The organism is Amycolatopsis roodepoortensis, assembly GCF_014873915.1.
GTDB lineage: Bacteria > Actinomycetota > Actinomycetes > Mycobacteriales > Pseudonocardiaceae > Amycolatopsis > Amycolatopsis roodepoortensis.
On sequence record NZ_JADBEJ010000005.1, the window covers coordinates 3077135 to 3192035 of the forward strand.

The 114901-nt window shown below is 68.7% G+C and carries 100 protein-coding genes (1 of these 100 only partly in view); 39 read left to right on the forward strand and 61 right to left on the reverse strand.

What is annotated here, in order from left to right; genetic code table 11:
- Positions 1–977, reverse strand: partial view of a VanH-AOV family D-lactate dehydrogenase gene (gene vanH / locus H4W30_RS33715; protein WP_192746263.1) — the 5' portion only. It extends 55 nt beyond the left edge of the window; the window shows 977 of its 1032 coding nt (coding positions 1–977); the start codon lies at positions 975–977; the stop codon falls past the left edge of the window.
- A 121-nt stretch (positions 978–1098) separates the two neighbouring features.
- Positions 1099–1824 carry an alpha/beta fold hydrolase gene (locus H4W30_RS33720; protein ID WP_192746264.1) on the reverse strand — a complete coding sequence of 242 codons (726 nt, stop codon included), beginning with the start codon at positions 1822–1824 and terminating at the stop codon, positions 1099–1101.
- 69 nt (positions 1825–1893) lie between these two features.
- Here H4W30_RS33720 and H4W30_RS33725 point away from each other — a divergent pair, with 69 nt between their 5' ends.
- Positions 1894–2559, forward strand: coding sequence for a TetR/AcrR family transcriptional regulator (locus tag H4W30_RS33725; RefSeq protein ID WP_318780713.1), 666 nt, complete (start codon positions 1894–1896; stop codon positions 2557–2559).
- Here the strand turns inward: H4W30_RS33725 and H4W30_RS33730 are convergent.
- Positions 2480–2941, reverse strand: coding sequence for a hypothetical protein (locus tag H4W30_RS33730; protein ID WP_192746266.1), 462 nt, complete (start codon positions 2939–2941; stop codon positions 2480–2482). The genes H4W30_RS33725 and H4W30_RS33730 overlap by 80 nt on opposite strands.
- Positions 2942–3384: 443 nt before the next feature.
- Between H4W30_RS33730 and H4W30_RS33735 the strand changes: the two genes are divergently transcribed.
- The 3 genes from H4W30_RS33735 to H4W30_RS33745 all read left to right on the forward strand — a co-directional run bounded on the left by H4W30_RS33735 (position 3385) and on the right by H4W30_RS33745 (position 7445).
- Positions 3385–4266, forward strand: a complete 882-nt coding sequence (locus H4W30_RS33735; protein ID WP_192746267.1) for a helix-turn-helix domain-containing protein — start codon at positions 3385–3387, stop codon at positions 4264–4266.
- 157 nt (positions 4267–4423) lie between these two features.
- Entirely contained in the window at positions 4424–6604 is a 2181-nt protein-coding gene (locus H4W30_RS33740; RefSeq protein WP_192746268.1) for an RICIN domain-containing protein, read from the forward strand.
- A gap of 151 nt (positions 6605–6755) precedes the next feature.
- Positions 6756–7445 carry a VCBS repeat-containing protein gene (locus H4W30_RS33745; RefSeq protein WP_192746269.1) on the forward strand — a complete coding sequence of 230 codons (690 nt, stop codon included), beginning with the start codon at positions 6756–6758 and terminating at the stop codon, positions 7443–7445.
- Positions 7446–7514: 69 nt separating this feature from the next.
- Here the strand turns inward: H4W30_RS33745 and H4W30_RS33750 are convergent, their stop codons facing one another.
- From H4W30_RS33750 to H4W30_RS33760, 3 genes are all read right to left on the reverse strand, one after another.
- Positions 7515–7814: a DUF1540 domain-containing protein gene (locus H4W30_RS33750; RefSeq protein WP_192746270.1), complete on the reverse strand. Its 300-nt coding sequence runs from the start codon at positions 7812–7814 to the stop codon at positions 7515–7517.
- Positions 7815–7922: 108 nt separating this feature from the next.
- On the reverse strand, positions 7923–8819 hold the full coding sequence (locus tag H4W30_RS33755; protein ID WP_192746271.1) for a PDR/VanB family oxidoreductase: 897 nt from the start codon (positions 8817–8819) through the stop codon (positions 7923–7925).
- The gene (locus tag H4W30_RS33760; RefSeq protein WP_192746272.1) at positions 8819–9448 is read right to left on the reverse strand and encodes an MSMEG_1061 family FMN-dependent PPOX-type flavoprotein; all 630 of its coding nucleotides are present in this window, start codon (positions 9446–9448) and stop codon (positions 8819–8821) included. The genes H4W30_RS33755 and H4W30_RS33760 overlap by 1 nt, the downstream gene beginning before the upstream one ends.
- A 67-nt stretch (positions 9449–9515) precedes the next feature.
- Between H4W30_RS33760 and H4W30_RS33765 the strand changes: the two genes are divergently transcribed.
- Positions 9516–10133, forward strand: a complete 618-nt coding sequence (locus H4W30_RS33765; RefSeq protein ID WP_192746273.1) for a TetR/AcrR family transcriptional regulator — start codon at positions 9516–9518, stop codon at positions 10131–10133.
- A 62-nt stretch (positions 10134–10195) separates the two neighbouring features.
- On the forward strand, positions 10196–10417 hold the full coding sequence (locus H4W30_RS33770; RefSeq protein ID WP_192746274.1) for a hypothetical protein: 222 nt from the start codon (positions 10196–10198) through the stop codon (positions 10415–10417).
- Position 10418: 1 nt separating this feature from the next.
- On the opposite strand, the gene H4W30_RS33775 is transcribed toward H4W30_RS33770, so the two are convergent.
- On the reverse strand, positions 10419–11234 hold the full coding sequence (locus H4W30_RS33775) for an oxidoreductase (RefSeq protein WP_192746275.1): 816 nt from the start codon (positions 11232–11234) through the stop codon (positions 10419–10421).
- 148 nt (positions 11235–11382) lie between these two features.
- On the opposite strand from H4W30_RS33775, the gene H4W30_RS33780 reads away from it, so the two are divergent.
- Positions 11383–12054 carry a GbsR/MarR family transcriptional regulator gene (locus H4W30_RS33780; protein ID WP_192746276.1) on the forward strand — a complete coding sequence of 224 codons (672 nt, stop codon included), beginning with the start codon at positions 11383–11385 and terminating at the stop codon, positions 12052–12054.
- 64 nt (positions 12055–12118) lie between these two features.
- Here the strand turns inward: H4W30_RS33780 and H4W30_RS33785 are convergent, their stop codons facing one another.
- Positions 12119–12937, reverse strand: a complete 819-nt coding sequence (locus tag H4W30_RS33785; protein ID WP_192746277.1) for a peptidoglycan-binding domain-containing protein — start codon at positions 12935–12937, stop codon at positions 12119–12121.
- 255 nt (positions 12938–13192) lie between these two features.
- Here H4W30_RS33785 and H4W30_RS33790 point away from each other — a divergent pair, with 255 nt between their 5' ends.
- The 3 genes from H4W30_RS33790 to H4W30_RS33800 all read left to right on the forward strand — a co-directional run bounded on the left by H4W30_RS33790 (position 13193) and on the right by H4W30_RS33800 (position 17905).
- A complete protein-coding gene (locus H4W30_RS33790; protein WP_318780714.1) occupies positions 13193–13954 on the forward strand; it encodes an NBR1-Ig-like domain-containing protein in 762 nt (253 codons plus the stop codon).
- A gap of 223 nt (positions 13955–14177) precedes the next feature.
- Positions 14178–14747 (forward strand): YbhB/YbcL family Raf kinase inhibitor-like protein, encoded by a 570-nt coding sequence (locus H4W30_RS33795; protein WP_225949957.1) that lies wholly within the window; start codon positions 14178–14180, stop codon positions 14745–14747.
- Between the two features lie 32 nt (positions 14748–14779).
- A complete protein-coding gene (locus H4W30_RS33800) occupies positions 14780–17905 on the forward strand; it encodes a BTAD domain-containing putative transcriptional regulator (protein WP_192746278.1) in 3126 nt (1041 codons plus the stop codon).
- On the opposite strand, the gene H4W30_RS33805 is transcribed toward H4W30_RS33800, so the two are convergent.
- Positions 17889–18632 carry an ABC transporter permease gene (locus tag H4W30_RS33805; RefSeq protein WP_126733900.1) on the reverse strand — a complete coding sequence of 248 codons (744 nt, stop codon included), beginning with the start codon at positions 18630–18632 and terminating at the stop codon, positions 17889–17891. The two genes, H4W30_RS33800 and H4W30_RS33805, sit on opposite strands and share 17 nt — an antisense overlap.
- A complete protein-coding gene (locus tag H4W30_RS33810; protein WP_192746279.1) occupies positions 18629–19561 on the reverse strand; it encodes an ATP-binding cassette domain-containing protein in 933 nt (310 codons plus the stop codon). The genes H4W30_RS33805 and H4W30_RS33810 overlap by 4 nt, the downstream gene beginning before the upstream one ends.
- Before the next feature lie 132 nt (positions 19562–19693).
- Here H4W30_RS33810 and H4W30_RS33815 point away from each other — a divergent pair, with 132 nt between their 5' ends.
- The gene (locus H4W30_RS33815) at positions 19694–20911 is read left to right on the forward strand and encodes a cytochrome P450 (RefSeq protein WP_192746280.1); all 1218 of its coding nucleotides are present in this window, start codon (positions 19694–19696) and stop codon (positions 20909–20911) included.
- A gap of 46 nt (positions 20912–20957) precedes the next feature.
- Here the strand turns inward: H4W30_RS33815 and H4W30_RS33820 are convergent, their stop codons facing one another.
- Together H4W30_RS33820 and H4W30_RS33825 are read right to left on the reverse strand one after the other, a co-directional pair.
- Positions 20958–21716, reverse strand: coding sequence for a PE-PGRS family protein (locus H4W30_RS33820; RefSeq protein ID WP_192746281.1), 759 nt, complete (start codon positions 21714–21716; stop codon positions 20958–20960).
- Between the two features lie 157 nt (positions 21717–21873).
- Entirely contained in the window at positions 21874–22779 is a 906-nt protein-coding gene (locus tag H4W30_RS33825) for an EamA family transporter (protein ID WP_192746282.1), read from the reverse strand.
- 93 nt (positions 22780–22872) lie between these two features.
- Here H4W30_RS33825 and H4W30_RS33830 point away from each other — a divergent pair, with 93 nt between their 5' ends.
- Positions 22873–23379 (forward strand): MarR family winged helix-turn-helix transcriptional regulator, encoded by a 507-nt coding sequence (locus H4W30_RS33830; RefSeq protein ID WP_034313605.1) that lies wholly within the window; start codon positions 22873–22875, stop codon positions 23377–23379.
- A 2-nt stretch (positions 23380–23381) separates the two neighbouring features.
- On the opposite strand, the gene H4W30_RS33835 is transcribed toward H4W30_RS33830, so the two are convergent.
- From H4W30_RS33835 to H4W30_RS33845, 3 genes are all read right to left on the reverse strand, one after another.
- On the reverse strand, positions 23382–24077 hold the full coding sequence (locus H4W30_RS33835) for a hypothetical protein (RefSeq protein WP_192746283.1): 696 nt from the start codon (positions 24075–24077) through the stop codon (positions 23382–23384).
- 204 nt (positions 24078–24281) lie between these two features.
- Entirely contained in the window at positions 24282–26813 is a 2532-nt protein-coding gene (locus H4W30_RS33840) for a phosphocholine-specific phospholipase C (protein WP_192746284.1), read from the reverse strand.
- 510 nt (positions 26814–27323) lie between these two features.
- On the reverse strand, positions 27324–27737 hold the full coding sequence (locus H4W30_RS33845; RefSeq protein ID WP_192746285.1) for a US12 family protein: 414 nt from the start codon (positions 27735–27737) through the stop codon (positions 27324–27326).
- Between the two features lie 203 nt (positions 27738–27940).
- Between H4W30_RS33845 and H4W30_RS33850 the strand changes: the two genes are divergently transcribed.
- The 3 genes from H4W30_RS33850 to H4W30_RS33860 all read left to right on the forward strand — a co-directional run bounded on the left by H4W30_RS33850 (position 27941) and on the right by H4W30_RS33860 (position 30747).
- Complete coding sequence (locus tag H4W30_RS33850; protein WP_192746286.1) at positions 27941–28654, forward strand: Crp/Fnr family transcriptional regulator; 714 nt, start codon at positions 27941–27943, stop codon at positions 28652–28654.
- 78 nt (positions 28655–28732) lie between these two features.
- On the forward strand, positions 28733–28930 hold the full coding sequence (locus H4W30_RS33855) for a hypothetical protein (RefSeq protein ID WP_192746287.1): 198 nt from the start codon (positions 28733–28735) through the stop codon (positions 28928–28930).
- Positions 28930–30747: an HEXXH motif domain-containing protein gene (locus H4W30_RS33860; protein ID WP_192746288.1), complete on the forward strand. Its 1818-nt coding sequence runs from the start codon at positions 28930–28932 to the stop codon at positions 30745–30747. The genes H4W30_RS33855 and H4W30_RS33860 overlap by 1 nt, the downstream gene beginning before the upstream one ends.
- Before the next feature lies 1 nt (position 30748).
- Here H4W30_RS33860 and fxsT read toward each other — a convergent pair whose 3' ends face one another.
- The 5 genes from fxsT to H4W30_RS33885 all read right to left on the reverse strand — a co-directional run bounded on the left by fxsT (position 30749) and on the right by H4W30_RS33885 (position 40411).
- Positions 30749–35140, reverse strand: coding sequence for an FxSxx-COOH system tetratricopeptide repeat protein (gene fxsT / locus H4W30_RS33865; protein ID WP_192746289.1), 4392 nt, complete (start codon positions 35138–35140; stop codon positions 30749–30751).
- Position 35141: 1 nt separating this feature from the next.
- Complete coding sequence (locus tag H4W30_RS33870) at positions 35142–36224, reverse strand: AAA family ATPase (RefSeq protein WP_192746290.1); 1083 nt, start codon at positions 36222–36224, stop codon at positions 35142–35144.
- Positions 36225–36237: 13 nt separating this feature from the next.
- Positions 36238–38049: a VMAP-C domain-containing protein gene (locus H4W30_RS33875; protein WP_192746291.1), complete on the reverse strand. Its 1812-nt coding sequence runs from the start codon at positions 38047–38049 to the stop codon at positions 36238–36240.
- A gap of 438 nt (positions 38050–38487) precedes the next feature.
- Entirely contained in the window at positions 38488–39204 is a 717-nt protein-coding gene (locus H4W30_RS33880; RefSeq protein WP_126733912.1) for a S1 family peptidase, read from the reverse strand.
- 172 nt (positions 39205–39376) lie between these two features.
- Positions 39377–40411 carry a PucR family transcriptional regulator gene (locus H4W30_RS33885; protein WP_192746292.1) on the reverse strand — a complete coding sequence of 345 codons (1035 nt, stop codon included), beginning with the start codon at positions 40409–40411 and terminating at the stop codon, positions 39377–39379.
- Positions 40412–40507: 96 nt separating this feature from the next.
- Between H4W30_RS33885 and H4W30_RS33890 the strand changes: the two genes are divergently transcribed.
- From H4W30_RS33890 to H4W30_RS33905, 4 genes are read left to right on the forward strand one after another with little or no spacing between them, the layout of a single operon-like run.
- Entirely contained in the window at positions 40508–41410 is a 903-nt protein-coding gene (locus H4W30_RS33890) for an alpha/beta hydrolase (protein ID WP_192746293.1), read from the forward strand.
- Entirely contained in the window at positions 41407–43161 is a 1755-nt protein-coding gene (locus H4W30_RS33895; RefSeq protein ID WP_192746294.1) for an ABC transporter ATP-binding protein, read from the forward strand. The genes H4W30_RS33890 and H4W30_RS33895 overlap by 4 nt, the downstream gene beginning before the upstream one ends.
- Positions 43158–44858 carry an ABC transporter ATP-binding protein gene (locus tag H4W30_RS33900; RefSeq protein ID WP_192746295.1) on the forward strand — a complete coding sequence of 567 codons (1701 nt, stop codon included), beginning with the start codon at positions 43158–43160 and terminating at the stop codon, positions 44856–44858. Before H4W30_RS33895 ends, H4W30_RS33900 begins: the two co-directional genes overlap by 4 nt.
- A 31-nt stretch (positions 44859–44889) precedes the next feature.
- Complete coding sequence (locus H4W30_RS33905) at positions 44890–46074, forward strand: GNAT family N-acetyltransferase (RefSeq protein ID WP_192746296.1); 1185 nt, start codon at positions 44890–44892, stop codon at positions 46072–46074.
- On the opposite strand, the gene H4W30_RS33910 is transcribed toward H4W30_RS33905, so the two are convergent.
- Complete coding sequence (locus tag H4W30_RS33910) at positions 46075–47247, reverse strand: MFS transporter (RefSeq protein WP_192746297.1); 1173 nt, start codon at positions 47245–47247, stop codon at positions 46075–46077.
- Positions 47248–47413: 166 nt separating this feature from the next.
- Positions 47414–47908, reverse strand: a complete 495-nt coding sequence (locus H4W30_RS33915; RefSeq protein WP_126733919.1) for a MarR family winged helix-turn-helix transcriptional regulator — start codon at positions 47906–47908, stop codon at positions 47414–47416.
- Positions 47909–48267: 359 nt separating this feature from the next.
- Between H4W30_RS33915 and H4W30_RS33920 the strand changes: the two genes are divergently transcribed.
- The 3 genes from H4W30_RS33920 (at position 48268) to H4W30_RS33930 (ending at position 50500) form a co-directional block, all read left to right on the forward strand.
- Positions 48268–49476: an adenylate/guanylate cyclase domain-containing protein gene (locus H4W30_RS33920; RefSeq protein WP_192746298.1), complete on the forward strand. Its 1209-nt coding sequence runs from the start codon at positions 48268–48270 to the stop codon at positions 49474–49476.
- Positions 49477–49655: 179 nt separating this feature from the next.
- Positions 49656–50228, forward strand: a complete 573-nt coding sequence (locus tag H4W30_RS33925) for a class IV adenylate cyclase (RefSeq protein ID WP_192746299.1) — start codon at positions 49656–49658, stop codon at positions 50226–50228.
- Positions 50225–50500 carry a hypothetical protein gene (locus H4W30_RS33930; RefSeq protein WP_192746300.1) on the forward strand — a complete coding sequence of 92 codons (276 nt, stop codon included), beginning with the start codon at positions 50225–50227 and terminating at the stop codon, positions 50498–50500. The genes H4W30_RS33925 and H4W30_RS33930 overlap by 4 nt, the downstream gene beginning before the upstream one ends.
- Positions 50501–50539: 39 nt before the next feature.
- Here H4W30_RS33930 and H4W30_RS33935 read toward each other — a convergent pair whose 3' ends face one another.
- The 4 genes from H4W30_RS33935 to H4W30_RS33950 all read right to left on the reverse strand — a co-directional run bounded on the left by H4W30_RS33935 (position 50540) and on the right by H4W30_RS33950 (position 54972).
- Positions 50540–51505, reverse strand: coding sequence for a sporulation protein (locus H4W30_RS33935; RefSeq protein WP_192746301.1), 966 nt, complete (start codon positions 51503–51505; stop codon positions 50540–50542).
- Between the two features lie 121 nt (positions 51506–51626).
- Complete coding sequence (locus tag H4W30_RS33940; protein WP_192746302.1) at positions 51627–52952, reverse strand: erythromycin esterase family protein; 1326 nt, start codon at positions 52950–52952, stop codon at positions 51627–51629.
- Between the two features lie 193 nt (positions 52953–53145).
- Positions 53146–53988 (reverse strand): dioxygenase family protein, encoded by an 843-nt coding sequence (locus H4W30_RS33945; protein ID WP_126733923.1) that lies wholly within the window; start codon positions 53986–53988, stop codon positions 53146–53148.
- A 78-nt stretch (positions 53989–54066) separates the two neighbouring features.
- Entirely contained in the window at positions 54067–54972 is a 906-nt protein-coding gene (locus H4W30_RS33950; protein WP_126733924.1) for a helix-turn-helix transcriptional regulator, read from the reverse strand.
- 135 nt (positions 54973–55107) lie between these two features.
- Between H4W30_RS33950 and H4W30_RS33955 the strand changes: the two genes are divergently transcribed.
- The 3 genes from H4W30_RS33955 (at position 55108) to H4W30_RS33965 (ending at position 58548) form a co-directional block, all read left to right on the forward strand.
- Entirely contained in the window at positions 55108–56286 is a 1179-nt protein-coding gene (locus H4W30_RS33955; protein ID WP_192746303.1) for a glycosyltransferase 87 family protein, read from the forward strand.
- On the forward strand, positions 56274–57023 hold the full coding sequence (locus H4W30_RS33960) for an SDR family NAD(P)-dependent oxidoreductase (protein ID WP_192746304.1): 750 nt from the start codon (positions 56274–56276) through the stop codon (positions 57021–57023). Before H4W30_RS33955 ends, H4W30_RS33960 begins: the two co-directional genes overlap by 13 nt.
- Positions 57024–57291: 268 nt before the next feature.
- Complete coding sequence (locus H4W30_RS33965) at positions 57292–58548, forward strand: HNH endonuclease signature motif containing protein (RefSeq protein WP_192746305.1); 1257 nt, start codon at positions 57292–57294, stop codon at positions 58546–58548.
- Between the two features lie 485 nt (positions 58549–59033).
- Here the strand turns inward: H4W30_RS33965 and H4W30_RS33970 are convergent, their stop codons facing one another.
- The 3 genes from H4W30_RS33970 to H4W30_RS33980 form a co-directional block, all read right to left on the reverse strand.
- Positions 59034–60230, reverse strand: a complete 1197-nt coding sequence (locus tag H4W30_RS33970; RefSeq protein ID WP_192746306.1) for an FAD-dependent oxidoreductase — start codon at positions 60228–60230, stop codon at positions 59034–59036.
- A 19-nt stretch (positions 60231–60249) separates the two neighbouring features.
- Positions 60250–60810 carry a TetR/AcrR family transcriptional regulator gene (locus H4W30_RS33975; protein WP_192746307.1) on the reverse strand — a complete coding sequence of 187 codons (561 nt, stop codon included), beginning with the start codon at positions 60808–60810 and terminating at the stop codon, positions 60250–60252.
- Positions 60811–60891: 81 nt separating this feature from the next.
- On the reverse strand, positions 60892–61590 hold the full coding sequence (locus H4W30_RS33980; RefSeq protein ID WP_192746308.1) for a type 1 glutamine amidotransferase domain-containing protein: 699 nt from the start codon (positions 61588–61590) through the stop codon (positions 60892–60894).
- A 121-nt stretch (positions 61591–61711) separates the two neighbouring features.
- Here H4W30_RS33980 and H4W30_RS33985 point away from each other — a divergent pair, with 121 nt between their 5' ends.
- The 3 genes from H4W30_RS33985 (at position 61712) to H4W30_RS33995 (ending at position 63195) form a co-directional block, all read left to right on the forward strand.
- Positions 61712–62614, forward strand: a complete 903-nt coding sequence (locus H4W30_RS33985) for a LysR family transcriptional regulator (protein ID WP_192746309.1) — start codon at positions 61712–61714, stop codon at positions 62612–62614.
- A gap of 85 nt (positions 62615–62699) precedes the next feature.
- The gene (locus H4W30_RS33990; RefSeq protein ID WP_126733931.1) at positions 62700–62888 is read left to right on the forward strand and encodes a hypothetical protein; all 189 of its coding nucleotides are present in this window, start codon (positions 62700–62702) and stop codon (positions 62886–62888) included.
- Positions 62889–62988: 100 nt separating this feature from the next.
- Positions 62989–63195 (forward strand): hypothetical protein, encoded by a 207-nt coding sequence (locus H4W30_RS33995; RefSeq protein ID WP_225949958.1) that lies wholly within the window; start codon positions 62989–62991, stop codon positions 63193–63195.
- Positions 63196–63203: 8 nt separating this feature from the next.
- On the opposite strand, the gene H4W30_RS34000 is transcribed toward H4W30_RS33995, so the two are convergent.
- Complete coding sequence (locus H4W30_RS34000; RefSeq protein WP_192746310.1) at positions 63204–64160, reverse strand: GlxA family transcriptional regulator; 957 nt, start codon at positions 64158–64160, stop codon at positions 63204–63206.
- 86 nt (positions 64161–64246) lie between these two features.
- Between H4W30_RS34000 and H4W30_RS34005 the strand changes: the two genes are divergently transcribed.
- Positions 64247–64390: a hypothetical protein gene (locus H4W30_RS34005; RefSeq protein ID WP_192746311.1), complete on the forward strand. Its 144-nt coding sequence runs from the start codon at positions 64247–64249 to the stop codon at positions 64388–64390.
- 218 nt (positions 64391–64608) lie between these two features.
- A complete protein-coding gene (locus H4W30_RS34010; RefSeq protein ID WP_192746312.1) occupies positions 64609–66354 on the forward strand; it encodes a BCCT family transporter in 1746 nt (581 codons plus the stop codon).
- A 62-nt stretch (positions 66355–66416) separates the two neighbouring features.
- On the opposite strand, the gene H4W30_RS34015 is transcribed toward H4W30_RS34010, so the two are convergent.
- The 21 genes from H4W30_RS34015 to H4W30_RS34115 form a co-directional block, all read right to left on the reverse strand.
- On the reverse strand, positions 66417–66782 hold the full coding sequence (locus H4W30_RS34015) for a DoxX family protein (RefSeq protein WP_192746313.1): 366 nt from the start codon (positions 66780–66782) through the stop codon (positions 66417–66419).
- The gene (locus H4W30_RS34020) at positions 66782–67258 is read right to left on the reverse strand and encodes a carboxymuconolactone decarboxylase family protein (protein WP_192746314.1); all 477 of its coding nucleotides are present in this window, start codon (positions 67256–67258) and stop codon (positions 66782–66784) included. The genes H4W30_RS34015 and H4W30_RS34020 overlap by 1 nt, the downstream gene beginning before the upstream one ends.
- 28 nt (positions 67259–67286) lie before the next feature.
- Positions 67287–68150 carry a sigma-70 family RNA polymerase sigma factor gene (locus H4W30_RS34025; RefSeq protein ID WP_192746315.1) on the reverse strand — a complete coding sequence of 288 codons (864 nt, stop codon included), beginning with the start codon at positions 68148–68150 and terminating at the stop codon, positions 67287–67289.
- A gap of 72 nt (positions 68151–68222) precedes the next feature.
- Complete coding sequence (locus H4W30_RS34030; RefSeq protein WP_192746316.1) at positions 68223–70115, reverse strand: OmpL47-type beta-barrel domain-containing protein; 1893 nt, start codon at positions 70113–70115, stop codon at positions 68223–68225.
- 71 nt (positions 70116–70186) lie between these two features.
- The gene (locus H4W30_RS34035) at positions 70187–74152 is read right to left on the reverse strand and encodes a ThuA domain-containing protein (RefSeq protein WP_192746317.1); all 3966 of its coding nucleotides are present in this window, start codon (positions 74150–74152) and stop codon (positions 70187–70189) included.
- Between the two features lie 19 nt (positions 74153–74171).
- Positions 74172–75185: a multicopper oxidase domain-containing protein gene (locus H4W30_RS34040; RefSeq protein WP_192746318.1), complete on the reverse strand. Its 1014-nt coding sequence runs from the start codon at positions 75183–75185 to the stop codon at positions 74172–74174.
- Between the two features lie 14 nt (positions 75186–75199).
- Entirely contained in the window at positions 75200–76093 is an 894-nt protein-coding gene (locus H4W30_RS34045) for a sugar phosphate isomerase/epimerase family protein (RefSeq protein ID WP_192746319.1), read from the reverse strand.
- 10 nt (positions 76094–76103) lie between these two features.
- Positions 76104–77108, reverse strand: coding sequence for a sugar phosphate isomerase/epimerase family protein (locus tag H4W30_RS34050; protein ID WP_038518461.1), 1005 nt, complete (start codon positions 77106–77108; stop codon positions 76104–76106).
- Positions 77105–80236 carry a ThuA domain-containing protein gene (locus H4W30_RS34055; protein WP_192746320.1) on the reverse strand — a complete coding sequence of 1044 codons (3132 nt, stop codon included), beginning with the start codon at positions 80234–80236 and terminating at the stop codon, positions 77105–77107. Before H4W30_RS34055 ends, H4W30_RS34050 begins: the two co-directional genes overlap by 4 nt.
- Positions 80237–80528: 292 nt before the next feature.
- A complete protein-coding gene (locus H4W30_RS34060; RefSeq protein ID WP_192746321.1) occupies positions 80529–81902 on the reverse strand; it encodes an alkaline phosphatase family protein in 1374 nt (457 codons plus the stop codon).
- Positions 81899–82969, reverse strand: coding sequence for a metabolite traffic protein EboE (eboE, locus tag H4W30_RS34065; protein WP_192746322.1), 1071 nt, complete (start codon positions 82967–82969; stop codon positions 81899–81901). The genes H4W30_RS34060 and eboE overlap by 4 nt, the downstream gene beginning before the upstream one ends.
- Positions 82966–83829, reverse strand: coding sequence for a TatD family hydrolase (locus H4W30_RS34070; protein WP_192746323.1), 864 nt, complete (start codon positions 83827–83829; stop codon positions 82966–82968). The genes eboE and H4W30_RS34070 overlap by 4 nt, the downstream gene beginning before the upstream one ends.
- Positions 83830–83831: 2 nt before the next feature.
- The gene (locus tag H4W30_RS34075; RefSeq protein WP_192746324.1) at positions 83832–85247 is read right to left on the reverse strand and encodes an EboA domain-containing protein; all 1416 of its coding nucleotides are present in this window, start codon (positions 85245–85247) and stop codon (positions 83832–83834) included.
- Entirely contained in the window at positions 85244–86092 is an 849-nt protein-coding gene (locus H4W30_RS34080; protein ID WP_192746325.1) for an SCO3242 family prenyltransferase, read from the reverse strand. The genes H4W30_RS34075 and H4W30_RS34080 overlap by 4 nt, the downstream gene beginning before the upstream one ends.
- Complete coding sequence (locus tag H4W30_RS34085; RefSeq protein WP_192746326.1) at positions 86089–87246, reverse strand: inositol-3-phosphate synthase; 1158 nt, start codon at positions 87244–87246, stop codon at positions 86089–86091. Before H4W30_RS34085 ends, H4W30_RS34080 begins: the two co-directional genes overlap by 4 nt.
- Positions 87247–87355: 109 nt before the next feature.
- Complete coding sequence (locus H4W30_RS34090; protein ID WP_192746327.1) at positions 87356–88525, reverse strand: Gfo/Idh/MocA family protein; 1170 nt, start codon at positions 88523–88525, stop codon at positions 87356–87358.
- A 42-nt stretch (positions 88526–88567) separates the two neighbouring features.
- Positions 88568–89620, reverse strand: a complete 1053-nt coding sequence (locus tag H4W30_RS34095; RefSeq protein WP_126733950.1) for a substrate-binding domain-containing protein — start codon at positions 89618–89620, stop codon at positions 88568–88570.
- Between the two features lie 22 nt (positions 89621–89642).
- Positions 89643–90617, reverse strand: coding sequence for an ABC transporter permease (locus H4W30_RS34100; RefSeq protein ID WP_378234878.1), 975 nt, complete (start codon positions 90615–90617; stop codon positions 89643–89645).
- A gap of 35 nt (positions 90618–90652) precedes the next feature.
- Positions 90653–92155: a sugar ABC transporter ATP-binding protein gene (locus H4W30_RS34105; protein WP_192746329.1), complete on the reverse strand. Its 1503-nt coding sequence runs from the start codon at positions 92153–92155 to the stop codon at positions 90653–90655.
- Positions 92152–93375 (reverse strand): ROK family protein, encoded by a 1224-nt coding sequence (locus tag H4W30_RS34110; RefSeq protein WP_192746330.1) that lies wholly within the window; start codon positions 93373–93375, stop codon positions 92152–92154. Before H4W30_RS34110 ends, H4W30_RS34105 begins: the two co-directional genes overlap by 4 nt.
- 259 nt (positions 93376–93634) lie before the next feature.
- Positions 93635–94837, reverse strand: a complete 1203-nt coding sequence (locus tag H4W30_RS34115; protein WP_192746331.1) for an ROK family transcriptional regulator — start codon at positions 94835–94837, stop codon at positions 93635–93637.
- A gap of 234 nt (positions 94838–95071) precedes the next feature.
- Here H4W30_RS34115 and H4W30_RS34120 point away from each other — a divergent pair, with 234 nt between their 5' ends.
- A complete protein-coding gene (locus tag H4W30_RS34120) occupies positions 95072–95638 on the forward strand; it encodes a TetR/AcrR family transcriptional regulator C-terminal domain-containing protein (RefSeq protein WP_192746332.1) in 567 nt (188 codons plus the stop codon).
- Between the two features lie 16 nt (positions 95639–95654).
- The gene (locus H4W30_RS34125) at positions 95655–96440 is read left to right on the forward strand and encodes an isocitrate lyase/PEP mutase family protein (RefSeq protein ID WP_192746333.1); all 786 of its coding nucleotides are present in this window, start codon (positions 95655–95657) and stop codon (positions 96438–96440) included.
- 15 nt (positions 96441–96455) lie between these two features.
- On the opposite strand, the gene H4W30_RS34130 is transcribed toward H4W30_RS34125, so the two are convergent.
- On the reverse strand, positions 96456–97118 hold the full coding sequence (locus H4W30_RS34130; protein ID WP_192746334.1) for a response regulator: 663 nt from the start codon (positions 97116–97118) through the stop codon (positions 96456–96458).
- The gene (locus H4W30_RS34135; RefSeq protein WP_192746335.1) at positions 97115–98647 is read right to left on the reverse strand and encodes a sensor histidine kinase; all 1533 of its coding nucleotides are present in this window, start codon (positions 98645–98647) and stop codon (positions 97115–97117) included. Before H4W30_RS34135 ends, H4W30_RS34130 begins: the two co-directional genes overlap by 4 nt.
- A gap of 132 nt (positions 98648–98779) precedes the next feature.
- Between H4W30_RS34135 and H4W30_RS34140 the strand changes: the two genes are divergently transcribed.
- The 5 genes from H4W30_RS34140 to H4W30_RS34160 all read left to right on the forward strand — a co-directional run bounded on the left by H4W30_RS34140 (position 98780) and on the right by H4W30_RS34160 (position 104038).
- Positions 98780–99748, forward strand: coding sequence for a Bug family tripartite tricarboxylate transporter substrate binding protein (locus H4W30_RS34140; protein WP_192746904.1), 969 nt, complete (start codon positions 98780–98782; stop codon positions 99746–99748).
- A complete protein-coding gene (locus tag H4W30_RS34145; protein WP_126733957.1) occupies positions 99745–100242 on the forward strand; it encodes a tripartite tricarboxylate transporter TctB family protein in 498 nt (165 codons plus the stop codon). The genes H4W30_RS34140 and H4W30_RS34145 overlap by 4 nt, the downstream gene beginning before the upstream one ends.
- Positions 100242–101759 carry a tripartite tricarboxylate transporter permease gene (locus H4W30_RS34150; RefSeq protein WP_192746336.1) on the forward strand — a complete coding sequence of 506 codons (1518 nt, stop codon included), beginning with the start codon at positions 100242–100244 and terminating at the stop codon, positions 101757–101759. Before H4W30_RS34145 ends, H4W30_RS34150 begins: the two co-directional genes overlap by 1 nt.
- 120 nt (positions 101760–101879) lie before the next feature.
- Positions 101880–102434 carry a hypothetical protein gene (locus H4W30_RS34155; protein ID WP_192746337.1) on the forward strand — a complete coding sequence of 185 codons (555 nt, stop codon included), beginning with the start codon at positions 101880–101882 and terminating at the stop codon, positions 102432–102434.
- Between the two features lie 167 nt (positions 102435–102601).
- Positions 102602–104038, forward strand: coding sequence for a DUF1996 domain-containing protein (locus H4W30_RS34160; RefSeq protein WP_192746905.1), 1437 nt, complete (start codon positions 102602–102604; stop codon positions 104036–104038).
- Positions 104039–104189: 151 nt separating this feature from the next.
- Here the strand turns inward: H4W30_RS34160 and H4W30_RS34165 are convergent, their stop codons facing one another.
- The 6 genes from H4W30_RS34165 to H4W30_RS34190 all read right to left on the reverse strand — a co-directional run bounded on the left by H4W30_RS34165 (position 104190) and on the right by H4W30_RS34190 (position 111074).
- A complete protein-coding gene (locus H4W30_RS34165; protein ID WP_034317906.1) occupies positions 104190–104879 on the reverse strand; it encodes a hypothetical protein in 690 nt (229 codons plus the stop codon).
- Positions 104880–105000: 121 nt separating this feature from the next.
- The gene (locus tag H4W30_RS34170; protein WP_192746338.1) at positions 105001–105702 is read right to left on the reverse strand and encodes a Crp/Fnr family transcriptional regulator; all 702 of its coding nucleotides are present in this window, start codon (positions 105700–105702) and stop codon (positions 105001–105003) included.
- 29 nt (positions 105703–105731) lie between these two features.
- Complete coding sequence (locus H4W30_RS34175; protein ID WP_007034234.1) at positions 105732–106097, reverse strand: hypothetical protein; 366 nt, start codon at positions 106095–106097, stop codon at positions 105732–105734.
- Between the two features lie 50 nt (positions 106098–106147).
- Positions 106148–106660, reverse strand: coding sequence for a hypothetical protein (locus tag H4W30_RS34180; protein WP_192746339.1), 513 nt, complete (start codon positions 106658–106660; stop codon positions 106148–106150).
- A 1-nt stretch (position 106661) separates the two neighbouring features.
- Positions 106662–108416 carry a substrate-binding and vWA domain-containing protein gene (locus tag H4W30_RS34185; RefSeq protein WP_192746340.1) on the reverse strand — a complete coding sequence of 585 codons (1755 nt, stop codon included), beginning with the start codon at positions 108414–108416 and terminating at the stop codon, positions 106662–106664.
- 36 nt (positions 108417–108452) lie between these two features.
- On the reverse strand, positions 108453–111074 hold the full coding sequence (locus H4W30_RS34190; RefSeq protein ID WP_192746341.1) for a P-loop NTPase fold protein: 2622 nt from the start codon (positions 111072–111074) through the stop codon (positions 108453–108455).
- A gap of 136 nt (positions 111075–111210) precedes the next feature.
- Here H4W30_RS34190 and H4W30_RS34195 point away from each other — a divergent pair, with 136 nt between their 5' ends.
- On the forward strand, positions 111211–111762 hold the full coding sequence (locus H4W30_RS34195; RefSeq protein WP_192746342.1) for a snapalysin family zinc-dependent metalloprotease: 552 nt from the start codon (positions 111211–111213) through the stop codon (positions 111760–111762).
- Between the two features lie 46 nt (positions 111763–111808).
- Here H4W30_RS34195 and H4W30_RS34200 read toward each other — a convergent pair whose 3' ends face one another.
- Positions 111809–111988 (reverse strand): ferredoxin, encoded by a 180-nt coding sequence (locus H4W30_RS34200; RefSeq protein WP_192746343.1) that lies wholly within the window; start codon positions 111986–111988, stop codon positions 111809–111811.
- Between the two features lie 5 nt (positions 111989–111993).
- Positions 111994–113196 carry a cytochrome P450 gene (locus H4W30_RS34205; protein WP_192746344.1) on the reverse strand — a complete coding sequence of 401 codons (1203 nt, stop codon included), beginning with the start codon at positions 113194–113196 and terminating at the stop codon, positions 111994–111996.
- A 182-nt stretch (positions 113197–113378) separates the two neighbouring features.
- On the opposite strand from H4W30_RS34205, the gene H4W30_RS34210 reads away from it, so the two are divergent.
- The gene (locus H4W30_RS34210) at positions 113379–114299 is read left to right on the forward strand and encodes a MarR family transcriptional regulator (protein WP_192746345.1); all 921 of its coding nucleotides are present in this window, start codon (positions 113379–113381) and stop codon (positions 114297–114299) included.
- The last annotated feature ends 602 nt before the right edge of the window (positions 114300–114901 follow it).

Here is a 114901-nt window from a genome sequence, read left to right on the forward strand (position 1 = left end):
CTCAGCGCGTGGTCCGTGTAATAGGCGGTATGCGGACTGATCAGCACGTTCGACAGTTTTTCCAGCCGCAGCAACGTTTTGCTCTCTATCGCCTTGTTCCGGCAGTCGGCGTAGAAGATACCTTCCTCTCCTTCGAGGACGTCCAGCGCCGCTCCGCCCAGCTTTCCGCTTTCCAGCGCCGAAATGAGGGCTTCGGTTTCGATCAGCGGACCACGTCCGGTGTTGATGACGTACGCGCCGTCCTTCATCCGCTCGATGTTCTTCTCGTCGAGGAGATGATAGGTATCCGTGTTGAGCGGCACGTGCAGTGTCACGATGTCGCTCTGCTGCAGCAATTCGTCGAGCGGCACGTACTCGGCCGAGGCGGTCAGCACCGTGTCGTAGGCCAGCACCTTGCAGCCGAAACCGCGTAACCGCTCCAGGACGGCGACCCCGATACGCCCTGTTCCGACCACGCCGACGGTCAGATCGCGCAGCTCTTTCCCGCGCACCTCGTTCAGCCGGTAGTCGTGGACCTCGGTGCGGCGGATGATGGACTTGGCGTCGCGCACCGCCATCAGCATGAGCATGAGCGTGAAGTCGGCGACGCTGTCCGGCGAGTAGGCGACGTTGCCGACGGTGATCCCGACGCTCGCCGCGTATTCCACGTCGATGTGATTGAAGCCGATGCTCCGCGTGGAGATGTATTTCACGCCCGCTTCGGCGAGCGCGAGAAGAATGGAGTTCGTGACCTTGGTCTTGTGGCCGATACTGATACACCTGTTCCCGGAGACCAGCTCGATATTGGCCTCGGATACCGGTTCCTCGACAATGGTCGGCATTATGCCGAAACGAGGTGCCATCTCCCGGAACAGGGCGGCCTCGTCCTGACCGCATCCATAAATCGTGATTCCCGTTGCCAAGACGGCCGACGAGGGGGCGGACGCCAGCGATCCGGTGCGGGGGGCAGCTGATCGCGCTGGTTCGCTGTAGGTCATGCCCGACATTGTAGGCAGCGCGTTGTTGCCGCTTCTTATGGGGTTTTCGAGGCCCCGACAATAAGTTACCAACTGGTAGCGCCGAGTGCACGACGTTGTCCTTCACCTGCGCCGCACAGCTCTATCGCAGATCTTGCCCGCCCGCCCCCGGCGTCGAAACCGTCCCGTGACGGATGCCACAAAGCCATGCCGACACGAGGTCCGCGAGGGCTTCCGGTGCGTCTCTCGCGACGAGGTGCCCAGCCGCCGGGACACCGGCGACGGCGACACGCGGATTGGCCGCGCGCAAACGATCCACATCGACGTCGCGAAGCGGTGTGTCCCGCCCGGCATGCACCACCAGGATGGGCAGGTCCAGGGCCCCGGCCGTCGCGAGCAGGGCCGGACCCGAGCCGAGAACGTCCTCCACCAGGCGGGTGTAGCGGCCGTCGAGCCCATGGAAGCCGAGCCACGAACGCGCCCGGGCCGGTTCGATGCTGGGTACGACGTCGACGAGCACGAGCCCGGAAGCCCCGGCCGCGACGGCGGGGTCCGCCAGCGCCGCGATGGCGGCCAGACCGCCGACCGACGCACCCACGAGGACGATCGGCGCGGGCTGGCTCCCGATCATCCCGGCCACGTCGCCGGCCAGCGCCCGGAGCGTGGTCGCCTGACCGGAACTGTCCCCGTGACCGCGCAGGTCGAAGGCCACCGACCGGAACCCGCGCCGGGCCAGCATCGCGGCGACCGGCGCCCAAACCGCGCGGCGTTCCCCGCCCGCGTGCAGCAGCAGAACCGTCGGCCCAGTGCCGGTCACCGTGCCCCGCAGAGTGACGTCGCCCAGGTCGAGACTGATTTCGGTGGTCATGTCCGCCCCCTTACCTTGAATAGTCAAGGTAGCGCGGATACCTTGGCGCATCAAGGTACGATGCCGGTCGTGACGACACCCCGAGCACGACGGACGCCCGAAGAGGCCCGGCGGCTGATCCTCGACGCCGCGGCCGCGCTGCTCGCCGAGTCCGGTGTCGCCGCCGTCCAGATGCGGGCCGTGGCCGCACGGGTCGGCATGACCGACGCCGGCGTCGCCCACCATTTCGGCAACCGGGAGAAACTGCTCGCCGAACTCCTCCGGCACGGTGGGCGCCGTCTCCGGGACGCGCTTCAGGACCTTCTCGCGAGCTGGCTGGATCACGGCGCCGACCTGCTCGAACTCGTCGAGGCGCTGCACGATCTGTACCGGAACGGCTACGGCGAGCTGGCGATCGCACTGCACGCTGCGGGCTGGCGCGACCCGGGCAGCGGGATGCTCGACCCGGTCGTCGACGCCCTCCACCGGCTGCGGCCCCCCGGCGGCTCCCTCGAAGACACGCGGCTCGCCGTCGCCGCCCTGCATCAGGCGATGGCTTTGGAGTCCCTGTACGGGAGCGATTTCCGGCGCAGCGCCGGGATCAGCGGAGCCGCCGCGGACGACTCGGCCGCGCAAGTGCGCTGGTGGGCGCGGCAGCTCCACCTCGCCATCGGGCTCAGGCCTGGTACGGACCTCGGTCACCGAGATCCGGGCTCACCTGCGGGTTCCGGCCCTCCTGCCCAGGCACCGGGGTGACCGTCGGCTCCCGCACGGAGTCGACGCGGTCGTCCTCGCGTTGCCGCAACCGCGTCTCGACCACGTGGTCCTGGCGCCGATGGCCGAGCACGGACAGGGTGAGGACGTGGGCCACCGCCATGAGCAGCAGGAACACGCCCAGCCTGCCGACGAAGGCGGCCGCCGAACCGGACCATTCCGGAGCCACGACCGCTAGCAGCGCCAGCATCCCGACCGCCGCCAGATGGAAGACCGTCACCACCATCCAGGCCACCGACCCGCTTCCCTCGCGGGCGTCCGGCCCGGTGAGGTAGCGGCGGGCACCGCGATACAGGACCTGGCCGTCCGCGACGACGAAGATCAGGCCGATGATCAGGAAACCCGGAAGTTCGTTGTCGGGCATCGTTGCCTCCTCCGTTTCCAGGGGGATACCCCCGGAGTCCGGCGAGACGGGCCTCATACCTCGATCGTGTGACCGACCGGGCCGGGTTCCGCCACGAGTCGTCCGGCCGATCACGCGTGTCGTCCGTCTGAACACGCGTGTCGTCCGTCCAATCACGAAACCAGGCAGCGAAGCAGGAAGGTCGGCGAATACCCTCGGTATAGCCGACAAGATCGGTGTAGAACAGAATTCCGCTCTTCGGCTTGGCCGGCGGACTGACGTGATCGCCGACAAGACGCGCGTTTCGAACAGGTGAATTTCCCCGCCACGTATACCGGAACTTCCGGCGATTCCGCGGAGACGGTTGCCGCGCCGAGGATTTCGCCGCGATCAAGAACCGAAGCGAACGAAATCCTTTCCAGCCCCACGAAGGCGCCCCGAAGTGCTTGCGCGAGGATGCGGGGATGGGTTACCGGACCTGGATGCGGTACTTCACCCCGTCCGCCGTGCACCGCCGGCTCGGCTTGGTGTGCCTCGGTGTCGGGCTGCAGCACGGAACCCTGCCCGTCGTGGGGCCGCGCGTGCTCGGCCATTACGTCGCCGTCGTGGTGTCCAAGGGGCGCGGCTGGTTCGCCGTGGCGGGCGGCGAGCGCCAGGAAGTTGTCGCGCCCGCCTTGCTGTGGCTCGTTCCCGGGGTCGGTCATCACTACGCGCCCGACCCCGCGCACGGCTGGGAGGAGTGTTTCGTCGATTTCGACGGCACCGCCGTGGACGCTTACGTGGAACTCGGTTACGTCACGCCCTCGAAGCCGGTGGTACCGCTGGGCGACGTCGAGGCCGTGCGCGACATCGTGAGCCGGATCGTGCGGTGCGCGCGAGGCGGCAGCCCGCTGGCCCAGGTCGACGCCTCGGCGGCCGTGCATCACCTGCTGGTGGCCCTCCGGCGGGCCGCCGACCGCACTCCCGGTGACGGATCCCTGCTGGAGGCGCTGGCGCGGGACGCCCTGTTGCCGATCAGTGTCGCGGAGATCGCGGCCCGCCGCGGCATGACGCTGCCCGAGCTCCGGGCCGCGGTGCGGCGCAGCACCGAAACCGGTTTGAAGGACCACCTGCTGACGCTGCGCCTCAACCGCGCCAAGGAACTCCTTGCCACCACGCGAATGCCGGTGCAGGAGGTGGCCAAGGCGATCGGCTACGAAGACGCCGCCTACTTCAGCAGGCTCTTCACCCGGCGGGCAGGCCTCTCCCCCGCGCGCTTCCGCGAATCGCGCGTCCAGGCCGTCCCCGGCGGCTGGAGTTCGCGCGTTCCCCCTCCCGACGACCCGCCGCTGGTGCCGACCGACTGAGCTTGGACTTCCGCACCGCGCCGCTTGGACTTTCCGCGCAAATACTGCATGAACGACGCTTGAAGTTGAGCGAACGCGTTGACTTGCGCGCAATAACGTTCATAACATCGGCGGCCGCCCCGCCAACTGTGGTGCGGGTCACCCTTGGGAGAGAGTCATGCGGACCCTGCCTCTTCTCGGCGCCGCGGTGCTGGCCGCGGCGGCGACCACGGTGGTACCGGCGTCGTCCGACGCCGCGCCGCCGGACGCGACGTACACCATCACGGTCGACGCCAAGAAGTCGTTCAGCCCGACCACGGACACCCCGGCGAGTACCTATGTCGACAAGGACGGCACGTTCTACTTCCAGCAGGCGGCCGCGCTCTACGGAGCGGACCAGCCGCGGGAGTGGGACTTCTACAGCGGCCGTGATTTCGACAGCTTCAGCAAGAACCCGATCAGCTCGGCGGTGAACCCGGCGAATCCCGCCGACCGCAACGACGACACCACGTGGCGGTGCAACAACAGCCCCACCGGCAAGGAATCCACGTACCCGCCCGCCGGATCGGGCTACTCGCAGCGGAACTTCTGCGATCTCGTCGGCACCTGGGTCGATCCGGACACCGGCGACTGGTACGGCCTGATCCACAACGAGTTCACGCCCGAACCGTTCGGGGCGTACTCGTTCTCCCATTACGACGCGATCGACATGGCCGTCTCGAAGGACCAGGGGAAGACGTGGCTCATCAAAGACCACGCGATCACCTCGCCGTACAGCACGAAACGCGGTGACACGGCGGCGTTCCCGCATCAGACGTTCGACTACGGCGACGGGGACCCGCGCCTGTTCGTCGACACCGCCTCCGGGTATTTCTACGTCTACTACGGCTCGCGCATCGTCCCGAAGGCCGGCGCCGGCGGCCCGATGACCGGACTGGCGCACGTCGCCCGCTCGCCGATCTCGGCCAAGATGGCGTCCGGCTCGTGGCAGAAGTGGTTCGACGGCGGCTGGACCCAGCCCGGCGTCGGCGGCCGCGAGAGCAACATGGTCCCGGTGTCCGCCCCCGGCGACACCGGCTACACCCCCGTCGCGGACGACTACGACCCCGCCAACACCGGCAACGTCAGCCAGCAGATCGCCGCGGGACAGCTGCCGCGCAAATCGGATCTGTTCATCATGAACATCGCCTACAACGCGCATCTCGGTCTCTACCTCGGCGCGCCGGAGGCCGTGGACAGCGTCGTCCCGCAGCGCTATTACGTGACCGACGATCTGACGACGCAGAAATGGCGTCTCATCGGCGACACCGGGAGCTACACCAACCAGTCCTGGTACCGCTGGTTCGTCGACGCCGCGAACAAGACGAACTCGACCATCATCGGCAAGCAGTTCCGTTCGTACTGCGCGGTGGCCTGCTCGAACAACGCGGGCGGCGAGTACACCACCCAGACCATCACGTCGTCCGCACCGGAACCGTCCCCTGTGGACAGTTCGCGCAAGTACCGGATCGGCCTCGGCGACGGCCGGGTCCTCGCGCAGGGCACCGGGACCGCGACGACGTCGGTCGCTAGCACGACCGGCTCCGACCGCGAGGCATGGCAGTTCTCCCCCGACGGCGACGGCTCGTACCGCGTGTCCAACGCGGCGACGGGCGGGCTCCTCGGAGTCGACGCCGTGCAGGCGGGCCGGGCATGGGGCGCGAAACCCACCGTGACGTCGTCTTCGACGGTCGGACAGCAGTGGTTCCTCATCCCGTCCACAGTAGACAAAGGAACCTTCCGGCTGGTGAACCGCTACAGCGGCCTCGTGCTCGGCCTTTCCGGCAAGACCTCACGGCTCGCGGAGACCACGCCGACGCGCTCATGGACCGACACCAGCGGGAACGCCGTCGGCGGCGGCCGGACCGCGGCCGAGCAGACGCTGAAGTTCACCGATGCCGGCGCCGGCACCCTCGGCGGGATCCACACGGTGGCCGCGGCGGGCAAGAACCTCGACGACCCGGACTCGTCGACGGTCGCCGGCACGCCTCTGGTCACCTGGACGCCGAACCAGGGCGCCAACCAGAAATGGCTCTTCACCCGGCAGTCCGACGGTTCCTACACCCTGACGAACTCGCATTCGAAGCTGTGCGCCGACGTCGAAGGCGGGGCCACCACCGCGGGCGCGCGCGTCATCCAATGGACGTGCACCGGCGGGCCCAACCAGCGCTGGACCGCGACGAAACAGTCTGACGGCGCTTACAAACTCGCGAGCGTCCGCTCCGGGTTGCTCCTGACGACAGCGTCCACTTCAGACGGTGCCGCCATCACGCAACGAGCCGACACGGGCTCCCCGCTCCAGTTGTGGAAGATCGGCTGATCCGGTGGCCCGCTCCCTCGGGGGCGGGCCACCCGGGTTGCGTTCGTGTGGCACATCACACTCCGGATGCACGTCCATGATCCGCAACCGTCTCCCCTGATGAGAGCACTTTCGGTGAAGAGTTCACCGCAGGCGTTGGAGGGAGAGCATCATGAACCACACCGGCATCATCCGTACCGCCACCATCACCGGCGTCGCCGCCGCGCTGACCCTGGCCGCCGTCGTCCCGGCGCTGGCGAGCCCGCTGAGCAGCCCGATGGCCGCGCCGTCCGGCGACCCGGTCACCACCGTGGCCGACCTCGACGGTGACGGCGAGATCGAGACCGTCACGGCTCAGCTCACCGGCGACAACGACCAGGTCGTCTCCGCCACCGTGCACGGCACCTTCACTTCGATCCACCTCGGCGCCGACAGCTCCGTCCCGCTCCAGGCCCCGCGCGTCACGGACCTCAACGGCGACGGCCGCGCCGAACTGATCGTCACCCAGTCCGTCGGCGCCAACACCACGTTCTTCACCGCGCTGCACTACGACGGCCGCAACCTCAGCCAGGTCGTCGACAACGACAGCAAGCCGTTGTCGGTCGCCGAGGGCGGTGGCGTCGCCGCCCACCTGGGTTACCAGTGCACCCCGCTCGACGGCGGCGGCCGCACCTTCGAAACCGTCGCGGCCGAAGCCGACGACCTCGGCGCCGACCCGCTCACCTACTCGGGCACCCGCACCGTCTACACCCTGCGCGACGGCGCGCTGACCACCCAGAAGACCATTCCGATCACCGGCCGCCCGGTGACCGACCCGGTGCTCGGCACCGACGCCGCGAGCTGTGACCAGACCGGGAGCTGACACCCCGCCCCAAGCGCGTGAAGGCCCCCTTCCCTCGGCTGAGCCGAGGGAAGGGGGCCTTCACGCGAGTCACCGCGGCGCGTAGGTCAGGCAGTTGGCGGCGTGGTCACCCTCGCCCGGTCCCACCCGGACACTCGATGCGGTGCATTCCAGCGCGGAATTGTGACGGCAGTCGGACCGGGAGCAGGCTCCCACCTGTGCGGTCACTCGATCGAGTCCACCCTTGGTGTTGAGCGGGACGAACGTTCCGCAGTCGGCCGACCCGTTGCCGCCACCGACCGTGATGGCGAAGGCGTGGCAGCCGTCGTGGTTGTAGGAACAGCCGCTGACCGTGCATTCGTGGACAGCCGGCATTTCGGTGGTGGTCATAACGACTCCTGTACTTCGTGGTGGTGGTGTCGTTCGGTATGACCAGGGTTACACCGGCCCGTTCCCGCGGCAATTCGGGGAATTTCCTTCACGTCCGCGCGGCCGGAATCAAAGGTCGAGATCGAGCCGGGAAGACGCGCGGGAGACACAGCAGTACATCCGTCCTGGCGGCGCGCCGATGTCGTCGCGGTGGTCCGGTTCGCCGCCGAGGACGCCGATCTCGCAACTGCCGCAGACCCCCTCGCGACATCCGGACGGGATACGGAACCCCGCGTGGTTCAAGGCGTCCAGCAGCGAGTCTTCCGCGGCGACCGGCACCGTCCGCCCCGATCGGACGCAGTTCACCTCGAACGGCTCGGCGGGTGCGAATTCCTTGGCCACGGGCTGGAAACGCTCGATATGCAGTCGATGCGCGGGAAACGCCGCTTCGGCCGCGGCGAGCATCGACGCGGGACCACAGCAGTAGACCAGCGTGTCCGGCCCCAGCCCGTCCGCCAGCGCGGCGAAGTCGGGCCTGCCGTTCTCGGCGGTGCGGTGAAGGCGCACCCTGTCGCCGTACGCGGCCTTGAGGCCGGCGGCGAACGGCATCGTCGCCTCGGATCTGCCCACGTACACCAGCCTGGCCGTCGGGCCCGCCGCCGCCAGCATCGGCATCAGCGGCGTGATCCCGATCCCGCCCGCGATGAACAGGTGTTCCGGCGCGGGCAGCAACGGGAAGTTGTTGCGCGGCAAGGAGACGTCGAGGGTCCGGCCCGCGCGCAGGAACAGGTGGACGTACTCCGAACCGCCCCGGCTCAACCGGTCGTACCGGACGGCGACCCGGTAGCCGCCGCGATCGGCCGGGTCCCCGCACAGCGAATACTGCCGGGTCAGCCAGTTCGGCAGCGCCACGTCGACGTGCGCCCCCGGCTCCCAGTGCGCCAGCGGGCCTTCGGCGCCGCGCAGGACGAGCGAGACGGTTCCTTCGGCGACCGGTTCCACGCGGTCGAGAACGGTCTTCTGCATCAGTACAACCGCCGGTAGCCGGTTTCGAGCATGGCCTCCACGACGGCCGGATCGACGTCGAACCCCATCTGCTCGGCGGCGATCTCGCCGGCGGACGGCAATTCGTCCGCCAGCGCCTGGCTCGCGGGATCCCAGAGCCGGGACCGGATCAGCGCGCGGCCGCAGTGGAAGAACGTCTCCAGCACGTCGACGACGATCGCCAGCTCCGCCGGTTTGCCCTCGGTGCGCATCCTGGCGAGCACGTCCGGCTCGTCGGTGGGATAGGCGCGGCCGTTGACGCGGAACACCTCCCGCACGCCGGGGACCACGAACATCAGGCCGATGCCGTCGTTCTCGGCGAGATTGCGGAACGAGTCGGCGAGTTTGTTTCCCGGCCGGTCGGGGATCGCCAGGGTGCGCTCGTCGAGCACCTTGACGAAGCCTGGGTAGTCGCCACGCGGCGAGCAGTCGGGCAGGCCCGTCGCGTCCGACGTCGCCATCGCCACGAACGGGGCATGGGCGATGAACCGATGGCCGTGCCGGTCGATCCGGTCGTGGACCTTGGCCTTGATCATGGCCTCCGGCTCCCCCAGCCGGGCACGAACCTCTTCGGGCGACAGCCGACGCGGACGCGTATCTGTGCTGGTCATGGCACAATTATGAGCAATTGTTCAGCTCGCTCGCTACTCGCTTTCGCGCCGCTTCACCGGGAGTGTCATGACGTCGGAGCAACGACGGCTTCAGCCACGTAAACAGCCACGCCAGGTCCGGGCCGAGCTGACCAGGCAGCGCATCCTCACCGCCGCTGCTCACGTTTTCGCCGAGTACGGGTACGCCGCGGGGACCACGAACCGGATCGCCGAACGGGCCCGGATCTCGATCGGCTCGCTGTATCAGTACTACCCGAACAAGGACGCGATCCTGGCCGAGCTGCTCACCCGCCACCTCGACGGCGACCGGGCCACCGAGACACTGCGCCGGTACAAGGACTCGCCGGAGCCGCTGGAGACCGTCATCCGGGAGTTCGTGCGCACGGTGATCGAGAACCATCTCGACGATCCGCGGCTGCTGCAGATCATGATCGAGCAGGCGCCCCGCTCCGGTGAGCTGCTGGAACGCGTCACCCGGCTGGAATGGGAGATGATCGGTGACCTGCGGGAACTCCTCCACGGCCATCCCGAGGTCCGCGTGCGGGACAAGGACACCGCGGCCCGGCTCGTCGCGTCCACGGTCGAATTGACCGTGCATCAGCTCATCGCCGCACCCGGCTCTATCGACGTCACCCGGCTCGAGAACGAGCTCGTGGCGATGATCACCGGCTATCTCCGCGCCTGATTTCCGGGGGTTGACCAGGCGATGAGCGGGTATCCACCGGTGTGAGCCGAGTAGAGAACAGGATGCGCGACGTCGCCGCCCGCTGGCGGCGCAGGGGTGGCACGCTCGCGCTGCTGTGGACGCTGATCACCCTCGGCCTGGCCACGATGCTGTGGCTGTCGGGCTTCCGCGCGTGGCCGGTGTACCTGACGGCGGTGCCGGGCGCCGTCGTCTCCGCCCTGCTGTGGATCGGGGTCGCCCGCACCCGCCGCCGGAGGACCGTCAAGAAGCAGCCGAGCGGGTGAGCTACTTCGTCGCGCGCATGGCCAGCTCGTCGAACTCGCGGTCGGGCAGTGTCCGGTTGAGTTCCAGGAGTTTTTCGGCGAGGTGGCCGACGGCGTAACGCGTTTCCGGGTTCTCGGACTCGACGGCGCGGCGGATGGCGTCCACGACGACCGAAGGGTCGGAGCCGTCGCTGAGCCCGGTTTCCCCGTGCCGCGCCATGGCTTCCGCCATCTCCCGGTACGCCCCGTGGCCGGAATACTCGCGAAGCTGCGCGGCGGTCTGATCCTCGAACTCGGTCTTGATGATGCCCGGCTGGATGATCACGACGTCGATGCCGAACGGCGCGACCTCCATGCGAAGCGTGTCGGAGAACGCTTCCAGCGCGTGTTTCGAGGCGTAGTACCAGGCACCGAACGGCAGGGCGATCTCGCCGCCGATCGAGGAGACGTTGACGATCGTGCCGGAGCGCTGCGCCCGCATGGCGGGCAGGACGAGCTGGACGAGCCTGGCCGGCGCGAGAAGGTTGACTTCGAGCTGGTCGCGCGCGGTGTCCAGCGGCACGTCCTCGACGGCACCGTGCAGGACGGTGCCGGCGTTGTTGATGAGGACGTCGATCCGTTGGTGTGCTTCGAGAACGGCGTCGACCGCGTGGCGGAGATCGTCCTCGTTCCTGGCGTCCATCTTCAGCGGATGGCCGCCCGCCTCGAGCAGGTCGGCCATCTTCTCGACACGCCTCGCGGCGCCGTAGACGATGTGCCCGGCGCGCAGCAGGTCCAGCGCGGTGGCGTGGCCGATCCCCGACGAAGCGCCGGTGACCAGGCATACCTTGGCCGTCATTCCCATGCCCTCCCGATCTTTCGCTTTCCCTGAGAACCCTAGGCTCGTTTTTCGAAAGCCAGCAACCACAGGAAGCTGTTTTACCAGGTGGGGTGCCTACAATCGATGCAATGACCATGGAGCTGAATGCATCGGAACGGGAGAACGAGTGCCGGGAAGACGCCTGACCCACGACGAGCGTGGGCAGATCGCTTCGGGACTGTCGGCGGGTCTCACGTACGCCGAAATCGCGCGTCGGCTGGGCCGCCCCAAGTCGACGGTGATCCGCGAAGTCGCGCGCAACGGCGGCGCCCACCGCTACCGGGCGGGCCAGGCGCAGCAGGCGACACGATGGCGGGCCCGCCGCCGCAGACCCGGACCGCCGCCCGGCCCCGCGCGAACGCGGGAGACGGTGCGGGACTTCGAGACCGAGTTCGCCGAGACGATGGCCGCGACCGGCGTCCCGTCGATGATGGCCAGGGTCCTCGCCGGCCTGTTCACCGCGGACACCGGCGGCAGTACCGCCGCCGAACTGGTCGCCAGGCTGGAGGTCAGCCCCGCGTCGGTGTCCAAGGCCGTGGGCTGGCTCGAACAACGCGGCCTGATCACCCGCGAACGCGAAGGCGGACGGCAGCGGTACGTCGTCGACGACGACTTCGGCTATCGCGCCTGGCGCACCAGCCTCGACGCGATGACCCGATGGGCGGAGGTCACCCGGCGGGGCGCCGGGCTGATCGACGGGCCGGCGGGGGCGCGGCTCGACGCCACCAGCCGGTTCTTCCGGCACCTGCACAAGGACATGAGCGAGGCGGCGGAACACTGGCGGCGAACGGCGCGGTGATCACTTGCCGGGCACGACAGGGCGAGCGGCCGAAGCCGCCCGCCCGGTCCGTACCGCCGTGGGGTCACCCACGCTTGAATTCCTCCCAGGTCACCTTCTTCACCTTGGGGCCGTCGTCCTTGGCGTGGCTCGCCAGGCCGTTGAGACCCTTGAAGTAGTCACCGGCCTGAGCCTGCGCCTGCGGCGACATGTCGGTGTCGCTGATCGCGATCCCGTGGATGTGCTCGGCCCAGTTCCCCTGGCTCGGGGTGCGGTGCCACGCGGCGAACCCGACCTCGCGCAGCGCCTTCACCGCGGCGGTCTTGTTCGAGATGTTGTTCACCGAGATGTCGACGGCACCGCCGCCGTCGTGCGTCCCGCCCGAAGCACCGACGCCGCCGGCGTTGTACGAGCCCTGCGTGATGGTGAACTTCACCCCGGCCTTCTTCTCCGCGGCGGCGATCATGTCGGCAGTGCGCTTGTTGACCGTCTTGCCGTCCAGGCTGGTCTTCGAGCCGACGCTGATCGGCGCGGTCACGGTGTAGCGGCCCTTGCCCAGTTCGGTCAGCGAGCCCTTGCCCGGCAGACCGCTGGCGGCGAGGCCGCTGTGCCCGAGCGACTTCTGGTACTTCTGGTACGCGGTCACCGTCGACGTGCCGAAGTGACCGTCGACCTGCTTCTTGTCGAGCAGGTTCTTCGCGGCCAGCGCCTGCTCGACCACCTTGACGCTCTCCCCGGAGCCCGGCGTGATCGACTGGTCCGGCTTGTACGGATCCCACATCGCCGCCTTGACCACGGCCTCCATGTTGACCGACGGCGCGGCCGCCGCGGGCTGTCCCGCCGTCACCCCCAGCGCGGTCGCGGACAGTGCGGCGAACATCGCGGCGGTTGCCACCTTGCGCATGGCTGCTCCTTCACTCGATGGCTGCTCCCCGTGAACAGCTCGTGACCGACACTGGCCCGGAAGCGGTGTCAGCCGGAACCGCCTGTACGGAACGTCTGACGTCAAAACCCGCAGGTTGACAGCGTCTGACAGCGGCGGCGCCCGGCGGATTCCGCAGGTCGGCGCGGCGATCCGGACACACTTCGCGATATAGTCACCAGGCCGCGCAGAGTGACGGGAATCGTTGTCACGTCGGACACGATCGCGAGGGGAAGCGTGCCGGAACCGCGAACAGAAGACCGGGCACCGGAGCTGGAAGCGTTCATGGACGGGCTGCGGAAGCTCCGGGCGCGGGCCGGGGAGCCGTCGTTCCGGAAGATGGCGGCGAAGTCCGGCGCGGTGTCCCACGCGACCCTGCACCTCACCGTCACCGGCACGCGGTTGCAGCCGTGGGAGACGGTCCGGGAGTTCGTCCGCGCCTGCGACGGTGACGAAGAGGAATGGCACGCCCGTTGGCAGGGCGTCCAGCTCGTGCTGTCCGCCGACCGCGAGCCGGAATCCGCGCCGCGATGGCGGTCCAAACGTGTCCTGGTGCCGCTCGTCCTCGTGCTCGTCGCCGCGATCGCCGCCGTCGTGGTCATCCTGCTGCCGGGCGAGCAGGACACGCCCGCGCCACCGTATCCCGGCGATTCCAGCAGATTCCTCGGCGACGTGACCATCCCCGACGAGACCGTGGTCAAACCGGGCACCCAGTTCGTGAAGGTGTGGGAGCTCGAGAACACCGGCACCGTCGAGTGGCGGAAGCGGTACCTGCGCCGCACCGATCTCCCGGTCGCGCCCGGCACCTGCCGCACCCCGGACCGGATCCCGGTCAACGACACCGCCCCGGGAGGCCGTGTCCAGGTGACGGTCACCGTGAGCACCCCGCCGAACGCCCCGGCCGACTGCAAGGTCTTCTGGAAGATGGTCGACGAACAGGACCGCGAACTCTTCCCGGCCAGCAGGCCGATCTACTTCTCGGTTCTCGTCCGCGCCTGAACGCGTCATTCGCGTGATCAGAGGCGTAACTCGCGTGATTGGAGGCGTAACTCACGAGTTACGCCTCCAATCACGCGAATGACGCGCCGGATCACGCGAATCACGAGTTCGGCACCCGGCGAAAACACCTCGATAGGCCGGAAAAGTGCGCTAGCCGCCGGTTTCCGTTCTGCCTACGCTGGATTTCGCGCAAGGGAACCACAAACGGACTCGGGAGTCTCCGATGAGAGCAACGAGAATCGTGTTCTGCGCCCTGTTCGCCCTCGGCGCCGCCTGCCTTTCCCCGGCGGCGTCTTCGGCACAAAACGCGTTCACCCTGTCCAGCACCGCTTTCGCCGACGGCGGCCTCATGCCCAAGGTCCACGAGTGCACCAGCGGCGGCGGGCAGGATCCGGCCAAGAAGAACGAGTCGCCGCCGTTGGCCTGGTCGGGTGCTCCCGCCGCGGCGAAGAGCTACGCCGTCGTCATGCGCGACCTCGACAACGCCGCCCTGATCCACTGGGTCATCTACGACATCCCGGCGACCACGGCTTCGCTTCCCCAGAACGTCCAGCACGTCTACCGGCCGCCGGTGCCCGCCGGCTCCCGGCAGGTCTACTACCGCGGGAGCGCGAGCCTCTACGGCTACCAGGGCCCGTGCTCGCCCTCGACCGTGAACACCTACGAGTTCGTCGTGCACGCCCTCGACCGGCCGTCGCTCACCGGCCTGAACTCCGGTTCGTCGACCCGGGCCGCCGCCCAGGCGATCACCGCGGCTTCGATCGGCTCGGCGAGGATCACCGGCGAGTCGTAAGTCCCCTGGTCACACGTGGCAAAATCGGCCCAATGCAGATCGGGATGCTGGGGCCCTTCGAGGTGCGCGCGGACGACGGCGGTCTCGCCGACGTGCCGGGTGCCCGGTTGAGGGGGTTGTTGATCGCGCTCGCGCTCGAACCGGGCCGGGTGGTCCCGAAGGCGACGCTCGTCGATTGGATCTGGGGCGAACAGCCGCCAGCCGACGCGACGAACGCCTTGCAGCGCTTGGTTTCCCGGCTGCGGAAGGTGCTGCCGGACGGGGTCGTCGAAGGACAGACGGACGGCTACCGGCTGAAGGTGCCGCCCGACGACGTCGACGCCGTACGGTTCGAGCGTCTCGTCGGCCAGGCCCGCGGCGACGAGGAGCCGAGGCGGCTACGTGAAGCGCTCGCCCTGTGGCGCGGCGCCGCCATGCAGGACGTCGGCCTGCAGGACAGCGACGCCTTCGACGCGGCGGTCACCCGGCTCGAAGGGCTACGCCTGACGGCGCTGGAGGATCGGTTCGACGCGGAACTCGACCTCGGCCGCGGCGCGAAACTGGTCACCGAACTGACCGATCTGGTGGCCGCGCATCCGCTGCGCGAGCGGCTCGTCGCCGCGCTGATGCGGGCCCTCGCGGCGACGGGCCGCGACACCGAAGCGCTGCTCGTGTACCAGCGCACGAGGGAAGCACTGGCCGACGCGCTCGGCGTCGATCCGTCGCCGGAGCTGTCCGCGGTGCATGTCGCGCTGCTGCGGGGCGAGCTGGGACGACGTGAAGAGAACCGCAAGACCAACGTGCGCGCCGAGCTGACCAGCTTCGTCGGCAAGGACGCCGACGTCGCCAAGGTCCGCGACCTCGTCACCGGGAACCGGCTCACCACCCTGCTCGGCCCCGGTGGCTCGGGAAAGACGCGGCTGGCCACCGAAACCGCGCGCACCCTGCTCGCCGATCTGCCGGACGGGGCGTGGCTGGTGGAGCTCGCCGCCATCGGCCCGGCGGATGACGTCGCCCAAGCGACTCTCGCCGCGCTCGGGCTGCGGGACGCGTTGCTCGGCGACTCGTCGAACGCGGAACCCGCCGAACGCGTCATCGCCGCGATCCGCGACCGGGAAGTCCTGCTGATCCTCGACAATTGCGAGCACGTGATCGAGGCGGCCGCGGCGTTCGCCCATCGCGTGCTCGGGGAATGCCGCCGTCTCCGGATTCTGGCGACGAGCCGGGAGCCGCTCGGCATCACCGGCGAGACGTTGTGGCATGTCGTGCCGCTGGCCGTACCGGACGTCCACGCCGGCCCCGCCGAGATCGAGTCCTCCCCCGCCGTCCGGTTGCTGCTGGACCGGGCGAGCGCGGTGCACAAGGATTTCGAGGCCGACAAGACCACTCTCGCCACGATGGCGCGCGTCTGCCGGATCCTGGACGGGATGCCGCTGGCGATCGAACTGGCCGCGGCGAGGCTGCGCACCATGTCCATCGAGCAGCTCGCGAACCGGCTCGACGACCGGTTCCGCCTGCTGACCGGCGGCAGCCGGACCGCGCTGCCCCGGCACCGGACGCTGCGCGCCATGGTCGACTGGAGCTGGGAGCTGCTGTCCGACGCCGAGCGGACGGTTCTCTGCCGGCTCTCGGTGTTCTCGGGCGGGGCGAGCCTCGAAGCGGCCGAGCGGGTCTGCGTCAGCGAAGCGGTCGAGCAGTACGAAGTCCTCGAACTGCTCACCACGCTGACCGAAAAGTCGCTGCTGGTCGCGGCGGGCGACGAAGCGCCGCGCTACCGGATGCTCGGCACGATCAAGGAGTACGCCGCGCAACGGCTCGCCGAGGCAGGCGAAACGGTCGTGGCGCGGCACGCGCATCTCGCCTATTTCACCGAGCTCGCCGAGGCCGCGGAGCCGATGCTCCGCCGCGCCGAGCAGCTGGAATGGCTCGCCAAACTCAAGGCCGAGCACGACAACATCACCTCCGCGATGCGCGGCGCCCTCACCGCGGGCGAGGGCCCGGAGGCGATGCGGCTGGCGGCGGCCTGCGGCTGGTACTGGTGGCTCAGCGGGCACCGCACGGATGGCATGGAGCTGGTCAGCGCGGCCGTCAAGACGCCGGGCGAGGTGTCCGACGACGTCGCGGCCGTGGTGTACGGGCTCGTCTCACTGTTCGTGAGTTCCGGTTTCGCCGACGAACACACCGCGGCGAAGTGGATCCACGAGTCGTACCGGCTGAGCAGGAGCAGCGAGTCGCGGCATCCCTTGCTGGGGCTCGTCGTCCCGCTCGAACGCATGCTGGCCGGGGACGAAGCGCTGTCCGCGTGGGAACCGGTGCTGGAGGACGAGAACGACTGGGTCCGCGCGCTGGGCAGGCTGCATCTCGGCAAGATGCGGATCACGCTCGGCCATCCCGGCCGGGAGGCGGACGAGTATCTCGAGCAGGCGCTCCGCGAGTTCCGGGCGATCGGCGAGCGGTTCGGGATCTCCTTCGCCCTGACCGAACTGGCGGACCGGATCGCCACCCGCGGCGATTTCGCCACCGCGTGCGCGTACTACGAAGAGGCGGTCACGGTCGTGACCGAGGTCGGCTCCCTCGAAGACCTCATCCGCCTGCGGTCGCGGCAGGCGCAGCTGTACTGGCTGATGGGTGACGAGGAGGCCGGCGCGGCGGCGATGGCCGAAGCGCAGCGGTACGCCGAAAGCGTCACCTGGCCTGGCGCACTGGGCATGCTCGCCCTCGCGCACGCGGAGCTCGCCCACTGGCGCGGCGAAACCGAAGAGGCGGCGCGGCAGCTCGACATCGCGACGACGGTGATGGGCGACGAAGCCGGTCTCGGCCACGTCCGCGCCATCAGCCACGACCTTCGGGGCTACTTCGCGGACGAGCTCGAAAAGTCCCGCGAACACCGGCGAGCGGCCTGGGAGGCGGCCGGCGAGGTGCGGCACGTGCCCCTGATCGCCCATATGCTCGTCGGGATCGCGGATCTGGCCCTGCGCCAGGACGATCCCGAGCAGGCCGCACGGCTGCTCGGGGCGGCCGACGAACTGCGCGGCCTGCCGGACCGGTCCCGCCCGGACGTGACCCGGATCGAGGAGACAGTGCTGCGCCGCCTCGGCGAAGCGAAATTCGCGGAGGCGGCGCGAGAGGGCACCGAAGCGGACTGGAAGCGGCTGGCCGAGGTCACGCTCGCTTCTTGAACGTCGAGGACGCCCACAGGTAGCCGGCGAGCGCGATCCCGGCGCACCAGCCGAGCGCCGGCAGCACGTCGCCCGCGGCCGGTGCCCCGGTGAGCAGCCCGCGCAGGGTCTCGATGATCGGCGTGAAGGGCTGGTATTCCGCGAATTCGCGGAGCCCCGGCCCCATCTTCTCGGCGGGCACGATCGCGCTGCTGAAGAACGGCAGCATGACCAGCGGCACCGAGGCCATCCCCGCGGTCTCCGGCGACTTCGCCGCCAGACCCAGCGCGACCGTGAGCCAGGCCGCCGCGAAACCGAGCAGGACGACGATCCCCACCACGCCGAGCCAGTCGAGGAAACCCGCCGCCGGGGAGAAACCGAGCAGGAAGGCCACCCCGGTGAGCGCCGCGATGGCGAGCAGGTTGGTCAGCACGCTGGTGACGACGTGCCCGGTCAGCACCGCGCCGCGGGAGACGTCCATGACCTTGAACCGGTTGATGATGCCCTTGGTCATGTCGGAGTTCACCGCGGTCGCGGTCGCGCCGAGCCCGTAGCAGACGGCCAGCAGCATCAATCCCGGCGTCGCGTAGTCGACGTAATCGACGCCGACGCTGAACGCGTCGCCGAACACGTACACGAACATCAGCATCATCACGACCGGCATCAGGATCGCGTTGAACACCGAGGTCGGGTTGCGGACGAGGTGCTTGAAGTTACGGCGCAACATCACCGTGGACGCGGATTTCATTTCACTGCCTCCGTGCTGTGGCCCGTCAGGGCGAGGAAAACGTCATCGAGATCGGGGGTGTGGACGGAGAACTCCTCGGCGGCGACCGCGTACTCGTCGAGCCGGTCCAGCAGCGAGCGCAGGGATTTCGTCCCGCCGTCGCTGGGGACCCGCAGGGCGAGCGACTCGTCGTCGCGGGTGGCCCCGGGGAAGATCCGCGCGGCCGCGTCGAGTTCGGCGACGGTGGTGAACCGCAGCCGGACATGCGTTCCGGGCATCCGGCGCTTGAGCTCGTCGGGCGTGCCCTGCGCGACCAGGCGGCCCTGGTCGAGGACCGCGATCCGGTCGGCGAGCTGGTCGGCTTCTTCGAGGTACTGGGTGGTGAGGAAGACGGTGACGCCGCCGTCCACCAGTTCGCGGATGATCGACCACATCGTGCGGCGGCTGCGCGGGTCCAGGCCCGTGGTGGGCTCGTCGAGGAAGATGATCCGCGGATCGCCGACGAGCGTCATCGCCAGATCCAGTTTCCGGCGCATGCCGCCCGAGTAGGTCGACGCCGGTTTCCGCGCCGATTCCACCAGGTCGAAACGCTCCAGCAGATCGGGCACGACCCGCTTGCCCGCGGTTCCGCGGCTCAGGTCCACCATCAGCTGCAGGTTCTCCTGGCCCGTGAGCAGTTCGTCCACCGCCGCGAACTGGCCGGTGACGCCGATCGCCCCGCGGACCGCCTTGGCCTCGGTCACGAGGTCGTGGCCTGCCACCTTCGCCGTGCCGCCGTCCGCCTTCATCAAGGTGGTCAGCAGGTTCACCGTCGTCGTCTTCCCCGCCCCGTTCGGGCCGAGCAGGGAGAAAATCGTGCCGGCGGGGACTTCCAGGTCGATACCGTCGAGCACGACCTTGTCCCCGAAGGTCTTTCGCAGTCCCGAGACCGCGATCGCTGTTTCTGTCATGGGCACCACTCTGGGCGGCCGCGCTGACACGGCCCCGCCACGGCGCTGACACGGGTCATGTCAGCGCCGTGTCAGCCCCCTGTCAGTAATCGCGGGCACAGTGGTGGCACAACCACCACGAAAGGCGAAGCGATGACTCAGACGGTTCCCGTCCCGCAGGGTCTCCCGATGGACCGCGACGCGGGCCCCTTCGACCCGCCCAGCGAGATCACGCGGCTGCGCGAGTCCCGCCCGGTGAGTCCGATGGTCTTCCCCGACGGTCACGAAGGCTGGCTCGTCACCGGCTACGACGAGGTCCGGCAACTGATGGCCGACACCCGCTTCAGCTCGCGACAGGACATCGGCATCCTCCACGTTCCCTACGAAACGCCGGGGATGCCCGCCCCGACCGAGCCCTCCCCGCCGATGCCGGGCATGTTCGTCGCCATGGACCCGCCGGACCACGGCCGGTTGCGCAAGCGGCTCACCGGCGCTTTCACCGTCAAGCGGATGAAGCAGCTCGAAGACCACATCGTCGAGATCACCGAACGGCAGCTGGACGCGATGGCCGCGCTGACCCCGCCGATCGATCTGGTCAAGGAGTTCGCGCTGCCGGTGCCGTCGCTGGTGATCTGCGAACTGCTCGGCGTCCCGTACGAGGACCGGGAGAAATTCCAGGCCGACTCCGCCCAGCTCATGGTCAGGGACCAGACGCTGGAGGAGAAGATGGCCGCGTTCATCGGGATGAACACGTTCCTCACCGAACTGGTCACCCGTAAACGCGAGACGCCCGGCGACGACATCCTGTCCGATCTCGGCCGCCACGACGACCTCACCATGGAGGAGCTGACGGGAGCCGCGTTCCTGCTGCTGCTCGCGGGCCACGAGACCACCGCGAACATGTTGTCGCTGGGCACTTTCGCGCTGCTGGAGCACCCCGAACAGCTGGCCGAACTGCGTGCCGACGCGGAGCTCATGCCCGGTGCCGTCGAAGAGATGCTCCGCTACCTGTCCGTCGCCGACATCTTCTTCCGCTATGCCACCGAAGACCTGGAACTCGGCGGCGAAACGATCCCCGCGGGGTCGACCGTCATCATCTCGCTGCTGGCCGCGAACCGCGACCCGCGCCGGTTCGAGAATCCCGACGCCCTGGACCTGCACCGCAACGCCCGTGGCCTGTTGTCCTTCGGGCACGGCATCCACCAGTGCCTCGGCCAGCAGCTGGCGCGGATCGAGATGCGCGCGGGCTTCGAGGGATTGCTGCGCCGCTTCCCGACGCTCGCGCTCGCCGTCCCCGCCGACGAGGTCAAGCTCAAGACCGACATGAACATCTACGGCGTTCACGAGCTGCCGGTGACCTGGACGGAATAGACCGGAGGACGGCCCTCCCCGCCACTGGGGAGGGCCGTCCCCGTGCTCAGTTCTTGAGCCACTCCAGCACTTCGACCTTTCCGTGCCCCTTCGCACCGGTCTTGCGGATCGACGCGTCGGCCGCACCCGCGACGCAGTAGGAAGCGCCGGCGCCACCACCGCCTCCGGCCGAATCGTTGGTGCCCGACTTGCCGCCCCCGCCTCCGCCGCCACCCTTCACCGCGTATCCCGCGCCGCCGCCCCCACCGCCGCCGGCCGTCGACGCTCCGGGCGCGCCCTGGCCGTTGTCGCCCTGGGACGCCTTCGCGGTTCCGCCGCCTCCGCCGTCGCCACCCACGCCGAGCGTTCCGCGCTCGCCTTTGTCGCCGTTGTGCGGCTTCGCGTCACCCGCGCCGCCGTTGCCACCGCGGGCAACCAGCGATCCCCCGCCGGCCCCGCCTCCGCCACCGGCCACGAGCAACGGCACGGAGCCGCGGCAGACCGCGCTGGATCCGCCTCCGCCGCCACCGTTCCGGCCCGAATCGGTTTCCCCGGAGCCGCCTCTCCCGCCGTCGGTGAATCCGGAACCGCCGGATCTCCCCGCCTGTTTCCCGACCTGGACTATCAGGGTTTCGCCGCCTTTGACCGGCACCGTCGCCTCGACTTCGGCCCCGTGCCCAGGACCGCCGGAATCCGCGTTGCCGTGTCCTCCTTGCCCTCCGCGCAATTTGAACCGGCCACGCTTCGCGTCGTCCGGGACGTGGAGTTTCTGCTTCTGTTCTCCTTCAACGGCTTCGAAGCTGCGGGTGGTCACGGTCTCGGTCATGATTCCTCCTGGTTTTCCGCCGGACTCCCAGTCTGGAATGCGTGATTCACCGGCCGATAGTGCACGATCGGGCGCGAAAAGACTTCGCTGCGTTCGCGACCGCGTCCCTTTCGTACCAGCGTGGAGCAGCGCGGCTATACCTTCGGGTATCGCTCCCTCAGTTCTTGGGGCGGGCGAGGGTCTGGCTGAGCGTCAACGCGGTGAGGGCGATGGCGAATCCGGTGAGCTGCCAGCCGGTGAGGGTCTGGCCCAGCACCAGGAATCCGGCGGCCGTGGCGACGAGGGGGTTGGTCAGCGTCAGCAGGGAGACCGACGCCGGGGCGAGGCGGTCGATGCCGCGGAACCACAGCGGGTAGGCCAGCGCGGTGGTGACGATGCCGATGTAGGCGTAGCCGAGCAGGTTCGCGGTCGTCAGCGAATCCGGGAGGCCTTCGAACAGCAGCGTCGCCGGGGCCAGGACGACGCCGCCGAGGGTCAGCTGCCAGCCGGTCATCGCCAGCGGATGCTCGGGGCGGCCCCATTTCTTGGTCAGGATCAGGGAAACGGCCATGAGCCCGACGGCGGCGAACATGGCGGCCAGGCCGAGCGGGTCGAGGCGAGCTTCCGCCGAAAGGGTCAGCAGGGCGACACCACCGGCGCCGGCGATCGAGGCGAACAGAATCGGCGCCGGCGTCCGGACGCGGAGCATCGGCAGCGCGAGCAGGGCGACCAGCAGCGGTTGGAGGGCGCCGAGGGTCGCGGCGACCCCGCCGGGAAGGCGGTACGCGGCGAAGAAGATCAACGGCAGGAAGGCGCCGAAGTTGAGCATTCCGAGCACGGTCGTCTTCCACCACCAGGAGCCGTGTGGGAGCCGCCTGGTCAGCGCCAGCAGGAGCAACCCGGCCGGGAGTGCCCGCAGCACGGCGGCCAGCAGGGGCCGGTCCGGGGGCAGCAGAGTCGCGGTGACGACGTACACGGTGCCCCAGCTGGCCGGAGCCAGTGCGGCGAGCCCGGCGTCACGGAGCGTCGGCCGCGCGGCCGCCTGCCCGGTCGGAACGACAGGCCGTTCGGCGATGATCGCCATGATGTCTCCTCACTGATAATCTCAATGTTCAGATAACACCAGCGACTTCTGTCAATGTCAAGTCTCTTAATGTTGAGATGATTGGAGGACGTCATGGCCGACGCGGTGGACGCGGTGATCGCGTTGTGGCGGCACGAGCGGCCGGACCTCGAAGACAAGCTCTGGCCCGCCGAGGTGATCGGCCGGGTTCAGCGGCTTTCCCGGATCCTCGACCGGAAGCTCAAGGAATTCAACGCCCGGCACGACCTGGAGTCGTGGGAGTTCGACGTGCTCACCACCCTCCGCCGATCAGGCGAAGCCGACGGCCTGACGCCCGGCGCGCTGCTCAAGGCGGCGATGGTCACCTCCGGCGCGATCACGAACCGGATCGACCGCATGGAGGCCAAGGGGCTGGTCGAGCGGGTGCGGGACAGCGACGACCGCCGTTCGGTCAAGATCCGCCTGACCGGCAAGGGCCGCGAAGTCGTCGACGAGGTCTTCGTGCTCCACCTCGAGAACGAAGCCGCTCTCCTGCCCGAGCTGAAACCGGCGCAGTGGGCCGAACTGATCGGCGGGCTGCGCCTGCTGCTCGAACACTTCGGTGACACTTCACTGGAATGATGTCAGCGCGAAGGGCGGGCGAGGTGATACCAGCCGGCCAGCCCGGCGAGGACCACGACCGCCGAACCGGCGTCCGCCACCTCCGGCATCGCCAGCGTCACGGTGGCGGCGAGCCCCAGCCCGGCGGCGACCCGGGCACTGCGGACCCGCAACACGCCGTCCGCCGGAGTGTCCCCTGTGGACGGTCGGCGCATCGCGAGCAGGACGATCAGCCAGGTGACCACCGAGACGGCCGCGGCGACCCCGAGCAACGCCCACCAGCGATGGACCACGAGCCAGACCGCCGCGGCCGCGACGACAACCGCGTAGAGGAGCAGCCCCCAGCCGGGAATGAGCCCACGCACCGCACGCCGCTCCGGGCCCGCCTCGCGGCGAGTGCTCTTTCGCGGCCGTTGAGCCAGAATCTCGGCGATCAGCGCGCCGATGAGCAGCGTGGCCAGGAGAAGCGACGCGCCCTCGACCCGGATGCCTGCGAGATCGGCCAGTACCGGCAGCCCGAGGAACAGCCACGGATACCAGAACCGGCGACGGCGCAGATAGCGCACGGCCTCGGCGACGTCGGACGGCGAGGGATCGGCGGCACCCCACCGCCGCAGCACCTTCCTGCCCTGTTTTTCGCCAGGCCACAACAGAACCAGGATCGCCAGGCCGAACAGACCCATGATCAGGGCGACGGCCACGATGTTGTCGAACGGCACGATCGATCTCCTCGGTCTTACGCGGGATCGGCGAGGATACCGTTCGTCGTCTCCCCGGTCGTCCTGCTCGCTCTGGGTCTTTCACGAAGCAGGATGCCCAGCGGGGCCGCAAAGATGCGTCGCGATGACGCTGCTCTCAGAAAAGCAACCTCCGCGGCCGTCGCGCATCTTTCCCTTTAGAACAACGAAATCTGCCCCTTCGGGCTACGTCCAGCCGAGCGGGACGACCTCCGCCGCGGACGTCCACGGGCCGCGCCCGCCCGCCTCGGTGAGGGCGCGGAACCGAACATAGCGGGCCCGGGCCGGCCAGAACCGCAGGGTCTTCCGGGCGGCGTCGTCGGCGAAGGTACCCGTGGCGACAGGGCTCCCCCAGGCCGACCCATCGGTGCTCAGATGGACCTCGTACGCGCCGACGCGGCCGTTGGCGGAACCGTCCTGGCGCGGCAGATAGGCCAGGCCCGTGACGGTGCGGGCGGCGCCGAGATCGAGCTGAAGCTCGTGGGGCAGCGGGTCTTCCCCACCGGACCACTTGGTGTGCCACAGGGTGGCGGGATTCCCGTCGACGGCGTTCACGGCGGCGCCGGATTCGCCCGTGGTCTCCTGGCTGTCGGCCGAGCGGACGGTGGCGGCGAGCGGTCCGGAACCCATCACCGGGTCGCTGATGGTCTCGGCGCCTGTCTCGACATGTCCCGCGAAGCGCCGAAGGAAGCCGTCCGGCCCCTGAACGGTCAGGTCGTACCAGCCTCCCATGCCGCCTTCGGTGCTGAACCAGTCCTCGACCGTCGCGCCTTGAGCGACCGAGTACGTCCACGGTCCGCCACCCCGGTTGCCGGTGCGCACGGTCAGCTCGCACGCCGCGCCCGCGTTGGTCATCGTCAGGTACACGACGCCGGATCCCGGCCGCAGCACGACTTCCGGATTCGGTGCGCCGCCGGTGGTCGCGGTGATCCGGTTCCCCGCGAACCGCCGCAGGAAACCATTGGGGCCGTGCACGGTGAGGTCGTACGCGCCGTCCGGGGAACCCACCTGCCAGTAGTCCGAAAGCGTCGCGTTCGCGCCGAGCGTGTAGCGCCAGGGCCCGTCGGTGCGGTGCGCGTTGGCGTAGACGTAGAAATGAGCGCCGGCGGCACCGGTGCTGGCGAAGTCGATCCAGAACCGCTCGGCCGTCACCCGCCCGGAAACCGTCAGCCGATAGGGCAAGGGCCGCGCGGGGCGAACGCCGGTCTCCGGAACCGGGAGCTTCTGCACGGAAGGCGGCTGCGGCTGGGTGTTCCACGGCCCGCTCGTCGGCACCGGAGCGGGCAGCGCCGGATAGGTCGCGTTCGGCGCGGTGGTGTCCAGCGCCGACGTCAGGTCGCCGCAGACGGTGCGCCGCCACGGCGAGATGTTCGGCTCGGCGACACCGCTCCACTGTTCCAGGAAGCGCAGCACGGAGGTGTGGTCGAAGACCTCCGAGCACACCTTCCCGCCCCGGCTCCACGGCGAGATGACGAACATGGGCACCCGCACTCCCAGCCCGATCGGTTCACCGGAGACGAATTCGTCGGTCGTGGCCACGGAACTCTTGCCCTCGTCGGCCGAGGCGGGCGGCGCGGGCGGCGGCATGTGGTCGAAGAAGCCGCCGTCCTCGTCGTAGGTCAGCAGAAAGAGGGTCTTGTTCCACACGCCGGGTTTGGAGGCGATGGTGTCGAGGATCGACTTCACCAGCTCGGCTCCGGTGTTGGGGCCCCACGCGGGATGCTCGGTCTGCGATTCCGGCGCGACGATCCACGACACCGACGGCAGCCTGCCCGCGTCGACATCGGCCTTGAAGGCGGCCGCCAGCTGCTTCGGCGCGACCCTGGCCAGGCCCCGGTCGTACAGCGCGCGCTCGGTCGCGGTCAAGGTCGCCACACCCGCGGCCAGTCCGTCGAGCAGCCGGGTGCGTTCGGCCGCGGAGGCCGAATCCAGGGCGTAGTAGAAGTACTCCAGCTTCGGGAACGCTTTGCCCGCGGAGTCCTTCACCTTCGACAAGGCCTTGGTGCCGACGGCGAGAAAACTGCTGAAATAGTCCAGCGAATTGTCGCCGTAGTTGTCCCACTCCTGATACACCCGCCAACTCCGGCCCGCGGCCTGGAGCCGTTCCGCGTAGGTCTTCCAGGTGTAGCCGGTGTGCCCGGGGTTCTGCCAGGCGTCGTTGCCGATCGCGCGGGTCCTGCCGTCCGGTTCGAAACCGAGTTTCCCGGTGAACAGGTACATCCGGTTCGGGTTGGTCGGCCCCATTTCCGAGCAGTGGTAGGCGTCGCAGACGGTGAACGCGTCGGCGAGCTCGTGGTAGAACGGCAGCGCCGAACGCCGGTGATAGGTCAGCGAGCGGACACCCTTCGCCGCGCGCCACGCGTCGTGGCGCCCCTTGTTCCACGCCCGGTGCCCGCCGGACCAGCTGTGGTCGACGTCGGCCATGAACTGGTCGTCGATCGCGTACGGCAGCAGCGTTCCCGTGCCGTCCGGCTGCTCGAACACCGACGCCCCGGACGGCAGTTTGATCGCGGCCGGATCAGCGAAACCCCGTACCCCGCGCAACGTCCCGAGATAGTGGTCGAACGACCGGTTCTCCTGCATGAACACCACGACATGCTCGATGACGTCGAGCCCGCCCGTCGGCGCTTCGGCGGCGAGCGCCTGCCGGACGCTCGCCGGGAGCAACGTGAAAGCGGAAGCCGCGCCAGCGGCCTTCAGCAGGGTACGACGGCGCACGGAGCCCTCCCGGAATGGCGTTGAACCCGGTCCACAGTGTTCGAAACTGCACCTTTTCGGCGACTATCGAGCAGATAGAAGCATAGGTGCCTGACCGGTTCAAGGGTTCCGCCCGCAGGCTGCATGATCGGAGCAGCAAGACACTACTTTCGTAGCCGTTTCGCTCCTTGGCCAAGTACATGAAGGCGAGGAAGGCCAGTACAGCAACGCCCGTTCACGTGATCGACGGGACGACACCCGTGATTGGGTGGACGACACGCGTGATCCGACGGACGACACTCGTGATTGAACGGACGACACGCGATGGAACGGGCCAAGGCTCGTGTCGTCCGTCCAGACACGTGTGTCGTCCGTCCGGTCACGTGTGTCGTCCATCCAGACACAGGTGTCGTCCGTCCAGACACGCGTGTCGTCCGTCCAGTCACGCCAATCCGGGCGGAAACCGTGGTGGGGGCCGCCCCCCTTGAGCGTCCCCCACCCGGTTTCATCCGGCCCGGAACCGGGCGGACGTCATTTCGTGTCGCCGTCCGGACGGCCGGACAGCGCCGCCACCGCGAGCACCATGACGACAGGCCAGATCACGGCCATCAACGAGAACCCGCCGAAGGTGATCGCCGTGATCGAAGCCGCCGTCGCGATCAGCCCACCGACGGGTGACACATAACAAAATCCCAACGGGCCGAGAAAGAGCACCCACGACAACGCCACCTTCACCGATTTGGCGGGCGGACGCGGAACCGGATACCGCCCCGGACCGACGACCTCGTGGTCGTCGCCCTGGTACCACCCGCCGGACATCAGCGGCGGATGCGGCGCGAAGAAGGCCGGTCTTCGGCCGAACGCCTTGGGCGTCCGCGGATTCGGTACGGCCGGCTCACGCCGGTGATCCTTCGGCCGTTTCATGACACTTTCGGCGCTGCGCATGACGTCCTCCCCCGTCGCCTGCCCGAGGCCTGGTGAAGTCACCCCGTGCCTGGCACAATTACCGGTTGCGGTGCGAAACTTCCGGGTCGTTCTGCCCACTGACCATGCTGACGAGTCGGGGGAGTGGCTGATGCGTCAAATGGAACACAGCGCGAATATGGACCACAGCGCGAATCCGGCCCCCCGCGATCCGGAGGGCCAGGATGACCGGTTCCGCAACGGGTGACCACGCGGGCTTCGGAACCTGGGGCCGGTTGACGCCCGCGGAGCAGTCCGCGCTCCGGCGCGCGGGCCACCTGAAGGTGTGGCGGCCCGGCCAGATCCTCGCCCTTCAGGGCAGTCCGCCCACCAGTATGTTCGTCGTCCTCCACGGCTGGGTGAAGATCAGCGCCACCAATTACCGCGGCGAGGACGCGCCGCTGGCCGCCCGCGGCCCCGCGGAGATCGTGGGCGAGCTGGCCCCGATCAGTGGGCTCCCCCGGTCCGCCACCATGTCGGCGATCGACGAGGTGCGCACCCTCGTCGTGCCGAGGGAGAAATTCCTCGCGGTCCTGCGAGACCGGCCGCGAATCGCCGAAGAGATCTTCCGTACCGCCGCGATCCGGCTGCAGCAATCCGACCGGCTGCGGCTCGAAGCGGGCGGGCCGGACTTCCCGCAACGCCTCGCCGCGGTCCTCCTGGAGCTCGCGCTGCAGCACGCCGTCGACTGGACGGACGGGCAGCAGGTCGATCTCCGGTTCAACCAAGGGGAATTGGCGGGCTTCGCGCGTGTCTCGCGCAGCACCCTGATCCGCGGCCTCGAAGAACTCAGGCGGCTGGGCGTCGTGCGCACCGCGCGCCAGCGCGTCACCATCACCCGTCCTCGCGCATTACGGGAATTGGCGGCCGGGCGGCCACCACCGCCCGCCGAGGCCTGATCAGGCACGGAAATCTCGGCTATCCTTGTCGAGGTTCAACTCTCGCAACCGTTTCACGGGGTGGAGGGAATCGGCACGATGAGTTCTTTCTCGGCAAGCACCGAACCGGACATCGAATCGGCGTTGATCGATCTCGACGCGGTCTCCTTCACCGCGCTACGGGAGCTGGACGACGAAGCCTTCCGCCAGTCCGCGCTCCACGTCGTCGAACGCACCCGGCGCCTCCACGCGCGCTACAGAAGCAGCAATGGTTCGGGCGGCGAGCGCATCGACTGATGCCGCCGCCCGCCGAGGCTCGCCCCGCGTTCCACCGGTTGTCATGGCGGGACTTCGACGCGCTGGCGCGCCTCGACGGCGACGAGGACATGGCCCGGCGGTTGCGGCGGGCCGAGCGAAGCCGTCGCAAACTGCTGATCCACGCGTTGCTGACCGAGGCCACGAAGATACCGGGCCATTCGGGTCCCCTGCCTCCGCTGGATTCCGCCTGGGAACTCCTCGCACGTGCCGAAGCACGAGCACCTCGTGCGGTGAACCGGATGCTCACCAACCCGTACACCGGAAGCTGGGCGGGTTACACGACTCGCCTGCTGCGCAACGGGATCGACGGTGTCGGTCCTTTGTGGATGCATCTGGGCCACGCGCACGCGATCGCGGCGGCCGCGGCGATCCGGGCGGAGCTCGACTTCGAGACGGCCATCCCGGCCTGGCACGGCAACGCGATGCTCCCTTCCCTCGGCATGGCGAGATTTCCCGGTACGACTGCGTTTTCCTCAGCCATCGTGCGCGGCGAGAAAGGCCACTACCTCGTCTCGAACGCCGAAACGACGGTCCGCCTGCCCGGCTCACCCGACGCCGACGCCCCGGGCTGGTGGGGAATCCGGCGAGTCCGGAGCCAGGTCGGCGCGCACCGGTTCACGCTTTGGCTGGACGATCTTGATCCCTATCGAGGGCTTTACGAACCGGTCCCGCCGGAAAGGCTGCCGGACAGGGAATTGGCGGATTGGCAGCGGCTGATCGACGAAGCGTGCCGCCTGATCGCCGCCCATCTCCCTGGTCTGGCCCGCGTCATGCCCGTGGGGCTCGCCTCCTTGGTGCCGAAACCCCAGGTGCTCTTCCGGAATCCGAGCGCGTCGACCGGGGAGGCTTTCGGCAGCGCGGTGGTCGGCCTGCCCGCCGACGGCGCGTCGCTCGCGGAGACCTTGATCCACGAGTTCCAGCACATCGTGCTCGGCGGGCTGCTGCACCTGGTCGAGTTGTACGAGCCGGATCCCGGTGAACGGATCTACGTGACCTGGCGGGATGATCCGCGGCCCGTGAGCGGTGCCCTGCAAGGGGTCTACGCGTTCTTCGGGGTCACCGCGTTCTGGCGTGCTCTGGCACATGCCGGTGAATGCCCTCGGCGCTCAGGCTTCGAATTCGCGTTCTGGCGTGAGCAGACGTGGCGCACCCTGCGGGTCCTGCGCGCGGACTCGACCTTGACCGGCGCCGGGCGCCGGTTCCTCGACGACATCGCCGAACGCCTCGGCCCCTGGCAGGCCGAACCCGTACCGGCGGAGGCCGGCGAACTGGCCGCGGCCGCCGGCCGGGATCACCTCGCCGGCTGGCGGGTCCGTCACCTGCGACCGGACCCGTCCGTGGTCACCGAGCTGGCGGCGGCTTGGCTCGCCGGAAGACCGAGGCCGCCGATCACCCTCGACGCCCCGGACCTTCCCCCGACGCCGGTGCCGGACGGAGCCTGGTCCCACGCCAGAACGGATCTGATCCGGCTCGCCGTCGGCGGCACATCGCCGTCGCCGGACGGACGGCCGCCAGCGGTACCCGGCGCCACCGCCGCCGATTTCGCCTACACCGCGGGTGACTTCCTCGAAGCGATCCAGGCCTACCGGCGGGAACTCGCCTCGGATCCCGACCGGCCGAACTCCCTGGTCGGCTTGGGCCTCGCGCTCGCCGCCCGAGGCCCGCATCCCGCCGCACGGGCCCTGCTGCACTGCCCCGAACTCGTCCGGGCCGTGCATCGGCCCTTGCGAGCCGTTCCACGGCCACCGACCGTGGAACAGCTCGCCGCCTGGATCGGGCAACTCGTACCGGGCTGACTCACATCAGGATCGGGTCGATGTCGCAGTTGGCGCGGGCACCTCGGCCCGCCGCCTGCGTGCCGGGGTGGGCCTCGCCGAGGACCCGCCGGTACCGCACCAGGATCGGATCACGGAACGGTGCCGCCTCGTCCGTCCGGCCGAGCGCGGCCAGGTCCAGTCCGAGGTTGAAGGACGCCGCCAGTACCGTCGGATGATCTTCGCCGAGTACCTGCGTACCGCGCTCGACCGCGTCCCGTCCCAGTTCGACCGCTCGGTCGAACTCACCCAGCGCCGCCAGATCACTCGCCAGGTTGATCGTGGCGGCGACGGCGTACGGGTGGTCCGGGCCGATGCCGGCCCGGAACTGCTCGAGGGCGCGCTCGTCGAGGATGCGGGCGCCCTCGCCGTCGCCCATGAGCCGCAAGGTGACCGCCAGGTCGACATTGGCGACGAGGGTGTGCGGGTGATGCTCGCCGAGCCCGCTCCGGTATCGCTCGAAGGTCTCCTCGCCGAGCCGCTTGGCCGCGGCCAAGTCACCCGAGTGACGAAGATCGAGCGAATGGGCGAGTGCACAGCCCATCGTGACGGAGTGGTCGTCACCGTAGGCGAGCCGGAATCTCTTGAGGGCTTCCGTGGACAAGCTGAGCGCGCCCGCATGGTCGCCGTCCTTGCGCCGGGTCACGGAAAGCAGGAACGAATGGGTCGCGCTGTCCAGCTGGTCCAGGCCGAAGCGCGCGTGGAAGTTCTCCGTGAGCCTTTCCTGCTGCACCCGGGCCTGGCCGTAGTCCCCCGCCTCGCGCAGGTCCACGAGCAAGGAAGCGTTGACGCTGAAGGTGCGGACGTGATCACGGCCGAGGACCTCGATCCGGCGCCGGAGGGTGTCCTGGTCCAGTTCCGCGGCGGCGCGGTAGGCGCCGGACAACCGGAGGCTGATGGCGTGCTGGTACGCGGCGTTGAGCGTCTCCGGGTCGTCCTCGCCGAACATGCGCTTGGACTTCTGATAGACCTCTTCACTCAGCTTGGTCGCCGCCGCGAAGTCGCCCTGCGCCCGCAGGTCGATCGTGATGTTCCGCTGGAGGGCGAAGGTCTCCTCGTTCTCCTCGCCGGACACCTGTAGGCGCAGCGCGAGAGTGCGCTGATTGAGTTCCGCGGCTTCGGAGTACCGGCCGATCGCCCACAGATAGAGCCCCAGCCTCGACGAGACTTCAAGGGTCTGCGGATGGGTGGGACCGAGGACTTCGGCGAACCGCTTCCGCGCTTCGAGGCCGAGCCGGGCGGCCTCCTCGTGGTCGCCGTACTCGAACAGGTAGCGCATCAGGTTGATGTGGAGCTGACGCGGCCAGTCGTCGTCGCAGTCCAGCACGTTCGCCGCGTAGGCGTGCGGCAGCAGTTCGCGGTAGCGCGCCCAGTGCCTGCTCGACTCGGGGTCGTTCGGATCCAGCGCGGCCAGCAGCTGGTGGGCACCGTGCTGCATTCGCGCGTGCACCTGCCGGGCCATGACCCGGTTGCGCAGGACCAGCTGGACGAGCCGGTGCAGCTGGAGGGTGTTGTTGCCGTGGTCGATCTTCGCGAGGCCGTACCGGTTGATGTCCCGGATGGCCCGCGCGAGCTTGATCGGATCGCGCAGGGCCGCGTCGAGCTCCGGGGAGATCGACACCCGGTTGACCCCGGTGAGCAGATCACGCGAAATCGGCTCCGGCGAGAAGAAGGCGCAGATGTGCAGGATCTGGTGGGCCGCCGGGTTGCGGGTCTTCAATTCCTCGAACGAAACGTTCCAGGCCGCGGCGACGGACACCTCGTTGTCGGGGGCCGAGGCGGTGTCGAGGATTTCCTCGACCGACTCGTCGAACAGGCGCAGATACTCCTGCACCGGCATCCCGGTCACCGCGCGCCAGGCCGCCGCCTGTTCCACGGCCAACGGCAGATCGCCGAGCTTTTCGGCGAGTTCGTCGGCGTCGTCCGGGTCGATCTCCGGACCCCGGCGGCCGAGCAGCTCGACGCTTTCCTCGCGTTTGAACACCGCCAGTTCCAGCGGGCGCGCGATGCCCGCCCAGTCGGAGTTCCGCGAGGTGATCAGGATTTCGCCCGGACCGTTGCGCGGGAAGAACGGCAGCACGGTGTCCGGGCTCTCCGCGGCGTCGAAGACCAGGAGCCAGCGGCGGAACGGCCGTCCGGTCCGGAGCGCCTCGATGACCGCCGGGACCGCGACGCTGGCTTCGGCCGCGCCCTGCAGGCCGAGCATCGTGGCGAGTTCGGTGAGGCCGGCGCGGATCTGCGTCGTGTGCGCGGCGTCGATCCACCAGACGAGGTCGTAGTCATGGAGGTGCCGGTAGATGTACTCGGTGGCCATCTGGGTCTTGCCGATACCGCCGAGACCGTGCAGCGCCGAAGGGAGCACGGCGGTGGTACCGCTGCTCAATCGCTTGGTGAGCTGGTCGAGCAGTTCGTCGCGACCGGTGAAGTTGGGATTGCGCGGGGGAACGTTCCCGAAGATCAGCGGCGGGTCTTCGGGCTGGCGGGCGGGGAAGTGCCGGGAACTGTCCGCCACCGAAGGGTGGACGATCCTGGTCGTCGGTTCGTTCGCGTCGGGCTCGCCGAGATGAGTCGAGCGTCCCTGTGGCACAGGTGTCGAAGCAGGTTGACGTTCGACCGTCTCAGGCATTTGTGTGCTCACAGCCTTCTTTATTGATTCAGATTCGAATGCGGCGAGATCCCGGCCTCGCGCCGCGTTCCGTAGCCGGTCGGCCCGGGACAGGTACGGTCCGGAAAGCGCGCGCATGACCGCGCTTTCCAGTTCCACATCGGCCGGGGGTTCGCGGTCGAGGTCTGGATCCGGTGTGTTGTTCGGGTCGGCGATGGCGTCCCGGAGGTGACCGAGCAACCTGATCCGGTCACCGAAATGGGTGGCGGCCACTCGGACGACACTGGCCGTTTCCGACCGTCGCGCGCCACTGAGCAGCAATTCCCGGACTGCCTCGGGAAAAGCGAAGACCCCGTCGGTGTCCCAAGTGGACTCGCCCTCCCTGAGTGCGGGAGCGTACATCATCCCCGACAGCAAAAGTTCGAGGAGGTGCTCCACTCCCGCTTCCGGTACGAACCGTTGTCCCACCAGCTTCGCCACGTCGAGACGGACCGGTACCGCCGCGAGCAACTGCGCCAAGCGTAGCGCCGGCGGCGACGCAACACTGCGGAATCTGTGCACTCTTTCGGCGGGTGACAAAGTCACCGGTGAGGCGGCGATCGTGGGCCGGGAAACCCGTTCGGTTGCGAGGACGACCGTTCCTTCGGCGGCCCTGGAGTTTTCACCGGTCATCAGTCCGGCCCACCAGCCCAGCGACCGCGGCCGCAATTCGAGCACGGGCACCGGGACGAGATGGCCGGGTACCTCCGAGCCGGGTTCGAGCCAGGCGTCCGCGAGGTCGTAATCCCAACGGCTGTTGGGGGCCAACGCGTTCGGGACGCGTAGCCACGCCTTGTGCGGGTCCATCCCGCACCGGCCCCACAGCCACGGCGGGAGCAGGTGGACGATGCTCACCGGCATCCTCCTGCCCCAGCGCGCCAGCATCGGGTACAGCGCGTCCCTGTGCTGCCAGGCATCGCCGACACCGTCGGTCAGCAGCAGGACGGCCCGCCGCCCTGAAGAATCCAGGATCTCGTCCGGGTCGCGGGCGGGCGCGCCGGGCGTGCCACCACGAAGAACGAGGCCGTCCTCGTTGTCCTTCGCGGTTTCCAGCAGCCGGACCTGAACGGTGCGGAAAGCGCCCGCCTGCCGGAGCAATTCGACGAACGCCATCACCCTCGGCCGCCACAACGCCATCGAGGGACCGTTGTCGAGGACGAGCGTCAGGTCGAGCCAGCGCTCTTTTCTCGATCGGGTGACCGGCCACCACCGGCCGGTCTCCGCGACCCGGACGGCGGTCGCCACTTCGTCCAGGACCACGTTGTTGTGTCGCCGCGAGACCGTCTCCCGTTTCAGCGATCTCAACGCGCGGAAGTACTCCAGCGATTCGAGGAGTACCACTCCGCCCGGCCCGGTGCCGTCCACCGCGGGTTCGGGCAGCTCACGGGGTACGGCCTCGATCGAGACGACTCGACCTTCGTCCTCGGCGGGTGTTCCGGCGCCGGCGCTCCGGGACGGCCGCGGCTCCGGGGGTTCCGGGCTTTCCCCGCGCTCGGCGGGCGCGTTGCGGATCCGCCGTTTCTCAGGAGGCTCCTCCGGTTCCTCGGCCGGATCGGCTCCCTCCGCGGCCCGCCGCGGCGAGATGGCCGCGGCCAGCCACACGATGTCGGCCACGTCCGTCCAGCTCAGGTCCTCGAACCCGAACGGCTTGACCCCTTGGGGGGAACCGGTCTTCCGCGGTTCCGCCACCGGGGCGGAACGCGAGTCGGACACACCGCCCGGCCCGTCCATGTCACCGCACCGTCAGTCGTTGCCAGAGGGCGTCCACCAGCCGCGGCCATGCCTCCTGGTCGGGCTGGTACGCGCCGGACGTCGCCAGATAGACGGCGTCGAGCAGCCTGTCGGTGGGGAGGCCGCCTTCCGCCTTGCTCCGTTCGGCGAATTCCCGGATGAGCCTGTCCCGGTGTTCGCCGTTCTCGCCGACGAGATGACCCGCCACGATCGCCGCGAGCTGTTCCTCGTCCGGGTTCTCGATCCGCAATTGCAGGCAGCGGCGCAGAAACGCGGGCGGGAACTCGCGCTCTCCGTTGCTGGTCATGATGACGATCGGGAAGGCGTGGCAGGCGACCCGGCCGTCCCGGACCACCGCGGTGCGCTGCGGGTCCGCGGTGTGCACGATGACTTCGGGGTGCCGGTTGCGCACGCGCGCCAATTCGTCGATGGAGAATTCGCCGTCTTCGAAGAGCGACAGCAGATCGTTGGGCAGATCCGCCTCGGATTTGTCCAGCTCGTCGATCAGCAGTACCCGCGGCAGCCTGCTCGGGAGAAAAGCGGTGCCCAGCGGGCCGAGGCGGACGAAGTCCCCGATCGGCGGCTCTTCCGTCTCGCCGCCGCGCTGCGCCTGACTGGTCGCCGCGGCCTGGACCCGGCCGATCGCGTCGTAGCCGTACAGCCCGGAACTCAGCGCGGTGTTGCTGGTGATCGCCCAGCGCAGCACCCGGCCGAGGCCGAGTTCCCTGGCGATCCGGTACGCGAGACTGGACTTCCCGGTCCCCGGGTTTCCGGTGACCAGCAACGGACGGCGCAGGTACAGGGCGGCGTTGACCATGTTCAGCTGGCCGGGGTCGACGGTCAGCTCCGAAAGTGTGAACGCGGTGCCGAGACGGCGCTCCGCCTCGCCGTCGTCCGGCGGTGGCACGTCGTTCTCCGGTGGCGGATCACCGCGGTACGAACGCCACGGCGGCGGCGCGGGCAGCAGCTGCGCGAGATCGATGTCGTGAATGGGCCTGCCGGTCCCCCGGTAGATCCACCAATCGGGTGCATCGATTTGCGGCGTCCGGCCGTTCACGGCCGCGTCCTGATCGTTCCCGCTCATCCGCGGCGTCCCCTTACAGTCGAGTCGGGATCAACGGCTGGTCCAGAACGATCACACGTTTCGGGTCGTCCCACATTACCACCAGATCGTGAGCCAGAGAATTCTTGAACGGTACCGCCGCACCCGAATTCGCCAGTTTGCGGCGATCCCGGAGTCCGATAAAACCGCTGTCCGCGGCCAATACCCAGTCGAGCAACTCGCGCAGGTTCTCCGGCTCGGCGTCCGGATGCCAGAGCACCACCGGAAGTCCGCTGCGGAGCGCGCTCGTCAGTTCGTCCGGTGCGCCACCCGGTTCCGCTTGGGGCGACGGCGGTTTCGCCAAAACCAGGCCTACCCAGTGATCGTCGCTGAGGATGGCGTCGATCGGGTGATCCTCGAACTCCGCGCACCCGGAATAGTGCAGCCGGTCGGCGGCGGGGTCCTTCACCATCGAATCCCAGCGAACATGCCATGCGCGATGCCAATGCCTCGCCCGCATCCTCTCCAACGACCGTATTCCGAGCCGGTACCCGTAGCGCAACGGCTGGGGATGGCCGGTCCCATGTTCCTTCGCCCAGCGCTGCACGGGCAAATTGATCAACGTCCTCGGCAGCAGGAATTCCACCGACGCCGACATGCTCTGGCCGGACCAGACGCCTTCAGTCTCCAAGATGACGTCGTCGACCCTGTACTCGACCTCGTCCATCCCGATTTCGCGTACTCCGCCGAGCGACGGCGGCCAGACCTCCGGATCGTCCTGTCGCCAGAACGCGAGCGTGCACCGCGTCGGGTCCCCGGGAACCGGTTCGAGCATGATCATCAGGTGCAGATGGGGCCGCTCCGGAATCGGCGGCCTGCTCTGCCGCTGGTGCACGAGGGCGGGGCCGAGCCGCAGTGTCCGGGCCTGGTCGCCGATCCAGTTCGCGATCATGGCCGCGGGCTCACCCACCACGTTTTCCGCGAGCAGGCCGAGGAAAGTGATGGCGGGCGGCACACCGTCCGGCCCCGCGTTGAAGTCGGCGAGCAGCTGGAAAGCGTCCCACGCGTCGGTGATGCCGTCCAGCCGGGGCAACGGGACCGCGGGACCGAGCGCGCGGCTCACCATGACCGCCAGCCGAGGGACTTCCAGCCCGGTCAGCCGCCGGTGCAGGCCGGCCAGATCCTTACGGGGGATCAAATCGAGAACGGCGCTGTCCAGGTCGGCCAGAAACAGGTCTTCGGCGGCCACCACCGCCGGATCGGGAGAATTGGCGACCGGCACGGTGACTTCTCCGTGCAGCCGCAGATAAGCCGTTCCGGTGAAGGTCTTCACCGAAACGGGTATCGGATTGTACGACTCGGGCATCAGGCCCGGGTCCTTTTCGATGACGTCGGCGAAAAAACGCTGCGAACAGATGAACGCGATCATGCGACCGGATTCCGCGAACGCGTCCTTCGCCTGTTGCGCGTCCAGAATGCGGAAGGCGATGTCGACCGCTTCGCCGACCCACCCGTTGCCGTCGTCGATCACCTCGCCGGAGTTGAGGCTCACCCGCAGCCGCATCTGCGCCTGCGGCGTCCGCGTGTGGTTGTACCGGCGGAGGGCGACCGCGATGCGATCCGGCAGCAGATCGGCGACCAGGCTTTTCGTCGTTCCGGGCGGAAGAAGGACCAGTACGCCGTCTCCGCGGTCTTCGTGCGCGCAGGAATCGAAATCGATACCGCTTTCGGCGAAAGCCGTCTTCAGCACTTCGTACATGCCTTGGTGCACGGCGAGCCGGTCGAGCGGGTTGCGATCCGGCGCGGTGAACCCCACGACGTCCACCACGACGATCGTGCGGTCGAGAGCCCGCGTCGGTCGCGCCACTGGCCCCCTCCCAAGGTCCGTGGCGCCGACCCACCGGCGCCGACCGCCAGATTATCGCGTCGATCGGCCTGGAGGGTGATTGTCATTTGACAAATAGCAAGGCAGCGGAGGGTGCTAGGTCTCGCGAGTGGTGAGGACGGGTTCCAGCCGAGGGTGTCTTAGGCACCTACTGGCTTCCGGCCGCCGTTGACCCCCGGGCCCGGTCTGTGGGGTCTGCGGGAGGCTGGGGGCTGGAGCCGGTGTCGCGAAAGCCACTTTCGGGACGTCAGACGTCTCGAAAGTGGCTTTCGCGACATGATCACCAGGCCTGGCCAGGACCAACGTTGCGAAAGTGGCTTTCGCAACCCCGGCCAAGCCCCAGCACCCGGCGGTACCGAGCGCCCTGGGTCTCGTGAGTGGTGAAGACGGTTCTAACCGCCCTCACCACTCACGAGCGGGTCAGACGCCGGCGATCTGCTGGATCCAGCTGCGGTACCGGGTGATGTTGGTGTAGGCGGTGTTGTTCGACCGGTCGCTGGTCGAGGCGACGCCGACCTGGCGGCCGCCGGAGAACATCGGGCCGCCCGAGTCACCGCCGGCGGTGATGCCGTCGACGCGGTTCGCGCAGACCGCGACGCCGCCGTTGTAGTCGCTGCAGTTGACCGAGTTGACCCGGACGGTGGCGACCTTCAGGTAACGGGACTGGCAGTTGATCTCCGAGCCGCACTGGCTGGTCGCGCCCCAGCCGTAGACCTGGACGTTCTGGCCGACCGCGACGTTGCTCGTGGTGCCGAGCGGCGCGTAGGTGGCGTTGACCGAGCTGGTCAGCCGGACGACGGCGAGGTCCGCGCCCGAGTGCCGGGTGATGCTCGCCGCGGTGGCCATGGTGCCGCCGCTCTGCTGGTCGAGGCTGCCGATCCGGAACGTGTAGCTGCCGCTGCTGGCGACACAGTGCTTCGCGGTGAGGATGTACTGCGGCGCGATGATCGTCGCGCTGCAGTTCTGCTGGCCGTTCACGAACAGCCGGGCCGCCCAGGGAGCGTTCTGCGCGTACTGACCGCCGATGATCATCGGCTGCACACCCGAGGGCTCGGCGGCGGTCGCGGCGGGGGCGGTCGAGCCGAGCAACGCCATGAAGGCGGTGCCGGCGAGCAGGACAAGAGAGCGCAGTCGCATGTTCCGACTCGTTTCTGCGGCGGGGTTCCGGCCGCTTCAGTGGGGACGAACGCGCTGATTCTGTGTCGTGCCAAGGGAACCCGGAAACCGACGAAAGTTCGCGCGGGCTACCTATTTATTTCCATGACGGACGGCGGTGATCTTTGAGTACCCGGCGAAGATCATTAGGTAGTCACTCGCCGAGCAGCCGCCACGCGGTGAGGGCGAGCCTCGCGCGGGTCAGCCCGAGTGGATCGGTGAGGTCGATGGCCAGGCATTTGCCGATCTGGGTCAGCCGTCGCGCGACGCTGCTGTGGTGCAGGTGAAGGGAATCCGCGGCCTGGCGCACCGAACCCGTGGCGCAGTAGGCGTCCAGCGTCCGCAGGTCCTCGGGATCCGCCGCCAGCTTCGAGATCGCGACGACGTCGACGTTGGCCCGCGAGTCCTCCTCCGGGATCCGCGCGAGCAGCGCCAGCGCTCCGAGTTCGCCGTGGTGGATCACCGGACGGCGCGACGTCGTGAACCGCAACGCCGTCCTGGCGTCCTGCCAGGACCGATGCGGGCACTCGGCCTCCCCGATCCCCGCCCGCACGTCCTCCGGGAAGCGCTCCGGATCCACCGCGGTGGCGAGGATGATGCCGACGTCGGTGAGGGACGCGGCCTTCACCGGGCGGCCGGGGCAGATCAGGCTCCCGACCTTCTCGAGCGGAAGTCCCGACGGGACGGCGACAACCCGGATCGGCGCGTCGGCGGGGAAACCCAGCAACCGCAACGCCCGGTTCCGGGCGGCGTCGTCACTGGCGGAGCTGATCACGAGTTCCACCAGCGCCGGATCGGCCATGGTGGTGCGGGCGGGCCCGTACCGTTCGACGACCGTCGCCACGGCGATCGCGAGCCGGTCCAGCACCGCTTCGTCGAGGGCGACGGGTGCGCCCTCGCGTTCCAGCCACACCGTGCCGATCTCCTCCTCGTCGAGGGTGATCGCCAACGAGATGGACGCCGGCGCGGAAGCCGGAGCGGCTTCGCGGCCGTCGGGCGCCATGCGGAGGGTGCGTCCCGTGCTGTGCAGGTGGATACCCGCCACGCATTCCGCCAGCCCCGCGGTGGCGCGGGCGAGCGCGGGGAGGTCGACCCGCCGCCGCATCAGGGTGTCGTAGAACATCACGACCCGGATCGCGCCCTCGACGTCGGGATCCAGATGCGACAACCGCGCGGCCAGTGCCTCCATGCCCGCGAGCGTACGCGGCGATCGTCGCGCGAAGGGGCGATCACACGCGACGGATGGCGGCCGCCTTCGGGCTTCCGAGCCGGAAGGATCGTGGTCATGGATCCCGAACTCGAAGCCTTCATCGCCCTCTTCCCGAAGGCGAAACTCGACGACCCGGTCGCGGACCGCGTGAGCTTCGCGAAGCTGGCCACGTCCGTGCCGCAGCCCGACACGTCGGGCATGGACGTCGAAGACCGGACGGTGCCCGGTGACCCCGGTGTCCCGATCCGGATCTACCGGCCGCGCGAGGCACAGGGCGCCGTCATCTGGCTGCACGGCGGCGGCTGGGTGATGGGCGACCTGGAGACCGAACATCCTTGGGCGGCGCGGCTCGCCGAAGCATCCGGCGCGACGGTGATCTCGGTCGAGTACCGGCTGGCGCCGGAAAACCCGTTCCCGGCCGCGTTCGACGACGTCTACGCCGTGCTGAACTGGACGGCGGACCACGCGGCCGAACTCGGCGTCGACCCCGACCGGATCGCCATCGGCGGGCACAGCGCGGGCGGCGGGCTCGCGGCGGCGACAGCACTGCGGGCCCGTGACGAAGGCGGCCCGCGGATCTGCTTCCAGCTGCTCAACCAGCCCGGGCTCGACGACCGGCAGGAGTCTTGGTCGGCGCGGAACTTCATCGACACACCGTGGATGAACCGCGCCAAGATCACCGCCGCGTGGGGGCACTACCTGGACGGAAAGCCCGCGCCTTCGCCGTATGCCGCCCCTTCGCGGGCCACGGATCTCTCCGGGCTGCCACCCGCGTACGTGGCCTCCGCCGAGTTCTGCCCCAATCGCGACGAGAACATCGAGTACGCGCTCCGGCTGCTGCAGGCGGGGGTTTCGGTCGAGCTGCACCAGTGGGCGGGCACCTTCCACGGGTCGCAGGCGATCCTCTCCGCCGAGGTGTCCCGGCGTCAGATCGACGAACTCGGCGGCGTCCTGCGCCGCGCGCTGGCCTCGTCATGACGGCACCCACAGCGCCACCCACCACGGTCCGGTTGCTGCGCCCGTTCGCCGGGAGTTTCGCCGCGGTGGTCGTCCTTCAGATCATCGGCGCCATCTCGGGGTTGGCGCCGCTGCTCGCGGTCGTCGAGCTGGGCAGGGCGCTGCTGACGTCCGGCCCCGTCGACGAAAGCCGGGTCTGGACCGCGGTGATCGTGGGCGCGGCCGGGATGTTCGTCCGGCTGGTGCTCACGGCCGCGTCGTCCGGGATCGGGCATCTGCTCGACGGCCGGGTCCAGCTCACGTTCCGCCGCCTGCTGGCCGAACGCCTGGGACGCGTGCCGATCGGCTGGTTCTCGAGCCGCCGCACCGGTGAACTGGCCAAGGTCGTCGGCGAGGACGTCGGGGCCGTGCACCCGTTCATCGCCCACACGCCCGGTGAACTCGTGTCCGCCTTCGTCGTCCCGCTGGTGTCGCTGGTCTACCTGCTCACCATCGACTGGCGGCTCACCCTGATCACGCTGATCCCGGTGGTGCTGGCGGTGGCCATGGTCCCGCTGATGATGACGCCTTCCCGGTTGCGTGAGCAGGAGGAGTTCGACCGGGGAATGGCGGGGATCTCGGACTCGGTCGTCGAGTTCGTCCAGGGCATCGCCGTGGTCAAGGCGTTCGGCGGCGCGGGCCGCGCCCATCGCAGGTTCCGCACCGCGGCGGACGCCTTCGTCGCCACCTTCACCCGGTGGGTGCACGGAATGGCCGGGCCGGCCGCGGGGATGCAGCTGGCGCTGTCCCCGCCGTTCGTCCTGCTGGTCGTCCTGATCGGCGGCACGCTCCTGATCACCGGCGGCGGCCTCGCTCCGGTCGATCTCCTGCCATTCCTGATACTCGGCCTGGGTTTGACCGCGCCCGTCGCCGCGCTCGGCCATGGCTTCGACGAACTCCAGGCCGCCCGCCGCGCGACCGGCCGGATCCGTGAGGTGCTCGGGGTGCCGTCACTGCCGGAGCCGTCGAACCCCGTTTCGCCGCGAGGACACCGAGTGGAGCTGCGCGGCGTCCGGTTCGGTTACGAGGCCGGCCGCGAGGTCCTGCGCGGGATCGATCTGGTGCTCGAACCCGGCACGGTCACCGCGCTCGTCGGGCCGTCCGGCGGCGGAAAGTCCACTTTGGTCACTCTGCTGCCGCGGTTCTTCGACCCGACGGAGGGTTCCGTGCTGCTGGGCGGCGCCGATCTGCGTGAGATCGGCAGCCGGGAGCTCTACCGCAACGTCTCCTTCGTGTTCCAGGACGTCCGCCTGCTGCGCGCCTCGGTCGCGGACAACATCGCGCTCGCCGTCCCGCACGCCGATCGCGAAGACGTCGTGCGCGCCGCCCGGCTCGCGCAGATCCACGACCGGATCCTCGAACTGCCGCACGGCTACGAAACGGTGCTGCACGAGGAAACCGGACTCTCGGGCGGCGAAGCACAGCGGATCTCGCTCGCCCGTGCGCTGCTCGCCGACACACCCGTCCTGGTGCTCGACGAGGCGACCTCGTTCGCCGACCCGCGGACCGAACTGGCGGTGCGCCGGGCGCTGGCGACGTCACGGGCCGACCGGACGGTCCTGGTCATCGCGCACCGGCTGGAGACGGTCGTCGACGCCGACACCGTCGTCCTGCTGGAGAACGGCACCGTCACCGAACGCGGGAAACCCGCGGATCTGCTGGCCCGGAACGGGAAGTTCGCCGCCTTCTGGCGTTCCCACCGCTCCGCCGAACCACTGGGGGAACCTCGATGATCCGGATGTTGCTCAGCGTGCTCGGACCCGACCACGCCCCACCGGTGCGGCGCACCGTGGCACTGATGACGGCGACCGCGATCGTCGAAGGCCTGTCCTACGCGTTCCTGGTCCCCTTGCTGCGGGCGCTGCTCGGAAGCACACCGGGCGACGCCGTCCCGTGGCTGATCGCGTTCGGCGCGGCCTTCTCGGTGTTCGCGATCCTGCGGTACCGCGCCGATCTCTCCGGCTTCCGCGCCGGGACGACGTTGCTGCACGGGATGTACCACCGGCTCGGCGACCATCTCGCCCGGCTGCCGATGGGCTGGTACGGCGGAAAACGGGTCGGTGACGTGTCGGCGCTGGCCGGACCCGGGGTACTGCAGGCGATGGGCGTGATCGCGCATCTGCTGGCGCCGTTCATCGCCGCGTGCGTCACCCCGCTGACGATCGTGTTCGTGATCCTCGTCTTCGACTGGCGGCTGGGGCTGGCCGCGCTGATCGCGGCCCCGGTCGTGGCGGCCATCCAGGTCTGGACCGGCCGTTCGATGGCCACCGCCGACGACGAGGCCGCGGAACGCGGGACCGAGGCCACGGGACGGGTCATCGAATTTCTGCAGGCGCAGCCGGTGCTGCGCGCGGGAGGGCGGGCCGCGGAACGATTCCGGTCGCTCGACGACTCGCTGCGGGATCTTCAGCGAGCGAACCGCCGGTCCACGCTTTCGGCGCTGCCCGGTGTCGTGGGGCTGACGTTCACGGTGCAGGCGATGTTCACCGGCCTGCTGGTGCTGGGCGCGTTCCTCGCGCTCGGCGGGGGCCTCGGGGCGCCCGAGGTGGTGGCGATCCTCGTGCTGGCCGCCCGCTGCGCGGATCCGTTGCTCTCGCTGACCGACATCGGCGGCAAGCTCCGCGGCGCGCGTTCGGTGCTGACGAGGCTCGACGCGTTGCTGCGGACCGAACCGCTCCCGGAACCGCCCGACCCCGTCCGCCCGGAGCGGCACGATCTCGAGTTCGAGTCCGTCGTCTTCACCCGCGGCGGCCGGACGGTGCTCGACGGGCTCTCGCTGACCGTCCACGAAGGACAGAAGCTCGCCGTCGTCGGCCCTTCGGGAGCCGGGAAGAGCACGGTGCTGCAGCTGCTCGCCCGGTTCCACGACGTCGATTCGGGCGCCGTGCGCATCGGCGGGGTCGACGTCCGCGCGATGGGCACCGAGGACCTGATGTCGCGGATCGCGATCGTCTTCCAGGACGTCCACCTCTTCGACGGCACGATCGAGGAGAACATCCGGCTCGGCCGTCCGGATGCCGACGACGCCGAGGTGCGCGCCGCCGCGACGGCGGCCCGGCTGGACGAGGTGATCGAACGGCTGCCCGGCGGCTGGTCCGCGAACGTCGGCGAGGGCGGGGCGCTGCTGTCCGGTGGGGAACGCCAACGGGTCTCGATCGCGCGTGCGCTGTTGAAGGACGCGCCGATCGTGGTGCTCGACGAGGTGACGTCGGCGCTGGACCCGGTCAACGAGACGGCCGTCCACGAAGGCATCGAGCGGCTCATGGCGGGCCGGACCGTGGTGATGGTGGCGCATCGGCTGCGGACCGTCGAGCGCGCCGATCACGTGGTCTTCCTCGACGGTGGCCGGATCGCGGAGGAAGGGGACCACGACGCGCTGGTCCGGCTCGGTGGCCGGTACGCCGGGTTCCTCGACCTGCAAATCGCTTGACGCCACGCGGGAACGGCAATGCACTGGGGCGATGAAGATCCGTTCCACGACCGCCGAGGACCGCGACGTCTTCGTCGACACCATGTTCACCGCGTTCGCCCGGTTCCCGGACACCGCGGGCGAGACCTGGTCCGCGCTCGAACTGGACCGCGGCCTGCTCGCGGTGACCGGGGACGGGCGGCCCGTCGGCACGGCCGCCGCGTACACCTTCGAGCTCACGCTGCCCGGTGAGGTCGTCGTGCCGGTCGCCGGGGTGACCGCCGTCGGCGTCCTGCCCTCGCACCGGCGGCGCGGAGTGCTCAGCGCGATGATGCGGCATCAGCTCGCCGAATTCCGGGAACGGGGCGAGTTGCTCTCGGTCCTGCTCGCGTCGGAAGCGCTGATCTACCGGCGATTCGGCTACGGCCCGGCGACCTACACCCGGCGCCTGACGGTGCCGCGTCATCGCGCCGCCCTCGCCGTCGGGACGGCCGGTGGCTCGATCGAGGTGCTGCGCCGGGCCGAGTGCGGCGAACTCCTGGAGGAGATCTACGACCGGTATCGCCGCGCCCGGCCCGGCGCGCTGTCGCGGCCGCACCGCTGGTGGTCCTTGGGCGCCGGGCAGCCGCCGATCTCCCGGGCATCGCGCTACATCGCCCTGCACCGCGACGCCGACGGCGTGCCGGACGGGTACGCCTCGTACTCGCTCACCGAGCCGAGCACGCTGACGGTCGACGAGACCATCGCCGTCGACGACGAGGTGTCCACGGCGCTCGCCCGGTTCGCGCTCGGACACGACCTGATCACCGAGGTCGTGTTCAAGCATTGCCCGCCCGACCATCCGCTGCGGTGGCAGCTCGAAGACTTCCGTGCCGGCGAGGTCGGCGGCGACACGGACTGGCTCTGGGTCCGGCTGCTGGACGTACCTCGCGCACTCACCGCACGCGGCTGGTCCACCGACGGCGAACTCGTCCTCGACGTCGACGACCAGGCGCTCGGCGAACGCGGCCGGTACCTGCTCACCGTCCGGGGTGGTGAGGCGGACTGCGTCCCGACCGGCGCCGAACCCGACCTGTCCCTGGACGTGAGCGACCTGGGCTCGATCTACCTCGGCGGCACCGCCCCGAGCCTGCTCGTGCGGGCGGGCCGCGTCCGGGCCCATCGCCCGGACGCGGCCGCGCTCGCCGACGCTCTGTTCCGCACCGAACGCGCGCCGCACTGCCTGCACTGGTTCTGATCAGGTCCGGCGGGTGCCGACCATGAACAGCAGCGACGCCGCGGTCAGCACCACGCCGAACCACACCACGCTGGTGATCCCGGCGTGGTCGGCGAGCAGTCCCGCGAACAACGCGCCCAGAGCGATGGAAGTGTTGTACGCCAAGGTGTTGAGTGACATCGCGGCCTCGAACGTGTCCGGCGCGGACCGCTGCGTCATGGTGAGCTGACTCAGCTGCACCACGCCGTAGGACAGTCCCCAGAGCACGAGCGCGACCAGCGCCCCCACCTGCCCGTGGCCGACCACGAGCAGCAACAACAGGGACGTCACGAGTCCGGCCGCTCCGACCGCGAAGCTGACGAGCACGTTCTTCGCCACGAAATGCCCCGCGACGAAGTTCCCCACCGCTCCACCGGCACCGAAGACGATCAGGCACACCGTGACGAAGGCGGGCGACGCCGACGAAGTGCCTTCCAGGAAGGGACGGATGAAGGTGTAGACGCCGAAGTGCCCGAGCACGAACAAGACGACGGTGATCAGGACCGACCGCAGGCGCGCGTTCACCCGCGGCAGGCCGAAGACCTCGCGGACGGAGACCGCGTTCGCCGACGGCAGGGACGGGACCAGGACGAGTACGGCGAGGAAGACCAGGACGCTGAGCCCGCTCCAGATCAGGAACGTGGACTGCCAGCCGACGAGGCGTTCCAGGACGGTACCCAGCGGCATCCCCAGCACGGTGGCGACGGAGATACCGGACATCACGACGGCCGCCGCCCGGTTCGCGTGGCGGCCGGGGACGATCCGCATCGCCATCCCCACGCCGATGGCCCAGAACGCGCCGTTGGCGAAGCCCATGACGAGCCGCGTCGCCAGTACCAGCGGATAACCCGGCGCGAGGGCGGTGATCAGGTTGCCGGCGGTCAGGATCGCGAGCAACGTGGAGAGCAGGACGCGCCGGTTGATCCGTCGCGTCCACGCGACCACGAACGGCACGCCGAGGCCTGCCGAGACGCCGTACAGCGTGACCATCAGGCCGGCGGCGCCCACCGAGATGTCCAGGCTGGAGCTCACCGGGGTGAGCAGGCCGACGGGCATCAGTTCGGTGGTGAGGAAGACGAACAGGCTGGCGGTGATGGCGGCGACCCCTGCCCAGCCCTTCAGGGTCGAATGCGCGTTTTCGGTTCGGGTGGCCATTTCTTCTCTCTCGATTCACGAGCATGACGAAGAAACCCCTGCGGGCACGGCGATTCCGCCCCTGGGGTGCTTCGCACCAGAAGGATCTACGGCACGCGGGACGACCCGCGAACCTCTTAGCGCTAAGCTATTCGATGCTTAGCGCTAAGTCAAACGCGTTGGCTCGTCAGTCGTCGAGAGCGACATCTCCCAGTGACCGCAACAGATTTCGCAGCAAAACGGCCAGTTCGTCCCGCTCCTCGGGGCTGACCGCGCTCAGGAGCCGATGCTCGGTGTCGACGTGATCGGGCAGGGCACGGTCGATGAGCTCGCGCCCCTGCTCCGTGAGGTCGACCAGCACGCGGCGGCCGTTCGTCTCGTCGGGCGCGCGGACCACCAGACCGCGCTCTTCGAGCCGGTCGAGCCGCTGGGTGATCGCACCGGAGGTGACCATCGCCGATCGCATCAGGTCGGCGGGGGTCAGCGTGCCTGCCCGGCGCAGGGTCGCCAGGACGTCGAACGACGACCGGTCGAGGTCGTGGCGGGCGAACGTCTTGCGCAGCTCGCCCTCCATGACCCGGGTCAGCCTGGTCAGCCGCCCGATGACCCCCATCGGGGAGACGTCCAGGTCGGGACGGGCTTCGGCCCACTGGCGCAGAATGTGATCGACGTGATCCGGCACGACGGGAGGTTACCCCGCCTCACGAGCGCGGACGCTCCTTGACACCCCGTGGAGCCACTGCCCTACTCGGGCAGATGCTCCCGGCCTGAATCAGTGTCCACTCACTTCGCGAAGCACTGGCAAGTCCGGACGCTCCACCCCGCTCGGCCCCACGATACGGAGCCCAATGATTAGGCCTTCCAACCCCTGCAGCAGACCTGGTCAAGCATCGCCGGGATCGCAAGCACCGACGGACGGAGCGCGACAGTCCCCGCTCATGTCCCGCAAATTCAGATGGTCGTTCATGATCAGCGCAGCGCGTTGCCGTCTTCCGGTCGTACAATCGTTGTCCGGGGCGCGTCACAGCGGAGGGCGGAGAGATGTCGGCAGAACTGACCGCAGGAAACAGTTACGAGAACGTATACTTGATCTTCGCAGATGCCGCTGGCCATTCGGACATCGTCGCGTCGAACCCTCGCGATCGGGCTGCACGCGCATTCGATCTCCTCGAAGACCGTGTCCTGGATCGAGTTCGAATCGTGCAGCAGGAACATCGGTGTGGTTACGCGAGATTGTGGCATTGGCATGGTGACGGCGGCCTCATCGTGATCTTCGACGAAGACGAGAGCGTTGGTTTGGAAACCACGCTCGGCATCGCCGAAAAGCTGGTTTCCCTGGTACTCAAACACCTTCAGGACGAGTTCCAGCAGATGGAGATCAAGGGCAGCCTTCACCTCCGAGTCGGGGTCCACAAGGGAACGATCACCTACCGCGGATCGGACGCCCACGGCTCGATACGTTCACCGGACATCAACTTCGCTGCCCACCTGGAAAAAGGGACCCCTCCGGATACCGTCGCGATCTCCGGCGAGGTGTACCACGTCGCCGGACCCAAACACACCGGCAAGTACCGGAGAGTCGGGTCGCTCGAGGGGCGCGAGGTCTATCTGCTCGTCGGAAACGGAACCGAGCGGGACGTCGCCCGATCATGGATCGCGGCGCACGGTCTCCACGGGAACACGCGGGTATTCGGTTACCACGAACGGCCGAGCCAACACGAGAAAGCCCGCCTGCTCAACATCGCGAACCACGACGTGCTGGAGGTAGGAACCGCCCTCCACACGAGTTCGAACTACCTCGTGACCACAGAACGACCGGCGACCTATCGTGATGCGGCTGAGAACTACCTGCGGCGCGGCGGGGTGTACCGTTGCTACCTAATGGATCCAGACTGCGACGACACGGAGCGCGTCGCGCAGGAGCGAGGCGAGAATCTCGCCAAGAAGATCTCCGGCTCTCTCAAGGCATTCAGTGACTTCAAGCGGAGGATGGGGGCCGACGGCGACCGACTGGAAGTATTTCAGTTGCCGTCATACCCGGCCATGACCGTATTCGGCTTCGACATGGCCACCGACCACGGATTGCTGCTGTATTCGCCATACCTGCCAACCGTCCACGCGGATGCCAAGGTGGAGAGAGGCGGCATGCCACACTACCTGGCTTCTCGTTCCTCCGGCGGGCTGTACGACTCGATCGGGTTAATGGTCACGAGCTTGACGAGCGCGCCGGGCGTCGAAAGAGTCCTCTAGAGCCGAAAGATCACCTTGCGCGACAACCAGCAGGAACAGCCATAGGCTTGCCCTGCCATCGGCAATCATCGCACGCCATGAGATGCTCGTCACCGCCAAGCACAGCAGATCAACACAGCGGGCGCAGTTTCAAGCAACAACGGCCTCGGGGATTTTCGTGCTCGATCAAGCAGCAATACGTGAAGTTAGGCTCCACTATGCGAGAATTAGAGATAAAGATCCAGTTCGACGGCATCGGGCCGCAAGATATTCTTGACGCCCTGCGTTCACACGGCCACGAGCCATACGCGACAGCGGCACAACTCGACCACGTCTTCGCGTTCGACAGAGCAGATATCGAGAGCCCGGCAAAAGGCGCCGTGGTGGCTCGGGTTCGCACTCAAGGCGACCGGAACTTCGTCACGGTGAAAGTCCGGCGATCCGCGGATCTCGACCGTCTCGAATATGAAACCGAGGTCGTAGACGGTTCGGCAGCCCGATCGATTCTCTCTGCCCTCCGACTCAAGGAAATGCTCCAGATTCGCAAGCAGCGATGGAGTTTCCGCATCCGCGAGGGCGTGACGGTGTGCGTGGACGAGGTCGACCGCCTCGGCACCTTCGTCGAGGTCGAAATTCTCGATCATGAGGTCTACGATCGCGATTCTCAGCTACGCGATGAAGTCGAGTGGATAGCGCGATCCGTCGGACGGCCACCCAAACTGATCGAGCTGGCCTATGACCGCATGCTGCTGATGCAGGAATCCTCCCCGTGAGTTACGCCGACTTGTCAGTGCTGGCAAAGCCGCGAGGCCGGGTCGAGAACTCTGTAACCGCCGGTTTCGCGAACCAGCGGCCGCATTCGCCGAAGGCCAGGTTCTCGCGCGACGTCCGGCAACGAATCCGTCGGAACCTCGTCCGTAGTGGAGTCAACACACTGGAAACCGCTGTCATGCAGGGCCTGCACGTGGTGGCCAGGGCGGAGACGGATCCGCGCCGGCTCACCGACGCGGTCGACGCCGCGTTGGCGCCCTTGACCGCGAAGTGACCCCTGGGCACACCGGCGCCGGCGTGCCCCGGAGCCGGATCACTCCTCGAAGCCTTCGTCGCCACCGTCGAAGGCGTCCTCCATGACCTCGCCGAGGATCATGCCGCCGACCACGCCCGCCGCGGCACCGGCGACCACGCCGCCCATCCCCGGCCCACGCCTGCCGTGATGCCCGTGGTGGTCGTATTCGTGGCCGTAGTGCTCCTGGTGCCCGCCGAACATGGCGTGCCCGCCGCCGGACTCGGCGACCTTGGCCAGCCAGCCGTCGATGGCCGCCGCCCAGTCGGTGCGCAGGGCCTCCTCGTGCGAAACGTGGAAGCGGCCGAAGGAATCGCCGCCGGAGCGGAACATGCCACCGCGCCGATCGGCCTCCAGGACCACCACGAGGTCGTCCGGGCTCGCGACGAAGGTCAGCTCCACCTGGCTGACGCGGCCCGCGTAACGTGACGGCGGGAAGAACTCGATCTCCTGGAAGAACCCGAGCTCCTGCCGGACGCCGTGCAGCCGCCCGGCTTCGACGTCGGCGCTGCGGAACGAGAAGCCCAGCTCGCCGAACGCCTCCAGCACCCGGTCCTGCGACTCCAGCGGCCCCACCAGCACCGGGTCGAGGTCACCCTTGTCCGGCGCGCCGGCGATGACGAGTTCGGTCCGCACGCCGACGACCATGCCCGGCAGCTCGCGCCCGCCGACCGCGCTGATCGGCGTCTCCCACGGCAAGGCGATCCGGAACGGCACCGTGGTCAGCTGCCCGGCCGTCACCTTCACCTTGCTGCCCGCGCTGACCCGCAGGAATTCCGCGGTTCCGGCGCGCTCGTGATCGCCGCGTTCGACCTCGACCCGGGTGACCAGCGAAAGCAGGATCTCCTCGATCTGGGCGTCGCTCGAACCGCCCTGGATGCGGACCTGGCCGGTGATCACCTCGCCGGGAACGGCGTGCGGTGAGTCGAGCACGGTGTCGACGGACGGACCGCCGACCCCGAAGGCGCTGAGCATCCGTTTGAACATCAGGGATTTCCTCCGCTGGGTACTGGAACAAGGGGGTACCGGAACACTTCGACTACTACCGAGATCCGTCGCGGCACGCCAGGTAAACCGGGTTAAAACCCCCTAAACGGGCGCGACGTCACTACCTTCTCAGATCGGCCTGGCGGACGTCGTGCAGGTGCATGACGACGTCGTAGGACCGCCCGAGCGAGACGGCCGCGAGATCGACGGGGAACTGCGTGCCGATGGTTCGAGTGGGCCGGGCGGTTTCCAGCCAGGCGCGCGCGGACGGCGGCGCGGTGCGGACGTCCAGGTAGAAGTCCTCGAACCGCACCCGATCGAGGGTGTGTTCGTTCGAGCCGGACGGCGCGGCGGGAACGGAGAAGCGCTTCCAGTCGCCCTCCAGGGCCTTGTCCTTGGACAGGAAGGAACCCCGGTCGAAGGTGAACCCGATCGGCAGGTAATCCCGGCCCAGCGTTTCGCGCAGGAAGGCGCCCTGGGTCTTCGGGTACATCGCGGGGCTGTCGCTCTCGTAGGAGACGTGGCCGTTGTGCGCGGAGAGCAGGATCCTGTGCCCGGTCCGCCGCTGCCACCAGGCGACGTTCTCCGCCATCGCCCGGTCGCGCAGGATCTGAGCGGCGGGCAGGCCCTTCGGATCCGAGAGGTCGACGGCGAGGAACCGGACCGTCTGCGCGACGAACCTGGCGTGTTGCTCGGCCCACTCCCTGGCGCCCGCACCGGGCAAGCCCTTGATCAGTTCGTAAGCCTGCTCCGCCTGCGTGGCCAGCCGCAGTCGCTCGTCGAGCGGCTTGCGCAGGTAGGCGAACGCGTCGTCGATGGGGCGCAGACCGGTGTAGAGCCGGTTCAGCCGGGGGAGATCCGCCGGATGATGCTGCCGCACGTAGTCGGTGATCCTCGCGAAGAACGCGTCGTTCACCGCTGGCGCGCCGAGATCGTCACCGACGAAGTGCACGGTGCGGCCGGGGTGCGCGCGGTTGTATTCGCGCATCCACCGGATGAGGCTCACGAACTCCTCACGGTCCCACGGGGAACCGGCCAGCGTCCGCTTCGCGAGCTCCCGGACGTCACCCTTGCCGCCCTGGACGTACTCGTCGATCTCCAGGCCCGCGGACCAGCTCAGCTCCAGTGCGAAGGCCCGGAAGCCCCTTTCCTCGACGAGATAGCGGAACACCCGTTCCTTCATGGTGAAGAACTCGTGCGAGCCGTGGGTCGCCTCGCCGAGGCCGACCACCTTCGCGCCGCCGATCATCCCGCCCAGCGCCCGCAGGTCGGCGGTGTTCCGGCCTGGTTCGGTCGAGCGCAGTGGATGCGCCGCGCGGTCCAGCGAGCGCACCGGGGCCGGGCCTTCGTCCGCGAAAGCCGGGCCCGCCACAGGGGCGAGCAGCGCCCCGGCCACCACGGCGGCGATCACTCCCCGTCTCCCCCACCGTTTCCGGCGCTGTGTCATGACGTCCACCCCTTCGCTCCGATGTCGAAGACGATCATCGTCCGGGGGCCGGGGGCGGCGCATTGAAGCAAAGCTCCTACTTGGGGTGAGGAAAACCCCACCTTCCGAGGAAGCGGGTGGACCCCGCCGCCGGGGTGTGGGTCCCGGCGGCGGGAGTCCACCCGCGTTTATCTCCCTCCGCAGCGGCTGTCCGTCACTCCGCGCGCCACAACGCGGGTGTGGACGGCGGCTCCCAGCCGGGCTGGGCCGTGTGCGCCTGCAAGCACACGTAACCGCGACCGCTGTAGGTGACCCGGGCGCCCGCGGAATAGCCGGTTCCCGCCGCCCAGGTCGTCCCGCCGGGCGGGTTGGAGGTCGAAGTCGACGTCGTCGGCGTCGTACTGGTCGGCCGCGAGGTCGACGTCGGCGTCTGCGGCACGTTCAGCACGAAGTCGAACGCGGCCTGCTTGCCGGGAGGCTGATCGCGGACGGTCATCAGCAGCCGCGGGTCGAAGATCGAGTCGGTGTTGTTGCGCGGCTCGTTGGGGAAGTAGAGCTGCGTGGTCAGCACCGGCCTGCCGGGCGCCTGGACCTTGACGTGGATGTGCCGCGTACGGCCGGGATACAGGCCGGGCACGATCGTGCTCAGCGAGAACGCGCCCTGGTCGTTGGTGAACTGGTGACCGCGGAAGGTGTACCCCACGTTGTCGTAGGCGCCGTTGACGTCCGCCTGCCAGAAGTCCAGCAGCGCCCGCGCGATCGGAAGACACCCGAGACCGAAGACGTAGCCGGACACGGTGAGCCTGGTGCCCTGCGTGTTCGGCGTGACGAGCGACGTCCGCTGCGGCGAATTCGGCTTGAAGTAAGGGCCTTCGGTCTGCGGCGGGGTCGGGTCGTCACCGTCGTCACAGGCGGGGGTCAGCTCGGGCGCCTGGCCGTTCGCGACGGTGGTGCGCGCGAGGGCGGGGCCGCCGATCAACGCGACCGGAGCCGCCACACCCGCGGCGATCGCGGCCTTCAGCACGGTCTTCCGGCTGAGTTTGCTTTCTTCGTCCATACCTGCTCCTCGTGGGGGCTTCGGGAATCACCCTCGACGGTATGGAGAAGATCAGCTGCGGACGATGGACTGGGGTGGTCAGTCGTGGTGAATCTCCGGGGGCGCGTCACCAGTCCGGCGGTAATCTCCGGGGCTCAACCCCGTTTCCCGCCGGAAGAAGCGGCAGAAATAGGCGGGATCAGCGAATCCGACCCGGCTGGCGACCTGTCGCACGGTCAGATCCGTGCCGCGCAGGAATCGTTTCGCCTCTCTGGTCCTCGCCTCACGCATCAGTTGTGCCGCCGTCCGGCCGGTCGCCGTTTTCACCGCGTCGGTGAGATATCCCGGCGTGACCCCGATCCGTTCCGCGAGCGCGCCGACCGACCAGAGACCCAGATCCGGCCTGCCGAGCAGCCGGGCGAATTCCGTGCCCACCGCCTGTGCCCTGGCAGGCGGCCGCGGATCCGCCAATCCCGGAAGGCGTCCCGCCCGCACGATCAGCACGTGCATCAGTGCCCGCAGCACCGAATCGGTGCCCTGGCCGCCACAACGGAATTCCTCGTCCAGTTCGGCGACCATCCGGGCCGTCTCCTCGGCCGCGCGCTCGTCGAGCCGCCATGGCTGCTGACTGAGCCTTCGCAGGGTTTCGCGATCCGACGGATGTTCGAGCAGGAAATCGTCGGTGAACAACACGACGAATCCGCTGAGCTCGCGGGCATCCCAATGATGCACCTGCCCCGGCGTTATGACCGCGAGTTGCGGCGGCGCCAATTCCCAGCGGGTGAAATCGATGACGTGGTCGCCGGTACCGCCGGTGACATGGACGATTTCGTAGAACGTGTGCCGATGCGGGAACGCCGCCCGCGACATCGGCCCGATCGTGTCGAATGTGCCGACCGTGAACGGCAGGGCGTCCGGCGCGCGGACCTCCAGCCGATGCAGTGGCAATTCCCCCGCCTTCGGTTCGAGGCAAGGCGTCCTCGGCAACACCGTCGTTCCGCGCATGGACCGGTCCCTTTCACCACACTGGGAATAAAAAGTCTAGACCAATACCGGGTGCACTGACTGCCGACGGAAGTCGCTTGTCGCCATCGGGGTACAGTCGGGATCATCGACGCACGTCCGAAGGGTCACCACGCGATGCTCCCCACCAAGTCGCGCGGTCGGACCTGGTGGCCGGTCGGCGCGTTCGCCGCACTGGTGCTGGCGTGCGCCGTGGCCTGGGCGACGACGGGCGCTTCCCACAGCGACCTCGAGATCTACCGCTTCGGCGTCGACACCCTGTGGAACGGCGGCGACCTGTATGGCGCGTTGCCGCTTTCCGACGCGGGAATCCCCCTGCTGTTCATCTATCCGCCGTTCGCCGCGCTGGTGCTCACCCCGCTGGCGCTGGTGCCGTGGAACGGCGCGGTGCTGCTGTTGTTCGCGCTCAGCCTGGCCGCGCTGGGAATCACCTTCTACGGCATCACCCGCACGCTGTGGCCGTCCGGGGACCGGCGGAAGGCGCTGCTCGTCGCGTCGCTGGCGATCACGCCGGCGCTCTTCCTCGAACCGGTCCGCCAGACGCTCGGCTTCGGGCAGATCAATCTGGTGCTGATGGGCCTCGTCGCGGCGGACTGCCTGCTGGCCAGGGGCCGCTACCGGGGCATCGGCGTCGGTCTCGCGGCCGCGATCAAGCTGACGCCCATGGCGTTCCTGCTGTTCTTCCTGGTACGCAAGGATTTCCGCGGCGCACTGACCGCCATGGGCACGTTCGTGGCCGCCTCCGCCGTCGCGTTCGCGGTCGCCCCGGAGGCTTCCGCGCGGTATTGGTTCGGCGGCTTCGCCGGGGCGTCCGGAATCAGCGGCACCTCGTTCCACACCAACCAGACCCTGCAGGCCGTACTGGCCCGGTTCGGCGTCGAGAGCGCCGCGAAGCCGCTCTGGATAGTCCTCACCGGCGTTCTGCTGGTTCTGGTGGCAGTGACTATGTACCGCTCGGCCGCCGTGCCGGCGCTGCTGCTGAACGCGACCTTCGCGCTGCTCGTCTCGCCGACGTCGTGGTCACACCACTGGGTGTGGATCGCCCCGGCGCTGTTCACTACTGCCGCCTACGTGGCACTCAGACACCGGGCGATGCTTTGGCTCGCCGTCACCGGAGCAGGCGCCACGATCTTCGTCGCGGCGCCGTTCCGGTATTTCCCGGCCTTCGATCGGCCTGGCCAGACGTGGACGACCGCCCAGCAGTGGCTGGGAAACTGCTACGTCGTCGCGGGTCTGCTCTTCCTCGTCGTCGCGGCCGTTCTCGCGCTGCGGAAAGGACCTCGATGCTCGACCTGAGCGGCACGACGACCCTCGTCACCGGGGCCAGCGGCGGCATCGGCCACGGCATCGCCCTGCGCTTCGCCGAAGCGGGCAGCGCGGTCGCCGTGCACTACCACCGCGATGCAGCCTCCGCGCACGCCGTCGTCGAGCGGATCCAGGAGGCGGGCGGCGCCGCCAAGGCGTTCTCCGCGGACCTCACCGACGACGCCGAATGCCGACGGCTAGTGGCCGCCGCCGCGGCCTGGACCGGACGGCTGGACACGTTGGTCAACAACGCCGGCGTTCAGCCGATCGAACCCTTGCCGGAGATGTCGGCCCAGAGCTGGCGCGCCGTCCTCGACGCGAACCTCACCAGCGCGTTCTCGTGCACACAGGCCGCCGCCGAGGTGATGGACGCCGGCAGCGTCATCCACATCGCCTCGATCGAAGCGGCCCATCCCGCACCGGGGCACGCGCACTACAGCAGCGCGAAGGCCGCCCTGGTCATGCACGCCCGCGCGGCCGCGCTCGAATACGGGCCGCGAGGCCTGCGCGTCAACGCCGTCTCCCCCGGCCTGATCGAGCGCCCCGGCCTCGGCGACAGCTGGCCGGAGGGCGTCCGCCGCTGGGAACAGGCCGCACCCCTCGGCAGGCTCGGCACTCCTGGCGACGTCGCGAACGCCTGTCTGTTTCTCGCATCGCCGCTCGCGGCGTGGATCACGGGGCACAACCTGACCGTGGACGGCGGCGTCTCGGCGCGTCCCACTTGGTGATCGGGGATCCGGTTCGCTTGCTTCGCGTTCTTTAGTGGTGATTCGGCGTGGTGGTGGCTCATGTTCAGTTGGTCGCTCGATTCTGTGCTTCGTCACTTCAGCACCGACACGTAGTCCGTCGGCCTTGCTTCGCGCTCTTTAAGCCCCTTCGTGCCCTTAAAGACGCTTCGCTGCGTTGATACTCCTTCGCTGTTGCCATTTTCCGGCAATATCTGCGTTGGGCCGTTTGAGCTAGCGCAAGTGTTCGATTCGGAGTAATGTCGGTGTCGTGGCCAGCAACGATGCACCTCCAGGGACGCCCACCGAGTGGTGGCGCGTCGACACCGCGACGCTGCATGCCCGCAAACAAGAACTCGAAATCCTCAAGCGCCGGGCGGATGCCGAGCAGAATGCGATCCTGGCGGAAATCAATTCCCGTGGGGTGCGTGGGTGTAGTGGTCATTCGACGTTGGCGGCGCTGATTTTCGAGGACTTCCTGGTGACCGACAAGGAAGCCAGTGCCCGCGCCGACCGCGTCCTCGCTCTGCATCCCGGCCCGGCTATCGGCGGAGACCCCGAACCACCCCTGGCACCGTTGACCGCCCAGGCCGCCGCCGAGGGCGCGATCGGCGGTGGCCAGATCGACGCGATCATCCGCACCCTCGCCCGCATCCCCTCCACCGTGCCCGAGGACGACGTGCGGGCCGGAGAGGCGATCCTGGTCGAGCTGGCGCGTCGGGCGGGACCGCGGCAGATCGCCCGCGCCGGACGCCGCCTGCTCGACGAACTCGACCCCGACGGCAAAGAACCCCGCAACGAAGACCCGAAAGACACCCGCCCGGAGTTGCGGTTCGTCAAACACCGCGACGGCACCCTCGGTTTGAAGGGCACCCTCGACCTCGAAACCTACGCCCGCCTGAAATCCGACCTGGACCCCATGGCCAAGCCTCATAAGGTCATCGACGGAGTCCGGGACTCCCGCACCCAAGACGAACGCTACGGCGACGCTTTCACCGACTACGTGCGATTGAAGACCACCAGCCGCAACCTCCCCGGCCAAGCAGGCGAAGCCACCCACATCCTCGTCACCATGTCCTACGACGACCTGATCAACGACCTCGGCGAAGCGCACCTGGACCTGGTCGGGCCGATCAGCGCCACCGACGCCCGCATCCTCGCCTGCGACGCCCGGGTGCGCCCGGGTGTCCTCGGCACCGCGGGCGAACCGCTGGACATCGGCCGGTCGAAACGCACCGTGTCCCTGGCGCAGAAATACGCGTTGACGATCCGCGATGGCGGCTGCGCGTTTCCCGGCTGCGATATGCCTGTGCCGCGCTGCACCGCCCATCACATCGTTTTCTGGCGCCACCACGGCGAAACAAAGATCGACAACCTCGTCCTGCTCTGCACCAAACACCACCGGCTCATCCACCACAGCGAATGGAAAGTCCAGATCGCCCAAGACGGACTCCCCGAATTCACCCCGCCCGCCTACCTCGACCCCACCGGGAGGCCGAGACGCAACACCATGCACCTCAGAACATAGGCCGAACCTTGAAACCTCCGAAACCGAGGCGACCCGGCAACGCCGGGCCGCGACATCGGCCTGCGCGGCTTCGACGTCGGACCACGTGGCTCCGTCTCACTCCGTCTCGTGACCGCAGCCTTCCCGAATCCCTGTCCTCCGGGACCGACCGCTGGAACCCGATGCCGTCCAGAACCGCCCCGCGGGCCAACGACCGGAGACGCCCCCTCCGTAACCGTCGCCCACCAGAACCCCTCCAGAACCCCTGCCCTCCAAAACCCCGCCGTCCGCCAGGACCGACCGCCGGAGACCCTCCTCCGTAACCAACGCCATCCAGCACCGACCACCGGAACCCAGCCGCCCCGGAACCCCTCGTCGGAACCACTCGAAGGCCGCGATTCTGGAATGGTGGCGGTTCCGGTGTTTGGCCCCGGAGGGCGGGGATTCTGACGGAGCCACAACCTCCCACCCCCCAAACCGCAGCGGCATCGAGGGACGCCCCGACCTCATCGGCTCCGGATCTCGGCCCCACCCTTCAGATTCGTCACCAGCGCGGTCGACTTGCCCGTGACGGCGGCCGCGAGCGGCCGTTCGAGCCCGGGAAGGTGCGCCACGTGAAGGAAGAACCGGCGCGCCTGGAGCAGGAAGCGGTTCGCGGGAAGGAACCATCGCGCGCCGCGGCGGGCGACCTGTTGCTTTTCGGTCACCACCGGGCGGACCAGTTCTTCGTACGCCGCGAGCGCGGTCTCGATCGAGGGTGACCGGGTGAGCTGTTCGGCCAGTACGAACGCGCCCGCGATCCCCAGCGAAGCGCCTTGGCCGGCGAGAAGGGAGACGGCGTAACAGGAATCGCCGACGAGCACGACCCGGCCACGGCTCCATGACGGCATCTCGATCTGCGCGACCTGGTCGTAGTACACCTCGCCGGAGGGCGGACACAGAGCGAGTGCTTGCGGCACTGCCCAACCGAGCGAGCCGTAGGTCGCGCGCAGGGCCGCTCGCGCGTCGTCCGGCAGGGCCGGATCGGTGGTGCGGTGCACGGCGAACGCCGCGAGCTTGCCGTCGCGAAGACCGTAGAAACCCATCTGCATCCCGATCGTGTCGGTCAGGCAGAACCGCTCCCCCACCCGCGCACGGATCTCCTCATCCTCGAAAACGAAGGCCGCCGTATGAAACCCGAGATGACGCAAATACCGGCTCTCCTCGCCGAAGACCAGCCGGCGCACGGTCGAATGGATCCCGTCGGCCCCGACCAGCAGATCGGCTTCGAGCGTCTCGCCGTCCGCCGACGTGACCCGCACCCGGTCGCCGAGGTCCTCGACTCCCGTGACCCCGGCACCGAACCGGACGTCCACTGTGGACGGAAGACCGGCGCGCAGGACGCGTTCCAGATCGGGCCGCATGATGCTGCAGAGCCTGCCGCCCACCGATTTGGCGAACTGGACGTAGTCGATGGACGCGCGGCGGCGGCCGCGCTCGTCCAGCAGGCTCGCCTCGTCCACCTGGTACGCCACGTCTTCGACCTGAGGCAGCAGGCCCATCTCCTCGACGGCGTCGAAGCCGGGGCCGAAGAAGTCGATCATGTAGCCCTGCTCCCGTGGCCCCGAGGCGCGCTCCAGCACCACGACCTCGACGCCCAGTGTCGCGAGCCGATGCGCCAGCGCGAGCCCGGTGATCCCGGCACCGCAAATCGCCACCTTCATGGCGGTCCTCCCTTTCGGTTCAGTCGACCAGCCGGCGCAGGACGGCCGGAGAGACGTCGCCCGACTCCGGCCCGAGCGCCCGATGCAGCAGAAGCCCGTCCACCGCCGCGAAAAGGACCGCGGCCGTGTCCTCGGCGTCGGCCACCCCACGCTGCGCCAGCCAGCCGCCGAGCCGGGTGCGCAGGTCGGCGAGCAGCTCGCGGATGCCTTGGCGCAGGGTGTCGTCGCGGGTCGCGGCGAGATAGGACTCGGCGAACAGCAACGACATCGGGTCGGTGCCGGAGTACCCGCCGACCGACGCCAGCAGCGCGTCCACCGCGTCCGCGGGCGTTTCGACGGTTTCCAGTGCCGGCTCGAACGCCAGGGCGACCTCGCGCATGGCCCCCAGCACGGCCTCGATCAGCAAGGCCTGCAACGAAGGGAAGTGATAGTGCACGACGCTCGGCGTGACACCCGCGCGTTCGGCCAGGATCCGGGTGCTGACCGCGGACCAGCCGAGCTCGGGCACGAGGGCCACGGCCGCTTCGAGCAACCGCCGCCGCACGAGCTGACCGCGCGCCGCGGCCGGGGATCCTGCCACCGGTTCATCTCCTAGGGCGTTCGTCCTGTACGACTGCCCTGATCGTATGCCCGGATCCGGCCGCGGCGCAAACCCCGGTGGTCAGAGCGCCTTGAGAAGCTCCACCACGCGGTCCGCGGTCGCGACGCTGGACTGCGGGTTCTGCCCGGTGACGAGGTTTCCGTCGACGACGACCTCGCTCGACCAGGCGGCCGCCGGAGTGACGATCGCGCCCTGCTCCCGAAGCCGGGTCTCGACGAAGAAGGGGCTCTTGTCGCCAAGCCCGCCCTGTCGTTCTTCTTCGTCGCTGAACGACGTCATGGAGCGGCCGGCGAAGGTGAACGAGCCGTCTTCGCCGCGCGCGCTGAGCAAGGCGGCGAGTCCGTGGCAGAGGGCGGCGATGATCTTGCCGTGCGCATCGGCGTCGTTCAGGAGGGCACCGAGCTCACTGTCGCCCACCAGGTCGGTCATCGGACCGTGCCCACCCGGCAGGTAGAAGGCGTCGTAGGCGTCGGCCGAGACGTCGGAAAGCTTGAGCGGCGCCGAAAGATCGAGTCCCTCGAGGTATTCCGCGAACTTCGCGCCCTCGGCGGGGTCGACGCCGCCGCGTTCGTCGAGGCTGATGGGATCGACGGTCGGCCGGAGCCCGGACGGCGTCGCGATCTCGACCTGGTGCCCCGCCGCGGCGAGCACCCGATGCGATTCGGCGACCTCTTCGGCCCAGAACCCGGTCGGGTGGTCGGTGCCGTCGGTGAGCCGCACGTGGTCGGCGGCCGAGACGATCATGAGGATCCGCGCCATGACTGTTCCTTTCGTTTCTCCGGGGCGGTGTGCCCCACTGCCGGCTTCAACGAGGTCTTCGCCGCGCGTACTCCGGGAAGCCCGCTACTATCCATAAGATTTCTTATGGAAGGTGACTCGCATGCCCAACTTGGATCGGCTGGCGACCTTCCTGGCCATCTACCGTCAGGGCTCGCTCTCCGCGGCCGCCGCGGAACTCGGCCTGACCCAGCCCGCCGTCACCGGGCAGCTGCTCAAGCTCGAGGAGGAGCTCGGCGAGCAGCTGTTCGTCCGGTCGCGTCAGGGCGCGGCGCCGACCGCCCGCGCGGCCGAACTCGCCGCCAGGATCGGCACCCGCATCGACGAACTCCGAGGCGCGCTGACGGCCGGCGACGACGACGTCCAGTACCGCGAAACGGTGGCGCTGGGCGGCGCGAGCGACGGCATGGCGACGCGGTTCCTGCCCGCGCTCGCCCCGCTGACCGAACGCGGGCTGCGCGTCACCGTCACCCTCGGGCTCGCCGACGAGCTCCTGTCCGCGCTCGAAGCCGCGCGCCTGGACCTCGTCGTCTCCTCGGTCCGCCCACGGCAGCGCGGTATCACCGCGATCCCGCTGATCGACGAGGAATTCGTCCTCGTCGCCGCCCCGGCCCTCGCGCGGAGCGTCGATTCCGCACTGCTCGAGACCGACCCGGTACCCGCGCTGGCGCATCTGCCGCTGATCTCGTACGCCGACGATCTGCCGATCATCCGCCGCTACTGGCGCAGTGAATTCGGGCGGCGGCCACCGAACCGCGTCGCGATGGTCGTCCCCGACCTGCGCGCGATCCTCGCCGTCGTCGTCGCGGGCGCCGGGGTGAGTGTGCTGCCGCGCTACATCGCCGCGGCCGCACTCGAAGCGGGCTCTGTGTCGATCGTGCACACGCCGGTGGTGCCGCCGCTGAACACGATCTATCTCGCGCACCGGTCGGGGACGGCGCGGCCCGTGGTGACCCTCATCCGCGACAGGCTGCTGGAACGCGCCCGCGCCTGGGGTTCGCTCTGATCTTCCCGATGCGGCAAAAATGACCTCTTTTCGCGGCGGGATCGTCGCGAGGCTGGCTCCTCCGAACCCGTTTCTTGGAGGACCCATGGTCTCGAAACCCCGCCTCGCACTGGGAATGCTCATTTTGGCCGCTTTGGCGGGCGGGCTGCTCGCGTTGCTCATCTCGCTCGACGTCGGCGCCTTCTGGGCCAAGACCCTGCCGCTCGTCTTCCTGGCGGGCGGGGCGGCGTTCGCCCAATCCCTCGGCCTGTTCAACAAGGCACCGAAGGATTAAGGGCCGGTCCCCGCACCCGCCGTTAGCGTGCCGCCCGTGACCGAGCTGGGGTCATCGACCTCGTCATCGGCTGCGGGCTGGGGCTGGCGCCGATGGGCGCTTGGGCTGCTGGCACGCCATCGGCAAGCGAGGCGAGATCTTCACCTTGTACGAACAGGGATTCGTGCACACCAAGGCGTTCGGCGGCGATTTCGGCTGCCTCGTCGAACTCACCGACGGCCGGAAGATCCTCATCAACGGGTTCACCGAAGGCGCCGCTTTACTGGCCCGCAACATCTTCGAGGCCGTCGGACGGCGTCCCGGCTGAGCGCCGAGTCAGACGCGCTGTGGCGCGAAAGTCCGCCGGTAGTCCTGCGGGGCAACGCCGACGACCTTGTGGAAATGGTGCCGCAGCAAGGCTCCCGAGCCGAAGCCGCAGCGGCGCGCGACCTCGTCGATGCTCATCGTCGTCTCCTCCAGCAGCGACCGCGCGTGCAGGACCCGTTGCGTCGAAAGCCATCGGTGTGGCGTGGTGCCCGTCTCCGCGACGAACTTGCGAGCGAAGGTGCGTTCGGACATCCGCGCCCGGCGGGCGAGATCGGCGACCGGATGTTCGTGCGCGATGTTCTCGAGCATCCAGGTGAGCACCGGCTGAAGGCTGTCCCCGGTGCACTCCGGGATCGGCACCTCGACGAACTGGCGCTGCCCGCCTTCCCGTTGCGGCGGCACCACCATGCGACGGGCGATCACGGTGGCCGCGGCGGAGCCGAGTTCGCGCCGGATCAGATGCAGGCACGCGTCGATGCCGGCGGCCGTGCCCGCGCTGGTGACGATGTCGCCGTCATCGACGAACAGCACGTCCGGATCCAACCGCGCCTGTGGGAACCGCTTCCGGAACGCCGCGCTGTGGCGCCAATGGTTCGTGCACCGCCGCCCGTCGAGCAAGCCGGCGGCGCCCAGTACGAACGCGCCGGTACAGACCGAAAGCAGCGTGGCGCCGCGCTCCGAAGCCGCCCGGAGCGCGTCGAGTACCGCGGGCGGATATTCGTCGCGGACGTCGCAGGCGGGGACGACGACCAGATCCGCGTCCTCCGTCGCTTCGAGACCGTGTTCCGGGGTCACTTTGACGCCGTGCCCGAGGCTGAGCGGTTCTCCGGCACGCTCCCCGCACACGCGGAAGTCGAGTAGTGGCACTCCGTCGTCGGTGCGGTCGTAGCCGAACACCTCGCAGACGACACCGAACTCGAAGGCGGCGAAATCGTCCAGCAGCACCACGGCGACGCTTTTCAGCATGACCGGAGCATAGCTGGCAGGATTTTGCCGCACAACGACAGAACTGCCACTTCTGGCAGGATGTCGAGTGGCGCAAACTTACTGCCATGACCGCAATCATCGTCACCCTCGCCCTGATCGCCCTCGTCACCTACCTCTTGAACCGCAACCACAAGCGGCAAGGACGCCCGGATGTCGCAGGTGGCGACCCGCTCGGTCGCCCCTTCTGGAGGGGTGGAGCCACGATCTGAGGACACCAGGCCGCGAAGCCCGGTGTCACGAGCGCCACGTTCCCCGCCGAGACCGCCGACCGGACCCGCATCCGCCGAGGTCAAGCCCGCAATCACAGCTTTAAACCACTTCGCCCGTATTTTCTGCCGGTTACCAGTTTTCTGGTTAGGGTGCAGTGGTGCAAACGGGTTAACATCGGGCGGAAGGAGCGCGCGCCGCAGTCGGCGCGTCACTGAACATGAGTTCGCAGGACGGTAAACAAGCGGAAGAAGAGGTCGTCGCGGAGACCGCGACCGACCTTGCCCACGCACCGGACACGACGGGTCCGGGCCACCCGCCCGATGAGCACGTCCCCCTCGACCTCGCCGCCGAACGACCCGCGGAGACCGACAAGACCGTTTTCGGTGTGGCGGCGGTGCTCGCGCTCGCGATCATCGTCTGGGGCGTGCTGGCCCCGGAAAACCTCGCGAGTGTCGCGTCCACCCTGCTGAACGATGCCGTGATCCCTTACGGCGGTTGGGCTTTCGTGCTGACCGCGAGCGGTTTCGTGCTCTTCGCGGTCTGTCTGGCCATAAGCCGCTACGGCCGGATCCCGCTCGGTGGGGACAAGGAACTGCCCGAATTCCGGACGTCCTCGTGGATCGCGATGATGTTCAGCGCCGGCATGGGCATCGGCCTGATGTTCTTCGGGGTCTACGAACCGGTCTCCCACCTCGCGAGCCCGCCCCCGGGTACAGCGGCCCCGAACTCCGACGAAGCCGTCCACACCGCGATGGCGACGACGTTGTTCCACTGGACCGTGCACCCGTGGGCGATCTACGCCGTCGTCGGTCTCGCGATCGCCTACAGCACCTTCCGCAAGGGCCGCAGCCAGCTGATCAGCTCGGTGTTCGCACCGCTGATCGGCAAGCGCCGCACCGAAGGCCCGCTGGGCAAGGCGATCGACATCATGGCGATCTTCGCCACGCTGTTCGGTTCCGCCGCCTCCCTCGGCCTCGGCGCGCTCCAGGTCGGCGGCGGCATGGGCGCCGTCGGCTGGATCGACGACCCCGGCAAGGGCCTGCTGGTCGCGATCATCGCGATCCTCACCATCGCGTTCATCGCTTCGGCGGTTTCCGGTGTGGCCAAGGGCATCCAGTGGCTGTCCAACATCAACATGGTGCTCGCCGCGGTACTCGCGGTGTTCGTGCTGGTGGTCGGGCCGACCGTGCTGATCCTCAACATCGTGCCGGGCGCCATCGGCGACTACTTCCGCGAGCTGGCCGAGATGTCCGGCCGCACCGGGATGACCGGTGGCGCGGAGATGCAGACCTGGCTCGGCGGCTGGACGGTCTTCTACTGGGCGTGGTGGATCTCGTGGACGCCCTTCGTCGGCATGTTCATCGCGCGGATCTCGCGCGGCCGCACGATCCGGCAGTTCATCTTCGGTGTCATCGCGATCCCGAGCGTCGTGAGCCTGATCTGGTTCGCGATCTTCGGCGGCGCGGCGATCAGCAGGCAACGGGCCGGGACGGACATCGCGGGCGCGGGCAGTGCCCAGTCGGCGACATTCGAACTGCTCGAGACGCTGCCGTGGTTCATCCCGATCGCGATCCTGGTGATGATCCTGGTGTCCATCTTCTTCGTCTCCGGTGCGGACGCGGCGTCGGTGGTGATGGGCACCTTGTCCCAGCGCGGAAGCGTGCATCCGAAGAAGACCGTCGTGATCTTCTGGGGCGTCCTCATGGGCGCCGTCGCGGCGGTGATGCTGCTCGTCGGCGGGGACAAGGCGCTGACCGGTCTGCAGAACCTGACGATCCTGATCGCGGTGCCGTTCGTGTTCGTGATGGTCGGGTTGTGCGTCTCGGTCTGGAAGGACCTGCGCAACGACCCGCTGATGAAACAGGAAGACGCGATGATGTTGTCGCTGAAGGAACTGCACGAGGAACGCACGAACGGCCACGCCCGCCGTCGCATCCTCGGGCGGTCGAAGCAGCGCACCTGAGCTGAATCGCGTGAAGGCCCCCTTCCCTCTGCTGAGCCGAGGGAAGGGGGCCTTCACGCGTGTCAGGCGCGTCCGATGGCGACGAAAGCGCACAACGCGAGGTAACCGAGATCCAGCAGCGCGACCAACGGCTCGCGGCGACGCAGGCGAACGACCACCGCGCCCGCCATTACCAACGCCAGGCCGAGTGCGGCCAGCGGCACGAGTTCCGGCGCGATATCCAGCAAGGCCGGAAGGATCAGGCCGGCCGCGCCAAGGATCTCGACGAATCCGATGAACTTCACGGTGCCGGGGGTGACATCCAGCACCCAGCCCGCGGCCGACCCCACTCCGGCGATCGTTTCCCTTCGCAGGAACAGTTTCCCGACGCCGGACACGAGATACATCACGGCCAGCAGCCAGGCGACGATCCACAGCGCGGTGTCCATCAGTGCCCCGCGTACTGGCCCGGCGTGTAGTCGCCCGCCGGCTGCCGGGTGATGACGTTCAGCCGGTTGAAGGTGTTGATGAGCGCGATCTGGGCCACCAGCGCCACGAGCTGATCGTCGTCGTAGTGCTTGGCGGCGGCCTCCCACGCCTCGTCGGTCACCCCGCTGCCGTCGGCGAGGCGGCAGCCCTGCTCGGTGAGTTCCAGCGCGGCGCGTTCGGCCTCGGTGAAGACCGTCGCCTCGCGCCAGCACGCGACCAGGTTCAGCCGGGTCGTGGTCTCCCCCGCGTGCGCCGCGTCCTTGGTGTGCATGTCGAGGCAGCCCGAGCAGCCGTTGATCTGGCTGGCCCGGATGTTCACCAGTTCCCTTGTCGCCAAAGGAAGTTCGCTGCTGTCGAGGACCTTCGCGGCGGAGACGAAGTGCTTCACCAGCTTCGGCGCGAGAGCGGTCTTGAGGTAATCGAGCCTTGCCTGCATGGCATTTCTCCTTCTCGTCTGTGTTCACTTACTCCGACGAGGAGGACTCCCGAGAGGTAACACCCATGGCCGCGAGGCGACGCGGGTCACTCACGGAATCGATTTCGACGATGCGGCCGTCGACGATGGTGCAGGACATCACGCCCAGCAGCTTGCCGGTCCGGCTCCACGACACCATCCCCGGTTTGCCGTTGACCAGCGCGGGACGGGTGGTGACGACGGCGCGAGCCCCACGCTGGACCCGCGTGGCCACCTCGGCCGCGCCGAGCCGCACGACCTCGCCGTGCCTGCTCTGCGAGCGCCACGTCACGTCGGGGTCGAGCATCTCGACCAAGCTTTCGAAGTCTCCTTCGCGCGCGGCCGCGAGGAACGCTTCGACGACCGCGTGCTGCCGGGGCTCATCGGCCGGACGCCGTCCCTGCACCTTCCGACGGGCCCGGCTGGCGAGCATCTTGGCCGCGTCCGCGGATTTGCCGAGGATCTCGCCGACCTCGGCGAACGGGACCGCGAACAGATCGTGCAGCACGAAGGCCAGCCGTTCGGCCGGGCCGAGGGTGTCGAGCACCACGACCAGCGCCACTCCGACCGATTCGGCGAGCAGCGCGTCCTCTTCCGGCGAGTCCTCCAGCACCAGCAGCTCGGGCGGCTCGTCGTAGGAGTCCTCGGGGCGGGCCTTGCGGGAGCGCAGGACGTCGATGCAGACGCGGCCGACGACCGTGGTCAGCCAGCCGGAGAGGTTGTCGATCGTGTCGGCGTCCTGGCGGGCCAGCCGCAGCCAGGCCTCCTGGACGGCGTCCTCGGCGTCCGCGCGCGAGCCGAGCATCCGCTGGGCCACGGCCACCAGACGCCCGCGCTGCTCCTCGAACGCGCTGGCCAGGGCTTCGCCGGTCATGTCGATACCTTTCTCGCGCCGAACCCGTCATGGACATGACGAGCGCGACGCGAGAAAGGTAACCGACCTCGCTCAGACGTCCCGGATCGGCGTCTTCACGGTCTTCTTCATGCCGGGGTTCTTCGTCTCCGGCTTCTTCTTGCCGGGCTCGGGCTCCGGCTCCGCGGTCGTGCCGCCGATGCCGGACTCGATCGCCGCCGTGACGATCAGGTCCCGTTCGTAGGACGCGAGCACCTCACCGTCGACGAGTTCCTGCGTCACCGCCCGCACGTAGGTCACGAACTGCTCGTTCGACGAGTACTCCGACTCGTCGTCGATCACGTCGTTGATCGTGCAGCCGTTGCCGGTGTCGCGGTTCTCGACCTGGCTGTCCGCCGTGCCGAGGATCACGGTGTCCCGGACGTCGGAGTCCGGGCAGGCGTCCGGGCCCGGCGGCGCGGCGACGATAGTGAACGCGCCACCCTGTTCCGCCGAGACGTTGCCCGCCTTGTCCGACGCGCGGTAGGTCAAGGTGTGCGTGCCGAGCTCGGTCACCTTCACCGGCGCGGTGTAGACCGTCCAGGCCCCACCGTCCAATTTGTACTCGATCTTGTCCACACCGGACCCGGTGTCCGTCGCGGTCAGGTTGATGGTCGCGTCTTCGATGTACGACCAGCTTCCGTCCAGATCACCGCTCACCACCACCGAGACGGCGGGCGCGGTGCTGTCGTCGCCCTCGACGATGGTGAACGTCGCCGTGCCTTCCGCCGAGACGTTGCCCGCCTTGTCGGTGGCGCGGTACTTCACCGTGTGCGCGCCGACGACGGTCAGCGCGAGCGGCGCCGAGTACGTCAGCCACGGACCACCGTCCAGCTGGTACTCGACCTTGCCGACACCCGAGCCGGCGTCGGTCGCCGTGAGGGTCACGGTCGCCTTGCCGACGTAGTTCCCGGCCGTGTCCTTGGTCCCGGTCACTTCGGAGGTCACCGTCGGCGCGGTGGTGTCGCTGCTGACGATGGTGAAGTGCGCCATGCCCTCCGGTGAGACGTTGCCCGCCTTGTCCGACGCGCGATAGTGGACCATGTGCATGCCCGGCGCGGTGACCGCGACCGGAGCGGTGTACGCGGTCCACGCGCCTTCGTCCACTTTGTACTCGACCTTGTCGACGCCGGAGCCGGCGTCGGTCGCGGTGAGTTTCACGGTGGCGGTGTCGAGGTAGTTGCCCGCGGGGTCCTTGGTGCCCGTCACCTCGGAAGTCACCGTCGGCGGTGTCGTGTCACCGGGCTGCCCGGTGACCACGGTGAACGACGACATCCCTTCCGGTGAAACGTTTCCCGCCTTGTCGGTAGCGCGGTAGTGGACCATGTGCGCACCGGCGGCGGTGACCGTCACGGGTGCCGTGTACGCCGTCCAGGCACCGCCGTCGAGCTGGTACTCGACCTTGTCCACACCGGACTGGCTGTCCGAGGCGGACAGGTTCACCGTCGCGGAACCGACGTAGTTCCCGGCGGTGTCCTTGGTGCCGGTCACGTTCGCGGTCACCGTCGGCGGCGTGGTGTCCGGGGTCGGCTCACCGGTGACGACGAACTCGCCCATCATCTTGGTGTGACCCTGGATCGTGCAGTAGTACCGGTACTTGCCGGGGGTCAGCGTCACCGTGGCCTGGTGCACGCCGTTCTTGTCGTCGTAGGGGTTGGCGAGGATGTTGAGGTTGACGTCGTGGTTGTAGCCCGCGGTCGACGTGTCGAACGTCAGCGTGTGCGACATCGTCGAGCCGAGCTCTTCGGTGTTCTTGAAGACGATCGTGGTCTCACCGGCCACCGCGGTCGACGGCGCGCTGAGGTAGTGGTCGGTGCTGTCGCCCGCGGTCCATTCCAGGGTCTGGACGGGAGCGGCGGAGGCGGGAGCGGACGAGCCCGGTAACACCAGGCCCGCCAGCGCGAGTGTCGCGGCCACCAGTGCCACGACGAGGGTTCTTGGGGACATCGCAGGGAAACCTTCCGTACAAGGGACACCGGCCGGGCACACGGAACCCGCGCGCCCGGCCGGCTTTCGCGCTACAGCTGCCGCACCCGGATGTTGCGGAACTCCATCAGGTCGTTGTCACCGTGGTTCTGCAGACCGATGAACCCGCTGACGAACTGCCGGAAGTCGGTGGACGGGTCGCCCGCCCGCGACGACTGGATCCCCGGCGCGTTCTCGAACTCGTTGATCACCACACCGTTGCGGATGATCGTGTACTTCTGCCCGACGACCTTGACCTCGTACTCGTTCCAGGTCCCCTTCGGCTTCACGCCCGCCTGGTCCAGCGGCCGCGGGTCGAAGTTGTAGATCGATCCGGTCTTCTGCGGCTCACCGGTGGCCCCGTCGTACAGCTGGACCTCGTGACCGCAGTAGATCGCGACCCAGGCCTGCGACGTCCTGGCCGAACCGACCGTGCCGCAGCTGCCCGGCGGACGCTGCTCCAGCGGAGTGCGCGGATCCGGGAACCGGACGAACACGCCGCTGTTGGCACTGCCCGAAGGCGCGATGTCCTTGAACTGCAGCTTCACCGAGAAGTTGCCGAACTGCCGTGCCGAGTACCACAGCATCCCCAGCCCGCCCGACGGTCGCAGTGACCCGTCCGGCTGGATGGCGAACTGCCCGGACGGCGCCTGCGACCAGTTCCGGAACGACTCCGGCGTGCCGTCGTAGATCGCGTCGTAGCCGGTGACGCCCTTGTTGCCGATGGGCGACGCGGCGGCCGCGGCGTTGATCTTGTCCGACTCGGCCGCGTTCAGCACGCCGAGGTCGCCGAGCCGGTCCACGGCCTGGGTGACGTGATTGACGAAACCGGCGTGGGAGGTCCACGTGGAGTCGTCGTCGATCATGTCGTCGACCGTGCAGCCGCCACCGGCGTTGCGGTTGGTCACCCCGGTGTCGGTGTCGCCGATGGTCACCGTGGCGCTGGGATCCGCCACGAGACACCCGACGCTCACCGAGTTCCGGGTGGTCACCGTCTCGCCGTTCGCGTAGGTCACGGTCAGCTTGGCGGTGTACAGCCCGGTGCGCGGGTAGGCGTGCCGCGGGTCGGGCTGCGTCGAGAACGTGCCGTCGCCGAACTCCCACTTGTAGGAGACACCGCCGGACTTCGACCCGGTGAAGGCCGCGGTGAGCGGCTTGTTCTGCACCATCGTCGAAGAAGCCGCCGCGGACGGGGTGGCCTCGCCGCCGATGTAGCTGATCTTCAGCAGCTTCTGGTTGTTGGTCAGGGTGAAGAAGCCGCCGCCGTAGTCGAGCGCGTACAGCGCGCCGTCCGGCCCGAATTTGGCGTCCATCCACTGGTTCAGCTTGGTGTCGCCACCACCGGTCGGGATGATCTGCCGCACGGTCTCGGCGAACACCGGCGGATCCTGCTTCGCGACGCCGTTCGGGTCGAGGGTGACCGCGATCCGGTTCTGCCCGTTGCTCTGGTCACCGATGAACCACTTGTCGTTCCAGTAGGCCGGCCACGCGACGCCGCTGTTGGTGTTGACCAGTTCGCGGTGGTACGTCGGCCCGGTCATGACCGCCTGGCCGCCGCCCTTGAGGTAGGGCTGCGTGTAGGTGGCCTCGGCCGCGTTGTACGTCGGGACGGAGCTGTTGGGGCGGTTGGGGAACACCGGCCCGCCGCCGTCCGGCGCGTACCAGATCATGTTCCTCTTGATCGGCGGCAGGTTCACCAGGCCGGTGTTGCGCGGCGAGGTGTTGACCGGGTTGTCGCAGTCGTACCAGCCGGTGAGGACCGCGGCGTCGGTGCTGCTGCGGTCGCGGTACGGCTGCTTGTTGCCCATGCAGTACGGCCAGCCGTGGTTACCCGCCTCGGTGATCACCGTGGCGGTCTCGTACTTGGCCGGGCCGAGCTCCGGGCTCGGCGAGGACGCGTCCGGGCCGACCCACGCGGCGGTCAGCCAGTTGGTCTTCTTGTCGACTTGCAGACGCGAGATGTTCCGCACGCCCATCACGTAGATCTCGGGCCTTGTCTTGTTCCCGGGGTCGTTGGCCTCGGGGAACAGGTTGCCAGCCGGGTTGGTGTAGGTACCGTCCGGCTCCGGGTGGATCCGCAGGATCTTGCCGTTGAGGTCGTTGGTGTTACCGGCGGTGCGGCGCGCGTCCTGGAACGAGACGCCCTTGTAGTCCTGGGTCCAGTTGTTGCCGGAGTACCCGTTGGAGCCCTGCGACGAGTTGCTGTCACCGGAACCGATGTAGAGGTTCCCGTCCTTGTCGAAGTCCATCCCGCCGCCGGCGTGGCAGCAGCTGTGGACCTGGACGTCCCAGGACAGCAGATCCTTGCGGGTCGCCTGGTCCAGCGTCTGGTTCTTCAGGTCGTAGGTGAACCGCGAGACCGTGCGCTTGCCGATCCGCTTGTCGATGTCGACCGACTCGTGCGGCATCCAGTAGGCGTACATGAAGCCGTTCTCGCTGAACTTCGGGTCCAGCACGAGACCGAGGAGGCCTTCCTCGTTCTTGACCAGTTCGTCGCCGCTGCCGCGGTTGCCCATCACCTTCAGCGTGGTGAGCAGCTTCGGCTTCTTGGTGACCGGGTCCCACTGGTGGATCGTGCCGCAGCCGGCGCCGATCTGGGGGTTGGTCCAGTCGTTCGGCGCGGGGACCGTGTTGCCGGCGCAGGCGGCGCGGCCGATGTAGAAGACGCGGCCGTTCGGCGCGATGGTGAGCCCGTGCGGCTCGCCCATCTGGTCGAGCTGGCCGGGCTGGTTGATCCCGGTCAGGCGCTCGACCTTGTAGTTGGCCGCGATACCCGCCTTGCAGTCACCGCGCACCATGCCGGTGGTCCACTTCAGCGCGCCCAGGATGTGGCTGCGGAACTGGGCTTCGCCGTAGCTCGCCTCGGTCCGGCCCATGCCGGTGTAGAAGGAGCGGCCGCCGTCGTAGTCACGGCACCACGAGATCGGGTGGAAGGCGCCGTTCGCGCCGACACCCGGCTTGTAGGTCGACTCCTCGACCTGCGCGACCGTGTGCACGGTGCCGACCGGGTTGACCTCCCAGTTGAGCCACCGGTCGGTGCGGACCCACTTCTGCGGCAGTCCCGCGGTGGCCGGGTTCGCCTTGTCGAGGACGTCGACCGTGGCCTCGGCCGGCGGGGCCTCCGGCGGCGGCGGGGTGGTCGAGTTGTCCTTGTACAGCTTCCAATCAGCCAGCTGGATGAGCGGGTCACCGGCGTTGGCGGTGATGTTCAGCCGGTAGTTCGCGTACGCCGTGGTGTTGGCGAAGGTGAACTTGCGGCTCACGAACCGGTCGGCGAACGTCTCGTTGGTGCGGGTGTCCAGATCGGTCCACGTGGTCCCGTCGTTGGAGCCCTGCAGGGTCCAGCTCTTGGGGTCACGGCCGGGGAAGTCGTTCGCCGAGACGAGGTCGTAGCTGCTGACCGCGACTGGCGCGGCCATCTTGTAGGCGACCCAGCCGGTCGGCTGGAACGCCAGCCACTTGGTGTTCTCGTTGTTGTCGGCGAGCTTTTCCTTGCCCTCGTTGGGCGCGTTCTCCGCGCTCGCGGTGACCGAGGCGACCGCCTCCGGTGTGGGACGCGCCCCCACCGGACGGGCGCCGATCAGCCCGGAGAACCACTGCGAGCCGTCCTGCGCCCGCGCGGCGTCGGACAGGCCGAGGAAGCCGCCGCCCGCCTTCATGTAGTTCTGCAGCGAGGTTTCCTGGTCACGGTTCAGCGTGATGCCTTGCGCGGACAGGAAGACGACGCCGCGGTACTTCGCGAGGTTCGCCTGCGTGAACACCGCGGGGTCCGAAGAGGACGAAACGGAGATCCCGTTCGCCTGGCCCAGGCTCGCGATCGCGTCCGTGGCGCGCAAGACGGGGTCCTTCTGGTCCGCGGCGGTGCCGTGGAAGACCAGGACGTTGACCGGGACGTTCGTCGCGGCTTCGGCGGTCACCGGTGCGATGGCCAGCGGAAGCCCGGAGGTGACGACGGCGCCGACCGCGAGCGCGGCCAGCGACCGTCTGCGGAGCCGGCGTTGCGAAAATACTCGTCTCAAGTTCTCGCTCCTTTCAAGACTAGTGGTGGTGGGCCGAAGCGCCGGTGGCGTCCGGAGTGGACGTCGGGTGGTGGTGTCCCTTGAAGCGGTCGATCGCCTCCTGGGCGCCCGCGGGCATCCCGCCGTCGGCGTTGCGGACCAGGAACACCCCGGACATGCCGTCGTCCGAGTGCTGCTGGACGTGGCAGTGGTACATCCACGCGCCCGGCCCGACGCCGTCACCGGCGATCACCTGGAACCCGAAGGAGTTGCCGGGGTCCAGGGTCTTGTTGTCGACGATCGGGGCGTTGTCGGTCGCGCTGGTGAGCATGCCGGTGCGGGTGTCCGCCCAGCGGTGCGCGTGCAGGTGGAAGGTGTGCATCAGGTTGCCGTGCCCGATGCAGATGAACTCGACGCGTTCGCCGAGGTTCGCCTCGAAGATCGGCGTGTTCGGGGCGACCTGGTGGTTGACCCACATTTCGGTGAACACCACGGTGAACTGCTTGCTGGGTAGCAGATCCCCGCGTTTGCGCACGATGAGCCCGCCGTAGAGGCCCTTCATCAGGCCCGCGGTGCCGTGGTCGCCGCCGAACGCGTGGTCGTGGTAGTGCCAGTACCCCGCGCTGCCGGGCATCCAGAAACCGTTGGCCGTCTGGTAGGCCGTCCGGGTCTTCCAGGTGTAGGTCTTGGTCTCGTACGGCTTGTTGAAGGAGTCGTTGAACGGCGAGCCGTCCGACTTGGTGTCGTAGTTGACGCCGTGCGGGTGGATCGACAGCCGCTGGTCGGTGTTGTTGACCAGCTCGATCACCAGCGTGTCACCCTCGTAGCACTCCAGGAGCGGCCCGGGGATCGTCGGTTTGCCGGGCTCCAGCCCGTAACCGACCCGGGTCGAACCGGGAACGTAGTCGGCGTAGATGGTGATGTTGCGGGTCATCCCGGCCGCGGCGGCCGGTGCCGATCCCGCGCTGGCCGACACCACGACCGGGGCGATGACCCCGGCCGCGGTGCCCGCGAGCATCGATCTGCGGGACAGCCCGCGTTTCTTCTTGTCCATTGTGGATTCCCCAGCTAGAAGCGGACGTTGCGGAGATAGGTGAATCCGGTCTGGGCGGTGCTCAGGGGATCCGTGGGGTTGTCGTGCTCGACGATGTACTCGGCGAGGTGGGGACGGGTGTGGCGGAAGATGCGCGGGAAGTCGATGACGCCCTTGCCGGGGTCGACCATCTGACCGTCCGCGGTCCGGTCCTTGACGTGGTACTGCACCACGCGCGGGCAGTGCTGCCGGTACAGCGAAACCGGGTCCATCCCGCCTTCCACCGCCCAGAACAGGTCGATCTCCAGGTGCACGTAGCGCGGGTTCGTGTTCCTGGTGAGCACGTCGTACGGGCGCACGCCGTCGATGGGCGCGAACTCGTGCGCGTGGTTGTGGTAGCCGAGCGGGATACCGGCCTGGCGGAACTTCCGTGCCGCCGTGTCCATCCGGCCGGCGAACTGCTTCCAGCCGTCGATGGTGTCGAAGTTCGCCCACGGCACGTTGGCGCGGGTGTTCCCGAGGATCTTCGCGTCCGCGATGGTCTTGTCGAGGTCACCGTCGATACCGACGTGCGTGGACGTCGCCTTGATGTGGTTCTTGTCCAGCAGCCCGCGGAACTCCTGCGCCGAACGGCCGTAGGTGCCCGCCAGTTCGACCTTCCGGTAGCCGATGTCCGCCAGCGCGGACAGGGTTCCCGGGAGATCGGCCTGCAGCGCGGTGCGCAGGGAGTAGAGCTGGATGCTGATCTTGTCCACCGGGACACGGCCTCGACCGTGGTGGCCGTGTCCCTGGGTCTCCGCCTCGTCCGAGGTGGTGGCGTTGGCGAGGCTCGGCAGGGCTACCGCCGCGCCGACCGCGACCGCCGCCGTCGCCGCGCCGCGCAGGAGCGCCCTTCGAGAGTGGAACTGCTCAGCTTCTTCACCGCACATGAAACCGCCCTCACTTCTGGTTGCTGAAAGCCGCGTCGAAGGCCGCCGACGGCTTGTCGAACAGGAGCCCCCGCAGAAAGGTCACGGCCTCCGCCGCGCCCCGGAGCCGGTCCATGCCGGCGTCCTCCCACTCCACCGAGATCGGACCGGCGTAGCCGATCGAATTCAGTGCGCGGAAACAGTCCTCCCAGGGCACGTCGCCGTGCCCGGTCGAAACGAAGTCCCAGCCGCGTCGGGGATCTCCCCAGGGGAGATGCGAGCCGAGCCGTCCGTTCCGTCCGTCGAACCGCTTCCTGGTGTCCTTGCAGTCCACGTGGTAGATCCGGTCGGCGAAGTCGAGGATGAAGCCGACCGGGTCGAGGTCCTGCCAGATGAAATGCGAAGGATCCCAATTCAGCCCGAATGCCGGACGGTCGCCGACAGCTTCGAGCGCACGTTTCGTGGTCCAGTAGTCGTACGCGATCTCCGAGGGGTGGACCTCGTGGGCGAACCGCACCCCCACCTCGTCGAAGACGTCGAGGATCGGGTTCCACCGGTCCGCGAAGTCCTGGTACCCGTCGTCGATGACCGCCTGCGACACCGGCGGGAACATCGCGACGTACTTCCAGGTCTTCGAGCCGGTGAACCCGATCACCGTGTCCACACCGAGTTTCGCCGCCGCGCGGGCGGTGTCGGCCATCTCCTTCGCCGCCCGCTGCCGGACGCCTTCGGGCTCTCCGTCGCCCCACACCCGGGCGGGGATGATGGCCTGGTGGCGTTCGTCGATCGGGTCGTCACAGATGGCTTGGCCGACGAGGTGGTTGGAGATCGCCCACACCTTGAGGCCGTGCTCGGCCAGCAGCTTCAGGCGGCCGGGCACGTAGTCCTCTTCGGACAGTGCGCGGTCGACCTCGAAGTGGTCGCCGGAACACGCGATCTCGAGGCCGTCGTAACCCCATTCGCTCGCGAGCCTGCACACCTCGGTGAACGGGAGATCCGCCCACTGGCCGGTGAACAGGGTGATCGGACGGCTCATGCTTGCTCCTCGAAGGTGATCGCGTCTAAGTCGAACAAGCCGCCGGAACCGCCCTTGAACACGAGGAACAACGGGCCGGTACCGCCGGGGTCGGTGATGGCGGACGCCGGGATGTCGGCATAGGTGTCCCAGCCGCCGGTGTTGGCGACGGCGACCGTCTGGACCAGCGGCCCGTCCACCGCGCCCGAGCGGACCTCGATCGTGCCGCCCGCGCCACCGGACGAGACCCGGTAGCCGATGCCGCTGACACCCACGAGGTTCACCGGGTCGAATTTGATCCAGTCACCGGATTCGATGTGGCCGACGCGTTTGCCGCCACTGGCGCCGGCGTGCACGACGACCTCGATCCCGCTGGACTGGGTGAAGAACTCGGCCTGCTTCAGCTTCGGCTGCAGGATGGACTCCGACTCGCCGGTGAGCGCCGGGACACCATTGCCGCCGTTGTCGGTGTAGCTGGCGTTGATGACACCGAAGACGTTGGCGTCCGCGCCGTGTCCTTCGTCGGCGGGCGTGGCGATGGTGCCCTCACAGCCGGTCGCGCGGCTCAGCGGATGCCCATGGCCCTCGTGGCCGAGGATGTATTCGACGGTCACCTTCGAACAGTCGATCGGGTTGTCCTCGGCGTCGGTCACCTCGACCTTGAACGGGACCATGTCCCCGAAGCTGAACACGCTGCCGTTGACCGGCGTCTTCAGCGTGACCACCGGCGCGGTGTTGCCGACGGTCACCACCACGCTCGCCGAACCGGTCAGCCCGGTGGAATCGGTGACCGAAAGCTTCGCCGTGTACTGGCCGTTCGCGGCGTAGGTGTGGGAAACGGGGGCGGCTTCGGTGGAGTCGGTCGTGCCGTTGCCGTCGAAGTCCCAGGCGTAGGTCAATGCCTGGCCGTCGGGGTCGTTCGTCCCGGCCGGGTCGAACTTGACGGTCAGCGGTGCCTGGCCGGACGTCTTGTCCGCGGCCACCTTGGCGATCGGTGTCCGGCGGCCCTTGGTGTAGTCGATGCGGTAGACGGCGGATTCCTTCGAGCCGCCGAAGTAGCCGGTGCCGTAGTCGAGGACGTACATCGCGCCGTCCGGGCCGAACTCGACGTTCATCGGGCGGACGAGGTCCATCGAGTCGAAGAACGGCTTGATGGCGCCGCGTTCACCGTTCGGTCCGACGGTGATCTCCTTGATCCAGCCGCGTTCCCATTCGTAGGCGAAGGTCTTGCCGTCGAAGTACTCCGGGAACTTGGTCTGGGACGGGTTCTTCGCGTCGTAGTGGTAGACCGGGCCGCCCATCGGGGACTCGGGGCCGGTGCCGAACTCGGGCAGCGAACCGCCGTCGTAGGGGATCCACGCCTTCTCCACCGGCGGCAGGTCGGTCAGCCCGGTGTTGCGCGGGCTCGTGTTCTTCGGCTTGGCGCAGTCGAAGGCGGCACCGGACTGCTTGGTGGCGAAGTCGTAGTCGATGAACGGCTGGTTGTCCCCGATGCAGTACGGCCAGCCGTAGTTGCCGGGCTTCTTGATCAGGTTGAACTCGACCGTGCCGCCGGGGCCACGCTTGGGGTCGGCGGCGCCGGCGTCGGGACCGTAGTCGGCGAGGTGGATCCAACCGGTCTCGCGGTCGACGGCGAACCGGAACGGGTTCCGGAAGCCCATCGCGTAGATCTCGGGCTTGGTCTTGGCCGTACCACGCGGGAACAGGTTGCCCTTCGGGATCGTATACTTCCCGTTCGCGCCGACCTTGATCCGCAGCACCTTGCCGCGCAGGTCGTTGGTGTTGGCCGAGGTGCGCTGCGCGTCGTAGACCGGGTTGCGGTCGGCGCGCTCGTCGATCGGGGTGAACCCGTCGGAGGCGAAGGGGTTGGAATCGTCCCCTGTGGACAGATACAGGTTACCCTTGGCGTCGAAGTCGATCTCACCACCGGCGTGGCAGCAGATACCGCGTTCGGCGGGAACCTGGAGGATCTTCTGCTCGCTCGCGAGGTCGAGCTTGTTGTCGGTGCCCAGCTTGAACCGCGACAGCTGGTTGTAGCCCTTGAACGGCTCGAAGTCGGCGGGGGTGCCGTTCTCCGGCGCGTCACCGGCCGGGGTGTTCAGCTTGGGCGCGTAGTACAGATAGACCCAGCGGTTCTTGGCGAAGTCCGGGTCGATGGCGACACCCTGGAGGCCATCCTCGTCGTGGTTGTAGACGGGGATCTGCCCGGCCAGCGACGTCGTCGCCGAGGAGCTGGTGTACCAGACGCGGCCGTCGCGCGAGGTGTGCAGGACGTCGCGGTTGGGCAGCACGGAGAGCGCGATCGGCTCGCCGGTCTTCTCCTCGCCCTTGGCCAGGGTGATCTGGTCGAAGTCCGCGTCGACCGGAGCTTCCTCGGGCTTGGCGCAGCCGGGCTCGCTCAGCTTGGTGGCGTACTTGATCCCGCCCGCCAGATGCTTGAGGAAGGCAGGTTCGGCGTAGGACTCCTTGGTGTGACCGCCGCCGGTGTACCAGGAGCGGCCACCGGAGTTCTCGTGGCACCAGGCGATCGGGTGATCGCCCATCGCGCCGTCGCCGGGCTGGTAGCTCTTCTCGTCCAGGCTCGCGAGCACGTGGACATTGCTGCGCGGATTCTCGCGGTAGTTGTACCACTCGTCGGTGCGCGGCCAGGTCTCCGGTAAGTCCACAGTAGACACATGTTCGTGGTCTTCGACCTTGACGTTCGCCTGCTGGATGTGCGGGTGCGACTTGAAGTACGCCCCGACCAGTTCGCCGTACCAGGGCCAGTCGTACTCGGTGTCGGAGGCGGCGTGCACGCCCACGTACCCGCCGCCTCCCTTCACGTACCGCTCGAACGCGGCCTGCTGGTCCGCGTTCAGCACGTCACCGGTGGTGGAAAGCCAGACCACCGCGTCGAAGCGCTTGAGGTTCGCGTCGGTGAACGCCGCCGCGTCCTCGGTGGCCTCCACCCCGAAGTGGTTCTGCGCACCCAGATCCTTGATCGCTTTGATCCCGTCGGGGATCGAATCGTGCCGGAAGCCCGCGGTCTTGGAGAACACGAGCACCGTGGCCGCTTCGTGCGCCGATGCGGTCTGCACCGGTAGCGCGACGCCTGTCAGAGCCGTGACCACGGATGTGACGAGCACACCCCATCGTCGTTTCAAAGACATAGCAGTAGCGATCCTTTCGATGAGCGGCGGCGATCAAGGAAGGACTTGCGGGTGGAACTTTCCTTTCTGGCGGTGGTTCAGCTCGCCGGCCCGGAGCCGAGCCGAGGCGTTGCGAAAGCCACTTTCGCAACGTTGAAGGTTGCGAAAGTGGCTTTCGCAACGTCGGTGGCGGCGGGGGCGGGGGCGGGGGCGGGGGCGGGCGACCATGTCCCGAAAGCCACTTTCGGGACATCAGACGTCGCGAAAGTGGCTTTCGCGACGCGCACCGGCCTCAGCACCCCCGCCACCTCCTCTACTTCAGGCCTTGCAACGACAACAGCAGCGGGTGCACGTCGGTGGCGCCGACGCGACCGGACGGTTCGAAAGCCGGATCCGAGCAGAGCAGCACGGGACCGTCCTCGCCTGCATCCGGCAGCCGCCCGTGCGAGCCACGCACCCAGCGCGGGTCGGTCGGGACGACGTCCATCGCGTACCGGAGCCCGGCGAACTTCTTCGCCAGGTTGAGCCCGGCCCGCGCCTTGGCGAACTTGTCCTCCGGGTCGAAGAACAGCTCGGCGGGGTCGTAACCCGGCTTGCGATGGATCTCGACGCCGCGCGCGAAGTCGGGCTTCCGCGCGTCGTCGAGCCAGTAGTAGTAGGTGAACCAGGAGTCCGGCTCGGCGACCGCGACGAGTTCGCCCGCGCGTTCGTGGTCGATCCCGTAGCGAGCCTGCGCCTCGCGGTCGAGCACCTCGTCGACGCCGGTCAGCTCACCGACGATCGAGCGAACGCGCTCGATATCGGCGGAGTCGCGGACATAGACATGCGCGACCTGGTGGTCGGCGACGGCGAACGCGCGCGACGCCCACGGGTCGAGGTATTCCATGCCTGCCTGGGTGTAGACCTCCAGCAGACCCTCGCGCCGCAGTGCCCGGTTGATGTCGACCGGCCGGTGCACGTTGGTGATCCCGTACTCGCTGAGCGCGACCACGGTCGCCCCCGCGTTGCGGGCGTCGTCGAGCAGCGGCGCCAGCGCGTTGTCCAGTTCCCGCGCGGCCTGCCGGGCCTGCGGCGCGTCGGGGCCGAACCGCTGGAGGTCGTAATCCAAGTGGGGCACGTAGGTCAGCAGCAGATCCGGCCGCTTCTCGCGCAGGATCTGCCGCGACGCCCCGATCACCCACTTGCTCGACTTGAGCGACGCCGTCGGGCCCCAGTACTGGAAGAGCGGGAACTCCCCCAGCGCGCCGGTCAGCTGGTCGTGCAGCTCGGGCGGACGCACATAGGCGTCCGGCGACTTGCGGCCGTCGGCGTGATAGATCGGCCGCGGGGTCACCGTGACGTCGGTGCTCATCCCCATCGCGTACCACCAGCACACGTTCGCCGACGTGTAGCCGGGGTGCGCCGCCCGCGCGGTCTCCCACAGCTTCTCCCCGCCGACGAGCCGGTTGTGCTGGCGCCACAGGAAGATCTCGCCGAGTTCGCGGAAGTACCAGCCGTTGCCGACGATCCCGTGCTGGGCGGGCATGAACCCGGTGAGGAAGGTCGACTGCGCGCTGCAGGTGACGGCGGGCAGCACCGTGCCCAGTTCGGCCTGCCAGCCGTCTCGCGCGACGGCGGACAGTTTCGGCATGTCCCGCAACGCCTTCGGGGTCAGCCCAACGACGTCGATGACGACCAAGGGTTTCACGCGGACGCCCCTTCCTTGACGAGGTTCGCCTGTGCCCACTCGAGTTCCGCGGCGATCCCGCCGACGAGGTCGCCCGCGTCCGGGAGCACACTCCAGGTGTAGGTCTCGACCTCGATATGCGGTTCGCCGGGCAGCCCGGCGGCGACCGTGCGCAGGACGTCGGTCGTGGTGGACAGCGGCGCGGCAGGCGCCTGGTGCAGCGGCATGTGGAAGTGCACGCGCCACGGCCCGTCTCCCGGCAGGTCGGTCCACGCCTCGGGCAGGTCGTCGGCCTTCCGCACGACACCACCAGAAAACTCCCGAACCTGGTGCAGGTACCGCGGTTCCGCGAACGCCGCCAGCGCCTCACGCGCTTCGGCGGGCCTCTCGACGTGCAGTGCGGCGGAAGCCTGCACCTTCACGATGTCCACATCGGACTCCGCGATCGCCTTGAGGGTCTCCGCCGGGTCGGCGAACGACACCGCGAGGTGACAGGTGTCCAGGCACAGCCCGACATGCTCCGGATCGACGCGGCCGGACAGCCAACCGAGCGCGTCGGCCACGGTGTCGAGCACACAACCGGGCTCCGGCTCGACGGCCAGCTTGATCGGCCGGTCGCCGATCGCCCGTACGACTTCACCGAAGGCTTCGGCCGCGCGGCGGTCGTCCGATTCGGTCCACGGTTCACGCCAAGCCAACGGCAGCGTCGATATGCTGCCGTAAGAAGCATCTTCGGCGAGGAGGTCGGAAAGTACGTTCACGCAGTCGATCGTGTACGCGACCCGATCCGGGTTCGTCCACTCAGGACGGTAGACGGCGTGCTTGACGACGTCGTCGTGGAAGCCGCCGTACGGGAAGGCGTTGAGCGTGTACACCGAAAGCCCGCGAGCGTCGAGTTCGGCGCGGAAACGCTTGCGCGCTCCCGCGTCTTCGGCGAGCCCGCGCGCGACCGGAGCGGAAAGCCACAGCCCGACGCCGAGCCGATCCGCGCCCAGTCGCTCACGCACCGGCAGGGCATACCGCTCCAGCTGCGCGACGATACCGCCGACGTCTTCGGCCGGGTGGACGTTCGTACAGTAGGAGATCATTTGCGAGCACCTCGCAGCACCGAGTTGCCCTCGAAAGTCACGGCCTCGCCGGTGAAACCGGGCAGCGGATCGAGCGTGAGCCTCCCGCTGAGCCCGTAGAAGTCGACCGGGTTCTGCCACAGCACCTTGTCGACGTCGGCCTCGGTGAACCCGCCGTCGAGCATCGCCTGCCCGGTCTTGGCGGTCTTCAGCGGATCGGACCGGCCCCAGTCCGCGGCCGAGTTGACGATCATCTTCTCCAGCCCGTACTGGCGCAGGATCTCGACCATCCGGTGCTCGTCCATCTTGGTGTCCGGGTAGATGGAGAAACCCATCCAGGCGCCGGAATCCTTGACCAGCTCGACGGTGACCTCGTTGAGGTGGTCGACGACCACGCGCTCCGGCGCGACGCCGGCCTCACGCACCACGTCGAGGGTGCGCTTGGTGCCTTCCAGCTTGTCGCGGTGCGGGGTGTGCACGAGCACCGGGAGGTCGTGCTCCAGCGCCATCGCCAGCTGCTGCGAGAAGACCTCGTCCTCTTCCTTGGTCATCGAGTCGTAGCCGACCTCGCCGACCGCGACCACGCCGTCCTTCGCCAGGTACCTCGGGAGCACGTCGAGCACCTCGCGGCAGCGGGGGTCGTTGGCCTCCTTGGGATTCAGCGCGATCGTGCAGTGGTGCCGGATGCCGAACTGGGCGGCGCGGAACCGTTCCCAGCCGATGAGCGCGTCGAAGTAGTCGGTGTACGAGCCGACGCTGGTCCGCGGCTGCCCCAGCCAGAACGCGGGCTCGACCAGAGCTCGGACACCGGCCGCGTACATGGCTTCGTAGTCGTCGGTGGTCCGGGAGGACATGTGGATGTGGGGATCGAAGATACGCACGGTCAGCGGCCTTCCTTGAGCAATGAGAGGGCGTCGGCGGGAACGTCACGTCCGGCCGCCCTGCGTTCGTCGGCGAAATCGGCGAGCATTCTTCGGAGCTCGTCGTCCGCGCGGGAAGCGAGGTCCGCGACGGCGGCCAGCGGCACCCCGACGAAGACGCATTTGAGGACGCCGTGGCGCCACGTGTGGTCGTCCAGGAACCGCGCGAAGGCACCCATGGCGGCCGCGACCAGCCTGATGTCGTTGGCGCGCAAGGCGTCTTCGACCAGCCTGATGCCGGTGTCGGTGACTTCGGGGCCGGGGAACTCCAGCGCGTTGAGCGCCCGCAGGACTCCGCGCCGCTCGGCGTCGTCGCCGTAGCGGTAGAGATCGTGCAGTTCCGTGGCCAGCGCGGCGTCGTCGAGGACGTCGGCCAGCACCGTCACGAGCCGGACCCGCGCCCGGTCGTCGACCGTGCCGTGGACCAGCCCCTGCGGGTCGGTGTCCGGGTGCAAGGCCTCCCGGCCGACCTCACGGCCGACGGCCGGGAAGAGCGAGCCGATCACCGACGGCTTCTCCCGGATCCGGCGTTCCGCCTTGGCCGACCACGTCTGCGGCATCGCCGCGGTCAGCGCCTCGAAGGCCCGGCGCGCGGTGTCCGGCGCGGCGTGGCTGTGCCGGGGCAGCTCGACCGCGGCCAGCCCGGTGTAGCCGATCTCCGCCAGCGCGGCGAGCGTCCCCGGCAGGTCCAGATGCCCATCGCCGAACTCCAGGTGTTCGTGGACCCGCGGCAGCATGTCGTCGAGCTGCACGTTCCACAGCAGCGGACCGGCGACTCGGACGCATTCGGCCGCGTTGACCGGCTCGACGACGACACAGTGCCCGACGTCGAGCGTGACCCCGAACAGCTCCGGCTCGCCGAGTTCCTTGCGCAGGTTCAGGACCTGGCCCAGATGCTGCACGAGGTGGCCGGGCTCGGGTTCCATCGCCAGCCGGACGTTCAGCCGCGCGGCGTGCTCCAGGACCGCCGCGACCCCTTCACGCAACCGGGACCAGGCGAGTTCGTTGTCCACAGTGGACACACCCGACCAGAACGAAACACAATCCGCACCCAGATCCCCGGCGATCCTTAAGGCTCGCGCCAGGAAGTCGATCCGGAGCGCGGGGTCGTCCGAAAGCAGCGTCGGCGAGTGCTTGCGCCACGGGTCGAGCAGGTACCGCGCGCCGGTCTCGATGACGACGCGGTTCAGGCCGAGCGCCGAAAGCCGGGAAGCCACGTGGTCGACCTGCCGTGCCAGATCGTCGGCGAACGGGTCGAGATGGTCGTGGTCCAGGGTCAGCGCCACCCCGGTGTACCCGAGGTCGGCGATGATCGCGAGCGCGTCGTCGAGGCGGTGGTTGGAAAAGCCGTTGGTGCCGTATCCGAGGTGAAAACTCATGTGGGGCTCACCTTCCTCGACAGCTTGCGGGCGATCGGCAGCGCGGCGGCGACCAGCGCCGCCCCCAGTACCGAGCCCTTGGCCGTGACCGCCGCCTGCAGCGGGACCATGCCGTGGATGCCGGATTTCGTCGCCGAGCGAACGGACTTCGCCGACGGGTCGCGGACGGCGTCCGCCTGCGCCCTTCCGACCAGGCCCGCGTAGCCCGAACCGGCCGCCATCGAGGCCGCGCGATGCCAGCCCCCACGTGCCGGTCCGGTCAATGCCAACGTTGTCGCCGCGCAGCTGGTGGCCAGTGCCGCCCGGGCGGTCGCCGGGTTCGCGCCGTGCACTTCCCCGGTGGACAACGCCGTGACGCCGAGCGTGTGGACGCCGACAGCCGCGGCGGCCGTGGCCGCCTTCTTCGGAGAGTCACCAGCGCCCAGCAGGACGTCGAGCGTGCGGCAGGCCGCCATCGCCACCGGCCCGGCAGGCGTCGGTTTGAGCACGGTGTCGTACGCCCACACCGCCGCCGCGAGCGGAACCGCGACCCGCATCGACCGGCGACCGCCGCCGAGCGCTGCCAGGCCAAGTCCGGCAGCGGTCAGCGCGGCCCCGGTGGTGAGCGCCGCACCGGCACTCACCCGCCCGGACGGGATCGGCCGCTCGGGACGCTCCACCGCGTCGAGCTTCCGGTCCGCCCAGTCGTTGAGGGCCATCCCGGCCCAGTAGAAGGCGACCGAAGACAACGGCAACAGCAGCCGTCGCCCGGTCATCTTGAGCCCCGCCGCGGCGGATCCGGCGACCGTGTCGCCGAGCACCGTCAACGCGGCGGGTGCCCGCACCAGCTCCACGTAAGCCTTCACAGGGTTCCCGCCCAGGCGATCAGGCGGGCGGTCTGCTCGGCGAACCGGTGTTCGTCGCTGCCCAGCGGATCCTTGAAGAAGAAGCCGAGTTCGGTCAGCGCGCCGCTCTGGCCGGCGGCGTGCGCGGCGGTGACCAAACGGGCCAGATCCAGGATCAGCGGCGCCGCGAGCGCGGAGTCGTAACCGGTCCAGGTGAACTGCAGGCTCATCCGCGCGCCGAGGAAACCCTCGAACGACACGTGGTCCCACGCGGTCTTGATCTCACCGAGGTCGGGCACGTTGTCGATGTGCAGCGGCGCGGTGACGTCCTCCCCGAGCAGCGCCGCGAGCCCGCGGGCCTTGGATTCCAGCTTGCTGTTCGCGGTCACCGGATCGGCGAGGGTCTCGCCGTCGCCGCCGCCCAGCAGGTTGGTGCCCGCCCAGGAGCGGACCTTCAGCGCCCGCGCGCTGAACATCGGCGCGAGGACCGTGCGCAGCAGTGTTTCCCCGGTCTTGCCGTCGCAACCCGCGTACGGCAGGCCTTCCCGCTCGGCCAGCTGCCGCAGCGCGGGCAGGGTGATCCCGGCGGACGGCGTGAACTCGACGTACGGGCTGCCCGCCTTCAGCGCCGCGTAGGCCGACAGGGAACTCGACGGGAGCACCGCTCGCGCCGGATCCACCAAGGCCGCTTCCAGCGCGTCGAGGTCGTCGTGTTCGGGCAGGTGGGGACACGGGGCCTCGGTGGAGGAAACGTTGACCACCACGACCCGCGCGAGGTCGTGCCGGTCGGCGAAAGCTCGGATGTCCGCCGTCAGCCGGGCGGCCGCGTCGGCCTGGGCGCCGGTATGGGCCGCCGGGTGATAGCCGTCGCGGATCTCGGCGTCCACCTCGGCCAGCCCGGACCGGACCGCGGCGAACACCGCGTGCCCGAACACGCCGGCGTGCGCCAGCTGCTCGGCCCGCTTCTCCAGCGGCGTATGCGCGATGTCGTGCCCGCCGAGGACCAGATCGTCCCAGCCCGGCAACGGAACCCCGGCGAACGCGGGCAGCTCGGTGACGCAGCCGCCACCGCCGGTCACCCCGGCGCGCAGCGCGAGGAGCCCCACGGCGGCCGTGGTGGCCACCGACCCCCTCGCTCCGATCAACCAGACGCCCGTACGCTCGTGAGCAGGCATTTCCTCCACCTTTCCCAGCCCGAGAACACCAACCTCCGATGGTCGGATGTTTCGGATCGAACCAAGTCGCGGTGACAGTCGTCATGCGACTTTCGGCTGGATCTCTCGCTCAGTTACTCCCCTTCGTGGTGACGGCGGGCACAGCGGTCCATCGCGCCTCGTCGGACGCGCTGCGCTCGACCGCGGCCAAGACCTGCTGAACCCTCAACCCGTCCTCGAAGGACGGTTCGGGATCCGTGCCGTCGCCGATCGCGGTGAGCAGATCGGCGACCTCGTTGGTGAAGGTGTGCTCGTAGCCGAGGAGATGCCCCGGCGGCCACCAGACCCCGACGTACGGGTGCTCGGGTTCGGTGACCAGGATCCGACGGAATCCCGCCTCGGTGGCGGGCTGGCCGCCGTCGAAGAAGGACAGTTCGTTCATCGACTCGAAGTCGAACGCGAGGCTCGCCTTCGAACCGTTGATCTCCAGCCGCATCGCGTTCTTGCGGCCCAGCGCGAACCGGGTCGCCTCGAAACTCGCCACCGCGCCGCCGGCGAACCGGCCGAGGAACAGCGCGGTGTCGTCGACCGTGACCTGCCCGGTGCCGCCGTCGCCGTCCGGCCGTTCCTTGACGAAGGTGTTGGTCAGCGCGGAAACCCCGGTGATCGTGTCGCCGGTGACGAACTGGGCGGCGTCGACGATGTGCGCGCCGAGGTCGCCCAGCGCGCCGGAGCCCGCCTTGTCCTTGTGCAGCCGCCAGGTCATCGGCGCCTGCGCGTCGGACAGCCAGTCCTGCAGGTAGACCGACCGCACGTGGCGGATCTCGCCGAGCGCCCCGCTCGCGACCAGTTTCCTGGCGTGCGCGAGCGCGGGCACCCGGCGGTAGTTGAACGCCACCATCGACCGGACGCCGTTGGCCCGCGCCTTCGCCGCCGCCTCGGCCATCGCTTCGGCCTCGGCGAGGGTGTTGGCCAGCGGCTTCTCGCACAGCACGTGTTTCCCGGCCTCGAGCGCGGCGATCGCGATCTCGGCGTGGCTGTCGCCCGGCGTGCAGATGTCGACCAGGTCGACGTCGTCGCGGGCGATCAGCGCACGCCAGTCCGTCTCGACGTCTTCCCAGCCGAACCGTTCCGCCGCGGCCTTCGCCCGCACCTCGTCACGGCCGCCGAGCACGGCGAGTCTCGGGATCAGTGGTGGCGCGAAGAACCGGTGCACACTGCGCCACGCGTGCGAATGCACCGCACCCATGAACGCGTGGCCCACCATGCCGATCCCGATCGTTTCCTTTGCCGTGCTCATGCCCCTCCTATGTCTCCGCTTGCGTGTGTCGGGTACGCGGGTTTACGAGTCGAAGCCGACGTCCATGTACTTGTCGACGTTCTCCTTGGTGACCACCGCGGAGTACGTGGTGATCTCGGCGGGGATCTCGTGCTCGGCGAAGTCACCGGCGCCCTTGCCCTGGCCGAGAAGCCGTGCGAGCGAGATCGCCGTGGACGCCATCGACGGGCTGTAGAGCACGGTCGCCTTCAACGGTTCGGCGTCGGACTTGATCAGGTTCATCGCGTTCTTCGAGCCCGCGCCGCCGACCATCAGGAAGTCCTTGCGGTTGGCGTTGTTGATCGCCGCGATGACGCCGACACCCTGGTCGTCGTCGTGGTTCCAGAGAGCGTCCAATTTGGACGCCGACTGCAGGAGGTTCGACGTCTGCTGCTCGCCCGACTCCGGTGTGAACTGCGCCGAGACGCGCGGTCCCACCTGGAAACCCTGACGCGCCAAGGCGTCCTTGAAACCCTTGCTGCGTTCCTGGGTCAGCGGCAGCGAGTCGATCCCCGCGACCTCGCCGATCACCGGGCTGGCGATGTTCTTCGCCTTCATCTGCTGGGCGATGTAGTTCCCGGCGTTGACGCCCATGCGGTAGTTGTCGCCACCGATCCAGGTGCGGTACGCGAGCGGGGTGTCGAAGACGCGGTCCAGGTTGATCACCTGGATCCCGGCGTCCATCGCCTGCTGGCCGACCGCGGTCAGCGCCTTGCCGTCGAACGGCAGGATCACCAGGACGTTGACCTTGGCGTTGATCAGGGTCTCCACCTGGGAGATCTGCTGGTTGACGTCGTTGGTGCCCTCGGTCGCGTTGAGCGTGACCTCACTGAACTTCTGCGCCTGCGCGCGGGCGTTCTTGGTGATGGCCGCCATCCAGCCGTGGTCCGCGGCGGGCGCCGAGAACCCGATGGTGACGGGTGTGCCGGGCTGCGAGTTGGCCCCGGCGTTGGCCACGTTGGCCGCGTTGTTCTGCGCCGGTGCCTCGTTCGAGGTGCACGCGGTCAGCAGCGCACCCGCTCCGACGGCCGCGCCTCCCAGCAGGAAACGGCGGCGGTGCAGGGATTGTTCGGTCATGACGACTCTCCATCCACGGTGATCAAGTACTCGTCTTGGATTTCTTGACGGAGCGGAACTGCAGTAGCGCGGCCAGGACGATGATCACGCCCTTGGCGATGTTCTGGATGTCGGTGTCCAGGTTGTTGAGCGTGAAGATGTTGGACAGCACGGTGAAGATCAGGACGCCGATCAGGGTGCCGATGAGCGAGCCGCGGCCACCGGTGAGCAGCGTGCCGCCGATGACGACCGCCGCGATGGCGTCGAGTTCGTAGAGCATGCCGTTGGTCGAGGCGCCGGCGGTGGTGCGGGCGACGACCATCAGCGCCGCGATACCGCAGCACAGGCCCGCGACGCCGTAGACGAGCGCGGTGTGCCGCTTGACGTTGATACCGGCCAGCCGCGACGCCTCGGCGTTGCCGCCGACGGCGAAGGTGCGGCGGCCGAACGTGGTGCGGTTCAGCAGCACCCAGCCGACCACGAACACCAGCGCGAACATCCAGATCAGCACCGGGATGCCGAGCAGGTCACCGCGGAAGAAGTCGAGGAAGCCCGCCTCCGACACCACCTGCGTGCGACGGCCGCTGATGCGTTCCGCGAGCCCGCGGGCCGAGACGTACATCGCCAGTGTCGCGATGAACGGCACGATCTTCCCGTAGGACACCAGGATCCCGTTGATCAGACCGCAGCCGAGGCCCACTAGGAGTCCACAAAGGATCATCACGAACGGGCCGTAGGACTGGGTGGCCAGCGTGGTCAGCCAGACACTGGAGAGCGCCACGATCGACCCGACCGAGAGGTCGATGCCGCCGGCGATGATCACGAACGTCATCCCGACGCTGACCACCCCGATCGCCGCGGCGAGCCGCAGGATCGTGGAGACGTTGCCGTCGGTGAAGAACTGGTCGGGCCTGGTCACCTGCCCGACGATGCACAGGATCACCAGCACCCCGGCCAGCCCGAGCAGCCGGGTGTCGAGCGAGAACTTTCGCTTTTCCTTGGGTCGTACCGGTTCCACGGCGGGTCCCGTACGCACCGATTCGGCTTGGTCGGTCACGCCGCACTCCCCTCGAGAATCACGTCGAGCACATCCGCCTCTGTCAGCTCCGCAGACGGCTTTTCAGCCAGGACACGTCCTTCACGCAGCACCAGCACCCGGTCGGACAGTCCGAGTACTTCGGGGATCTCGCTGCTGACGAGCACGATCGCGACCCCGGTCGCGGCCAGCTCCTCGATCAGCCGGTACAGCTCCGCCCGCGCGCCGACGTCGACCCCGCGCGTCGGTTCGTCCAGCAGCAGGACGCGGCAGCCGCGGACCAGCCAGCGGGCGAGCACCGCCTTCTGCTGGTTGCCGCCGGACAGCGTGCGGATGACGCGATGCGGGTCGGCGGGCCGGAGATCGAGGCGCCGCAGGCTTTCCCCGGCGTCGTCGAGTTCCCTGCCCCGCTCGGTGAACCCGAACGTCGCGTACTTGCTCAGGCTCGCCAGGGTCACGTTGTGCACGACGGGCAGGTCCAGCAGCAGGCCCTGACTCTTGCGTTCCTCCGGCGCCAGCCCGATCCCGGCCTTGACCGCCGCGGACACGCTGCCGGGCCGGACCGGTTCGCCGTCGACCGACACCGTGCCGGTGTCCTGCTTGCGCGCGCCGAAGATCGTCTCCAGCAGCTCGCTGCGCCCCGAACCGACGAGGCCCGCGATCCCGACGACCTCGCCGGCGTGCACGGTGAAGTTCACGTTCTCGAATTCGCCGACGGTGGTCAGGTTCTCCACCTTGAGGACCTCGCGGTCCGGGTCCACGTGCTCCTGGTGGCGCGGGCCGAACACGGTTTCGACCTTGCGGCCCGCCATCAGCGCGACGAGGTCGGAGGTCGGCGTCTCCTTGGCGTCGAGGCCGGTGGAGACGGTCTTGCCGTCCTTGAGCACGGTGACGCGGTGGCCGATCCGGCGCAGTTCTTCGAGCCGGTGGGAGATGTAGATGATCGCGACACCTTCGGCGGTCAGTTCACCGACGATGCGGAACAGGTTGTCGACCTCTTCGCCGGCCAGCGCCGCGGTGGGCTCGTCCATCACCAGCAGCTTGGCGTCGTAGGCGAGCGCCCGTGCCATCGAGACCAGCTGCTGGCCCGCGGCGGAGAGCTTGCCGACCTCGGTCGACGGCGCGATCTCGGGGTGGCCGAGCCGCGCCATCAGTTTCGCGGCCTTGTTCCGGGACTCGCTGATCCGCGTGAACCCGAAGGTCGCGCGCTCGCGGCCGAGGAAGATGTTGTCCGCCACGGAAAGCCCGGGCACCAGGTCGAGTTCCTGGTACATGGTCGCGATGCCGATCTTCAGCGCGGCGACCGGCGAGGGCAGCGTGACCGGCTCGCCCTGCCAGAAGATCTCGCCACCGTCGGGGCGATGCGCGCCGGCGAGCGTTTTGATCAGCGTGGACTTGCCCGCGCCGTTCTGGCCGAGGAGACAGTGCACCTCGCCGGGTTCGACGTCGAAGTCGACCCCGTCGAGCGCACGCACCCCGGGGAAGGTCTTCACGATCCCCCGGACGGAGAGCAGGGTCATGCCGGAGCCTCCTCGGTCTCGAAAGGAACTAATGTCGGGTCGGCGAAAAGCCGTTCGGTGGCGAGATGCGCCGCGCCGCGCAGCGGGGCGGTGGTGCCCAGCGGGGACGGCTCGACGCGGCAGGTGGGTTCGTGGCCGAGCGGACGCGCGGACAGCTCGCGGCGCACCGGCTCGACCAGCCATTCGCCCAGTTCGGCGAAGTAGCCACCGAGCACGACGACGTCGGGGTCGAGTACATCGACCACAGTGGACACCGCGATGCCGAGCGCGACCCCGAGTTCCGAGACCGCGACGACCGCGCGCTGGTCTCCGCGCTGCACGCGGTGTTTGAGCAGCCCGACCCGGCCGTCGACGCCCAGGGCGGGGTCGTGCAGCGGGTCGCCAGGCGAAGCCGCGCCGCGCAGGACGGCGTTGAGCCCGGCCTTGGTCTCCAGGCAGCCGACCCGGCCGCACTGGCACTGCTCGCCCGACGGGTCGACGGTGATGTGCCCGACCTCGCCCGCGAAACCCCTGGCACCGCGCAGGATCGCGCCGCCGGACACCAGTCCGCCGCCGACTCCCGTGCCGCCGCTGAGGTAGAAGAGTTCACGCACGCCTTGGCCGACACCGGCGACGGCCTCGCCGATCGCACCGAGGTTGGCCTCGTTGTCGACCGCGATGGCGTCGGCGGGCAGCCCGAGCCGGGCGGCGAGGAGGTCGGCGATCTCGGCGTCGCGCCAGCGCAGGGTCGGCGCGAACCGCAGCACGGCGGCGGCTGAATCGACCAGCCCCGGAACCGACACGGTGACCCCGACCGGCTGATCGTCGAGCAGCACGGTCCTGGCGAGGAAGGCGAGTTCGTCCATGCTCCGGTGCAGCCCGAGCGCGGCGACGTCGGCGGTCTCGGTGCGTTCGGCGACGACTCGGCCGTCGAGATTCGTGACGACGGCGGCGAAGCGGTCGGCCTCGACACTGAGCGCGAGCCCGCAGGCGCTGGCGCCGTTCAGCTCGACCAGCTGGCTGGGCCTGCCGTTGCCGCCGCCCTGGAGTCCGGCGGAGCGGACGAGACCGCGTTCGGACAGCTCGGTGATCAACCCGGAGACGGCCGCCTTGGTGAGTCCGCAGCGCGCCGCGAGCTGGGTGCGCGAAAGCGGCCCCGCGCGCAACGCCCGCAAGAGCGCGGCGAGGTTCGCGGTGCGTGGGCTGACCGGGTCGAGCTGCCCGGGTTCAGTCGCGGCCACACTGCCTCATCTGACGACGCCTCACTTACGAATCGGCCGTAACAAACTTTGTTACTTAGCCAGCGAAAGTAGGGTGGCGCCCGTCACCCGTCAAGGTGACAACAGGACAGAAATGTCGACTAAAGCCCTCCGTCACCCGAATAGCCGCTCAGTTCGGTGCAGGCTTTTGCACTTTTTGAGCGAAAGTCTGCACGATCTTGACGTTACTAATCGGAATCAGGTGAGTGCCCAACGTGCCGCGAGCGGTGGGCCGGGCAGGTCAGCTGCTCAGCGTGAAGGCCCGGTCCGTGGCGGACCAGGCGGCCCCGATGACACCGGCGGTGTCACCCAGTTCCGACAGCACGATCGGCAGGTTCCCGGTCGCGAGCGGCAGCGACCGCCGGTAGACCGAGCTGCGGATCTCGGCGAGCAGCTGGTGTCCGAGCTGCGCCACGCCGCCGCCGATCACGACCATGCCCGGGTTCACGAAACTCACCAGCGAGGCGACCACCTGCCCGAGCCGCCGCCCGCCGTCACGGATCAGGTTGACCGCGCCGAAATCCCCCGACGCCGCCGCGCGGCCGACGTCCTGCGCGGTGATCACGCCGCGGGCCGCGACCACGTCGGCGAGGTACGTCGAGCGGCCGCTTCGCGCCAGCGTCAGCCCGTCGCGGGCGAGCGCGGCGCCGCCGAAGTACGCCTCCAGACAGCCCGTCTCACCGCAGGCGCAGGTCGGCCCGTAGTCGTCGAGGCGGATGTGCCCGATGTCGCCCGCGGTGCCGGCGACGCCGCGGTACACCTTGCCGCCCAGCACGATCCCGCAGCCGATACCGGTACCGATCTTGACGAACACCAGATCGTCGATGGAGCGCGCGACCCCGGCGTGCCGCTCCCCGAGCGCCATCGAGTTCACGTCGTTGTCGACCGTGACCGGGCAGCGCAGCAACCCGCCGAGATGGTCGCGCACGGAGAACCGGTCCCAGCCGGGCATTATCGGCGGCGCGACCGCCATACCTTCGGCGAAACTCACCGGCCCGGGAAGGCCGATCCCGGCGGCGATCAGCTTGCCCGGCACCTCTTCGCGGATCTTCTCCGCCAGCGCGACGACGCGTTTGAGCACGGCGTGCGGGCCCTGCCGGACGTCGCAGTCCTCGACCGTGTGCACCAGCACCTCGCACGAAGCGTCGGTGAGGGCGACCCCGACCGACGTCGCGCCGACGTCCACCGACAGCACCCGCAGGTCTCCCGCGAGCCGCACCAGCGTGGACCGCCTGCCGCCACGGCTCGCCGAAGGACCGGCGGTCTCGACGAGACCGACCTCGGCCAGCCGCGCGACCTCGGCCCCCACCCGGGCGCGCGGCAGCTCCAGCCGCTCCCCCAGTTCGACCCGGGACATCGGTCCTTCATCCCGCAGCAGGGTGAGCAGCTGGGTCTGGTGCCGGGTTTCGACCATCGGATGCTCCGAGGTGGATGCCGTGCTCATTCACCTGAGCCTACGGCGTTGTCCACTGGCTGTCCCGAATGCCACTCGGAACCTTCGTCGCGCATCGGGCGGGAACAAACCCACCGGCGAAACGTCAGTCCACTGTGGACGATTCGATGCCAGCCAGGGAACTTCCGATCATCCTACCTGCTGGTCTTATCGATGTTAAGATCTTAACGGTGATAAGGTTCGGTCGAGTTGTCAACTCCGATACGGACCGGCGAAGGTGTGCGCATGGTCGTGAGACGGGACGGGTACGTCCGAGCCGCGCTGGAACTCCTCGACGAGGTCGGGCTGGACGGATTGAGCCTGCGCAAGCTCGGGGAGAAACTCGGCGTGCGCGGTCCCGCGCTCTACACGCATTTCGAGAGCAAGCAGGCGTTGCTCGACCAGATGGCCGAAACCATGCTGGACGACCGGCTCGCCCCGCTCGACGATCCCTCGGCGATGGACGATTGGGCCGAGTGGCTCGCCCGGCGCGCCCGCACCATCCGCTGCACGCTGCTGTCCTACCGGGACGGCGCACGCCTGCACGCCGGCTCCCGCCCGACCGGCCGGTCGGCGATGACACCGCTGATCAAACCGTTGCTGCGAGCGGGTTTCACCGAAGAGGACGCGACGCACGCGATCCTCGCCATCAGCCGGTACACGCTCGGCTGCGCGATCGACGAACAGCAGCACGCCGAGGGCGACCACGACGAGGACCCGGCCGCCTCCTTCGAATACGGTCTCGCGCGGCTGATCGCCGGGCTCCGCGCCGACGTCGATGTCGCGAATCCGCCAGACCAGGATGTCGCATAGCTGCTGGACTGACGCCATGACAAGCGAAACCGCCCGGCTGTTCCGTTCCCTGCACGTCCCGTCGAACCCGCTGGTGCTCGCCAACGCCTGGGACGTGGCGAGCGCCCGGCTCGTCGAGGACGCAGGCGCCGCGGCGATCGCCACCACCAGCGCCGGGGTGGCGTGGAGCCTCGGCGCCCCCGACGGCGACCGCCTCGGCCGCGAACTCGCGGTGGACCTGATCGCCAGGATCGCCCGGGTGACAACGGTTCCGGTGACCGCGGACATCGAAGGCGGCTACGCGGACACACCCGGCGGCGTCACCGAAACCGTCGCCGCGGTGGTCGCGGCGGGCGCCGTCGGCATCAACATCGAGGACGGCCCGCGACCGCCCCAAGAGGTCGTCCCGCGGATCGCGGCGGCCCGCGCGGCGAGCGACGAGATCTTCGTCAACGCCCGGATCGACACCTTCCTCCGCGGGATCGGCGGGGTGCCGGAGACGCTGGAGCGCGCCGCCGCCTACCTCGCGGCGGGCGCGGACGGGATCTTCGTTCCCGGCGCCACCGATCCCACCGTGATCGCCGCGCTCGTCGAAGGCATCGACGCGCCGGTGAACGTGATGGCCCACCCGGGCGCGCCGAGTGTCAAGGAACTGGCCGGGCTCGGGGTCGCGCGGGTGAGCGTCGGCTCCGGCATCAGCCAGGCCGCGTACGCCGTCGTGCAGGAAAGCGCCCGGGAACTCTTCTCGGCGGGCACGTACTCGCGTCTGGAGGACTCCGTCGACTACGGCACCCTGAACGGTCTGCTGACGCCTCGCATTTAGAGGACGAAATGCGGATCAGGACCAGAGGTAGCGGCGTTCGGGGCGTCCCGTCCCGCCGTACTTGAGGGTCACCTCGGCCTTCCCGGTCGCCACGAAATGCTCCAGGTACCGGCGCGCGCTCACCCGCGCGACGCCGGTCGCCTCGGCGCATTCGCTCGCGGACATCCCGCCGGACGCGCCCCGCAGCGCGGTCTCCACCAAGCGCGCGGTCTGGACGGTGAGTCCCTTGGGCAGCACGGGTTTCGCGCTCGGCCGCGCGCCGAAGACCTGGTCGACGTCGGCCTGACCGGCCTCGTCCAGCCGGTCCAGCCGACGGTGCAGCGACGCGAAGTGGGTGAGCTGATCGCGCAGCGACGCGTACTCGAACGGCTTGATCAGATAGTGCAGGACACCGCCCCGCATCGCCTGCCGCACGGTCTCGACGTCGGTCGCCGCGGTGATGAGGATGACGTCGACGTCCTCGGTCGCGCGCAGTTCCCGCAGCACCGAAAGCCCGTCGAGATCGGGAAGGTAGACGTCCAGCAGCACCAGATCCGGTTTCAGTTCCCGCGCCAGGCGGAGCGCGTCGGCGCCGGTGTGCGCGACGCCGACCACGGCGAACCCCTCCGTGCGCGTGACGTATCCACTGTGGACCTTCGCGACCATGAAATCGTCGTCGACGACGAGCACCTTGATCATCGCGGCAGCCTCGCCGTGAACACCGCGCCGCCGGAGTTGTGCACCTCGACCGAACCGCCCCGCCGCACACACGCCTGCCGGATCAGCGCGAGCCCGAGGCCGCGCTGGCCGTGCGCGGCGGCCTTCGTGGTGAAGCCGTGCTCGAACACTTCCTCCGCGATCTCCGGGGCGACTCCCGGCCCGGAGTCACGGACCTCCACGCGCACTTCGTCCTCCTCCTGCCACACCCCGACCTCGATCCAGCCCTGTTCCCCGCCCAGCGCGTCCAGGGCGTTGTCGACGAGGTTTCCCAGCACTGTCACCAAATCCGTGGAAAGGGCGTCTTCGACACGGTCCAGCTCGCTGTCCGGGGCCATGCGCAGCCCGACCCCGCGCTCGGCGGCGAGCGACGCCTTGGCGATCAGCAGCGCCGCCACCGCCGGGTCGCCGACCCGTGAGCCGACCTCCGCGCGCCACTCCCCCTGCGCCGAGCTGATCCGGCTGACGTAACCGCGAACCTCTTCGTATTCCCCGAGTTCCAGCAGCCCGGAGATGGTGTGCAGCCGGTTGCTGAATTCGTGCGCCTGCGCCCGCAACGTGTCCGTCGCGTGCCTGCTGGCGTCGAGTTCGTCCCGCAGGGTCATCAGGTCGGTGCGGTCCCGCAGGGTGACCACGGCTCCCCGCACGTCGATCGGCATCCGGTTCAGCGTCAGCACCTTCCCTTGCCGCAACACGATCTGGTCGGCGCCGGTCGCGCGGCCGGTGAGCAGGTCGCGGATCCGCTCGTTGAGGTCGAGGTCTTCGACCGACCGGCCGACGGCGTCCTCCGGGAGCGCCAGCAGTGCGCGGGCCTGATCGTTCACCAGGGTGATCCGGTGCTGCGGATCCAGGCCGACGACGCCCTCCTTGATGCCGTGCAGGAGCGCCTCCCGGTTCTCGACCAGCGCGGTGATCTCGTGCGGCTCCAGGCCGAGCGTCTGGTTCTTCACGCGCCGCGCGAGCAGCAGCGAACCGCTCACCCCGATCACCAGCGCGACCCCCAGCACCCGCAGCGCGTTGTCCGGCGAGTCGAGAACGCCGGCGAAGAAGCCTGGCGACTTCGAGCCCGCCGCGACCATGCGGACCACCTTGCCGCCCTTCTCATCGAGCACCGGGACGTGCGCGACGGTCGACCCGTCGAGTTCGCCGACCCACGACCGTCCGGAGAGGACGGTGCTGTCACCGATGTCGAGCAGCGTCCGCACCTGACCCGGATCCGGTGACGCGAGCACGTACCGGTCCGCGTCGGCGATGACGACGAAGTCCACCCCGGAGAGGCTTCGCGCGGTCTCCGCGGGCGCGTTCAATTCCAACGGGCCGTTGTCGAGGTCGCCCACGATGCCCTGCGCGGCGACACTCTCCGCGACCGAAAGCGCCCGGCGTCCCTCGGTCGTGCGGAAGTTGTTCCCCGCCTGGACGACGGCCAGCACGCCCACCGCGCACAGTAGGCAGGTGACGACTACCAGTTGCCACACGAGGAGCTGGCGGGCCAGTGAACCCCGAGCACCCATCGCCACCTCCGCGTGACCACAAAGAACAAAAGAACCCTTAGGCGTCTAAGCGAGACATCTCTGTTTACACGAGTGCAACATGTCCAACCACGCGGCAGAGAGGCGGGGATCACAGTGAAGCCCAGTAACTGGTTGGCCATCGCGGCGGCGCTCGTCGCCGTCTTGCTGGTGCCACCGTTGCTCACCCCGGGCGGCGAGGCCGACGAGGGCTCGCAGATCCGGTCGTTGCGGGTACTCGTGCCCAACGCGCCCGGCGGCGGTTACGACATCACGGCGCGGACCGCGACCAAGGCCATGGAGGACGCCGACCTGCTCGGCAACGCGGAGGTGTTCAACCTCCCCGGCGCCGGCGGCACGGTCGGCCTCGGCCGCACGGTGGCCGAACGCGGCAACGGCAAACTCGTCATGTCGATGGGCCTCGGCGTCGTCGGCAGCGTGTTCACGAACAAGTCGCCGTCTTCGCTGCTCGACACCACACCGGTGGCGAAGCTGATCGAAGAGTCGGACATCGTCGTGGTCGGCAAGGACTCGCCGTACCAGAACATCGGCCAGCTGATCGAGGCCTGGAAGAAGGACCCCGGCGCGGTGCAGGTCGGCGGCGGTTCGTCGCCCGGCGGGCCGGACCACCTGGCGCCGATGCTGATGGCGAAGGCCGTCGGGCTCGCGCCCAAGGCAGTCAACTACGTCCAGTTCGACGGCGGCGGTGAACTGCTCGCCTCGGTCCTCGGCGGCAAGGTCGCGTTCGGCGTCTCGGGGGTCGGCGAGTACCGCGACCAGATCGCGGCGGGCACGCTCCGGGTGCTGGCGGTGACCAGTGCGAACCGGATCCCCGGGATCGACGCGCCGACGCTTTCGGAGTCCGGGGTGGACGTCAAGTTCACCAACTGGCGCGGCATCGTCGCGCCTCCCGGGATCGCCGAATCGGACCGCGCGAAGCTGGTGAGCCTGTTCGAGCGGCTGCAGAAGACGCCGCAGTGGCAGGAAGCCTTGCAGCGCAACGGATGGACCGGCGCTTTCGCGCCAGGTGAGCAGTTCGGTTCGTTTCTCAAAGAGGAGAACACGCGAGTGGCAACGGTGCTGAAAGAGCTGGGTCTGGCATGACGACCACGTGGCTTAAGGAGCGCTCCGAACTCGGGGTGAGCGTCGGGCTCGTGGTGCTCGGTGTCCTGGTGCTCACCGACGCGCTGAGCATTCCCACCGACTTCGCCCAGCGCGGGCCGGTGGGACCGAAGGCGGTGCCGATCCTGGTCGGCTCGCTGCTGCTGCTCGTCGCCGTGCTGCTGGCACGCGACGTGCTGCGCGGCGGCAAGGGCGAGGCCGAGGGCGGCGAGGACGTCGACCTGACCGCGCCCGCCGACCTGCGCACGGTGCTGTTGCTGTGCGGCGCCTTCCTCGCCAACGCGGCGCTGATCGGCCTGGTCGGGTTCCCGATCTCGGGCGCGATCCTGTTCTGGGGCGCGGCGTACGCGCTCGGCAGCCGCAACCTGGTGCGTGACCCGCTGATCGCGGCGGGCATGTCCGTCGTGACCTTCCTGATCTTCAACAACCTGCTCGGAGTCCCGCTCCCCGGTGGCCCGTTGATGGAGGTGTTCTGATGTTCCAGCAACTCATCGACGGCTTCGGCACCGCGCTGACCCCCACCCATATCGCGATGGCGGCGATCGGGGTACTGCTGGGCACCGCGATCGGTGTCCTGCCGGGAATCGGCCCGGCCATGGCGGTGGCACTGCTGCTTCCGGTGACCTACGGGCTGGAGCCCACCGGCGCGTTCATCATGTTCGCCGGCATCTACTACGGCGGGATGTTCGGCGGTTCGACGACGTCGATCCTGCTGAACACGCCGGGTGAGAGCGCTGCGGTGGTCGCGGCCATCGACGGCAACCCGATGGCCCGCAAGGGCCGCGGCGCGCAAGCGCTTGCGGCGGCCGCGATCGGGCATTTCGTCGGCGGCATCCTCGGCACGATCGCGCTGGTCGTGCTGGCCCCGATCATCGCGAAGCACGCCGTCGACATCGGCGCGCCGGATCTGTTCGCGATCATGGTGCTGGCGTTCATCGCGGTCACCTCGGTGCTCGGCAGTTCCCGGATCCGCGGTGTGGCGTCGCTGCTGATCGGGCTCACCCTCGGACTGGTCGGCCTGGACGAGATGACCGGGCAGTCGCGGCTGACCTTCGGTTCGCTGCATCTGGCGGACGGCATCGACGTCGTGATCGTGGCGGTCGCGCTGTTCGCGGTCGGCGAGTCGCTCTGGGTGGCGGCGCATCTGCGGCGCAACGCGTTCAAACCGATCCCGGTCGGCAGGCCGTGGCTCTCGCGTGCCGATCTGAAGCGGACGTGGAAACCGTGGCTGCGCGGTCCGGTCATCGGGTTCCCGTTCGGCGCGGTGCCCGCCGGTGGCGCCGAGATCCCGACGTTCCTCTCCTACGTCACGGAAAAGCGGCTCTCGAAGCACAAGGACGAGTTCGGCAAGGGCGCCATCGAAGGCGTCGCGGGCCCGGAGGCGACGGCGTCGGCCTCCGCCGCCGGAACGCTGGTCTCGATGCTGACGCTCGGCCTGCCGACCACCGCGGTCGCGGCCGTGATGCTGGCGGCGTTCCAGCAGTACGGTATCCAGCCGGGGCCGCTGCTGTTCGAGCGGGAGTCGTCGCTGGTGTGGGGCCTGATCGCCTCGCTGTTCGTCGGGCTGACCCTGCTGCTGGTGCTGAACCTGCCGCTGGCGCCGCTGTGGGCGAAGCTGCTGCGGATCCCGCGGCCGTACCTCTACGCGGGCATCCTGTTCTTCGCCAGCGTCGGCGCGTACGCGGTCAACGCGGACATCTTCGATCTGCTGGTGATGTTCGTGATCGGCCTGATCGGCTTCGCGATGCGCCGCTACGGGTTGCCGGTGCTGCCGGCGATCATCGGCGTCATCCTCGGCCCGGCCGCCGAACAGCAGATGCGGCGCGCGCTGCAACTGAGCGACGGCAGCCTGACCGGGTTGTTCAACACCCCGTTCGCGATCGTGGTCTACGTGATCATCCTGGTGATCCTGTTCTTCCCGGTGATCAAGCGTTTCCTGCCTGCCCGTCCCACCGCCACCGAGGCGGAGCCCAAGGACAAGGTGGACGTCTGATCAGTGGGAAACCGGCCCGGCCTCGACTGCCCCGAGGCCGGGCCTTTTCCCTCTCCGGAAGGAGGACGCTTGTCCGCGCGAGTGATCTTTCCGGCGCCTCACGGCGACAGGATCGACTTCATGAAGATCCTTCACCGTCCCCCGGTCGTCAGCGACACGGAGCGGCCGGTTCCCCGCTGGGCGACGCGCTTGGCCTACGCGCTCCCCTGGCTCCTGCTGCCTTCGTGCCTGTGGCGGCTGCCCTTCGCGGTGCATTTCGAAATGGGGCAGGTCCACGATCGCGCGATGCCGGACTACTGGTTGAGCATCCCGTACGTCCTCACGCTGAGCGTGGTTTCCGAGGTGCTCGCGATCCTGGCGATCGGCCTGGTCCGGGGCTGGGGCGAGGTGGCACCCCGGTGGATCCCGTTCGTCGGCGGCAAACCGATCCGGCCGCTCGCGGCGGTCGTTCCCGCCGTGGCCGGAGGCCTGATCCTCACCGCGCTCTTCAGCTCGATCCCCCTCGGTGACGGCCGCAGGCTGACCCTCTTCGGCGTCGCCGAAAACGCCGCCTACGTCAACGAGGCCTGGGAAACGCTGGCCACGATCTGCCTCGCGCCGCTCGCCTTGTGGGGACCGATCACCATCGTTCTGGGACTCGCCTATCACCACCGCCGCCAGGTAACGAAAGCATAACGGCGAGGTCGCGTTTTGAACCGGCTGTCGGTCGGGGCCGTTTCAGCCAACGCGGAGTCAGTGACGCCGGTGCCGCCGGCGCCGCATCCCCCGGGCTCCGCGCAACGACACCGAACGAGGTGAACAAGTTCATGCCCCGTAACCAAAGAACCGCCGGCCGCCATCGCATGGCGCGCCGCACCAAGGTCGCCACGGGCGCCACCGCCCTCGCCCTCGCCGTCGGCGGGATCGTCGTGCTCAACACGACCGGAACCCCCGACGCCGCCAGGGCCGACGGCGCGGACAAATCCTTCTTCATCGACATCACGAAGGTCCCCCGCGGCAACAACGTCAACCTCGACCTCGCGAAACGGGGCGCACGAGGGACGTTCACCGTGGACTGCGGCCGCAACGAGAACGGCCACTTCAACGGCGACAACTTCATCGCGCAGCCCGGTGTCCGCAATGGAGCCGAGCATCTGCACGACTACGTCGGGAACCTGTCGACCAACGCGGACTCGAACAACAAGAGCCTGCTGCGCGCGGGCACCACGTGCAAGAACGGGGACAAGTCGGCCTACTTCTGGCCGGTCATCCGGATCAACACCGAGGAAGAGGAAGAAAACGAGGCGGCGAACGAAGAGAAACTCGCCGCCGACCGCGCGAACGCGGCGAAGGACGAAGCGGCCGCTCAGGTCGACTGCCCCGACGTCGCCAGCGAACTCGAAGAGGTGCCCGACCAGGCCATGCCCGCGGTCGACGAGAACCTCGACGAACTCGACCGGGAGTCCGAGAACGCGAACAACCAGCTGGCGCAAGGAAAACAGGCCGGCCAGGTGCTCGACGAGCTGAAGAACAAGCGGAAGCCGTCGATCAAGCAGATCAGCGACACCATGCGACAGGCGGGCCGGCCGGTCGCGAAGGACGAAGAGCAGCTCGCCGGCTGCGCGGTGAAGCAGAACGGCGAGGGCGGCCTCGACAACGGCGGCGACAACAGCAACGTCAACGCCGCGGGCGACGCCGAGAAGAAGAAGTCCGACGGCAACGCCGCCGACCTGCCCGGCGTGAACGACAACAACGAGATCGGCGACAACGAAGGCGAGATCCAGCGCGCCGAAAAGGTCGACCTGACCTTCACCAGCGGCGGCGCCCGCCGGGTCGTCGCGATGCCGAAGTTCCTGCGCGTGCTCTACGGCGACGCCAAGCAGAGCACCAACGGCCCGGCCAACGCGCGGCCCAGCTGGACCTGTACCGGTTTCGAAGACCGGCTCACCGAGCTGTACCCGATCTGCCCGCGGGGCAGCAAGGTCACGCGGATCCACTCGTTCCCGAACTGCTGGGACGGGAAGAACACCGACAGCGCGAACCACCGGACGCATATCGTGTTCTCCGACCGCAACGGGAAATGCCCGCGGGGCTTCAAGAACGTGCCGCAGCTGCGGATCACGCTGGTGTACAACATCCCGCCTGAGGTTCAGGCCGCCGGACAGTACGCGGTCGACGCGTTCGCGCAGGAGAAGCACAATCCCCGCTCCGACCACGACGACTTCGCGAACGTCATGTCGCAGCGGCTGATGAACCAGCTGGTGAAGTGCGTCAACAGCGGTAAGCGCTGCCGGCAGTAGCGGACGGAGCAAGTGGGGGCGCGGCGGGGATGACCCGCGCCCCCACCCCCGCGCCGGGGGTCCGGTTCCCGGCCCGGCGTAGGGGTACCGGGCCGGGAACCGGCGAGCGATACGGTTTTCCCTCCCTGGAAACCGGACCGCCCGGTCTGGGTCAGGCCGTCGTGGACAACCGGCTCACCCGGTCGAACACGAGCGGCACCGCGACGGCCGGGTTCAGTTCGGCGAGGACCGCTTCCGCGTCCAGGCCGGGCAGGTGGATCCACGCGCTGTCCGCGAAATCCGGGGTGGTGACGCTGATCCGGGCACAGCGGGCGGGCGGGACCAGCGCGACCCCGAACGGCTCGACCACGTTGCGCCACACGGATTGCGACACGATCATCCCGGCGCCGAACTTGTCGCCCGTCGGATCCGAACGGCACCAGTAGCCCACGGCGTCGTTGAAGGTGGAGGCGCACAGCAGCCGGGTCAGCGTGATGTACGTGCGGTGGTAGCGGTGGTTGTCCGCCATCGGTCCCATGTGGACCGCCACGCGCGCCCGCATCGGGACCCGGGCGTAGCGGTTGCGGGTCCGGAGTAGATGGTCCAGATGGAACACGACCTCGCAGAGCTGGCCGACGGCGTGGTCCGGATACGCGACCATCAGCCCGTCCCCGGTCTCCCGGAAGTGACGCGCTTCCCCCGGCGCGAGCCCGACCGCGGTGAACGAGCGGGAAACCAGCGTTTCCATCTCGGTCTTCATCGGGTCCAGCAGGTCGTCACTGGCCTTGGACGAACCGACGATGTCGACGGACAGGACGGCGTGGGTGTGCGCGTTGTATCGGCCTGAGGTCAGCACCTGCATCTCTGCGACCCCTCCCCTGATCGGTGAAAACTGGCGGCAGGAAGCAGTGTTCCCACTCCTCACCGGAAGTTCTGTTCGGAACCGAACAAAACATGACCTCGCGCAGGTCAACGCCAGTGAGCTAAGTCACACCTTTTTCCGTGACCACCCGCAATGCCTCGCGGTCGATGACGGTGATCGCCCGGCGCGAACTGGCCACCACTCCCGCCTTCCGGAGTTTGTCCAGTGCCTGCGCGACCATGGTCCGGCCCATCGGGATGAACTGCGCGAGTTCGTCCTGGCTCAACGGGATCCCGATCCGCCAGCCGTCGGGTGTCCGGATGCCACAGACGTCGACGAGGTAGTCCAATCTGGTCGCGACCCTGGCCACCGCCTGCGGTTTCCACGACTGGGTCCGCTGCCGCTGGGCGAGCACGAACCGGCGGGCGACGCTGACGAGCACCTCCCGCATCGCCGCCGGATGTTCCAGCAGGAACCGGTTGAACTCGCTCGCCGCGATGCGCCGGACGTGCACTTCTTCGATGGCGACGACGTCGGCCATCCGGATACCGCCCGCTATCACCGCGATCTCGCCGTGCAGATCGCCGGGGACCCCGACGTCGAGGATGACCGTCGCGCCCATCCGGTCGGCGCTGGTCACCTTCACGTAGCCGTGCCGCAGCAGCATGACGAAGTCGCCGGGTTCGCCCGCCCGCATGAGCGCCTGCCGTCCCTCGTAGGTCTGCGGGGTGCCCATCTCCAGCAACCGGGCGCGGACGGGTTCGTCCAGTCGCTCCAGGAACGGACGTTCTCTTTCTTCGGCGGCCTCCTGGCCCAAACCCACGAGACACCCTCCCAGGCAGTCGTGAACACCTATCGCGGAGAGTAACCGAATCGGCCACCCGATCCGGCGGCGGAACCGTCGTGGGTGGTGAAGATGCCCAGCCGGACCAGTTCCGATCTGATCCACTCGGCCAACCGGTGCAACGGTCCGTCTTCGGCCTCGACGAAGTAGCTGTCCACGATCTGGTGTCGTCTGTCGGCGTGTTTCGCCGCATAGAGCAGCGCTGACCGTACCTCCGACACCTTCAGCGGAGCGACCTTGATCCCCGGAGCGGGCCGCACGGTGCTCTTGGCGGCCATCACCGCCAGCACGGCCTCCTCCAGGCTGAACCGGTGCTCCACCGGTACGACCACATGTTCCACGCCCTCGACAACCCGGCGCCCGATCAACGGCATGCCCTCAGATCAGCATGACGCACGGCCGTAGTCTGTTCGCCACCGAACACTCACCGTGGTTCGACCGCCGCGAGGGCGTCTTCGAGCGTTTCCCGGTACAGCCTCATCCGCTCGACGAGCATCACCGGATCAGGGTTCTCGTCCCGCGCGTGTCGCTCCAGCTTCTCGGTGGTCTGCTTCACCGTCACCCGCAGCTCGACGACTTCGGGGGCGTTGCGGTCCTTGCGGTTTTCGAGCCGGGTCACCGCCCGGCGGAAGACGCCGGACAACTCCGTCTCCCCGGGCCGCACGGTTTCGATGGCCGTCAGCGCCCGGCCGAGCAGGCTGTAGTGATCGAAGGCGGCGGCGGGCTCCGGCGCGCGCTTCTCCCGCGCCGGCCTCCGGCGCCTGCCGTTCAGCACGAAGAACGCGGTCTCGGCCGGGACCAGCACGGCCAACGCCGCGACAGCACCGAAAAGCCAGGCCTGCGGATGCGGATAGGTCACCGCGCGGCCGATCATCCCGGCGATCAGGCCGAGCACCACCGCGACGACGTGGAACGGCCGGTTGTCGTACTCGGCCATGTCAGAAGTTGCTGAACACGTTGACGAACATCTTGTCGATGCCGTGCGGGTCGACGGCCTGATAGCTGCGGGCCTTGGACTTCTGCGCGATCTCGTCGAGGACGCGGCTGTCGGCCTGCGCGCCGTAGGCCATGGTGAAGATGCGGACGGAGTTGTCCAGCCGCTCGGCGTCGACGTTCTGCAGCACCTGCTCCTTCGTCCCGGCCTCGGTGTTCTCGCCGTCGGTCAGGAAGACGACGGCGTTGATCAGGTTCGGGTCGAACTCGCGCCGCATCTTCTCGTTCGCGGCCATCACGGTCTGGTACAGCGCCGTATCGCCTTTCGGGGTCAGGTTCTCGACCAGGTCGAGCATCGGGCCGCGGACGTTCTTCACCTTGCCGATCGGCATCTTTTCCTCGTACCCGTCGGAGAACGTCCACAGCCCGACCTCGTCTTCGGGATGCAGATACTCGAGCTGTTTCCGGATCGCGGGTTTCAGCAGGGCGATCCGGCTTTCGGAGTACGGCTTGTCCTTGCGGTTCTTGTCGAACGGTTCGTTCATCGAGCCGGACAGGTCCAGTACCAGCAGGATCCGGCCCCGCCGCTGCGTGTACTCCCAGCCGTCCAGCATCTTCTGGATCTGTTCGCCGGTGGGGACGCCGATCTTCGGCGGCTCCTGGGCTCCCTGGGTGCCCACGACCCCGGCCAGCTCCGGGGTCCCGTTACCGCCGGGGTCGCGGAATCCGAGCTCACGGAACCGATCCTGCTGGGCGGCCTCCAGGAGGAAGTCGTAGAAGTCCTTGGCCGCCGACTGCTGCTCCGGGGACGCGTTCGCGGTGACCAGGAAGGGATGGTCGATCAGCATCGTCCCTTCCCTGGGGTGGACGGCGACCAGCGGGCGCAGCGGCGGGACGGGGTTTGCCTTCAGCTGCGCCGGATCCCCGGTCGGCACGCCGCGGTTGTAGAGGTAGACCATCTGCTCCTGCATCGCCATCGCGCTGATGTAGGGCGTCGGTTTCTTGCGGTCCTCGTCGTACAGCGTCTTCAGGAAGGCCACCGAATCGTCGCTGTAGTAGGCGACCGACGCCTCGATCCCGCGGACGAACTGCACGGTCTCCGCGGTGCCGATCTTGCCGTAGTCGCCGCCCGTCGCCGCGAAATAGGTCGCGATGGTCGCGGCCAGCCCGGACGTCGACCGCCGCGGGTTGTCCTTGCCGAGCGTGAAGTTCCCCCACTGGGCGTACGCCGCGCCCTTCGAGGCCCAGCCGCCGTTCCGGTTCACTTCCAGTACGTCACCCCAGCCGAGGGTCTTGCCCGGCCAGCCCATCGCCTTGGCCATCGGCTCGGGCATCGCGATCACCATCGGGCTGGTCGCGAGCGAGGTCTTCGGCCCGGACTTGATCCGTTCGCCCTTTCCGCGCTGGCGCAGCAGATCGAGCCAGAGCGACGAACTGGGCAGCCAGACCTGGGGCTCGGGGTGGTGCTGGTCGAGGTCGTTCCAGCCGTCGGCGATGAGGTCGAGCGTGGCGCCCGAGGTCTTCTTGTGCGCCTCGACCCTCGCGCACCGGCCGCCGTCGAACGTCCGGCCGGTGTTGTTGTACCGCTCGGCCAGTTCGGCGATCAGATCGCCCTTCTCCGTGGAGGAACTGGTGATCAGGCGGACGCAGTCGGGCCTGGTCGCGTTCGAGGGCGGGGTGACCATGGTGGCGAGCAGGACGATCACGAGCGTCCCGACGAGCGCGCCGAAGACGAGCGATAGCCAGCCTGTTCTCCGCATGCGCCGCCCCCTAGCCGTCGTAGCGGGCAAGTGTAGCTACAACGTGGTTCCCGGTTCCGCCTCCTCGGTCACGAGATCGTAGGTTTCGAAACTGAAACGGGCGAGGGTGCCCACCCAATTCCGGTAGACCTGTAGATCATCGAAGGATTCGGCGTCCAGCCGCCATTCAGGTGGAAAGGCCTCCCGTAACGACTCCCCGTCGGAAAGGGCGATGAACGTCTTGCGCGCGGCGTCCGGATCGGCGACCAGCAGGGTCAGGAGGACGAGCACGGCACGGTACGGACCGTCGACGAAACGCGCCAGTTCCGCGTCCGGGATACCGATGCGCACGAGACGGTAGAGGTTGACCAGCTTCCGGATCTCGCGCGGCGTGTTCAGCCTTTTCCGCAGTACGTGGACGAAAGCGCGTTCGACCTCGGTGAGCCGCAACCGGTCCGGCCGCATGTTGTAGAACGTCGGCGGGGCCGTTTCCTGGACGACGACCTCCCTTGTTTCGCCGTCTTCGGGGCTGCCCTCCTCCTCCGGCCATTCTTCGGGCTCGGACGGCCCCGGTTCCCGTTCCTCGATCGGCATCAGGGCGTCGATCAGCTCGTCCGCCGCGGTTCCCATGGGGCGCAGGGCGAACACGATCTGGAAGATCTTGTCGAGGTACTCCGCCCGCCGCGCCTCGCCCGCGCCGAACAGTTCCTCGTGGTGCTGGTCGAGGCAGCGCCGCAACCACCGCGGGTCGACCGCGACCACCACGACGAACGCGGGCAGCGCCAGCAGCAGATGCACCGCGGCCAGCACTTCGATCACCTTCGACGGCGGACAGCGGTCGAGATCGTCGATGTAGAGCACGATCCGTTCCAGCGGCGGCTTGCCCTTGCCGCCCGCCCGCAGCCATTCCTCCCTGGCGTCCACCAGATCGGCGCTCAGATTCGCGAGATCTTCCCGGACCCGGGCGAAAACCCCTTGGTAGTCCCCGTATCTCCCGGTTTTCGCCTCCTCGATGAGATCGCCGAGCCTGCTGGCCGCGTCCAGCCGCCGCAGCCGTTCCTCCGTCTCCCGGACCTCGGCCTCGAACCTTTCCGCGCGTTTGTCGACGTCGTGCCGCAGCCTGTCCAATGTGGACTTCACCGGCGCGAGCGCGGATCTGGCGGTGGTGAGCGCCGGGGTCAGCACGGCGCCGAGCGCGACGACGGCACCCGCCGCCGCGAGGATCGCGTTGTGCCACAAGGCCCAGCCGGCGATCGCCGCGGCGGCACCGAGCACGCCCAGCACCGCGTACCCCGCGACGGCGAGCCTCCGCCGACGGCGTTCGGCCCGGTCCACCCCGGAGACCAGCAGCCGCCAGCGCCAGGTGAGCGGGGAATCCGCCTTGACGGCCTTCAGCCCCGCGAGCCGGTTCCGCAGCTCCTCGCGTTCGGCGCGGACCTCGCCGGCGTCCGCGTGCGTCTCGGGTGCGCCGAGATTGCGGAACAGGTGGTCCACCAAGCCGACCCACAAATGGTCGTCGTGGTACTGCCAGGCGTTGAACCGGATCTGCCGGATCTCACCGGTGAACACGCTGTTCGCGGCGTCGCCGCGGGACCGGCGCGCCAGTTCGGCCACCCGGTCGGTCACCTGGCGGACGAAACTCGACTTGCCGGAACCCCACGGGCCCAGCAGCGCGACGCACAGCGGCGGGCTGGTCTCGCGGTCGGCGATGACGGCGGCGAGGGTGCGCACGTCGTCGTGGAAGCCGATCAGGTCGACGGGGCTTTCGACGTCGGGCGTGATCCGCGGCCGCGCCCGGCCCGGTTTGGGCTCGACGAAACCGGTGCCGTCGATCTGGTTGCCGAAGCGGTCCCACACCCGGATCGTGCGGTCGTCCCCGACCGTGACGATCTTCTCGTTGCCCGCGGTGCAGACGATCGCCCGGACGTTCCCCTGATGTCCCTTGAGGAGCGTGTAGTCCCGCGGGTCGTCGATCTCGCGGACGCGGACCTCGCCGTCGGAACCGCCGGAAAGCACCAATTTGCCATCCGCGCCGAAGGCCAGCGCCCGCACCACACCGGTGTGCCCGGGGAAGACGAGGGCCGGATCGCCCTTGCGCCCCCACAACCGGACCATCTCGCCCTCGGCGGACAGCACCTGCTCGCCGTCGGCCGAGATCGCCACCACGTGGACCGCGCCCGCGCCGCCGAACCGGTAGTGGGAAACGATTTCCCGGTCCCACAGCCGTACGCCACCGGCGTCGTCCCCGGCGACGACGACGCGGCCGTCCGGGGTCACCGCGACCGACTCGACCTCCGGGCCGCCGGTGCGCAGGGTCCGCGCCGTCGCACCGTCCAGCCGCCGGACCTCGACGGTGCTTCCCGCGCCGGACACGGCGAAGTCCTTCGCCACCGCGACCGCCACGGTCCGCTTAGTGGTCTGGACCTCCGGGGGATGCGCGCCGGTACCGGTGATCCGCCAGCGGCGCACCGTCGCCCCATCGCAACCGACCACGTACTGACCCGAGATACCCACCGCCAGCACCGGCCGATCATGGCCGCTCAGCGCGAAACGCTGCTCTCCGGTCTCCAGGTCCCAGACCCGCACCGTCCGGTCCGCACCCCCGGTGACCAGCCGGTTTCCCTTCACCGCGACCGCGAGGATCGGTGCTTCGTGTCCGGTGAAACGCGCCGTCGTCATAACGGCACAGTCTTCCGGTCGCGTCAAGATCATGGTTAACGACAGGCGACTATCGGCGGGTACCCCGGCGACCCCGGAGGGTTCAGGGTCGACAGTGCTCCGAAATTCCAGCACGCCTTAACGCGAGGAGTTCAACGTGCTTCGACGTACCTTCGCCGCGGTGCTCACCGGCGCCGCGCTCTCCGTCTCGATGCTCACGGCACCCTCCGCCGGTGCCGCCGAGATCATGGCGACCACCCTGACCTACGACGACAGCCAGGCCGCGGAGTTCAAGGACGCGGTGGCCGCCGGCGTCAACGTCTGGAACACCAACGTCACCAACGTCCGTATCGTGAAGGCGACGCCGGGGCAGCGGGTCAACATCCGGGTCATCGCCGACAACGGCTGGCCGCGCGCCACGCTCGGCCCGGTCCGCCCGAGCGGCACGGTCACCGTGTGGATGGGCAGGCAGGCCGTCCAGCAGGGTTACTACACGCCGCGGATCGCTTCCCACGAACTCGGGCACAGCCTCGGCCTGCCCGACGTGAAGCCCGGCCCGTGCTCGTCGCTGATGTCCGGCTCGACCGGCGGAGTCAGCTGCAAGAGCGTGAACCCGAACGCTCAGGAGAAGGCCCGGGTCCAGCAGCTCTACGCCGGCACCGCGGTGCCGAGCGCCGACGCGGGCAAGGTCCTCGCGGAGGTCGGCTGATCCCGTGGCCAGGGGGTGCCCGCCCGGCACCCCCTGGCCTGGGTTTTCAACCGTTCGCCGTGATCGCCGCCGCCGGGCACAGCTGCACGGCGTCGCCGATGTCGGCCGGTTCGGGGTCCAGCAACCGGACCCGGCCGTCTTCCTCATCCTGTTCGAACACCCCGGGCGCGGTCAGCACGCACATTCCGGCGCCCACACAGCGTTCCCGGTCCACTTCGAGTTTCATCGCGATCAGTCCCACGCCACCGGGAGCGCGTACACCCCGTAGATGTCGGAATCCGTCCGCATCGGGATCTCTTCGGCGGACACGGCGAGGCGCAGGTTCGGGAACCTGGCGAGCAGCCCGGTGAAAGCGACCTTCATCTGCACCCGCGCGAGCTGCTGGCCGAGGCACTGGTGGACCCCGTGCCCGAAGGAGGCGTGCCCGGCGGCGTTCCGGAGGACGTCGAGCCGGTCGGGATCGGTGAATTTCAGCGGATCGCGGTTGGCCGCCATCCCCGACAGCGCGACCGCCTCCCCGGCCTTGACGAGCTGGCCGCCGATCTCGACGTCTTCGAGCGCGGTGCGCGCGCCGGTGTGCGCGATGGTCAGGTAGCGCAGCAGCTCCTCGATCGCGCCTTCGATGCGCTCCGGGTCCTCACGCAAGAGCGCGAGCTGGTCCGGATGCTGCAGCAAGGCGAAAGTGCCCAGCGCGAGCATATTGGCCGTCGTGTCCAAACCGGCGCCCAGCAAGAGGAACGCGATACTGGTGAGCTCCTCGTCGGTGAGTTCCGTGGTCGTCAGCTCGCCGAGGATGTCGTCGGTCGGCGCGGCCCGTTTCGCCACGATGAGCTTGTAGAGGTACTCGCCCAGCGCGTTGATGGCGGCTTCCTGCTCCCCGGCCGGGGCGTCCGGCTGGTTCAGCGGCAGGACGTTGCGGCGGAAGAACTCGTGGTCTTCATAGGGAACGCCGAGCAGCTCGCAGATCATCAGCGCCGGAATGGGCTGGGCGAAGGCCGTCACCAGGTCGGCCGACGTTCCCTGCCCTTCCATCGCGTCGAGGCATTCGGTGGTCACCTGCTCCACCCGCTCGGAGAGCAGCCGCATCCGGCGGACGGTGAACTTGCCGGTGAGCAGCTTGCGGTACCGCGCGTGCTCCGCGCCGTCCATCCTGATGAACATGCCCGGGGCCGCCGGCGGCATCTCCATCATCGCGGCCGCGCCCGGCAGCGGCGAGTGCATCAACTCCTGCCGGGCACTGAACCGCGGATCCGCGAGGACGGCCCGGGCGATCGCGTGCCCCGTCGCGAGCCAGCCTTCGTGCCCGTCGGGGAACGTCAGCCGGACCAGCGGATGCTCGTCGCGCAGCGCGCCGAGCTCGGCGGGCGGGTCGAAGGGGCAGCCCTTCGGTCGTTCGAGGGGTAGCTCGGTGAGATGGGGTACCGAGGTGGTCATAGCTGTTCCTCCCAGTTTTTACCGATACCCAAAGGCTACGTTGCATTTACAGATCGCTCAAAGCTATGGGCTGGCCTTTCTGCCGTTCTTGCTGGTAGATTTCCGGAAATCGTTGCAACGGCCGTGCCGGTGAATGCAACGCCTCGTTGCAATGAGCTGCGCGTGAACGCACAGGAGGTGCCATGCCGGGCGGCAGGCTGACGCAGGAGGATCGACGGCTGATCGCGTCCTGGCTCAAGGACGGCCTCGGTTACGCCGAGATCGCCCGGCGGCTCGGGCGGCCGACGTCGACCATCAGCCGTGAGGTCGCGCGCAACAGCGGCCGTTCCGGCTATCGCGCCGAAGAAGCGACCCGTGTCACCGGCGAACGCGCGCGGCGCCGCAAACCGCAACCGCGCGCCGTCCCCGTCGTCGAGAACGGCTACGGACGGGACCCGGAAGCCGTGCGCGCCTTCGAAACCGACTTCGCCGAAATGATCGTGGCGACCGGACTGCCGCGCATGACCGCACGGGTCCTCGCGTGCCTGGCCGTCAGCGACGACGGCGTGCTCACCGCCGCCCAGCTCGCCCGGCGGCTCCAGGTCAGTCCGGCCTCGATCTCGAACGCCGTCGCCTACCTCGAAGCACAGGCCATGCTCAAACGGGAACGCGACGGCCGGCGAGAGCAATACGTCATCGACGAGGAAATGCCACAGCGCGTGTGGGCCGAAAGCGTCCGCTCGAACCAGGAATGGGTCAAGGTCTCCCGTCAGGGCGCCGAAGTCCTCGGCGTCGCGACCCCCGCGGGCGCCCGCATGGACGACCTCTCCCGATTCCACGCGCGCATCGACGAAATCATGCACGACGACCGCGTCGCCGTCTTCGCCGGTGACGCCCTGACCGTGCTCGCCGCACTCCTGCACGCCGGACGGGGGTTTTCCCTTGTGGCTCTCGCTTCGGCCCTCGACTGGTCTGTTGAGCGGACTGCGGCCGCCTTGCGGGTGGCTGAAGAGCATCCGCATATCGCGGGCCCGGTTCGGGTGGACTGTCGTGATGGGGAGTATCGGGCGGTTCCGTTGGTGGAACGGCTCACTGCTGGGCAGTTGGCGGCTTTGGGGTCTTGAGTGGTGCGTCCGGCCTTTCGTGGCCGCTTTTCGGCGACGCAGGTTTGTGGTGGGGCTTGGCGGCGGCCCTTTCACGGCCAACGTGGAGGCTTGCGCACAGGGGTGCTCGTCGCCGCTTTTCGGCCACGCGCTCCAACGGCGAGACTTGTCAATGTGCCCTTGAACGGCCAACGCAGCGCCTCTCCGCGCAGGGTGCCCGTCGCCGCTTTCCGGCGACACGGGTCTAACGGCGAGACCTATCAGCAGCGGCCCTTTCACGACCAGCGTGGCGCCCTGCGCACAGGGGGCCCGTCGCCGCTTTCCGGCGACGCAGGTCTAGTGGCGAGACTTGGCGGTGAACTTGAATGGCCAAAGCTGCGCGGCCGCACACGCCATCCGTGGCCGCTTTCCGGCGACGCGGGGTCCGGTGACGAGACCTGTCAGCGGCGGCCCTTTCTCGGCCAACGCGTAGCCCTGCGTAGGGTGCCTGTCGCCACTTTCCGGCAACGCGCCAAACAGCAAGACTCGACCGTGAACTTGAAGGACCAAAGCAGCGCGTCCGCACACGCCACCCGTGGCCGCTTTCCGGCAACGCACTCCAACGGCGACGCTTGTCGGTGTGC

Coding starts and splice junctions, on each gene's coding strand:
- H4W30_RS33860 (WP_192746288.1), top strand. CDS start 28,930: ATGCCGCCGCCCGCCGAGGCTCGCCCCGCGTTCCACCGGTTGTCATGG.
- H4W30_RS33850 (WP_192746286.1), top strand. CDS start 27,941: ATGACCGGTTCCGCAACGGGTGACCACGCGGGCTTCGGAACCTGGGGC.
- H4W30_RS33770 (WP_192746274.1), top strand. CDS start 10,196: ATGCGCGACGTCGCCGCCCGCTGGCGGCGCAGGGGTGGCACGCTCGCG.
- H4W30_RS34160 (WP_192746905.1), top strand. CDS start 102,602: ATGGCGCGCCGCACCAAGGTCGCCACGGGCGCCACCGCCCTCGCCCTC.
- H4W30_RS33985 (WP_192746309.1), top strand. CDS start 61,712: ATGCCCAACTTGGATCGGCTGGCGACCTTCCTGGCCATCTACCGTCAG.
- H4W30_RS33890 (WP_192746293.1), top strand. CDS start 40,508: ATGGATCCCGAACTCGAAGCCTTCATCGCCCTCTTCCCGAAGGCGAAA.
- H4W30_RS33845 (WP_192746285.1), bottom strand. CDS start 27,737: ATGCGCAGCGCCGAAAGTGTCATGAAACGGCCGAAGGATCACCGGCGT.
- H4W30_RS33900 (WP_192746295.1), top strand. CDS start 43,158: ATGATCCGGATGTTGCTCAGCGTGCTCGGACCCGACCACGCCCCACCG.
- H4W30_RS34145 (WP_126733957.1), top strand. CDS start 99,745: ATGACGACCACGTGGCTTAAGGAGCGCTCCGAACTCGGGGTGAGCGTC.
- H4W30_RS33910 (WP_192746297.1), bottom strand. CDS start 47,247: ATGGCCACCCGAACCGAAAACGCGCATTCGACCCTGAAGGGCTGGGCA.
- H4W30_RS33815 (WP_192746280.1), top strand. CDS start 19,694: ATGACTCAGACGGTTCCCGTCCCGCAGGGTCTCCCGATGGACCGCGAC.
- H4W30_RS33795 (WP_225949957.1), top strand. CDS start 14,178: ATGAGAGCAACGAGAATCGTGTTCTGCGCCCTGTTCGCCCTCGGCGCC.
- H4W30_RS34045 (WP_192746319.1), bottom strand. CDS start 76,093: ATGTGCGGTGAAGAAGCTGAGCAGTTCCACTCTCGAAGGGCGCTCCTG.
- H4W30_RS34180 (WP_192746339.1), bottom strand. CDS start 106,660: ATGGCCGAGTACGACAACCGGCCGTTCCACGTCGTCGCGGTGGTGCTC.
- H4W30_RS33775 (WP_192746275.1), bottom strand. CDS start 11,234: ATGACGGCCAAGGTATGCCTGGTCACCGGCGCTTCGTCGGGGATCGGC.
- fxsT (WP_192746289.1), bottom strand. CDS start 35,140: ATGGACGGGCCGGGCGGTGTGTCCGACTCGCGTTCCGCCCCGGTGGCG.
- H4W30_RS34095 (WP_126733950.1), bottom strand. CDS start 89,620: ATGACCGAACAATCCCTGCACCGCCGCCGTTTCCTGCTGGGAGGCGCG.
- H4W30_RS34105 (WP_192746329.1), bottom strand. CDS start 92,155: ATGACCCTGCTCTCCGTCCGGGGGATCGTGAAGACCTTCCCCGGGGTG.
- H4W30_RS34210 (WP_192746345.1), top strand. CDS start 113,379: ATGCCGGGCGGCAGGCTGACGCAGGAGGATCGACGGCTGATCGCGTCC.
- H4W30_RS33955 (WP_192746303.1), top strand. CDS start 55,108: ATGCTCCCCACCAAGTCGCGCGGTCGGACCTGGTGGCCGGTCGGCGCG.
- H4W30_RS34055 (WP_192746320.1), bottom strand. CDS start 80,236: ATGTCTTTGAAACGACGATGGGGTGTGCTCGTCACATCCGTGGTCACG.
- H4W30_RS33750 (WP_192746270.1), bottom strand. CDS start 7,814: ATGACCACCACCGAAATGCCGGCTGTCCACGAATGCACGGTCAGCGGC.
- H4W30_RS33880 (WP_126733912.1), bottom strand. CDS start 39,204: ATGCGACTGCGCTCTCTTGTCCTGCTCGCCGGCACCGCCTTCATGGCG.
- H4W30_RS34030 (WP_192746316.1), bottom strand. CDS start 70,115: ATGTCCCCAAGAACCCTCGTCGTGGCACTGGTGGCCGCGACACTCGCG.
- H4W30_RS33920 (WP_192746298.1), top strand. CDS start 48,268: ATGTCGGCAGAACTGACCGCAGGAAACAGTTACGAGAACGTATACTTG.
- H4W30_RS34120 (WP_192746332.1), top strand. CDS start 95,072: ATGGTCGTGAGACGGGACGGGTACGTCCGAGCCGCGCTGGAACTCCTC.
- H4W30_RS34130 (WP_192746334.1), bottom strand. CDS start 97,118: ATGATCAAGGTGCTCGTCGTCGACGACGATTTCATGGTCGCGAAGGTC.
- H4W30_RS33980 (WP_192746308.1), bottom strand. CDS start 61,590: ATGGCGCGGATCCTCATGATCGTCTCGGCCGCCGACCACGTGCGGCTC.
- eboE (WP_192746322.1), bottom strand. CDS start 82,969: ATGATCTCCTACTGTACGAACGTCCACCCGGCCGAAGACGTCGGCGGT.
- H4W30_RS33805 (WP_126733900.1), bottom strand. CDS start 18,632: ATGAAATCCGCGTCCACGGTGATGTTGCGCCGTAACTTCAAGCACCTC.
- H4W30_RS33905 (WP_192746296.1), top strand. CDS start 44,890: ATGAAGATCCGTTCCACGACCGCCGAGGACCGCGACGTCTTCGTCGAC.
- H4W30_RS33935 (WP_192746301.1), bottom strand. CDS start 51,505: ATGTTCAAACGGATGCTCAGCGCCTTCGGGGTCGGCGGTCCGTCCGTC.
- H4W30_RS34040 (WP_192746318.1), bottom strand. CDS start 75,185: ATGGACAAGAAGAAACGCGGGCTGTCCCGCAGATCGATGCTCGCGGGC.
- H4W30_RS34010 (WP_192746312.1), top strand. CDS start 64,609: ATGAGTTCGCAGGACGGTAAACAAGCGGAAGAAGAGGTCGTCGCGGAG.
- H4W30_RS33735 (WP_192746267.1), top strand. CDS start 3,385: ATGGGTTACCGGACCTGGATGCGGTACTTCACCCCGTCCGCCGTGCAC.
- H4W30_RS34115 (WP_192746331.1), bottom strand. CDS start 94,837: ATGAGCACGGCATCCACCTCGGAGCATCCGATGGTCGAAACCCGGCAC.
- H4W30_RS34020 (WP_192746314.1), bottom strand. CDS start 67,258: ATGCAGGCAAGGCTCGATTACCTCAAGACCGCTCTCGCGCCGAAGCTG.
- H4W30_RS34050 (WP_038518461.1), bottom strand. CDS start 77,108: ATGAGCCGTCCGATCACCCTGTTCACCGGCCAGTGGGCGGATCTCCCG.
- H4W30_RS33760 (WP_192746272.1), bottom strand. CDS start 9,448: ATGACCAGCACAGATACGCGTCCGCGTCGGCTGTCGCCCGAAGAGGTT.
- H4W30_RS34135 (WP_192746335.1), bottom strand. CDS start 98,647: ATGGGTGCTCGGGGTTCACTGGCCCGCCAGCTCCTCGTGTGGCAACTG.
- H4W30_RS34200 (WP_192746343.1), bottom strand. CDS start 111,988: ATGAAACTCGAAGTGGACCGGGAACGCTGTGTGGGCGCCGGAATGTGC.
- H4W30_RS33745 (WP_192746269.1), top strand. CDS start 6,756: ATGAACCACACCGGCATCATCCGTACCGCCACCATCACCGGCGTCGCC.
- H4W30_RS34005 (WP_192746311.1), top strand. CDS start 64,247: ATGACCGCAATCATCGTCACCCTCGCCCTGATCGCCCTCGTCACCTAC.
- H4W30_RS33855 (WP_192746287.1), top strand. CDS start 28,733: ATGAGTTCTTTCTCGGCAAGCACCGAACCGGACATCGAATCGGCGTTG.
- H4W30_RS33945 (WP_126733923.1), bottom strand. CDS start 53,988: ATGGACGAAGAAAGCAAACTCAGCCGGAAGACCGTGCTGAAGGCCGCG.
- H4W30_RS33820 (WP_192746281.1), bottom strand. CDS start 21,716: ATGACCGAGACCGTGACCACCCGCAGCTTCGAAGCCGTTGAAGGAGAA.
- H4W30_RS33885 (WP_192746292.1), bottom strand. CDS start 40,411: ATGGAGGCACTGGCCGCGCGGTTGTCGCATCTGGATCCCGACGTCGAG.
- H4W30_RS34155 (WP_192746337.1), top strand. CDS start 101,880: ATGAAGATCCTTCACCGTCCCCCGGTCGTCAGCGACACGGAGCGGCCG.
- H4W30_RS33825 (WP_192746282.1), bottom strand. CDS start 22,779: ATGGCGATCATCGCCGAACGGCCTGTCGTTCCGACCGGGCAGGCGGCC.
- H4W30_RS33895 (WP_192746294.1), top strand. CDS start 41,407: ATGACGGCACCCACAGCGCCACCCACCACGGTCCGGTTGCTGCGCCCG.
- H4W30_RS33800 (WP_192746278.1), top strand. CDS start 14,780: ATGCAGATCGGGATGCTGGGGCCCTTCGAGGTGCGCGCGGACGACGGC.
- H4W30_RS34185 (WP_192746340.1), bottom strand. CDS start 108,416: ATGCGGAGAACAGGCTGGCTATCGCTCGTCTTCGGCGCGCTCGTCGGG.
- H4W30_RS33870 (WP_192746290.1), bottom strand. CDS start 36,224: ATGAGCGGGAACGATCAGGACGCGGCCGTGAACGGCCGGACGCCGCAA.
- H4W30_RS33720 (WP_192746264.1), bottom strand. CDS start 1,824: ATGACCACCGAAATCAGTCTCGACCTGGGCGACGTCACTCTGCGGGGC.
- H4W30_RS34090 (WP_192746327.1), bottom strand. CDS start 88,525: ATGAGCACGGCAAAGGAAACGATCGGGATCGGCATGGTGGGCCACGCG.
- H4W30_RS34165 (WP_034317906.1), bottom strand. CDS start 104,879: ATGCAGGTGCTGACCTCAGGCCGATACAACGCGCACACCCACGCCGTC.
- H4W30_RS33940 (WP_192746302.1), bottom strand. CDS start 52,952: ATGACACAGCGCCGGAAACGGTGGGGGAGACGGGGAGTGATCGCCGCC.
- H4W30_RS33830 (WP_034313605.1), top strand. CDS start 22,873: ATGGCCGACGCGGTGGACGCGGTGATCGCGTTGTGGCGGCACGAGCGG.
- H4W30_RS34075 (WP_192746324.1), bottom strand. CDS start 85,247: ATGAGTTTTCACCTCGGATACGGCACCAACGGCTTTTCCAACCACCGC.
- H4W30_RS33730 (WP_192746266.1), bottom strand. CDS start 2,941: ATGCCCGACAACGAACTTCCGGGTTTCCTGATCATCGGCCTGATCTTC.
- H4W30_RS33970 (WP_192746306.1), bottom strand. CDS start 60,230: ATGAAGGTGGCGATTTGCGGTGCCGGGATCACCGGGCTCGCGCTGGCG.
- H4W30_RS33950 (WP_126733924.1), bottom strand. CDS start 54,972: ATGCGCGGAACGACGGTGTTGCCGAGGACGCCTTGCCTCGAACCGAAG.
- H4W30_RS34000 (WP_192746310.1), bottom strand. CDS start 64,160: ATGCTGAAAAGCGTCGCCGTGGTGCTGCTGGACGATTTCGCCGCCTTC.
- H4W30_RS33765 (WP_192746273.1), top strand. CDS start 9,516: ATGACGTCGGAGCAACGACGGCTTCAGCCACGTAAACAGCCACGCCAG.
- H4W30_RS34085 (WP_192746326.1), bottom strand. CDS start 87,246: ATGCCTGCTCACGAGCGTACGGGCGTCTGGTTGATCGGAGCGAGGGGG.
- H4W30_RS34205 (WP_192746344.1), bottom strand. CDS start 113,196: ATGACCACCTCGGTACCCCATCTCACCGAGCTACCCCTCGAACGACCG.
- H4W30_RS34175 (WP_007034234.1), bottom strand. CDS start 106,097: ATGCCGTTGATCGGGCGCCGGGTTGTCGAGGGCGTGGAACATGTGGTC.
- H4W30_RS33960 (WP_192746304.1), top strand. CDS start 56,274: ATGCTCGACCTGAGCGGCACGACGACCCTCGTCACCGGGGCCAGCGGC.
- H4W30_RS34015 (WP_192746313.1), bottom strand. CDS start 66,782: ATGGACACCGCGCTGTGGATCGTCGCCTGGCTGCTGGCCGTGATGTAT.
- H4W30_RS34190 (WP_192746341.1), bottom strand. CDS start 111,074: ATGACGACGGCGCGTTTCACCGGACACGAAGCACCGATCCTCGCGGTC.
- H4W30_RS34125 (WP_192746333.1), top strand. CDS start 95,655: ATGACAAGCGAAACCGCCCGGCTGTTCCGTTCCCTGCACGTCCCGTCG.
- H4W30_RS33785 (WP_192746277.1), bottom strand. CDS start 12,937: ATGCGCAAGGTGGCAACCGCCGCGATGTTCGCCGCACTGTCCGCGACC.
- H4W30_RS33755 (WP_192746271.1), bottom strand. CDS start 8,819: ATGCAGAAGACCGTTCTCGACCGCGTGGAACCGGTCGCCGAAGGAACC.
- H4W30_RS33990 (WP_126733931.1), top strand. CDS start 62,700: ATGGTCTCGAAACCCCGCCTCGCACTGGGAATGCTCATTTTGGCCGCT.
- H4W30_RS33810 (WP_192746279.1), bottom strand. CDS start 19,561: ATGACAGAAACAGCGATCGCGGTCTCGGGACTGCGAAAGACCTTCGGG.
- H4W30_RS34025 (WP_192746315.1), bottom strand. CDS start 68,150: ATGACCGGCGAAGCCCTGGCCAGCGCGTTCGAGGAGCAGCGCGGGCGT.
- H4W30_RS34150 (WP_192746336.1), top strand. CDS start 100,242: ATGTTCCAGCAACTCATCGACGGCTTCGGCACCGCGCTGACCCCCACC.
- H4W30_RS33740 (WP_192746268.1), top strand. CDS start 4,424: ATGCGGACCCTGCCTCTTCTCGGCGCCGCGGTGCTGGCCGCGGCGGCG.